Raw genomic sequence first — 111911 nt, 5'->3', positions numbered from 1 at the left:
ATCTCGATTACGTCGTGGCGCGAGTGCTGGTGATCGGTTCCGCCTATCTCACCGCGGTTTGCCTGCTGCCCTCGATCCTGCAGACGCAGCTCTCGTTGCCGTTCTACTTTGGTGGCACCTCGGTGCTGATCGTCGTCTCGGTGACGATGGACACGATCAACCAGATCCAGTCGCATCTCTTGGCGCATCAATACGAGGGGCTGATCGAGCGCTCGCAATTGCGCGGCAAACGGTCGAAGTCGGGGACCAGAAAAGCGCCGACGCGGCGCTGAGGAGAGGGAAGAATGGTCAATATCATCCTGCTGGGACCGCCCGGCGCCGGCAAGGGCACGCAGGCGCAAAAGCTCGTTCAGGGCCGCGGCATGGTGCAGCTCTCGACCGGCGACATGCTGCGCGAGGCGAAGACCTCGGGCACCGAGATGGGCAAGCGCGTTGCCGAGGTGATGGACCGCGGCGAACTCGTCACCGACGAGATCGTGATCGGCCTGATCGAGGAGAAACTGGCCGCGGGCGGTAGTGCGGGCTTCATCTTCGATGGTTTCCCGCGCACGCTCGCGCAGGCCGATGCACTCGGAAAGCTGCTGGCACGCACGGGCCAGAAGCTCGATGCCGCGATCGAGCTTGTTGTCGATGACGAAGTGCTGGTCTCGCGCATCACCGGCCGCGCCGAGGAAGCGCGGGCGGCGGGGCTGCCGGTGCGGGCCGACGACAATGCCGAGAGCCTGAAGATCCGGCTGATGGAATATTACAAGAAGACCTCGCCGCTGATCGGCTATTACTATCACGCGGGCGATCTCTTCCGCGTTGACGGGCTGGCGGAAATTGACGCGGTGGCCACGGCCATCGCCGGGATCCTTGATCAGCAGCACTGATCGGGGTTGACGCTTGACCTGCGGGGAAATTCCCTCTAGGTCACGGCGTCTCGCAAGAGAATCGCCCGAGTCTCCGGGGTTAGGAGATTCGGGCGTCAAGCCGTTCGGGAGAAGCTTCCCGGACAAGTTGTGAAAAAAGGTTCTGGCGCTACGGAACCGCAACGAAAGGAAAGCACGCTTTGGCACGTATTGCTGGCGTCAACATTCCGACCGGGAAACGCGTCCCGATCGCTCTTCAATACATCCACGGGATCGGCCCGATGTTCGCGAAACAGATCGTGGACGCCGTCGGTATCGACGATACCCGCCGGGTGAACGACCTGACCGACGCCGAAGTGCTCGCCATCCGCGAATACATCGATGCGCATTTCACCGTTGAGGGTGACCTGCGCCGCGAAGTCTCGATGAACATCAAGCGTCTGATGGACCTTGGCTGCTACCGTGGCCTGCGTCACCGCAAGAACCTCCCGGTTCGCGGTCAGCGCACGCACACCAACGCCCGCACCCGCAAGGGCCCGGCGAAACCGATCGCCGGCAAGAAGAAATAAGGGAGGGTAGCAGATGGCTCGTGATAAAACCCGCGTCAAACGCAAGGAACGCAAAAACATCGCCGCTGGCGTTGTGCATGTGAACTCCTCGTTCAACAACACCAAGATCCTGATTTCCGACGTGCAGGGCAACGCCATTTCGTGGTCGTCCTCGGGCACGATGGGGTTCAAGGGCTCGCGCAAATCGACCCCGTATGCCGCGCAGATGGCCGCCGAAGACGCCGCCCGCAAGGCGCAGGAACACGGTCTGAAAACCGTGGACGTCGAAGTGCAGGGCCCCGGTTCGGGCCGTGAATCGGCGCTGCGCGCGCTGGCCGCGGTTGGCCTCAACATCACCTCGATCCGGGATGTGACGCCGATTGCCCACAATGGCTGCCGCCCGCCCAAGCGTCGCCGCGTCTGATTTGGTACATTAAGCCGGGCCGTGTGGATCACTTCCGCACGGCCCGGTTCGGTTCGTTTTTTCCTCGGGCGTTCCGGATTAGGGACATGGGTCCGGAACAAGAATGGAGGCAGAGCGCATGATCCATAAAAATTGGGCTGAACTGATCAAGCCGACGCAGCTTGACGTCAAGCCGGGCAACGACCCTCAACGACAAGCCACGGTGATCGCCGAACCGCTCGAACGCGGTTTTGGTCTCACGCTGGGCAACGCGCTGCGCCGCGTGCTGATGAGCTCGCTTCAGGGGGCGGCCATCACCTCGGTGCAGATCGACAACGTGCTGCACGAGTTCTCCTCGGTCGCGGGGGTGCGTGAAGATGTCACGGACATCATCCTCAACCTCAAGGGCATCGCGCTGAAGATGGATGTCGAAGGGCCGAAACGGCTCTCGATCTCGGCCAAGGGGCCGGGCGTCGTCACGGGTGGCGATATTTCCGAATCGAATGGCATCGAGGTCCTGAACAAGGATCACGTGATCTGCCACCTCGACGATGGCGCCGACGTGTTCATGGAACTGACGGTCAACACCGGCAAGGGCTATGTCGCGGCGGACAAGAACCGCCCCGAAGATGCGCCGATCGGTCTCATCCCGATCGACGCGATCTATTCGCCGGTGAAAAAGGTCGCCTACGAAGTCCAGCCCACCCGCGAGGGACAGGTGCTCGACTATGACAAGCTGACGATGAAGATCGAGACCGATGGCTCGCTCACGCCGGAAGACGCGGTGGCCTATGCCGCGCGCATCCTGCAAGATCAGCTCTCGATCTTCGTGAACTTCGAAGAACCCGAATCTGCCTCGAAGCAAGACGCCGACGACGGGCTCGAGTTCAACCCGCTGCTGCTCAAGAAGGTCGACGAGCTCGAACTTTCGGTGCGCTCGGCGAACTGCCTGAAGAACGACAACATCGTCTACATTGGCGATCTGATCCAGAAGACCGAAGCCGAGATGCTCCGCACCCCGAACTTCGGCCGCAAATCGCTCAACGAGATCAAGGAAGTGCTCTCGGGCATGGGCCTTCACCTCGGCATGGAAGTCGAGGATTGGCCGCCGGAGAACATCGAAGATCTCGCCAAGCGGTTCGAAGATCAGTTCTGATTGACAGATCCGGGGGGCGTGGCCTAAACGCCCCCCACCAATGCCCGGAGTGCCGGGGAACCTTGGGCATGTGCCCCAACGACGACCTCCGCAACGCACGGGGGCCAACACAAAGCAAAACGCGACTTAGGAGATAATCATGCGTCACGCTCGCGGCTACCGCCGTCTGAACCGCACCCACGAACACCGCAAGGCGCTGTTCGCCAACATGTGCGGCTCGCTCATCGAACACGAACAGATCAAGACCACCCTGCCGAAGGCAAAGGAACTGCGTCCGATCTTCGAAAAGCTCATCACGCTGGCCAAGCGTGGCGACCTGCACGCCCGCCGTCAGGCCGCGGCGATGCTGAAGCAAGATAAAGACGTGGCGAAACTCTTCGAAGTGCTCGGCCCGCGCTACAAGGACCGCAACGGTGGCTACACCCGCGTTCTGAAAGCCGGTTTCCGCTATGGCGACATGGCGCCGATGGCCTTCATCGAGCTCGTCGACCGTGACCTCGCCGCCAAGGGCGCCGCCGACAAGGCCCGTCTTGAGGCCTACGAGGCGGCCGAAGACTGAGCGCTTCTGCAGTCCGATTCGAAAACCCGCCTTCGGGCGGGTTTTTTCATGCGCTCAGGAAGGGAAGTGCTATTGCGACATCAGGCGCGCAATATCGAGACGATTTTACGCAATTGCATATTGAATTTTCTCCGATGGACCTGTCTAAAAAGGCATGTCCATTCACGCCGAGATCAACAAGACCCTTCGCGAGCTGACCCGTCTGGTGCCAGACGGGTATTTCGTGGGTTTGCACATCCGGTTTGCGGCACCGATCATGCAGTTCCAGACCTATCCGGAGGCCTGGAGCGATCATTACACACGGCAGGCCTATGCGCTGCGTGACCCGACGATTGCCTGGGGCTTCTCCGAGGAGGGCGCCTGCCGCTGGAGCGCGTTCACCCTGCCGGATCCGTTCAACATTCTGGGTGAAGCCCGCCGGTTCGGGCTGAATTACGGGGTGACGGTCTCCTGTGGGCCGATCTCCTCGCGCACCATTGCCTCCTTTACCTCGCGAGAACGCGAGTTCCGGGATGACGAGATTGAAATGATCTCGCAACTGGTCCGTCGGCTGCATGAGACAACGCAGCCGCCGGAGGGCCTGACAAAGGCTCAAATCGAGGCCCTGCGGTGCATTGCTGCCGGGGATCGACATGCTGCTGCTGCTGCGAAGCTTGGCATCACGCAGTCTGCGTTCAAGGCACGTCTGCTGTCGGCGCGCGAGCGTCTGATGGCGCGCACGACTGCCGAAGCTATCCAGAGAGCGAAGGAGTATCGGCTGCTTTAAGGTCCCCTGCGGCGGTTCCCCCCGGGCCATTTTCAACCCCGGAGAAACCGATGCAGACCACCACGCTTTCCTTTGCCAACATGCACAACCATGGCGAGCTTTTTGCGAACCTGTTTCGCGCCAGACGGCAAAGTTTCATCGTCCAGAAGAACTGGGACTTGCCCGAAGAGATGGGCATGGAGTTTGACCAGTACGACACGCCGCAAAGCCGCTGGATCGCCATTCACGATCTGGGCCGGGTGCTTGCGGGGATGCGGTTGACGCCCACCACAGCGCGCTGCGGCATCTACAGTTACATGATCCGTGACGCCCAGAATGGCATTCTGGGCGGCTCGATCCCGCAGGATCTGCTTTACGAAAAGGCGCCGAGCGATCCCCAGACCTGGGAAAGCTCGCGGGTCTTCGTGTCGCATGACATCCCGCAAAGCCTGCGGCGCAAGGTGCATTTCGGCCTTGTCGAGGCGATGACGGGCGCGGCGCGTGAGCTCGGGGCGACCCGGCTCGTGGCGCTGACGGCGGCGACCTGGCCGCGCTGGTATGGCCGCTGCGGGCTTGATGCAGAGGCCATCGGGCGCACCATGTTCATCGATGACGGCGACTATCAATGCGTTTCGATCGACCTGAGCGGCAAGATGCACTGACGTCCCATGCCAGGTGCCCGTGACGAGTACCGGCGGCCCCGCGTTTCGCCCTTCCGCGCCGCAACGGCGACGGATAGGGTGGGGCCGCCATGCCTGACCTTTTTGACACGCCTGCCCCGGCCGGGGCCGAAGCGCCCCGGCCTCTCGCGGATCGCATCCGCCCGCGCCACCTCTCCGAGGTGATCGGGCAGCGTCATGTTCTGGGCGCCGAAGGGCCTTTGGGCGCGATGCTGGCCGCAGGTTCGCTCGGCTCGGTGATTTTCTGGGGTCCGCCCGGAGTCGGGAAAACGACGATCGCGCGGCTCCTTGCGCATGAGACAGACCGCGCCTTCGTGCAGATCTCGGCGATTTTTTCGGGCGTGCCGGAACTGCGCAAGGTGTTCGAGGCGGCGAAGCTCCGCGCGACCCAGGGCAAGGGCACGCTCCTTTTTGTCGACGAGATCCACCGCTTCAACAAGGCGCAGCAGGACAGTTTTCTGCCGCATATGGAGGATGGCACGATCCTCCTTGTGGGTGCCACCACTGAGAACCCGAGCTTTGAGCTCAATGCGGCGCTGCTTTCGCGTGCGCAAGTGATCATTCTTGAGCGGCTCAGCCTTGCCGATCTTGAGCGGCTCGCGCAGCGCGCCGAACAGGCGCTTGGCCGCGCGCTCCCCCTCAAGGCGCCCGCGCGCGAGGCGCTTTTGGAAATGGCCGATGGTGACGGGCGCGCCGCGCTCAACCTGATCGAGCAGGTGATGGCCTGGAAGATCGAGGCTCCGCTCGATACGGAGGCGCTTTCCAGCCGGCTGATGCGGCGCGCGGCAAAATACGACAAATCCGGCGATGAGCATTACAACCTGATTTCGGCCTTGCACAAATCCGTGCGCGGATCGGACCCGGATGCCGCGCTCTACTGGTTTGCCCGGATGCTTGAGGGCGGCGAGGATCCGCGGTTTCTCGCCCGCCGCCTGACCCGGATGGCGGTGGAGGATATCGGCCTTGCCGATCCGCAGGCGCAAACGCAGTGCTTGCATGCCTGGGAAACCTATGAGCGGCTGGGCTCGCCCGAGGGGGAGCTCGCGCTTGCCCAGGCGGTGATCTATCTCGCCCTCGCGCCGAAATCGAATGCGGGTTACGTGGCTTACAAGGCGGCGCGCGAGGCCGCGCGCAAGACGGGCTCCGCGCCGCCCCCCGCACATATTCTCAATGCGCCGACGAAGCTGATGGAGGAGCAGGGTTTCGGCGCGGGCTATCAGTATGACCACGACGCCGAAGACGGGTTCTCGGGCCAGCACTATTTCCCCGACGGGATGAAGCGGCCGATCTTCTACAACCCGGTCGAACGCGGCTTCGAGCGCGAGCTGAAAAAGCGGGTGGACTGGTTTGCCAAGCTGCGGGTCAAGCGCGGCAGTTGACAATCCGGCCCAAGAGGGCAAAGGAAACCGCATGATCCAGACCCTCCTCACCGTCGCGCTCGGCGGCGCGCTTGGCGCTTCGGCCCGCTACCTCGTCAACATCACCATGCCCCGGTTGCTCGGGCACGGTTTTCCCTACGCCACCATGATGGTGAATATCCTCGGCTCCTTCCTGATGGGGGTGATGGTGGTGGTGCTGGCGCAAAAGGGCGGCACGCGGCTCGCCCCCTTCCTGATGACCGGGGTGCTGGGCGGCTTCACCACCTTCTCGGCTTTCTCGCTCGATGCGGCGAAGCTCTATGAGGCGGGCGAGGGCATGGCGGCGGCGGGCTATGTGATCGGCTCAGTGGTCATTGCGCTGGCGGCGCTGTTCGCCGGGATGGCTTTTGCGCGAGGGTTCTTTGTATGAGTGCAGTGCAACTGATCAAGGTGAGCGAAGACGAGGGCGAAAGCCGTCTTGACCGCTGGCTGAAGAAGCGCTTTCCGACCCTGACCCAGGGCGCGGTGGAAAAGATGTGCCGCACCGGGCAGGTGCGGGTCGATGGCGGGCGGGCAAAAGCTTCTGACCGGATCGGCCCCGGGATGGAAGTGCGGGTGCCGCCCTTGCCCGAGGCCGGGGCCGAAGCGCCCGTGCGCCGCGCGGAGGAACGGCGCGAGCGGATCAGCATTTCGCCCGCCGACGAGAAGATGATCCAAGCCGCGGTGCTCTGGAAAGACGAGCATATCATCGCGCTCAACAAGCCGCCGGGGCTGCCGAGCCAGGGTGGCTCGGGGCAGGGGGACCGCCATGTCGATGGCCTGCTCGACGCGCTGAAATTCGGCTACAAGGATCGGCCGAAGATGGTGCACCGGCTGGACAAGGATACTTCGGGCGTGCTGCTCATCGCCCGCACCGACCGGATTGCGCGCGCCCTTTCCGAGGCGTTCCGCCTCAAGACCACGCGCAAGATCTACTGGGCGGCGGTGGCGGGGGTGCCCTCTCCCAAGAAGGGCACGATCCGCTACGGTCTGATGAAGGCGCCGGGCCACGGCCGCGGCGGTGAGGGCGAGAAGATGGTCTGTATTCCGCCCGCAAAAGTCGGCGATTACCCCGAGGCAAAACGCGCCACCACCGATTTTGCCGTGATCGATGCGCTTGGGTCGCGCGCAAGCTGGGTCGGCCTCGTGCCGATCACCGGGCGCACGCATCAGCTCCGCGCGCATATGGCCGAACTCGGCCACCCAATCGTGGGTGACGGCAAATATGGCGGCTCGGGGCAGGAGAACCTTGGTGACGGCTGGGGCGCGCAACTCGGCGGCGAGATCTCGCGCAAGCTGCACCTGCACGCCCGCACCATCGCCTTTGATCATCCGATCACGAAAAAGCGCATCACGATCACTGCGCCGCTCCCCGATCATATGGCGCGAACCTGGAAGACGCTCGGCTGGATCGAGGCCGAGGCGCCGCTCGACCCGTTCGAGGACGCGTGATGAAACTTGCGCTTTTCGATGTCGATGGCACGCTCAGCGACAGCCAGGCCCATATTCTTGCGGCGATGACGCAGGCCTTTGCCGGCGAGGCGCTGCCGGTCCCCGCGAAGGAGAAGGTGCTCGCCATTGTCGGGCTCTCGCTGCCCGTCGCGATCGCGCAACTTGCGCCCGAGCACGATGCCCGCACACAGGCCGCTCTGGTTGAGGCTTACAAGCAGAGCTATTTCACCGGCCGCGCCGCCTCTCCTGCGCCGCTTTATCCAGGTGCGAGGGAGTGCTGCCTGCGGCTGGCCGCGCGTGAGGAGATGCTCCTCGGCATGGCGACCGGCAAATCCCGCCGGGGGGTTGAGGCGCTGATTGCTCATCACGGGCTCGAGGGGCTGTTCGTCACCCGGCAGGTGGCCGATGACAACCCCTCCAAACCGCATCCGGGCATGGTGCTTAGCGCACTCTCTGAAGCGGGCGTCGAGCCCCGTGACGCGGTGATGATTGGGGATACCACCTATGATATCGAGATGGGCCGCGCCGCGGGCGTGGCGGTGCTCGGGGTGAGTTGGGGCTATCATCCGGTGGCGGATCTGCGCGCGGCAGGCGCGCCGCGGATCGTGGACAGTTTTGAAGAGCTGGAAATGGCGGTTCTGGAGATTCTGGCATGAGCGGCTGGACGGCGAAACGGTTCTGGAATGAGGCGACGGTTGCGCCTGTCTCGGGCGGCTTCACGGTGCTCCTTGATGGTCGCGCAGTGAAAACGCCCGCGAAACGTGCGCTCGTGGTGCCCTCCCGCGCGATGGCCGAGGCGATGGCCGCCGAGTGTCAGGCGCAGGGCGAGAAGATCGATCCCATGACGATGCCGGTGACCCGTTCGGCCAATGCCGCGCTCGACAAGGTGGCCAGCCAAAAGGCCGAAGTGGCCGAACTCATCTCCGCCTATGGTGAGACCGATCTTCTGTGCTACCGTGCCGAGCGTCCCGAGGAGCTGATCGCCCAACAAGCCGCCGCCTGGAATTGCTGGCTCGACTGGGCCGAGGCGCAGTACGGCGCGCGACTCAGGGTGACAACGGGCGTTGTGCCGATCCTGCAGCCGGCCGCCGCGCTGGTGGCGCTCGCGCGCCGCGTCGAGGCCTGCGATATCTGGGAACTCGCGGCACTTCATGACCTTGTCGGCCTCACGGGCTCGCTTGTGCTTGGTCTTGCCGTGTCTGATGGTGCGCTGCCCGCGGCGCAGGCCTGGGACGTCTCGCGCGTCGACGAGGCCTTCCAGATCGCGCAATGGGGCACCGACGAGGAGGCTGCCGCGCTGGCAGAGCTGAAAAAACAGGCGCTGCTTCACGCTGAGCGATTCTGGATACTGCGGCATACCGCATAATGTGAGGGTTTTCGGACAGGCTCCCTCCTGTTTGCTGCCCGCGATCCGGGCAGCTGCTCAATCAGCGGGCGAATGCCTTGGAGAAATCCGCCATGACGGCTTGACCATCTGGTCCGCATTCGCTCAAACTCCTCATGCTGGGGCATGCCCCAAGACACGTCAGACCCGTGAAGGGCACTCTCACCGCCGCCAAGGCGGCAACTCAGGAAGAGGTAAACATGAAACAATCCGTATTCTTCGGTTCGCTGGTGATGGCGGGCCTCGTGGCCGGCGTTGCCGGGGCGTCGACCCTGGACGAGGTCAAGGCCCGTGGCGAACTGATTTGCGGCGTGAACCCGGGGCTGACCGGCTTCGCCGCTCCGGATGCGAACGGCAACTATCAAGGCTTCGACGTGGCGGTGTGCAAAGCCGTTGCCGCCGCCGTGCTTGGCGACCCGATGAAAGTGAAATATGTCCCGCTGACCGGCGAGACCCGCTTCACCGCGCTCGCCTCGGGCGAAGTGGACATGCTGTCGCGCAACTCCACCTGGACCTTCTCGCGCGATACCGAACTTGCGCTCGATTTCGTTGCCGTGAACTACTATGACGGCCAAGGCTTCATGGTGCACAAGGAGCTTGGTGTTTCGTCGGCCAAGGAACTCGAAGGCGCGACGATCTGCGTGCAGACCGGCACCACCACCGAGATGAACCTCGCCGACTTCTTCAAGGCGAACAACATGACCTACACGCCGGTGAACATCGCCGATGACGCCGAGGGCCAACAGCGCTTCCTCGCCGGTGCCTGCGACAGCTACACCACCGACGCCTCGGGTCTCGCCGCTTCGCGCGCCACCATGCCGAATGCCGATGACATCGTCATCCTGCCCGAAATCATCTCGAAAGAGCCGCTCGGGCCGGCCGTGCGCCACGGCGATAACAACTGGGGCGACATCGTGCGCTGGAGCTTCTATGCGCTCGTCGAAGCCGAAGAATACGGCGTGACCAAGGCGAATCTCGAAGAAGTGGCCGCCTCGACCCAGAACCCGGAAATCCGCCGTCTGCTCGGGCTCGAAGGCGACATGGGCGCGAAGATCGGCCTCGACAACGATTTCGCGAAACGCGCCATCCTTGCCGTCGGCAACTATGGCGAAGTGTTCGAAGCCAATATCGGCGCGGGCACCTCGATCGGTCTGGCGCGCGGCCTCAATGCGCAATGGACCCAGGGCGGGCTGATGTACGCCCCGCCGTTCCGCTAAGCTCTCTGTGCGGCCGGGTGCACCACCCGGCCGCATTCTCTTTTTCGACAAGCGGGATCGCCGGGGCCTCCCCCCATACAGTTGGCGCAAAGCCACAAGGCGACCCGGACAGGGGAAAAGCATGACACTCGCGAGTGATCCGCCGAAAGATGGCTTTCGGCTCTCGATGCTCATTTACGACACGCGGTTCCGCTCCGTCACGATCCAGGTGATCGTGCTTGTGCTGTTCCTTGCGGGTCTGTTCTGGCTTCTCAACAACGCCTATGTGAACCTCGAGGCGAAAGGGAAGGACTTCAACTTCTCCTTCCTCTGGACCCGCGCGGGCTATGACATCGCCCAGACGCTGATCCCCTACACGAACGACGATACGCATATGCGCGCGTTGATCGAGGGGCTCCTGAACACGCTCCTTGTCTCGGTTCTGGGCTGTATCTGCGCGACCATCCTCGGCGTTTTCGTGGGGGTGTTGCGGCTCTCGCACAACTGGCTCGTGGCGCGGATCATGACGGTCTTTGTCGAGACTTTCCGCAACATCCCGCTGCTGTTATGGATCCTGCTCATGGGCACGATCCTGTCGGAAACCCGGCCGAGCCCGCGCGATTTCCGCTTTACCGAGGCGATGCAGGCGGCGGGCGAGACCCCCAAGGCCTCGATGTGGCTCTTCGACACGATCGCAGTCACAAACCGCGGCACGAATGTTGCCGCCCCCGCCTTTTCCAATTCGCTGGGCGAGGTGGTCCTGCCCGGGAACATCCCCGTCAGCCTCAATGCGCTGGCGCTCTTTGCCGTGCTGGCGGCCTCGTTCTGGGGCTGGCGGCGCCTGATGGCCCGCGCCAAGGCGGTGCAGGAGGCAACCGGCACCCGCCCTGCGACATGGTGGCAGACGCCGCTGATCCTGCTGGGGCCGGTCGTTGCCGTCTCACTCGGGCTTGGCTTTCATCTCGATTACCCGGTGATCACGCGGTTTGACTTCACCGGCGGCTTCCAGATGCTGCATTCCTTCACGGCGCTCTTGATCGCACTCACGATCTACACCTCGGCCTTCATCGCCGAGATCGTGCGGGCGGGCATCTTGGCCATTTCCAAGGGGCAAACCGAGGCCGCCTATGCGCTGGGGCTGCGCCCCGGGCGCACGATGAACCTCGTGATCCTGCCGCAGGCGCTCCGCGTGATCGTGCCGCCGCTCATTTCGCAATATCTGAACCTGACGAAGAACTCCTCGCTTGCCATCGCGGTGAGCTACATGGACCTGCGCGGCACGCTGGGTGGCATCACGCTGAACCAGACCGGGCGCGAGCTCGAATGCATGCTCTTGATGATGCTGATCTATCTCACGATCAGCTTGGTGATCTCCTCGGTGATGAACCTCTACAACAAATCGATCAAGCTGAAGGAGCGTTGAGATGACCGAGACCTCCTCCTTCGTCCGCACCGACATGCTGCCGCCTGCGCCGCCTCCGGTGAGCCAGACCGGCGTCATCAAATGGCTGCGCGAGAACCTGTTCTCGGGGCCGCTCAACACGACTCTCACGCTCTGCGGGCTCGGCTTTGCGATCTGGCTCGTGCAGGCCGCGGCGCCGTGGCTGCTGCACTCGGTCTGGAATGCGAATTCGCAAAACGAATGCCGCAGTATCATCGCCGAGACCTGGGGGCCCGAAGCGACCGGCGCTTGCTGGGCGATCATCCGCGCGCGCTGGCACCAGTTCCTGTTCGGCTTCTACCCGATGGATCAGTATTGGCGCATCTACGTGACCTTCGCCGCGCTCTTCGTGGCAATCGCGCCGGTGCTCTTTGCCACGCTGCCGCGCCGGATGCTCTGGCTGTCGCTCCTTTACCCGCTTGTCGCCTTCTGGCTCCTATGGGGCGGGCCGATCTGGGGGCCGGTTTTCACGGCGCTCGGCTTCGGGCTCTGGGCGGCGGTGTTCCTTGCGCTCTCGGTGCGGCTTGGCGTCGTGGTGGCCGCGGGCATCGGCCTTGTTGCCGCCGCGGTCTTCTGGATCTATGGCGTCGGCGCGCTTGAGGCGAGCATGCAATCGGTTCTGCCGCTCGCGCTCCCCGAGGTGGACAGCGATCAGTTCGGCGGCTTCCTCCTGGCGCTGGTGATCGGGGTGACGGCGATCGTCGTCTCGCTGCCGATGGGGGTGTTGCTCGCGCTTGGCCGGCAATCAGACATGCTGATCATCAAATCGCTCTCGGTGGGCTTCATCGAGTTCATCCGCGGCGTGCCGCTGATCACGCTGCTGTTCACCGCCTCGCTGCTTTTGCAATACTTCCTGCCCTCGGGGACCAGCTTCGACTTGATCCTGCGGGTGGTGATTCTCGTCACCTTCTTCGCCGCGGCCTATATCGCCGAAGTGATCCGGGGCGGGCTCGCGGCGCTGCCGCGCGGGCAATACGAGGCGGCCGACGCGCTCGGCCTCGATTACTGGCAGGCGCAGCGGCTGATCATCATGCCGCAGGCGCTGAAAATCTCCATCCCCGGCATCGTCTCCACCTTCATCGGCATGTTCAAGGATACCACGCTCGTCGCCTTCGTCGGGCTGATGGATCCGCTCAAGGGCATCTCGACAGTGGTGCGGGCCGACCTGAACTGGAAGGGCGTCTACTGGGAGCCCTATATCTTCGTTGCCGTGATCTTCTTCATCTTCAACTTCAGCATGTCGCGCTACTCGATGTTTCTCGAGCGCAAGCTGAAGCGTGACCACCGTTAAGGAGGGGCCCATGTCGGAGCCGAACATCCAATCCGCCCGCGCAAAGATGCAGGTCAGCGACGAGGTCGCGGTCCAGATCACCGCCATGAACAAATGGTATGGCCAGTTCCATGTGCTGCGCGACATCAACCTGACAGTGAACCGCGGTGAGCGGATCGTCATCGCCGGGCCCTCGGGCTCGGGCAAATCGACGATGATTCGCTGCATCAACCGGCTTGAGGAGCATCAATCCGGACAGATCATCGTGGATGGGATCGAACTGACGTCGGATTTGAAGAACATCGACAAGGTGCGCTCGGAAGTGGGGATGGTGTTTCAGCACTTCAACCTGTTCCCGCATCTGACGATTCTGGAAAACCTGACGCTCGCGCCCATTTGGGTGCGCAAGGTGCCCAAGCGCGAGGCCGAGGAAACGGCGATGTATTTCCTCGAAAAGGTGAAAATCCCGGAGCAGGCGCACAAATACCCCGGCCAGCTTTCAGGCGGCCAGCAGCAGCGCGTGGCGATTGCGCGCTCGCTCTGCATGAAGCCGCGGATCATGCTCTTTGACGAGCCGACCTCGGCGCTTGACCCCGAGATGATCAAGGAGGTGCTCGACACGATGATCGAGCTCGCCGAGGAGGGCATGACGATGCTCTGCGTCACCCATGAGATGGGTTTTGCCCAGGCGGTGGCGAACCGGGTGATCTTCATGGCCGATGGTCAGATCGTCGAGCAGAACAACCCGCATGACTTCTTCAACAATCCGCAATCGGAGCGGACGAAGCAGTTCCTGAGCCAGATCCTCGGGCATTGAGCTGTGGGGGCGCTGCCCCGCCGAGGCAATGCCTCGGCCCCCCGGGATACTTAGAGCAAGAGGAAAGGGCCGCCGCTTCGGGGGCCCTTTTTATCACTTGCCGCGGGTGGAAGGGGTGAAGAAGTCGAGCAGTGAGCCCTGACCGGGGGCGACATCGCGCCAGTCCTCGATCTGGAAATCGACGATCAGCGTGGCGCAGGTCGGATATTTGCGGAAATCGGGGTCATAGATCGGGCGCGAGGGCAGGCTCGCGGCGAATTCACCGATGCCGGGGTTATGGGCGATCAGCATCACCGTGGAGGCCGTGGCCTTGCGCAGCTCGGCCAGGAGCGTCTCCGGGGTGGCCTGATAGAGCGCGTCGATCAGATGCACTTCGGGGCGGGTCTCGATCACCGCCGAGGCGACACCTTCCCAGGTCTCGCGGGTGCGCAGCGCGCTCGAGCACAGCACTTCCTCGGGCTCAAGCCCGCGCGAGGCAAGAAAATCGCCGAGTTCGCGCGCCGCGGTTTGTCCACGCGGATTGAGCGGGCGGCGCTTGTCTTCCATAGCCGGGTCATCCCAGCTCGATTTTGCGTGGCGGGTGAGGATCAGTCGGCGGTGTCCGGCGGGGGTCATGTGTGAAATTGCCTCAAGTGCCATGCGGATTGTTGTTCCAACCTGCCATAGCTTCGGCTCAGGGGGCAAGCTTGCCGCGCAAGACAGCCCAGAGAAAGACAATTTGCCCCTGCCTCGGTGTTAAGGAAACTTCGGCAGGCGGGCACGTCATAGCCTGTGGCGGTCATCGCCCCGGCCGGGCAGGTCTCGGTGCAGGGGGCAGGACAGCCTTCGCAGGGCGAGGGGCCGGGGACCGGCTGCGGCAGATGCCCGGGCAGCAACAGCGCGCCGCGCAAAGAGACTTGCAGCCCCATGCGCCGATGCACCAGAAGCCGCGTCGGCGCGGCAAAGGCCTGCCCTGATTCGATCGCCCAGCGATAGAAAGGGGGGAACGGGGGGCCATCGGAGGGGAAGAGCGCCCGCCCTCCCGCTTGCGCGGCCATCCTCCCGATCACGCGTTTCGACCAGCGGTCGAGCGGATCGGCCGCCCCGTCTTCGAATTCGGGTTGCGCGGTGACATGCGCCCAGAAGCCGGGCTCCTCCGGCGCCAGAAGGATCACCGTCTCCGCCCCGTCATGCGCGATTCCAGCGACAAAAAGGCGCGCCGCGTCAAGGGCTTCGGGCAGGGCTTCGGGCAGGTTCACCGCCGCCGCGGTTTCACGCGGGTCTGGGTGGAGCGGATCATCGAGCCCGCGCCATGTTCGGTGAACAGCTCGAGCAGGCAGGCGTTGGGCACCCGGCCATCAAGAATCACCACCGCGCGCACGCCTTCCTTTACCGCCTTGAGCGCGGTTTCGACCTTCGGGATCATGCCGCCGGAAATCGTTTCATCCTCGATGAGCGCCTGTACCTCGTCGGGCGTCATCTGGGTGATCACCTCGCCCGCCTTGTTCTTCACCCCCGCCACATCGGTGAGCAAAAGCAGCCGGTCGGCCTGCAGCGCGCCCGCAATCGCGCCTGCGGCGGTGTCGCCATTGACGTTGAAGGTCTCGTTATCGTTCACGCCCGTTGCCACCGGCGCGATCACCGGGATCATGCCGGCGGAATAAAGATCGCGGATCACCTGCACGTTCATCTCGACCGGGCGGCCCACAAAGCCCAGTTCCGGGTCATCGGGTTCGCAGACCATCAGATCGTCGTCCTTGCCGGAAATGCCGACCGCCCGCCCGCCCTGATCGTTGATCGCCTGCACGATGCGCTTGTTCACGAGCCCCGAGAGGATCATCTCGACCACTTCGACGGTTGCCTTGTCGGTGACGCGCTTGCCGCGCACCCAATCCGATTTGATACCAAGCTTCGCCAGCATCTCGTTGATCATCGGCCCGCCGCCATGCACCACGACCGGGTTCATACCGACCTGCTTCATCAGCACGACATCGCGGGCAAATTCCGCCATCGCGTCATCGTCGCCCATCGCATTGCCGCCAAATTTCACCACCACCACGGCGCCGGTATAGCGTTGCAGATAGGGAAGCGCCTCGGAAAGCGTCTTCGCAGTGGCGATCCAGTCACGATCCATCGTCTGTTTTCTCATCGGCGGCCCTCGGGGTGTCGGCAACATGGTTAGAACCAAACGCCCCCCCTGCCAAGGGCATTGCCATTGCCGCGCCGAGGTTTAGGTTTGGTGCAAAGTCAGGAGTATGTGATGGACGGACGCAAGGTGATGCTGTTGACGGGGGCAAGCCGCGGGATCGGCCATGCCACGGTGAAGCGGTTTGCGCGCGAGGGCTGGCGCATCATCACCTGCTCGCGCCAGCCCTTCCCCGAGCAATGCCCCTGGGGCGGCGGGCGCGAGGATCACATTCAGGTCGATCTGGGGGATCCGAACGCCACGATCGAGGCGATTGCCGAGATCAAATCGCGCCTCGACGGGCGGCTCCACGCGCTTGTGAACAACGCCGGCATCTCGCCCAAGGGGCCGGGCGGATCGCGGCTCAACACGATCGAGACCGACCTGCGCACCTGGGGGCAGGTGTTCCATGTGAACTTTTTCGCCTCCATCGTGCTCGCGCGCGGGTTGAAGGACGAGCTTTCCGCAGCCAAGGGCGCGGTGGTCAATGTCACCTCGATTGCGGGCTCGCGCGTGCATCCGTTCGCGGGGGCGGCCTATTCCACCTCGAAAGCGGCGCTCAAGGCGCTCACTCGCGAGATGGCGCATGATTTCGGGCCGATGGGGGTGCGGGTGAATGCGATTGCGCCGGGCGAGATTGAAACCTCGATCCTGTCGCCCGGCACCGAGAAGATCGTCGAAGGCTTGCCGCTGCGTCGGCTCGGCCAGCCGCGCGAAGTGGCCGATGTGATCTGGTTTCTCTGCTCGGAAGCCTCGAGCTATGTGACCGGCACCGAGATCGAGGTGAATGCCGGCCAGCATGTCTGACCGCTGCGGGGGGCAGCGCCCCTATGCGAGGCCCGCAATGATCGCGCGCAGCGTCTCGATACCGTCGCCCTTTTCCGAGGAGGTGACCACAAGTTCGGGATAGGCGGCGGGGTGCTTTTGCAGCGCGCCCTTGACCTGCATAAGCACTTTCTCCCGTTCCGCCTGGCTGATCTTGTCGACCTTGGTCAGCACCACCTGGAAGGTTACGGCGGAGCGGTCGAGCAGGCTCAGGATCTCGTCATCGACCGCCTTCACGCCATGGCGCGCGTCGATCAGAACGAAGACCCGGCGCAGCGTGGCGCGGCCGGAGAGGTAGCTCTTGAGCAGCGCCTGCCACTTCTGGACCACCGCCACCGGCGCCTCGGCAAAGCCGTAGCCGGGCAGGTCGACGAGATAGGGGCCGCCCTCGGTGGTGAAATAGTTGATCTCCTGCGTGCGGCCCGGCGTGTTCGAGGCGCGCGCAAGGTTTTTGCGGTTGGTCAACGCATTGATCAGCGAGGATTTCCCCACATTCGAACGCCCGGCAAAGCAGACCTCGATCCGGTCGGCGGGCGGCAGGCCCGCCATTGCAACGACGCCCTTGAGAAACTCGACCGGCGCAGCAAAAAGGAGCCGACCGCGTTCGCGGCTCGTGTCATCGGGCTCGGGCGTTAGGGTGAAATCCATCTGCATCACAGCACCTCCACTGCGTCACCGCGCGTGACCGTGCCACTTTCCACGACCGTCGCATAAAGCCCGAAGTGCCAATTTCCATTGAGCTTTTCGAGCCACTCAAGGGTTTCGAAATCTTCCTTCCCGGTTTCGGGGTTGGCACAGGTGGCGCGGCAGCGGGTGATCGGCATCGCCACCTCCAGCACCGCTTCGCCAATGCGCAAACGCTTGCCCAGAAGCTCGCGCTCGGCCCAGGGCTCCCAGCCCGCCACCCAGAGATTGCCGCGGAAGCGGTGGCGCGAGACCGCGACGCCCGCCGCCTGCCCGAGCGCCTCGAGCGAGGCCGTCGAGAGAAGCGAAATATAGGGCTCTTTCATATCGGTAAAGGCCTGCCCCTCCAGCCGTTCAAGCGCGCGCGGCGCGGGGCGGCTTTCCGGCCAGAGCGGGCGCAGCCATTCGATCAGCTTCACCTGATCTTCGGGGCGGGTCGGATCAAAGCGCAGGTGCCACAGATCGGGATGGGTCAGCTCGATCGTGCCATCCGCGTGGGTCCTTGCCTGCACCGCCATCAGCGCAGGCGCCGCAACGCCGCGCACGAAGTTCATCTTCTTGGCCCATTCGACGGCGGGATGCGCGAATTTCGCCCCCTCGTGAGAGAGCGCAAAGACCCGGTCAAAAGGCAGAGCGCGCCCCCTTGTCAGGGGCGCGCTGCGGATCTCCTCATAGCCGATCGACTTGATCGGATGGCGGAGAATATGGGCAAGATGGCCCGTCATTTTTTCGGCGGTTCCGCGCCAGATTTCTTGCGGAAACTGGCGACGATATTGCCGAAGATGTCCGGCCGTTTGCCGTGCAGCGTCATGATCGAATACTGCTGGATGAAGGTGATCGTGTTGTTCGCGATCCAGTAGAGCACGAGGCCCGAGGCAAAGCTGCCCAGCATGAACATGAAGATCCACGGCATCCAGGCAAAGATCATCGCCTGGCTCGGATCGGTCGGCGCCGGGTTGAGCTTTTGCTGGAACCACATCGAGATGCCAAGCAGGATCGGCAGCACACCGAGGCTGAGCACGAAGAGCATCGAGCCGGGTTCGGGCGTGGCAATGGGCAGGAGTCCGAACAGGTTCAGGATCGACGACGGGTCCGGCGCGGAGAGATCCTTGATCCAGCCGATCCACGGCGCGTGGTAAAGCTCGATCGTGACGTAGATCACCTTGTAGAGCGAGAAGAAGATCGGGATCTGCAACAGCACGGGCAGGCAGCCGGCGGCGGGGTTGATCTTCTCGCGCTTGTAAAGCGCCATCATCTCGCGCTGCATCGCCTGCTTGTCGTCTTTGACGCGCTCCTTGAGCTCCTCCATCTTCGGCTGGATCTCTTTCATCTTCGCCATCGAGATGTAGGAGGTGCGCGCGAGCGGGAACACGATCAGCTTGATGATCACGGTGAGCGCGATGATCGCCCAGCCCATGTTGCCGAGCACGGCATGGAGCCAGTGCAGGAGCCGGAACATCGGTTTCGTCAGGAAATAATACCAGCCCCAGTCGATCGAATCGACGAAGCGGGTGACCTGCGGACGGTCCGGGTCGACCTTGTCGCCAAGCAGACTGTCGAGCCAGCCCGGGTCGTTCTGGTAATGCGCGATCGCTTCCCATTCCTTGGCGCCGGCAAAGAGCCGGGTGGTCACCGAGGTGGTGGCCCCGGCATCAACGACGCTCGCGGGAAGGCGCGTTTCGGTCTGGTAGAGATCGGCGGAGGCGACATATTTCACCACCGAGGTGAACTGGTTCACATCGGGGATGAGGGTCGTCATCCAGTATTTGTCGGTAAAGCCCGCCCAGCCATTCTGGGTCGCGGTCAGGATCTCGGCCTGGCCCTCGCCCGCGACCTCATCCATCTTGGTGATGTTCTTGTATTTGATCTCTTCGAGCTTGCCGTCGGTCATCCGCACGGCGCCTTCGTGGAGCACATAGACATGCCGCCCGTCGGGGATGCCGTGGCGCGCGATGATGCCCCAGGGGGCAAGGCTCACGGGGGCAGTGCCGTTGTTGGCGACCGTGTCGGTGACAGTGAAGAGATATTGCGTATCAACCGCGATGGTGCGGGTGAAGGTTTGCCCGACGCCGTTGTCCCAAGTCAGCACCAGCGGCGTTTCCGGGGTCAGCTTCGCGCCCTCGGGGGCGGTCCATAGCGTTTTCGGCCCCGGCACCTGCGCCGCAGTCAGCCCGGCCACCGGAGACCAGCCGTTGAGCACGTAATAGGGCTTCTCGGCATTGAGTTCGGTGCCGCCGACCGGTGCAAGGAGCCGCACCAGGGCTGAGCTCTCGTCAAGGCTCACATGATATTTCTTCAGCGACAGGTCATCGAGCCGGGCGCCCATCAGCGAGATCGAGCCGGTAAGTTCCGGTGTGTCGATCGTCACCCGCGGCGCCTCCGCCACGGCGGCCGCGGCGGTTTCGGGCACGGCGGGTGTGGCCGTTGCGGCAACCGGCGGCACGGCGCCCTGGGGCGCTGCCGTCTCGGGGCCTGTCGCCAAGGTGGCGGCTTCCTCCTCGGGCGCGACGGGCGTCGCCGGCGGGAAGAACACCGTCCATACGACGATGACCAGCGCCGAGAGCACGGTCGCGAGCATGAGGTTCTTGTTCTGACTGTCCATAGGCGTGCGTTTCCCCTGCGGATCCGGGTTCGGCCCGGTTCAACAGAAGGGGCGGCGAAAGGTCAAGCGCTTTCGCGCGCCCCGACCGGCTTGGCCTTGCCCGCCAGAGCCATGATGCCGGGCCTGCCGCTCTCTTTCGGCACGCTCTCAGGCTCCGCGGCGGCCGTCCTTGCGCGGCGCCCGGGAGAGCCGGGTGTCGTGGCGCGCGAGCCAGGCCCCGCTTTCCTCAAGCGGCAGCGGCTGGGAGATTGCCTTGCCTTGCACATGGTTGCAGCCGAGCTGCGCAAGCATCGCATGCTCGCCAATCGTCGTCACGCCATCGGCGACAGTCTGCAAGCCCAAGCCCTCGGCAAAGGAGACGATGGCGGCCACGAGGCGTTGCTGCTCCGGGTCGCGGTCGACATGGGTGACAAAAGAGCGGTGAATGCGGATGCGCTCGGCGCCGGTGCGACGCAGCGCCGCCACCGAGACCGGCCCGGTGCCAAAGCCTGCCAGCTCGATCCGGCAGCCGAACTTGGCGCATTGCGAGACATTGCGCCCGATCACCTCGTCATCGAGTTTTGCTGTCACATCCTGATGCAGCACGAGCCGGGTGCGTTCGGGCGCGATGTCGAAACGGTCGAATTCCCATTTCAGCCGGTCGAAGAGCCGCGGATCGGCGACATGCGCCATGTCGAGGGCCAGCGAGACCGGGCCAGGCGGAACCGGGAGTTGTTCCCAGTCGCGCAAGGCATTGAAACATTGAAACAGCATCACCTCGTTGAGGCGCATCTGCAGCCCGGCCGCCTCGATGGCAGGGGCGATCTCCGCCTCGCCCAGAACGCCGCGTTCCCGGTCGAGCCAGCGCGGGGCGGCCTGCATGCCTGAGACCGCGCCGGTGTCGGTGCAGATCTGCGGTTGGAAATAGGCGACGATCCGGCCCTCTTCCAGTGCCGGGCCGATTGCTTCTGCAAGCGCGCCCTGTGCTTTGGCGGCCTGACGGATCTCGTGTGTGAAGGCGCGGATCGCGCCCGGCCCGTTGCGGCGTGCCTCGTCGGCAGCGGCTTCGGCGGCGGCAAGAAACGCCTTGCCGCTGTGTTCGGGCGCGCGGCTGAGAAGGCAGAAGCCGACATGGCTCGTGATGTTGATCGAGCGCGCCGAAATCGAGAAAGGCGCATCACAAGCCGCCTGCAACCGCGCCGAAAGCTGGATCATGCTTTCCAGATCGGGGCGTTGGGTCGGCGTCAGAATCGCCGCGTAACGCTCGCGCTCGAGCAGGGCGATTCGGTCGGAATTACGGAGCACGCCGCGAATGCGTTCCCCGAAGGCTTTGAGGAATTCGTCGAATTCGGGGCGGCTCATCTGGTTGCGCAGCGTCTCGGCATCATCGAGGCCGACGATCAGGCAAGCGGTGCCGCGCGCGGAATCGAGCGCTTCCCGGATTGTTTCGTCGAGCATCAGCTCCGCTTCGGCGCGTTGCGGCACCGGCGGCGCTTCGATCCCGTCTTCAGGATCGTCCGCAGAGGCCATCGGGCGGCTCATCCAGGCGACGATCAGCGCGGTGATTCCCACCAGCACGAAGCCATCGAGCCCGAACCAGAGCCCCGCCAACCCCGCGGCAGGCAGAAATGCCACCATCTCGCGACGCAACAGGATCGGTCCGGTCCGTTTCTTGCCTTCGGCGCGACGGAACATGAACGGTCTGGCACGTTTTTGTGCCCGGGATTTTGTCATCTCGGCCCTCGATGCAGCGGCGAAGGGACCCCCCTTCCATCGCGGCTCAAGCTAGGCGGGTTTGGTCAGCGAGCGGTTAAGAAAGGTCGTGCAAGTTGGGAATGTTTTCGCTCAAATCCGAAACAATGCTGGTTTGGCCGAGCCCGAGCCCGGCGAAATCGAACACCCGCGGGTCGGCCAGATGCGAGGGGCGCACATTCATCAGCGCGCGGAACATCACCTGACGGCGGCCGGGGCTGCGCGCCTCCCAGCCGTCGAGGATCTGTTTCACCTGCACGCGCTGAAGCCCGTCCTGGCTGCCGCAGAGATTGCAGGGGATGATCGGGTAGTGCATCGCCTTGGCGTAACGGTCGCAATCGGCCTCGGCGACGAAGGCGAGCGGGCGGTAGACGAAAAGATCGCCTTCCTCGTTCACGAGCTTCGGCGGCATCGTGGCGAGCCGCCCGCCATGAAAGAGGTTCATAAAGAAGGTTTCGAGGATGTCGTCGCGGTGATGGCCGAGCACCACGGCCGAACAGCCCTCCTCGCGGGCGATTCGGTACAGGTTGCCCCGGCGCAGCCGCGAGCAGAGGCTGCAATAGGTCTGCCCCTCGGGGATCTTTTCCTTCACCACCGAATAGGTGTCCTGATACTCGATCCGGTGCTCGATCCCCATCCGGGTGAGGAATTCGGGCAGCACCGTGGCCGGAAAGCCGGGCTGGCCCTGATCGAGGTTGCAGGCGAGCAGCTCAACCGGCAAGAGCCCGCGCCATTTGAGTTCGGTGAGCACCGCAAGAAGCGTGAAGCTGTCCTTGCCGCCGGACAGGCAGACAAGCCAGCGCGCGCCGGGTGTGACCATGCCATAGGTCTCGAGCGCCTCGCGGGTTTCGCGCAACAGCCGCTTGCGCAGCTTTTTGAATTCGGTCGTTGACGGTGCGCCCGTCAAAAGCGGCGGCAGCGCGGCCTCGTCTTCGTCAAACATCTGCGTGGCCCTTGCAGCGGCAGCCTGCGTCATGGGCGGGGTCGGCGCCGGGCACCGGGTCATAGCCATGCCCGCCCCAGGGGTGGCAGCTCAAAAGACGCTTCGCCGCAAGCCAGCCGCCCTTGAGCGCGCCATGCCGTTCAAGCGCCTCAAGCGCATAGACCGAGCAGGTCGGCTGATAGCGGCAGCCATTGCCGAGCCAGGGGGAAAGAACGAGCCGGTAAAACCGAACCGGCAGCGAAAAGACATAGGCGAGCGGCGTCATTTTCCCCTCCGGCGGCCCTTCTGGCCGGGCTGCGGCGGGCGGGGTTTCAGGCTGCGCCCGGCGTGGATGTCACGGATCGCCTTGGCAAAATCACTCTGCAACTCGGAGAAGGGGCGGCTTGCCGTTGCCTCGGGGCGGCCAACCAGCACGTAATCCCAGCCGGGCAGGCCAAGCTCGGGCAGGCCAAGCCGCGCCACCTCGCGCAACCGCCGCTTGGCGCGGTTGCGGGCGACGGCATTGCCGATCTTCTTCGAACAGGTAAAGCCGATGCGGATAATATCTGCGGGCGGGGCCTCCGCCGCACCGCGCTGGCGCGCCTGCAACAGGAACCCCGGCAAGGCGAGGCGCTGCGCCGACGCGGCCCGCAAAAAATCCGCCCGCACCCGCAGCACCGCGATTCGCGGTGCCGGGGATGCGGGCGGACAAACGGAAACCGCCGGGGCGCTTCCCGCACTCCGACCATCGCGGTCAGTCGCAGGAGCCTCCGGCGGTGTCATGTTTCAGGCCGATGCCTTACGCCGACAGAACCTTGCGGCCCTTCGCGCGGCGGGCATTGAGGACTTTGCGGCCGCCTTTGGTCGCCATGCGGGCGCGGAAGCCGTGGCGGCGGGCGCGCACGAGTTTCGACGGCTGGTAGGTGCGTTTCATCGCGGTTACTCCGGTTGTCTCATCGGTGGGACACCCTGAACCCTGCCGGATTCGGCTTCCCCTGCATTCGAAGCCCGGTCTTTAGGGGCATCGTCTGCACAAGTCAATTCTCCCTTGCGGGTTTTTTCATACATCCGGGTGCGCCATAGGCGGCACTCGCCCTGTCGTTGCAAAAAGCCGCATCGGCACCCTTCCGCCCACGCGGATGTGAGCCTATTTATTCCCGGAATGCTTTGGTATTCCATAAAAACGCCGAAGAACTCGGTGGGGGATCGAAGGGGCCCCCCGGCGGACGGCCCGCCATATTGGGACAGGATGAAGGTCAACACACTCTCGGGGCGATTTCTGGTGCTCACGACGGTTTTCGTCGTGTTGGCCGAAGTGCTCATCCTGCTGCCGGGCCTTGCCAATTTTCGCGAGGATTACCTGCTGACCCGGCTTGAGCGGGCGCAGATCGCCTCGCTCGCCCTGCTCACCACCGATACGATGATCGAGCCCGATCTGGAGCAGGAACTGCTCGACAATGCCGGCGTCTACAACGTGGTGTTGCGGCGCGATGCGGCGCGGCAACTGGTGCTGTCCTCCCCCATCCCGCAGCCCATCGCCGCCACCTATGACCTGCGCGAGGAACCGTTCTGGAAGCTCATGCGCGATGCGCTCGCCGTGCTTGCCGACCCCGAGGATCACGTGATCCGGGTGATTGGCGATCCGGTGCAGAAAGGTGGGCTGGTGATCGAGGTCACGCTCGCCACGGCACCGATGCGCCTTGAGATGATCGAATACGGGCTGCGGCTGCTCACCCTTTCAGCCGTGGTCTCGGTGCTGACGGCGCTGCTGCTGTTTTTCCTCGTGCGGCGGCTGATGGTGGTGCCGATCAAGCGGGTCGTGGCGCATATGGCAGCCTATGCAGATGCGCCCGAGGATGCACGCACGATCATCGCGCCGCAGGCCCGGATCGAGGAGTTGCGCATCGCCGAAGAGGCGCTGGCCTCGATGCAGCTGCAGCTCACCGCAGCCCTGCGGCAAAAGGAACGGCTCGCCCAGCTTGGGCAAGCGGTGGCAAAGATCAGCCACGACCTGCGCAACATCCTGACCACGGCACAGCTTTTTGCCGATCGGATGGAGGATTCAGACGACCCTGCGGTGCGCCGCGCCGCGCCCAAGTTGATGGGCTCGATCGGTCGTGCGGTGAATCTCTGCGAAACGACGCTGGCCTTCGGCCGGGCCGAGGAGCCGCCACCGCGGCTCGCGCCTTTCGATCTGGCCGGGCTGATTGCCGAGGTGGTCGAAAGTGAGGCGATCCCGGCACAGGCCGCTCAGGTGGATTTTGTCATCGATCTGCCACCGGATCTGGAAATCCAGGCCGACCGCGAGCAGCTTTACCGGGTGCTGTCCAATCTTGCGCGCAACGCCCGGCAGGCGATCGAGGCGACGGGCAAGCCCGGGACGATCGAGTTTGGCGCGGGGGAGATGAGCGCAGCGGACGGCGAGGCGGGCTGGTGGATCCGGGTGCAGGACACCGGACCCGGTCTGCCCGCAAAACTGCGCGAACGGCTGTTCCAACCGTTCTCCGGCACCTCCAAAAAGGGCGGCACCGGGCTTGGCCTTGCGATTTCGGCCGAGCTCGTGCGCGGGCATGGCGGTCGGCTCGAAGTTGTGCGCTCTGATGAAACCGGCACCGAATTCCGCCTGATACTGCCTTGTGCGCTGGCGCTGGAAGGCGCGCCCGCAGCGCATTGACCGCGGCGAACCGGGCCGGGGTCGGGGGATGTCGCAGAAACTTTGCGATTGCGGGCATTTCCCGCTTGCATTGCTCTCGGGGCGAGGCTACATCGCCCCCCACAGTGGACCCGTAGCTCAGCTGGATAGAGCATCAGACTACGAATCTGAGGGTCGGGCGTTCGAATCGCTCCGGGTCCGCCACTTCCCAAATTCCTTCCCGCCACCTGCAAAAGTGGTATGGGCTGACGGCAAGATGGTATGGCAGAAGCTGCCGTGCTGGCTGCGGGTTCCCTCCGCACCCGACATAATACTATGAAAATCAACTGCATATTGATCTGGCCGAATCGATCCGCAGAAGCGATTACTTGTCAGACAGGTAAGTGTGATTGCGCTGCGCATCCAGACGTCATGCGCCGTAGCGCCCGGGGGTAACGGATGTCTCAGTGGAAGGGCCCGAAAGCGGCGGCATTCGGTGTTGCCGTAGCTTATGCGGCACTCACGACCCTCTATATCATCGTCAGCGACAGCCTGCTCGAGCTCATCGTTCCCGATGCGTCGGAATACAAGGCGTTGCAGACAGTGAAGGGGATGAGCGTGCTGCTTCTGAGCGCGCTCCTGCTCTGGGTTCTGCTGAGCCGGGTCTGGGTGCGGCTCGACCAGCTTCTGACCGATGTCCGGGTTGCCCGCAACCGCCTCGCCGGAGCGCTGCGCGCCGCCGGAGGGGCCGCCTGGCGCACGGAACGCGATGCTGCGGGTGAACTCGTTGTCACCCTGAACGGCAATCCCTTTCGCGATGTGGGAGCTGCGATCGAAATTCTGGGAGATGTGGATACGGTGCAAACGCGGATCCATCCCGATTTCCGTGATGCGCATCAGCGGCTCGTCGATGCGATCGTCTCCGGCGAGGGGGAGCTTGCGCCGCTGACCTTCCGGATCCGCGACAAGGACGACAACTGGCGCTGGATCAAGACCGTGCCCGATCCGGAAAGCCGCCTGCCCGGCTGTCCGGATTCGGTCTCTGGCGTCGCCTTCGATGTTACCGATCTGCAAAATGCCAGGCAGGCACTTGAGGATGTGATCGCGGGGGGGGAACTGGGCACCTGGCGCCACAATCTGCACACGAACCGTCTGACGGTGAATGCGCGCTGGGCCGAGATGCTCGGATACTCCCTTGAGGAGCTGAACCCTCAGGTGATCGACGACTGGCGCGCGCTCGTGCATCCCGACGACCTGCGCGATCTGACGCCGGTCCACGCCTACAAATTCGCCAGTCGGGATTATTATTTCACCAGCGAATTCCGGATGCGGCACAAGGACGGCCACTGGGTCTGGATCCTGTCGCGTGGCAAGGCGGTCGAAACCGACGAAACCGGCGAGGCGCTCGTGCTTTCGGGCGTGCATATGGATATTTCGCAGCGCAAGGCGCTCAAGGCGGCATTGCACGAGAAAAGTGATTTTCTTCAGCGCCTGACCGAGACCTCGGTCTCGGGCATTCTCTCGATCAATGCCGAGGGCACCATCGTCTTTGCCAATCTGGAGGCGCAACAGATCCTCGATACCGACGGCCGCGGGCTGGTCGGGCGGGATCAGGCCGCGCTGGGCTGGCGGTCACGCTCGAGTGGAGAGGGCGATGGGCCCACAGGGTTTCCGATCGAACGGGTCTTGCAGGGCGGCGAGGTGCTGCGCGATTTGCGACTGACACTGCCGCTTTCCGACGGGACCGAGCGGGTGATCTCGGTCAATGCCGCGCCGATGACGCCGCGCGGTGGCGTGGCGCAGATCGTCTGTTCGGTCTCCGACATCACGCAACGGCTGATCGACGAGCGCCGCCTGGCCCTGGCCGCCGAAGAGGCACGTTACGCTGCGCGTCACGACCCGTTGACGGGGCTTCCGAACCGCAGCCTTTTTGGCGCCCATGCGAGCGCCGCGCTGGCCGAGGCGCGCCGGGACTCCGGCCTGGTGGTGCAGGCTTTTCTTGCCATCGACCAGTTCCAGCAGGTCAAGGACCGCTTCGGTCCGGTGCTCGGTGATCGGCTGATCTGCCTGATCGCCGAGCGGCTTGAGCGCCTGCGCAGCGGCGCGCAGGTGCTTGCCCGCGTTGGCGCCGAGGAATTCAGCCTGCTGGACAGGCTCGGCATGGCCGAGGAGGTGCAGGCCCTCACCGCAACGCTTGCGGCAGCCTTCGACACGCCCTTCGATCTGGAGGGGCAGCCGGTTTTTCTGCGCGCCTCGATCGGGGTTTCGCTTTTCCCGATGGATGCGATGAACGAGGAGGAACTCTGGCTCAACGCTGATCTGGCAATGTATGAGGCCAAGGCTCTCGGCGGCAATCGCGCCGTGCGCTTTACCGCGGCGCTGCGCGACCGGATGGCTCGCGAGGCGCTGATCGGGCAATCGCTGCAGCGGGCAATCCGCGACCGGGCCTTTGAACTGGTGCTGCAACCGAAAGTCTGCCTCAACAATCCCGCGCAGATCGCGGGGGCAGAGGCGCTGGTGCGCTGTTCCGATGCCGATCTGGCAGGCATCGGCCCGGCGGATTTCATGCCGGTGGCGGAGAAGACCGGATTGATCCGCGCCATCGACCTTCTGGTGATCGACATGGTCGGCACTTTCCTTGAGGAGTTGCGTCGCCGTGGCCTTGCGCTTCATGTCGCGATCAACCTCTCCCCCGAGAGCCTGCGGCAATCGGGGTTCGGCGCCGATGTGCTCGCGCATGCGAAAGCGGCCGGGCTGAGCCCGGAAACCGTGCAGTTCGAGCTGACCGAGGGCGCGGTGATCGACCCGCAATCGGAGGCGCGCGGCAGTATCGAGCTGCTGCTGGCCGAGGGGTACGAGCTCTCCGCTGATGATTTCGGCACCGGTTATTCGTCGATGAGCTATTTGCAGCAATTGCGCCTCAAGGAGATCAAGATCGACCAGAGTTTCATCTCGCGGCTCGGGCTTGACGATGGGGCTTCCGATGCGATCGTGCGCGCCACGCTTGCGATGGCGCAGGCGCTCGGGCTGCGCAGCGTAGCCGAGGGCGTGAACACGCAGGCGCAGGTTGACTGGCTTGCCGCGCAGGGATGCGATATTGGTCAGGGCTACCATTTCGGCCGCCCGGTCTCGCCCGAAGTCTTCCTCGAAAACTATCTGCAACAAGGGCCGGTCCCAGAAAGCCAGTGCCGCGCGGCAAGGTGATGCAGCCGACGGCGACCTGAGAGTGTTGCCTGGGGGCGGCCTTCGTGCTCCCCTGATGCCCGGAGCAGATGCGAAAGGCGGGCCGATGCGCAATTCCAAGACCCATCCGTTGCAGATTGCCGAAGTGGTGCCGGGGCCCGGCCTTGGCCGGATCGGCCTCACCTTCTGCCCCGGCAAGCACGACCGCGCCGCCTATTCGGGCGCCTGGGCGCGCGATCTTGACCTCGATCTCGATGCGATTGCCGGTTGGGGGGCGCGGGTTCTGGTGACGCTTGTGGAGCCCGCCGAGCTTGTCGCGCTGAAGGTGCCGGGGCTTGGCGCCGCGGCGCAATCGCGCGGCCTCGTCTGGCGGCATCTGCCGATTGCTGATTACTCGGTGCCCTCGGCCCTCTTCGAGGCGCGCTGGGCGGGGGAGGGGCGGGCCCTGCGCGATGCGCTCCGCGCCGGGCAGGATGTCGTCGTGCATTGCAAGGGCGGGCTCGGGCGCGCGGGCATGATCGCGGCGCGGCTCCTGGCGGAACTCGGCATGGAGCCCGCGCAGGCGATCCGCGCCGTGCGCAGCGTGCGTCCGGGCGCGATCGAAACGCCCGGGCAACTCGCGCTTGTGAAACGCACCGAGAGAGTGCTTGAGCCGCTGGCAATCGATACTTCGGAGATGGCGCGCGTGGGGGGGCGGCTCGGCACCAATCCGGGCGCAATCTGGGAAGACCGCGCGGGGCGGCGCTATTACGTGAAAGAACTCGAGAGCCCGGCCCATGCGCAAAACGAATATCTCGCCGCCGCGCTCTACCGGCTTGCGGGGGCGCCGGTGCTGACCTATCTGCCAGCCGCTGCGCCCGATCAGGTGGCGACACTCTTCGTCCCGGTCGACAAAAGCTGTGTGGCCAAGCTGACGGAGGCGGAGCGGCAGGCGGCGCGCGGCTGGTTCGGGGTGCATTGCTGGCTTGCCAACTGGGATGCGGCGGGGGCGCTCGGAGACAATCAGGGGCTGATCCATGACGAGGTGACGACGCTCGATGTCGGCGGCGCGCTGTCGTTCCGTGCCCAGGGCGACCCGAAGGGGGCGGCGTTCGGTAGGGAGGTGGGCGAGATCGACCGGCTGCGCACCGACCCCGACAACCCCCATGCGGTGGCGCTGTTCGGGCCGATGCGCCCCGCAGATCTGGCGGCGGCGATTGCGGTGGTGACCCGGCTTCCTGATGCCGCGATTGCGCGGGTGGTCTCCGAGGTGGGCGGGCGCGAGACGCTTGCAACGAAGCTGATTGCGCGCAAGGCCGACATGGCGCGGCAGGCGGCGCGGTTCACAGCGCCAGAAGCTGCGGCACCTGATCAGTGATCTCGTCCTGCACCTGTGCGTCGAGCACTTCGAGCCAGCGCAGCGGCAGCGCCTCCAGCCCCCAGAGCGCGCCGGCGAGCATGCCGGTGAGCGCTCCCGTGGTATCGGCATCGCCGCCCTGATTGACGACCGCCACCACCGCTTCCTCGAAGCTCTCGGCGGCGAGGAGATGGTGCAGCACCGTCTGCAGCGTCTCGACCACATAGGCCGAGCAATGCCCGCGATAGGGCGCGAAGCGGAACGGACGATGCGCGGCGACGAGCGCCTCCGCCTCGCGCCGCAGCCCCGCCTTGCCCGCGCCCGCGATCAGGGCATGGCTCGCGCGCACCAGCATCAGGCAGGCGGCATCGGAAAGCGGATGATTGTGGGTGACATGCGCCTGACCCAGCGTCCAGTCCTCCAGCACTTCCGGGCGGGCGAGCGTGGCGAGCGCCACGGGCAGCACCCGCATCGCCGCGCCATTGCCCGCATCATCTTCCGCCACCGGCCCCGCCACCGAGCCATCGCGCAAAAATCGCCGGATGCCGCGCCGGCAGGTGCCGCCGACGTCTGCGGGTTTCGTTGCGAGCCAGGCAGCAAATTCCGCGCAGAGATCCTGCGCGTCGAACCCGCCCGCACGGATCAGCGAGCGCCCGAGCGCGAGCGACATCTGCGTGTCATCCGTCACCGCGCCCGGCGCGAGCCGGAGCCAGCCGCCGCCGGTGATCTCCCGGTGCTGGCCGATCTGCGCCGCAATCTCGCGCGCCGTCATGAATTCGGTGGTGGCGCCAAGCGCATCGCCAAGCGCAAGGCCGAGATAGGCCGCAAGTGCCCGGTCCTCGCGCTCAGACATCATCGAAGCGCACCTGATAGGCGCCGCCGATGGCAAGGATCTCGCGCTCGCCATGCAGCAGCCGCGAGGGCAGGAACCCGGGATAGGAGAGCACCTTGGCGAGCGGCACCTCGGTTGTCAGGATCTTGTCGCCAAAGCAATCGGCCACCTCGCGCGCGGCCGAGAAAGAGACCAGATTGTTGAGCCGCATCACCGCCTCGCGCTTGCCGATCCGCTCGAGGATCGCGTGGTTTTCCAGCGCATTGACGCCGCGATAAAGCGTCAGATGCTGCCGCCCCGGAAAGCCGAACCGCGGCCCCGCCCATTGCGCGAATTCGTAAAGCAGATCGAGCTGGGGCAGGATCGCATTGCCATGAAAGGCGCTCTGCATCCGCTCGCGCACATAGTCCTGCCAGGCGGGGCTGGCGACGCCCTCAAGGATCTCCTTGTGGAAGTTGGGGGCAATGCCGAACCGGCTTTCCACCCAGCCCTTCAACACGGCGCCCTCGGGGCCGTTGCTGTCAAAGGCCCAGCCCTGCAGAAGCCGGAGGAAGGAGGAGCGGAACGGCCGCTTGCCGCCCGGCACCTCCTGCTGCTCGGGGTCGATGCCGAACATTGCCTGCATGTAGCTCAGGAAGGCTTCGCCCGCCTCGGCGCCGCTTTCGGCCTGATCGAGCATAGTGAAAAGCGCCGGGTTCATCTCGCGCACACCCGGAATGTGCAACGCCTCGGGGGCCTCGTTGAAGCCGCAGCTCGCAAGCCAACCCGCGGGCCGCCCCACCATATTGGCAGAGTGCCCGATGCCCTCCCTGTGCTGCGCAACCGTGTCGACCATCGGCGCGATGATGCGACAGCCCGGCCCTGCTGTGAAGGGGCCGCGTGGCTTTCATCTTGCGACAAATATCTCGGGGGGCGTTTTCGGGACGAAAACGGGGGGCAGAGCCCCCCGCAACGGTGGTGTTTCGCGCGCGCTCAGATCAGCTCGGCATGCGCCATCGCCGCATCGATCGCGGCCTTTGTGGCGTCGGTCAGCTCGGTGAGCGGCAGCCGCACCTCGGCGCTGCAAAGCCCGAGCCTCGACATCGCATATTTCGCGCCCGCCACGCCGGGCTCGAGGAAAATGGCGATATGGAGCGGCAGGAGCTGATCCTGATAGGCAAGCGCCTTGGCGTAATCGCCCGCGAGCGTCGCGGCCTGCATCTCGGCGCAAAGCTTTGGCGCAACGTTGGCGGTGACCGAAATGCAGCCCACGCCCCCCATCGCGTTAAAGCCCACCGCCGTCGCATCCTCGCCCGAAAGCTGGATGAAATCGGCGCCGCAGGTCATGCGTTGTTTCGCCACCCGGCTCAGATCGCCCGTGGCATCTTTCACGCCGATCACGCGCGGCAGCTTGGCCACTTCGCCCATCGTTTCGGGCAACATGTCCACCACGGACCGGCCCGGGATGTTGTAGATGATGATCGGCAGGTCGCAGGCGTCATGCATGGCTTTGAAATGCGCCACCATGCCGCGCTGGGTCGGCTTGTTGTAGTAAGGCGTCACCACGAGTGCCGCATCGGCGCCGTTTTCCGCGGCGTGGCGAATGAGCTCGATCCCCTCGGCGGTGGCGTTCGAGCCCGCACCTGCAATCACCGGCACGCGACCGGCGGCGGTTTCCACCACCACGCGCACCACTTCGTTATGCTCCTCGTGGCTCAAGGTCGGGCTCTCCCCGGTCGTGCCGACGGGCACAATCCCGTTGCTGCCCTCGGCAATATGCCATTCGACAAGCTTCTTGAGCGTCGCCCAATCGACGGCGCCGTTCGTGAACGGCGTGACGAGTGCGGGGAAAGACCCTTTGAACATGACACGCTCCTGAAGCTGGGGCTGAATCGCCCGGTTGCAAAATTGCGCGGACCATAGGCGAGGCTGTCGATCTTGCCAACTTGTGAATTGCAACCGTGACACCGAGCAGGCAGGAAGGGAAAAACACCGAGCAGACCCATGATCCGACACCAAGCCGTTGCGGCCCTCTGGGCTGCAATTCTCGCCTTTCTGCCGCCCATGGCCCGCGCCGATGACCCGGTCGCGCTTGCCCGGGCGCTTGCGGCCGCCGACCGCGCGAACTGGACCGGCGCAATCACCGAGGCGCGCGCCTCGGGGCCTCTCGCCTTCGACATCATCGCATGGGAACGGCTGCGGGCGGGCGAGGGCAGCTTTGCCGATTACGCCGATTTCTCCGCCCGCCGCGCCGACTGGCCGGGGATGGATCTGTTGCGCCGCAAGGGCGAGGCGACGCTCGGGGGGGTGCCACCCGCCGCGGTGATTTCCTACTTCCGGGGTGCGGCACCGCAAACCGGGACCGGCGCGCTCGCGCTTGTCGCCGCCTTTCAGGCGCAGGGCGCGCCTGCGCAGGCGGCGCAGGTGGCCGAGGCTGCCTGGCGCAACCTGACGCTGACCCCCGAGGAGCAAGCGGTTTTTCTCTCAGATCATGCCGATCTCGTTGCGCCCCATCACGGCGGGCGGATGCAGACGATGCTTGATGCGGGCGCGCTCGATCAGGCGCGCGCGATGCTGCCCCTTGTGACGCCCGGCACCCGCGCGGTGGCCGAGGCGCGGATTGCGCTGCAGGCGCGTTCCGCCGGTGTCGATGCTCTTGTGGCGGCGGTGCCGGAATACATGCTGGGCTCGTCCGGCCTTGCGCGCGACCGCGCCTGGTGGCGCTGGCGCAACGATCTCGAACCCGCTGCGGCGGAGCTGATGCTTGATTTCTCGACCTCGGCCGAGGCCCTGGGCGATGCTGAAGCCTGGGGCGATCTGCGCCAGCGGCTGGTGCGGTTCTTTTTGCGGGCGGGCGATCCGCGGCTCGCCTACAAGCTCGCGGCCCGCCACCGGCTCGACCCGGGCGGCGCGGACTGGATCGAGCTGGAATGGCTTGCGGGCTATGCCGCGCTCAAGCTTGGCGATGCGCCGACGGCGCTGGAGCATTTCGAGACCTTCAACGCCCATGTGACGAGCCCGATCTCGAAATCCCGCGCCGCCTACTGGCGTGGGCGCGCGCTCGAAGGGCTGGGCCGGGGGGGCGAGGCGAAGAGCGCCTATGCCGAGGGCGCAAAATTCCAGACCGCCTATTACGGGCTTTTGTGCGCGGAAGAGATCGACGCGCCCTATGATGCCGCTTTTGCCGCGCCGCCGCCGCTGCCGGACTGGAAGGGACAGAATTTCACTGCCGAGCCGGTGTTTCAGGCCGCCGCACTCTTGCAGGCGGCGGGAGAGACGGCTTTGGCCGAGCGCTTCATCCTGCATCTGGAAGAAAGCCTGCCCGCAAGCGAGATCGCACCGCTCGCCAAGCTCGCCGAAGACTGGGGCAATCCGCATCTGACGCTCAGCCTCGGCAAGCGCGCAACGGCGGCGGGCACGGTGTTGATGCGCGCCTATTATCCGCTCCCGGTGCTCAACCCCGAAGGCTTTGAAGTGCCCGAGGAGCTTGCACTCTCGATTGCCCGGCGCGAGAGCGAATTTGACCCGGCGGTGGTCAGCCATGTCGGCGCGCGCGGCATGATGCAGCTCATGCCCGGCACGGCAAAGATGATGGCCGCGCGCGAGGGCGTGGCTTACGATCTTGCGCGCCTGACCACCGATTCAAGCTACAACGTGCGGCTTGGCACCGCTTATCTGGCCCAGCTCGAAGAGGAATTCGGCACTTCGCCGGTGCTGATCGCGGCGGGCTACAATGCCGGGCCGGGGCGGCCGCGGCGCTGGATCGCGGAGCGGGGCGACCCGCGGCAGGCTTCGGTCGATGTGGTCGACTGGGTCGAGATGATCCCGTTTGACGAGACCCGGAATTACGTGATGCGGGTGGCCGAGAGCCTGCCCGTCTACCGCGCGCGGCTGGGGCGGCCCGATGCCGGGCCGGTGCGCTTCACCGCCGAGCTGCGCGGGCGCTAACGCGCCTTCTGGCGGGCGCGGGCGCGCCAGAGCGTGAACAGCCCGGCGCAGACCACGACACCTGCGCCCATCGCCACATTGGGGCGCAGCACATCGTCAAAGACGAGAATGCCGAGCCCCGCCGCCCAGACCAGTTGCAGATAGGCGAAGGGCTGGATCGCAGAGGCCTCGGCGATCTCGTAGGCGCGGATCAGCAAGAAATGCGCGGTGGCGGCGCTGAGGCAGAGCGCGCCCATCCAGAGCCAGTCAATTCCCGCCATCGGCTCCCAGAACCACAGCCCGAGCGGCGTCATCACGAGCGCGCCAATGAGCCCGGTCCAGTAGAACGAGACCGAGGCCGGGTCTTGCCGTGCCGCATAGCGCGTGAGCAGCGAGTAAAGCGCGAAGAGAAGCGCGCAGAAAAGCGGGATCGCCGCCTCGGGGCGGAACACGCCCACACCGGGTTCGAGGATGATCATGATGCCCGCAAAACCGATGCCGATTGCCCCCCAGCGCCGCCAGCCGACCTTTTCGCCCAAAACCGGGCCGGAGAGCGCGGCAACAAGGAGCGGATAGGCGGCAAACACCGCATGGCTCTCGATCAGCCCGATCAGCACGAAGGCCTGCACGAGAATCACGATCTCGCCGATCAGGAGGAGTGCGCGGATAATATGGATCACCGGCTGGCGGGTGGCGAGCGCGCGGCGCAGCCCGCCCTCGCTGCGCAAGGCCAGCGTGAGCGTGAAAAGGGCAAAGAACCAGTAGCGGACCGTCACTACCATATAGACGTTATAGGCGCCCGAAAGATGGCGCGAGATGCCGTCCTGCATCGCGAAGATGAAGGTGGTGAGCACCATCAGCCAGATGCCGCGGCCGGTGTTTTGAACGGCGCTCATGCGCGGCTCCCCCGGCTCATGTGGCGCTTTCCGGCATGGCCCGGTGCGCGGGTGACCGTGAAACCCGCGCTTGCGAGGCCCCGGCGCACGAAGCCCGCAGCGGTATAGGTGGCAAAAGTGCCTCCGGGCGCGGTATGGCGCCCGACCTCGGCCATCAGATCCTCGCCCCACATCTCCGGGTTTTTGGCGGGCGAGAAGCCATCGAGATACCAGGCATCCGCCGTCTCGCCCCAGCGCGGCAGGGTTTCGCGCACATCGCCAAGGATCAGTTCGACCGAGAGGCTGCCCAGCATGAACCGAGTTTCGCTGCGCAGCATGGCGGCGGCGAGGGGGGCTGCGAGCGCCTCTGCCTCGGGGAAGGCGGCGAGCGCGCGCGCCATCTCTGCCCCCGACATCGGGAACGCCTCAAAGCTTGTGAACCGGATCGGCAGATCGGTCGCGAGCGCAGTGGCGATCAGGTTCAGCCCGGTGCCGAAACCAAGTTCGGCAATATGAAATCCGGGGCAGAGCCGCGCGGGCAGATCATTGCCGGCAAGAAAGACATGGCGGGTTTCGGCCAGCCCGCCGGCAAGGCTGAAATAGGGGTCGTCGAAGCGCGTCGAAACGGGCGTCGATCCGTCGCGCCAAGCGAGCGCGGCTGGGCTCTGGTCTGGGGAGGTCATCGGGGGTAGTGCCAAGGGAATACCGGGCGACACTGACGAAAGGAACGCGCAATGGCAAGGGGTGACTGGGTAACGGTGCGCGGTGGCGGCGTGTTCGGGCTGGCCTGCGGCTACGAACTCGCCAAACGGGGCATGAAGGTGCGGCTGATCGAACGCGCGCGGATTGGCGCGGGGGCCTCGGGCGGCACGGTGGGGATGCTCTCGCCGCATGTGCCCGACCAGTGGAACGCCAAGAAGCAGTTCCAGTTCGAAAGCCTCGTGATGTCGGGCGCGTTCTGGGACGCGGTGAAGGCGGCGGGCAGCGTCGATGCGGGCTTTGCGCGCGTGGGCCGGCTGCAACCCATTGCGAAGGAAGCGGGAATTGCGCTCGCCGAGGCGCGCGCGAAAGATGCGGCCGAGAACTGGGGGCCAGAGTTTCTCTGGCGCATCGCGAAGGTCGAGGAGTTTGGCGCCTTCGCCCCGGTCTCGCCCACGGGCCTCGTGATCCACGACACGCTCTCGGGCCGGGCCTCGCCGCGGCGCGCGGGCGCGGCGCTCGTCGCCGCGATCGAGGCGCTGGGGGGCGAGGTGATCCTGGGGGAGGCGGAAGAGCGCGGCCCGGTGCTCCATGCAACGGGGCTCGCCGGGCTCGAAGCGCTGAACGCCGCCTTCGGCAAGCCGGTGGGCAGTGGCGTGAAAGGGCAATCGGCGATCCTTGCGCATGATGCCGGGCCGGTGCCGCAGATCTTTGCCGAGGGGGTTCTGGTTGTGCCCCATGCCGATGGCACGGTCGGCGTGGGCTCGACCGCCGAGCGGGAATACACCGACCCGACCAGCACCGATGCCCAGCTTGAGGATGTGATCGCGCGGGCCCGCGCGCTCGTGCCCGCGCTCGCCGGGGCCGAGGTGGTGGAGCGCTGGGCGAATGTGCGCCCGCGCGCGGCCTCGCTCTCGCCCATGCTCGGCGCCTGGCCGGGGCGCGCGGGGCATTATATCGTCAACGGCGGCTTCAAGATCGGCTTCGGCATGGCGCCGAAAGTGGCCGTGGTCATGGCAGATCTGGTGCTCGACGGCGTCGATGCGATCCCGGAAGGCTTCCGCGTCGAAGATTGTCTCTGAGCGCGCGCGGGGTTCGAGGACGGCCGGGGGATCCTCCCCCGGACCCCCTGGGATATTTGCACAAAGTCGAAGGGAAGATCCGGCCTCTGTTTGAGGTTCTGGCCGCTACCAGCGCTTGAGGGCCTCTTCGTCGGCGTCCTTGGCCGCGACCCAGCTCTCCCCCGCGCGCGTCACTTCCTTCTTCCAGAAGGGGGCGCGGGATTTCAGGTAATCCATCAGAAATTCGGCCGCTTCGAAAGCGGCCACGCGGTGGCGTGCAGCGGTGGCGACCATCATGATCGGCGCGCCCACGTCAAGCCGCCCGTAGCGGTGGATAACGAGCGCATCGGCGAGCTCCCAGCGGCTGATCGCCTCTTCCACCATCGCGGTGATCGCGCGTTCCGTCATGCCCGGGTAATGCTCGATCTCGAGCGCTTCAAGCGTGCCGGTATCATCGCGCACGAGCCCGGTGAAGCTCACCACGCCGCCCACGTCCGCCCGCCCCGCGCCAAAGCCCGAAAGCTCTGCACCGGGGTCGAAAACCGCTTCCTGCACCGAGATCCGCATCCTCAGCCTCCCGTCATTGGCGGGAAGAAGGCAATCTCTTTGACGCCCGCGAGCGGGGCGGAGAAATCGGCCAGATCCTGATCGAGCGCGACGCGCACAACGGAGGTATCGGCAAAGGCCGCCGCATAGCGCGGGTCGCGGGCCTTCAGCTCCTCCACGAGATCGGCGACCGAGACGGCGGAGGTCTCGACGCTTTCGCGCGCCACCCCCACCCGTTCGCGCAGCCAGGCGAAATAGAGCAGATCAACCATCATGCGGCTCGCGCAGGAAAGGGAGCGCCTTGCGGAAATAATCCCAGCCGGTGATTGCCGTGAGGATTGCCGCGACCCAGATCAACGCGAGCCCGAGATGGTTGGCCATGTCGGCGAGGCTGAGGCCTTGCGGCAGGTCGCCCTCGCCCGCGCGCGGCGCGCGGCCCTTGGCGAGGTAATCGAGCCCGGTGCCGAGAAAGAGGGTGGCAATCGCCACCATCTGCGCCGTGGTCTTCCATTTCGCAAGCTTCGTGACCTTCAGCTTGCCGGCATCGGCGCCAATGAACTCGCGCAGCCCCGAAACGAACACCTCGCGGAACAGGATCACCGTGGCGGGCAGGATCAGCCAGGGGTTCATGCCGGAATAGCCGGTGATGACGACAAGCGCGATCACCACCATCGCCTTGTCGGCGATCGGATCGAGCATCGCGCCGAACTTGCTTTCCTGGCTCCAGGCGCGGGCCAGATAGCCATCAAACCAGTCGGTGATTGCGGCGCCGATGAAGAGGGTGAGCGCGAACCAGTCTGCCCAGGGGCGGTGGAAATAGAGAAACATCACCGCCACGCCGGGGGCGGCGAGGAGCCTGAGCACAGTGAGGATATTGGGCAGGGTCCATCTCATGCGCGCACCCTATCCCCGCCCGGAGCGAAGGAAAAGGGGGGCAAATGATTCAGCTTTGCGGGTCTGCGTAATCGTGAACGCGGCCCTGCCAGTCGGTGACGCGCCAGAGCCCCGGCTGCGCGCCCGGGGCAAAATGATCGGCCGTGACCGGCACCTTGCCGAAGCCGCCGGGGATGTCGAGCACATAGCTGGGCAGCGCCGCACCGCTCAAGGGACCACGCAGGCTTGCCATCAGGGCGCGGCCCTCGGCGATGGTGGTGCGGAAATGCGATGTGCCCGGCGCGAGGTCACAATGATGCAGATAGTAAGGTTTGACGCGGTTGTCCTGCAGCGCGCCAAAGAGCGCGCGCAGCGCCTGAGGGGTGTCGTTCACCCCCTTGAGGAGGACGGATTGGGAGAGGAGCGGCACGCCTGCATCGGCCAGCCGGGCGAGTGCCGCGCGGGCGGGGGCGGTGAGCTCTTGCGCGTGGTTCGTGTGCACCACGAGCCAGAGCGCAGGGCGCGGGGCGCGCAAAATCCCGGCGAGGCTCTCGGTGATGCGTTCGGGCGCCACCACCGGCACGCGGGAATGGATGCGCAGCGTGGTGATGTGGGGAATGGCCGAGAGGTGGCAAAGCACCTCCGCGATCCGCCGGGCCGAGAGGGTGAGCGGGTCGCCGCCCGTCAGGATGATCTCGCGCAGGGCCGGAGTGGCGGCGATATAGGCGAGGGCTTTATCCAAAGCGGCGGGGGCGAGCGGCCCCGTTTCTCCCACCGTCTCACGACGAAAGCAGAACCGGCAATAGACATCGCAGGTTTTGGTGATGTGCAGGATCGCGCGGTCCGGGTAGCGATGCGTGAGGCCCGGAACCGGCGCATGGGCGTCGTCACCGATCGGGTCGACAAGCTCTTCGGGGCGGGTGGTGAGCTCCGCCGCCGTGGGCACGAATTGTGCCGCGACCGCGTCTCCCGGGGCAGAGATGGCGGCGCGCATCGCGGGGGTGAGGCGCATGCGGAAGCTCTCGGCCACCTGCGCGAGCGCGGCGAGATCCGCCTCGGCAACGAGGCCCTCGTGCACAAGGTCTTCGGGGCGGGTCAGCGCGGGTTTGGGCGGCAGGGCGGTCATGGCGCGGCGCTACTTTGGGCCGCGGCTTGCGTCAACCCCGGTCATTGAAGAAGTTCCAGATCGTTTCGGCCATCGCGGCGGAAATGCCCGGCACTTCCATCAGATCATTCTGCCCGGCGCGGCTCACGGCCTTGGCCGAGCCAAAATGCGCAAGAAGCGCGCGCTTGCGCGTGGCGCCGATACCGGGGATCTCGTCGAGCGGGTTGGCCATCGTCGCCTTGGCGCGCTTGGCGCGATGCGCGCCGATCGCCCAGCGGTGCGCCTCGTCGCGCAGCCGCTGGATGTAATACAGCACCGGGTCTTGCCGGGGCAGCGCGATCGGGCGCTTGCCGATGCGGTGGAATTCCTCCTTGCCGAGGTCGCGGTCGATGCCCTTGGCCACGCCCACCATCGGCACATCCTCGACCCCGAGCGCGACCATGATTTCCTGCACCGCCGAAACCTGTCCGGCGCCGCCGTCAATCAGCAAAAGATCCGGCCAGGCATCGCTCTTGCGCTCCGGGTCTTCGCGCAAGAGCCGCTCGAACCGGCGCGTGAGCACCTCTTTCATCATGCCGAAATCGTCGCCCGGGGTGAGCTCCGTGTTCTTGATGTTGAACTTGCGATAGGCCGATTTCATCAGGCCTTCGGGGCCCGCCACCACCATGCCGCCGACAGCATGGGCGCCCTGAATATGGGAGTTGTCATAGATCTCGATGCGCCGCGGCGGGGCGGGCAGATCAAAGGCCGCGGCCACGCCCGCGAGCAGTTTGGCCTGCGCGGCGGATTCAGACATTTTGCGGCCAAGGCTTTCGCGCGCATTCCGGAGCGCGTTCTCAACCAGTTCCGCCTTTTCGCCGCGCTTGGGGACCAGAAGCTCGACCCGGTGCCCGGCACGGGTGGCCAGCAGATCCTCCATCAGATCGGCATCCTCGATCGCATGCGACAGCAGGATCGTTTTTGGCGGCTCCTTGGCATCGTAGAACTGGCCAAGGAAGGCCTCGAGCACCTCGGCCTCTTCTGCCCCCGCCCCGGTGCGGGGGTAAAAGTCGTGGTTGCCCCAGCTTTGATGCGCGCGGATGAAAAACACCTGCACGCAGGCCTGCCCGCCCTCCATATGCACCGCGATCACATCCGCCTCGGCCACGCCGCGCGGGTTGATGCCCTGGCTTTGCTGCACCGTGGTGAGCGCGCCGATCCGGTCGCGCAAGGCCGCCGCACGCTCGAATTCGAGCGCCTCGGAGGCAGCCATCATCTCGGCGGCCAAATCCTGCTGGATGCTTGAGGATTTCCCCTCAAGGAAGCGCTGCGCATCGGCGACGGTGCGGGCGTAATCCTCCTCGGAAATCTTGCCGGTGCAGGGCGCCGAGCAGCGCTTGATCTGGTATTGCAGGCAGGGGCGTGTGCGCGCGCCGAACATCGCATCGGAGCAGTTGCGGAGCTGGAAGGCGCGTTCCAGATGGTTGAGCGTGCGGTTTACCGCCGAGGCCGAGGCGAAGGGGCCGAAATAGGCGCCCTTCACATTGCGGGCCCCGCGATGCTTGCGGATCATCGGGAACGGGTGATCCTGCGCGATCAGGATATAGGGAAAGCTCTTGTCGTCGCGCAAAAGCACGTTGTAGCGCGGCTTGAGCTGCTTGATCAGGTTCTGTTCCAGAAGCAGCGCCTCGGTCTCGGTGCGCGTCGTCAGGAACATCATAGAGGCGGTTTCGTGGATCATTCGCGCGATCCGCGCCGAATGGCCCGAGGGGCGGGCATAGTTTGAGACGCGCGCCTTCAGGTTGCGCGCCTTGCCGACGTAAAGCACCTCCTGGCTCGCATTCAGCATCCGGTAAACGCCGGGCGAACCATCGAGCCGGGTGACATAATCTGCAATCAGCGCATGCCCTTTGAGCCGTGGCTCTTGCGCCGGGGCGCCGCCCTCGCAGGCGGGACTGGAGACGGGATCAGAGTCTGTCATCGCGCCGTTGTGATTCTCGTTCTGGCTGCAACCTTCCAGTTGCAAGTTCAAGGGGAAAGCTGTCCACGGAATCTGTGGATAAACTTGTTGGGAAAGTTTTGCGAGCGCCGAAATTCCCTTGAATCATGACCAATTCATTGAGTTGCACAATATTTGGGCGATGCTTCAAGTTGTTGATATCAATGATATAATTATTTTCACCATGACAAGTCACTGATAAAATTAAGAGATTTGTAACCCTTTCCTGACGTTTCGCGGCCAGGTGGACAAGTTGAGGTCCGGCCAGCCCGGACGAAGGTGTTTTCAGGTGTTGGAAACTCATCTTATAGGCGATTGCAGGTGCAGGATCTGACCGGTTACCGCGGGCGAGTCGCGCAGGAAAACCAGCGCCAGCGTCAGCGCCTCCGCAGGTGGGAGCGCGGGGCCGGGGCGCTGCGCCGGAGCCCAGGCCGCCTGCCAGGGCTCTGGGTGTGGACGGGGCGGGCAGAGTGCGATCGCATTCACCCGCAAAGCGGGAGCATGGCGTAGCGCCGCCTGTCGCAGCGCGCCCTCAAGGGGGGTTACCTCTGGCCAAAGCCAGATCGCCTGCGCCCGGGCGCGCAGGTCGCGCCCTTCCGGCACGGCCCCGGGCGCCTGTTCCGCGAAGGCTGCCAGATGCGCTGCCGCCGCTCCGGCCCCGGTGCTCCCCAGAATGAGGAAGTCTGCCGGACCGGTGCCGGATGTGTCGGCTGTGAGGTCAGCCAGTGCAAGGGCGCTTTTCAGAGGCGCGACCCAAGCCTCGGGCAGGTCGACGCAGAGCAGGGTCATGCGCCGAACGTCCCGCCGAGCAAAAAGCCGGTGTAGACCAGATAGCCCGCCATCAGCACCATGCCGGAAACCCGGCCGATGTCGCGGCGCAGGAAGACGAAGGGCGCAAGCGTGAGCGCTGCCGCCACCATCACCCAGAGATCGAAGCGCAGCATTTCTGCGGGCACCGGCATCGGCGCAATGATCGCTGTCGTGCCAAGGATGGCGGCGATGTTGAAGATGTTCGAGCCGATCACATTGCCAAGCGCAACATCGGCCTGTTTGCGCAGCGCCGCCATCACCGAGGTGACAAGCTCGGGCAGGGAGGTGCCGATGGCGACAAGGGTGAGCCCGATCACGGTTTCGCTGAGCCCCGCAAGACGTGCCACGGCGACCGCCCCGTCGACAAGGAGATCCGCACCGAGGGCAAGCCCCACGAGCCCCATCAGGATGAACGCGCAGATCTTCGCCCAGGGCATATGCGCGTCGCCGAGGTCTTCCTCTTCCTCCCGGGCATTGCGATGCGCCCGCGCGGAGCGCAGGTTGTCGGCGAGGATCAGCACCATCGCGCCCAGCAACACCAGCCCTTGCCAACGCCCGATCGTCCCCATGGAGGCCAGCCCGATCACCAGAACCGAGGCCGCGAGCATCATCGCATAGCTGCGCCGCGTGTCGATCTGGCTCGCATGGATGACTGAAATCAGCGCCGGCAAACCAATGATCATGAGGCTGTTGACGATGTTGGAGCCAACTACATTGCCGAGCGCAATCCCCGGCTGGCCCGCCAGTGCGGCATTGACCGAGACCAGCAGCTCTGGCGCCGAGGTGCCAAAGGCCACCACGGTGAGCCCGACGATCAGCGAGGGGATGCCGAGGCGCAGCGCGAGCGCCACCGCCCCCTTGACCAGAACATCCCCCGCGACGAGCAAAAGCCCCAGTCCGAGCGCAATCTTGATGACGTCGATCAGCACTCGGGTGTCTCCGATTTTGTGCAGGGGCAGGGGCCGGGGCCGATCTGCGGGCGCCCGCAGCGCGGGCAGGTGCGATGGCGTTGCGCGCGCTTCGGGCGGGGCAGGCGCAACCGCCCGAACAGCGCCAGCCCGACCATCACGATCAGGAACAGCGACATGATCTTGATCATCAAGCTCTCACAATCCGAACCGGGCCCAGAGCGCGCGTTCCTCGGCGGCGCTGACCAGCGCTTCGGCCGATAGGTTCAGCCCGAAGCGGCGCAGGAGCGAACGGCGCTGGCCGTAAGCGACGAGCTTCACCTTCGCGCCATAGAGTTCACGCAGCTTGGGGAGCGGATGGGCGAGCCCGTCAATCAGCCCGTGCTCAAGCGCGCGCGTGCCGGTCCAGAACTCTCCGGTGAAAAGATCCTTGTCTATCGCGAGCCGGTCGCCGCGGCGGGTGCTGACCCAGTTCTTGAAGCCCTGATGGATGTCTTCGAGGAGCGCTTCGAGCCGGGCCACATCCTCGGGCTTTTCGGGGCGGAACGGGTCGAGCGTGCTTTTGGACGTGCCCGCGGTATGGACGCGCCGTTCAATGCCATTGCGGGCGATCAGATCGGCAAAGCCGAAGCCCGCAGAGATTACCCCGATCGAGCCGACGATCGAGGCCGGATCGGCCCAGATGTCATCGGCAGCACAGGCGAGCCAGTAGCCGCCCGAGGCCGCCACATCCTCGACGAAGGCATGGACAGGCAGGCCGGTTTCCTCCGCAAACTGCCGGATCCGGGCCGCGATCAGCGAGGATTGCACGGGCGAGCCGCCCGGCGAATTGATGATCAGCGCCACCGCTACCGGCTTGCCCTTGGTGAAGGCGCGCTCGATCAGCGCCGCAAGCGTGGCATCGGAAAGCCCGGAGGCGCCCGGACGCACCGCGCCGATCGCGCCATGAAGGCGGATTACCGCGACTTTCGGCGGGCGTTTGAAACGTGCGGGCAGGGCGAGGGACGGCAGGGTCATGGAGCCCATGTAGGCACTTCGTCCCGGGGCGACAAGCGCCCCCGCAGGCGAAATTCGACGCTGCCCGTTTCGCTTCCGGAGGCTCGGATGTCGGAAATCGCATTGCCATGCGCGGCGCTTCGCCGCACCATCGGAACAGGGAGGACATGATGACCGATCTTGCGCGCCTCGGCGCCATCCTCGCGGCCCATGCTGGCCGGGAGGGGGCGCTTTTGCCGATCCTGCACGATGTGCAGGCCGAATTCGGGCATATTCCGGATGCCATGCTCGCGCCGATTGCTGCGGCGCTGCGGCTTAGTCGCGCGGAAGTGGCGGGAGTGGTGGGGTTCTACCATGACTTTCGTCGCGCGCCCGCCGGGCGGCATGTGATCAAGCTGTGCCGTGCCGAAGCCTGTCAGGCAATGGGCGGGGAAACGGTTCAGGCCCGGCTGGAGGCCGCCCTGGGGCTCAAGCTTGGCGAAACGAAAAACGATGTCACGCTGGAGGCGGTCTATTGCCTCGGGCTTTGCGCCTGCGCCCCCGCCGCGATGGTGGATGACCGGCTGGTGGGGCGGCTCGACGCGGGCGCGGTTGAAACGATCGCGCGCGAGGTGCGGGGATGAAGGTCTGGCTGCCCCTCGATGCAAGCGCAAAGGCTTGCGGCGCCGAAGAGGTCGCCGTGGCGCTCATGGCCGAGGCCGCTCGGCGCGGCGTAGAGATCACGCTGTGCCGCAACGGCACCCGCGGCATGAGCTGGCTTGAGCCGCTATTGGAAATCGAGACCCCCGCGGGCCGGATCGGTTTTGGCCCGATGACCCAAGCCGATGTGCCCGCGCTCTTCGACACGCCCGAACGCCATCCCAAAGCGCTGGGCCTGGTGGAGGAAATCCCCTTCTTCAAAAGCCAGACCCGTCTCACCTTTGCCCGTTGCGGCCGGATCGAACCCTTGAGCCTGGAGCACTACGCAGCCGAGGGCGGCTGGGTCGGGCTGCGCAAGGCGCTTGCGATGAGCCCGGCGGAGGTGGTGGAAGAGATCCTCGCCTCCGGCCTGCGCGGCCGCGGCGGTGCGGGCTTTCCGACCGGGATCAAATGGCGCACCGTTCTGGGGGCAGAAGCGGCGCAGAAATACATTGTCTGCAACGTCGACGAGGGCGACAGCGGGTCTTTTGCTGACCGGATGCTGATCGAGGGTGACCCCTATTGCCTGATCGAGGGCATGGCGATTGCCGGCCACGCGGTCGGCGCCACGCAGGGCTATGTCTATATCCGCTCCGAATACCCGGATGCGATCACCATGATGCGCGCCGCGATCGCGCGGGCTGAGGCTGCGGGCGTGCTCGCAGAGGCCGGCTTCACGCTTGAGGTGCGGGTGGGCGCGGGCGCCTATGTCTGCGGCGAAGAAACCGCTATGCTCAACTCGATCGAGGGCAAGCGCGGTACGGTGCGCGCCAAGCCCCCGCTCCCGGCGCTCAAGGGGCTCTTCGGCCAGCCGACGGTGGTGAACAACCTCCTCTCTCTCGCCGCGGTGCCGTGGATTTTGGCGCATGGCGGCGCCGCCTATCAAAGCTTTGGCATGGACCGCTCGCGCGGCACGATCCCGCTGCAGATCGGTGGCAACGTCAAATACGGCGGGCTTTATGAAACCGGCTTCGGCATCACGCTGGGCCAGCTCGTGATGGAGATCTGCGGTGGCACGGCGAGCGGGCGGGCGGTCAAAGCGGTGCAGGTGGGCGGGCCATTGGGCGCCTATCACCCGATTTCCGATTTTGACCTGCCGTTCTGCTATGAGTGCTTCTCGGGGCAGGGCGGGCTTGTGGGCCACGCCGGGCTTGTGGTGCATGACGAAAGCGCCGACATGCTCAAACTCGCGCGTTTCGCGATGGAATTTTGCGCCATCGAAAGCTGCGGCACCTGCACACCCTGCCGCATCGGCGCGGTGCGCGGCGTGGAAACACTGGACCGGATCGGCGCGGGCGACGCGGCGGCCCTGCCGCTTCTCGAAGATCTCTGCGAGACGATGAAGCTCGGCTCGCTCTGCGCGCTGGGCGGCTTCACCCCCTATCCGGTGCTCTCCGCGCTGCGCCATTTTCCTGACGATTTCCCTGTGTTCCGGGAGGCTGCCGAATGAAAGACCTGATCATCCCGCCGCTGGAGTGGACGAAGGACATGGGCACGCCCGCGCGGCAAGGCGCGCCCGTCACCCTGACGGTGGACGGAATTGCCATCACCGTGCCCGCGGGCACCTCGGTGATGCGCGCCGCCGCGGAGGCCGGCGTGACGATCCCGAAGCTTTGCGCCACCGACAGCGTGGAGCCCGTGGGCTCGTGCCGTCTGTGCATGGTGGAGATCGAGGGGATGCGCGGCACCCCCTCCTCCTGCACCACCCCGGTGGCCGAGGGCATGCAGGTGCAGACCCAGACGGCCAAGCTGCAAAAGCTCCGCCGCGGCGTGATGGAGCTTTATATCTCTGACCACCCGCTCGACTGCCTCACCTGCGCCGCCAATGGCGATTGCGAATTGCAGGACATGGCGGGGGCTGTGGGCCTGCGCGAGGTGCGGTATCAGCCCGTCGAAACCCATTTTCGCCCGCGCGAGGGGGCGGGGCCGAACCCGCGCTACATCCCGAAAGATACCTCAAACCCCTATTTCAGCTACGACCCGGCCAAATGCATTGTCTGCATGCGCTGCGTGCGGGCCTGCGAGGAGGTGCAGGGAACGTTTGCCCTGACGATCGAGGGGCGGGGGTTTGAGACCCGGATCTCACCCGCCGCCGAGAGCTTCATGCAATCCGATTGCGTCAGCTGTGGCGCCTGCGTGCAGGCCTGCCCCACCGCGACGCTGATTGAAAAATCGGTCGAGGCGATCGGCACGCCCGAGCGCAGCGTGGTCACCACCTGCGCGTATTGCGGGGTCGGCTGCAGCTTCGAGGCGCAGATGCGCGGCGAGGAGCTGGTGCGGATGGTGCCCTTCAAGGGCGGCGGCGCCAACCGCGGCCACAGCTGCGTAAAGGGGCGCTTTGCCTATGGCTACGCCACTCACCGCGACCGGATTGTGCATCCGATGATCCGCGAGCGGGTCTCTGACCCCTGGCGCGAAGTGAGCTGGGAAGAGGCGCTGGCGTTCACCGCCGCGCGTCTCACCGCAGCGCGCGACACTCACGGGCCGGATGCTCTGGGCGTGATCACCTCCTCGCGCTGCACCAATGAGGAAACTTATCTGGTACAAAAGCTCGCCCGCGCGGTCTTTGGCACCAACAACACCGATACCTGCGCGCGGGTCTGCCATTCCCCCACCGGCTACGGGCTCAAGCAGACCTTTGGCACCTCTGCGGGCACGCAGGATTTTGATTCGGTCGAGGCGACGGATCTGGCGCTGGTGATCGGCGCCAACCCGACCGATGGCCACCCGGTCTTTGCCTCGCGGCTGCGCAAGCGGTTGCGCGCGGGCGCCAAGCTGATCGTGCTCGACCCGCGCCGCATCGACCTGCTGGAGACCCCGCATCTGGGAGAAAGCTGGCATCTGCCGCTCCGGCCCGGCACAAACGTGGCGGTGCTGGTGGCGATGGCGCATGTGATCGTGACCGAGGGGCTTTATGACGCCGCCTTTATCGCGGCGCGGTGCGACGCGGAGGAATGGGCGGATTATGCCGAGTTTGTGGCGAGCCCCGATTACGCGCCGGAAGCCGTTGAGCCGCTGACCGGGGTGAGGGCCGAAACGATCCGCGCGGCCGCGCGCGCCTATGCCGCCGCGCCCAATGCCGCGATCTATTACGGGCTTGGCGTGACCGAACATTCCCAAGGCTCGACCACCGTTATCGCGATTGCCAACCTTGCGATGATGACGGGCAACATTGGCCGCCCGGGCGTGGGGGTGAACCCGCTCCGGGGGCAAAACAACGTGCAAGGCTCGTGCGACATGGGCTCTTTCCCGCATGAGCTTCCGGGCTACCGCCACGTGGCTGATGACCTCGCGCGGGCGGTGTTCGAAAAGGCCTGGGGGGTGGAGCTCTCCTCCGAGCCGGGGCTGCGCATCCCTAACATGCTCGATGCCGCGGTCGCGGGGCGCTTCAAGGCGCTTTACATTCAGGGCGAGGACATCCTGCAATCCGACCCCGACACCCGCCATGTGGCCGCCGGGCTTGCGGCGATGGAGTGCGTGATCGTGCAGGATCTGTTCCTCAACGAGACCGCGAATTACGCCCATGTGTTCCTGCCGGGCTCCACCTTCCTCGAGAAGGACGGCACCTTCACCAATGCCGAGCGGCGCATCAACCGGGTGCGGCGCGTGATGCGCCCGAAGGCCGGCTATGCCGATTGGGAGGTGACGCAGCTTCTGGCCAATGCGATGGGGGCGACGTGGAGTTATACCCACCCCTCCGAAATCATGGACGAGATCGCGGCGACGACGCCGGGCTTTGCCTCGGTGAGCTATGATCTTCTCGATGCGCGGGGCTCGGTGCAATGGCCCTGCAACGAAGCCGCCCCCGAGGGCTCGCCGATCATGCATGTCGACGGCTTTGTGCGCGGCAAGGGGCGGTTCATCCGCACCGCTTACCTGCCGACCGAAGAGAAGACCGGGCCACGCTTCCCGCTTTTGCTCACCACCGGCCGGATTTTGAGCCAGTATAACGTCGGCGCCCAGACCCGGCGCACGGACAACCAGCTCTGGCACGACGAAGACCGGCTGGAGATCCACCCCGCCGATGCCGAAGTGCGGGGCCTGCGCGAGGGGGACTGGGTGCGGCTCAGCTCGCGCGCGGGTGAAACGAGCCTGCGCGCCACCATCACCGACCGGGTCTCTCCCGGCGTGGTCTACACCACCTTCCACCACCCCGACACGCAGGCGAATGTGGTCACCACCGACAATTCCGACTGGGCCACGAACTGCCCCGAATACAAGGTGACGGCAGTGCAGGTCGCGGCCTCGAACGGGCCCTCAAGCTGGCAAGAAGAGTACGCGGCGCAAGCGGCGGCGGCGCGGCGGATCGAGGCGGCAGAATGAGCCTGCCCGCGGGTGCGGTGCGGGTGGGCCTGCCGGGCGGCGGGGATGCGGTGCTTGCCGAGGAAGTGCCGGTGGCGCTCGTTTTCGAGGGGGTGACGCAGGCGGTGATGATGGCGACGCCCGTCGATCTTGAGGATTTTTATCTCGGTTTTGCGCTCACCGAGGGGTTGATCGCTGCAGCGGGGGATTTGCTGCGTAGCGAAACCGTCGTGCAGGAGCGTGGCGTCGAATTGCGCGGCTGGCTCGCCGCCCCGGCGGCGGCGCGGTTTGCGGCCCGGCGGCGTGCGATGGCGGGGCCTGTGGGCTGCGGGCTTTGCGGCCTCGAGAGCCTCTCCGAGGCGTTGCGCCCGCTGCCGCGGGCGCCCCGGGGCGCGGGGGGCTGGGGCGCCGCGCTGGCGCTCGGCGCCCCAGCCCCCCGCGCCAGCGCTGCCCTGCAGGCCTTGCGGGAGGCACAGGTGTTGCACGATGCCGTGCGCGCCACCCATGCCGCCGGCTTCTGGTGTGACGGGCGGTTGCTGCTCTGCCGCGAGGATGTCGGGCGGCACAATGCGCTCGACAAGCTTGCGGGGGCGCTTGCGCGCGCAGGAATCACCCCGGGAACGGGGGCCCTGGTGATCACCTCTCGGCTCTCGGTTGATCTGGTGCAGAAGGCGGCGATGATCGGGGCGGGGGCGCTGATTGGCGCCTCAAGCCCGACGGCGCTTGCCGTGGAAGAGGCGCGGAAGGCCGGACTCGCGCTCATCGCGCGCGGGCCGGACGGGCTGGTGCTGTTCTGCGCCCCAGAGGAGGGAAAGGCATGAGCCAGGAAAAACTGATCCGGATGGCAAACCAGATTGCCGCGTTCTTTGCGGTGCAACGCGGCGATCAGGCCGAGGCGGTCGCGGCGCATATCTCGGAGAGTTGGGCCGCGCCGATGCGGGCCGCGCTGCTCACCCATATTGCCGAAGGGGGCACAGGGCTTGATGCGTTGGTGATCGCTGCTGCGCCGCAGATCCGCCCGCCGGGCTGAGCCGCCTCAGGCGTGCCCCGCCGCAGCCGAAAGCGAGCGCGGATCCACCCCCATCGCGCCGAGCGCACGGGTCCATTTCGTGCCATGTTCGGCATCCAGTGCAAGCGCCGGATTTGGCTCTGCAATCAGCCAGCCATTGGCAAGGATCTCGCGCTCGAGCTGGCCCGGCCCCCAGCCGGCATAGCCGAGCATCAGCATCGCCTGTGCGGGGCCGCGCCCGGCTCCCCATTCCTCAAGAATGTCGCGCGTCGCCGTCATCGCCAGCCCCTCGCCCACCGGCATCGTGGCGGCGAACCAGTCGGCCGAATGCAGCACGAAGCCGCGCCCGGTTTCGACCGGGCCGCCGAACAGGAGCGGCGCCGAAGCCCGCCCGCCCGCGGTGAGCGGAATGCCGATCTGCTCGAAGAGCCCGCCCAGATCGGGTTTCGGCACCGGCTTGTTGACGATGAGCCCCATCGCGCCTTCGGACGAATGGGCGCAGACCACCACCACCGAATGTTCAAAGCGCGGATCCTCCATGCCCGGCATGGCGATCAGAAGTTTCCCGGTCAGATCCATCTTGGCCTCCTCGGTGCGCCCGTGCCTTCCATAGGTGGCGTCGCGGGCGGCGCAATCAAGCCCTGTCTGCGGCAAAGCCGCCACGCCGGCGCTCCCGATCGCGCGCTTGGCGCTTTTGTGACTTGGAAGGCCCGAGCTGCAGCGGCTATCCCAAGACATGCGCCCGATCCTGCCCGCTCTGCCGATCCTTCTTGCCCTTGCCCTGCCGGTGGCGGCGCAGGAGGCCGCATTGCCGCCCGGCCTGCTGGGCGCGGAGATCCTGCCGGGCTGGAGCAACGCCGATGGCACGCGCATTGCCGCGCTGCAACTCCGCCTTGCGCCGGGCTGGAAAACCTACTGGCGGGTGCCGGGCGAGGCCGGGGTGCCGCCGATCCTGCAGTTCGGGGGCTCCGAAAACCTTGCCGCGCTGCGCCTCGTCTGGCCCGCGCCGGATGTGTTCGAGCAAAACGGCATGCGCACGGTGGGCTATCATGACGGGCTGGTGTTGCCCCTGGTGATCACGCCAAAAGAGATCGGCGCGCCGGTCACGCTGCATGCGGATCTCGATTTCGGCATTTGCCACGAGATCTGCGTGCCGGTGCATCTCGATCTTTCCGCCACGCTTGATCGTCCCGGTGCCGCCGATCCGGTGATTGCCGCAGCGCTCGCGTCCGAACCGCGCAAGCTGCCCGGCCGTGCGCGCTGCCGCGTGGCGCCGATCCGCGACGGGATGCGGGTGGAGGCGGCGATCGCCCTGCCGCCGATGCCGGGCGAGGTGGCGCTGTTCGAACTTGCCTCGCGTCCGATGTGGGTCTCCGATACGTTGCAGCATCGCGAGGGGCCGTTGCTGATGGCGCGGGCCGAATTCGTGCCCGAGAACGGCGCGCCCTTCCCGCTCGATCAGGGCGATCTGCGCATCACCGTGGTGAGCGCTGCGGGCGCCGTCGAGATCGAGGGCTGCCCGGCGCCCTGATCCTCATTCCGCCGCCTCCCTCCGAGGCCCGCGCAAGAGCCGTGGCGCAAGCCCGCCCGCCGCGAGCGTGATCGCGGCAGCGATCCCCAGGAAGAGGCCGAATGCGGGCATCACCCCCGCGCTATCCCAGAGCGCCCGGCCAAGCGTTGCGGAAAAGGAGAGCACCATTGCCGCCGCGGCGAGGCCGAGGACCGCGCGCAGCCGCCGGCCGCCGGCATGGGCCCCGGCGAGGCCGCGGCGCAGCGCGCGGAGCGCATGGCCAAAATCTTCGCCCGCCGCCAGGGCTGCGGGCACGACGACGAGCACGATCACCATGCCGAACCCGAGCCCGTAGACGAGGGTGATGACGGTCGGCTTGAGGAACAAGGCCGAGGAGGAACGCTCATAAAGGAGCGGCCCGAGGCCGAGCACGGTGGTCAATGTGGTCAGCATCACCGGGCGCAACCGGTCGGCCACCGCATCGACAATGGCCGGGCGCAACCCGCGGCGGACCGCATATTCGTCGATTGTCGAAATGAGCACGATCGCATCGTTGATGATGATCCCGGTCATGCCGATGAGGCCGACGACCGAGAACATGGAAAGCGGCACGCCCCAGTGCCAATGGCCCCAGAAGGCGCCGATCAGCCCGAAGGGAATGACCGACATAACCACCAGCGGCCGCGTCCAGGAGGAGAAGATCCAGGCGAGGCAGATGTAGATGCCGATCAGCACCAGGGCGAGGCCGAGCATCGCATCGCCCATGAATTCGCGCTCGCGCTCGGCGGCGCCGCCCAGGCTCCAGCTCACGCCGTATTCCTCGGCGATGCGTGGCAAGATCACCTGCGTCATCTGCCGCTCGATCTCGTTGGCGCGCTCTGCATTGTCTTCGGAGATATTGCCCGTCACCTCGACCGAGCGCACGCCATCCTCGCGCCGGATCGTCGAGAAGCCGATTGCGGTGCGCGCCGAGACGATCTCGGAGAGCGGCACCCAGGCGCCGGCGGGCGTGCGCATCTGCATGCGGTCCAGAAAATCGGCGGTCAGCTCCTCTTCCGGCATCTCGACGCGGATTGCCGCCTCGCGCGTGCCATCGGGGAAAGTGGCCGCCTCGATACCGTTGAGACGGGCGCGCAATTCCCGCGAGAGCATGTCGATGTCGAAGCCGAGCGCGGCCCCCTGCGGGGTGAGATCGAGGATCAGCTCTTCCTTGTCATAGGCGAGATTGTCCTCAAGCGCGGACACCTCGGGAAAAGCGGCAAGCGCCAGCTTGAGATCCTCCGCCGCTTCCTTCAGAACCCGGCTCTCGGCATCGGCGAATTTCACTGAGATGCCATCCGAGGAGGGGCCGGAAAAGAACGAGCGGAAGCTCAGCTCCTCGATCAGCGGATGCTTTTCTGCCGCGGCCTCGAACCGGGCCAGAAAATCGGCAGAGGAATAGCTGCGGTAATCCTGATCGATCAATTCGATGGTGATCGCGCCAAGAAGATCGGCATCCTTGCTGTCGGCGGAGGCGAGCGAGCGGCCGACCGCGCCGCCGATCTGGGCCACCACATAGGTCACCGGATTGGTGCCGTATTCTTTCTCATAGCCCGCGCCCACCTCTTCGGCCGCGGCTTGCAGGGCGTGCATCTGCGCGAGCGTATCTTCGCGCTTGGCGCCCGCGAGCATCGAGAAGGCGGCCGAAACCATGGATTGTTCGGGCGGGCTGAAGAAGCGCCATTGCACTGCGCCGCCCACCACAAGCGCGACAGAGGCGAGCATCAGCGAGACCGCGCCTGCGAGCACCGCATAGCGCGCCAGCAACACCATCCGCACGAAGGGGCGCATAACGTGCAGCCGGAACCAGTCGAGCCCGGCATTCACCTTGCGCGAGGGCCAGTCGTACCAGCGCTCCTTGGCCGTATGAGCGAGCGCATGGGCCATGTGATTGGGCAGGATCAGGAAGCATTCGACCAGCGAGGCGGTGAGCACGGCAATCACTGTCCAGGGGATGTCAGAGACCATCCGCCCCATCGGCCCGCCCATCTGTGTCAGCCCGCCAAAGGCGATGATCGAGGTCAGCGAGGAGGCCATTACCGGCGCCAGCATCCGCCGCGCGCCCTGCTCGGCGGCGAGTACAGGATGCTCGCCCAGATCCCGGGCCCGGAAATCGGCGTGCTCGCCCACCACGATCGCATCGTCGACGACGATCCCGAGCGTCAGGATCAGCGCGAAGATCGAGATCATGTTGAGCGTCATTCCCGCGAGATACATCGCGCAGAGCGCGGCGGCGATCGCGGTCGGGATGCCCATCGCCACCCAGAAGGCGGTGCGGGCGTTGAGGAAGAGAAAAAGCAGCACCACCACGAGGACGAGCCCCTGCGTGCCGTTGCGCATCAGAAGGTCGAGCCGCGCCTGAATCGCCTCGGAGCGCGAGCGGATCAGGTCCATCGACGTCGCCGCGGGCAGCGTCGGGCGCATCTGGCCGACCACATCTTCGACCTTGTGTTGCAGCGCGATCGCATCGCCCTCGGCGGAGCGGCCGACGTTGATGGAAATCGCCGGATTGTCGCCGACATAATAGGCGCGCTCGCGGTTGCCGCCCTCGACGCGCACCCGTGCCACGTCGCCCACCCGGAGCAGCGCGCCGTCATCCTCCTTGCGCAGCACGAGTTCGGAGATCGTGCGGGCCTCCCGCCGCTCTTCGCCGATCCGCACCCGCTGCGCGCCGCTGGCCACATCGCCCGCGGGCGAGGTCGCGGCTTCGGCGCCGATCACCGCGGCAATCTCGGAAAGTGTCACATCGTGGCGCATCATCTGCGCGGTGGGCAGCTCCACCACCGTTTGCGGCGCCAGGAATCCTTGAATCGTGGTGCGCGTCACCCCCTCGGCATAGAGCCGTGTGACGAGTTCGTCTGCAAGTCGGGCGATCTGCTCGGGCGAGAGCGGGCCGGTGATCACTACATCGGTAACGGTATCGCGCCAGGCCCCGCGCGCGATCTCGGGCTCTTCTGCCGCCTCCGGCAGATCCCCCGCGGTATTGACCGCCTGCTCCACCTCAGAGACGGCACGGCTCATGTCCCATCCGTCTTCAAAAGTGAGGGTGATCTTCGCCGCGCCCTCGATCGAACGGCTTTCCGATTCCGACACGCCTTCGACGGCGATCAGCGAAGGTTCAAGCACCTGCACGATGGCCCGGTCGATCTCTTCCGCGCCCGCGCCTTCCCAGACCACCGAGACGGTCACCGTCTCCTCAACGGAATCGGGGAAGAATTGCGCGCGCAGCTTCGGAAGCGTCACCGCACCCGCCAGCAGCAGCACGACGAGCAGCAGATTGGCAAGCGTGCGGTGGCGGGTGAACAGCGCGATGATGCCGTGCGGTTTCGGCAAGGTCTCTCCGGGGCGGGCGAATTCGCCCTCGGCCAGTGCCGCGGCGGCCGCGGAGGCATTGAGCGCGCCCGTCGCGGCCGGGCCTTCGGGCGGGGTTTCGCGAGAGGCAGAGGTCATCGGTCAGCCTCCCATCCGCGATTCGATCCGTTCGACCACCTCGGCGGGCACGGACTCCTGTCGCAACTGGGCCAGAATGCGTGCTTTCGCCTCCGCACCCATCCGGCTGTTGCTCTCGACCGCGGCGATGAGCCTGGCCCTGCGCGCCTCGTCCAGCACCACATCGGCGGGTTTCGGCGGCGCGATCGTAGCGCCCATCGCATCGCGGCGCAGCGGGCGCAGCTTGAGCCCCTCGCCCAGAAGCGGGGTGCGTTCCGCCACTACTTCCTGCCCGCTTTTGAGCCCCGCGGCGCGGATCAGCACATCGTCGCCCTGCCGGTGCACCACCTCGACCGGCTCGCCATGAAGCCGTTCCCCGGCATCGAGCACCAGCACCTTGCCATCTGCGCCCACGGCCGCGGCGGGCAAGAGCGCCACCGCCTCAAGCGCCGGCATCGCGAGCGTGACGGTGACGAAATCGCCCGCCTTGAGGCCGGAAACCGCCTCGAGCCGGGCAAACACAAGCCGCCCAGCCTGTCCTTCCTCGACCGCAGCCCCCGCCCGCGCAAGCCGGGCGGGAACGGTGATGCGTTTCTCCCCAAGATCGAGCGAGACCGTGGCCGAAAGCGGCATCAGCGCGCCCGAGGTGTCGGTGAGGCGGACATATTGCGCCGTAGAGAGGCGGAAGGCGACTTCGAGCGTCACCGGGTCAATCAGCGTGGCGAGGATCTCGTTGTTCGAAACCGGTCGCCCCGCAACCGTGCTCACCCCTGACAACTGACCGGCGAAATCGGCGCGGATCTGCGTTTCGGCAAGCTTCCGCTCGGCCTCGGAGAGCGCGATCTCGGCACGGCGCAGCGCGTTTTTCGCCTGATCGAGCCCGGCTTCGGCCGAAGAAAGCGCCGAGCGTTTCGTCAGCACCGCCTGTTCAGCGGCGGACAGGGCAAGCTCGGCGGTCTCGATATCGGCAGTGGCGCCAAAGCCGCGCGCACCGATCGAGCGGGCGCGTTCGAGCGCCTTCTGCCGCAATTCGGCCTGCCGCTCGGCGGCGCCCAGATCGCCCCCGGCAAGCGTCAGCGTGCGGCCCGCAAGTGCCAGCGCAGCTTCCGCCTCGGCTTTTGATGCGAGTGCGGAATCGCGCGCCGCCTGCGTCTCGGCCGGATCGAGCGTGACCAGAAGCTCGCCCGCCGCAACCTGCCCGCCTTCGACGAAATTGGGCGAGAGGGAGAGGAGCGTGCCCGCGGCCGGTGCGCGGATTTCAAGTTCGCGCAGGGTGCGCAGCTCGCCATAGGCCGTCAGCACCGGCTGGCGGGTGCCGAAATCGAGCGTGGCGACATTGGCGGCGAAGATACGTTCCTGCGCGCCATGCATGCGCCCCGGCGCCTTGGCCCGGGCATCGATCGCCGATTTCATCGTGAAGCCGCCGACCGCCAGCAACGCGAGCGTCAGGGCGAAAAGAAAAAGCCCGGTGAGAGATCGAACGAGAAAACGCATGTCAGGGTCCTGCAGTCTCTGGCTGGGGCCGCTTGGGCATTGCACGAAAGTAGGAGGGCGGGCGGATTTCACAACCTTTTGCACGAGAGATACGGCCGCTCCGCGTGATCCCGTCGCATATCACGAAGAATTCATGGAACGGAAATCAGGCTCGTCCCTCAAGCCTTGCGCGCAGGCTCAGCAGATCGGCCCAGACGAGGCGCTTGTTGGCAGGCGCGCGCAACAGGTTTGCCGGGTGCAGCGTGGGCAGCGCGGGGCGGCCGAAGGCCTCGGTCCAGCTGCCGCGCAGCCGGGTGATGCCGCGCGTGCCCAGTGCCGCGGCGCAGGCGGTATTGCCCATCAAAACGATCAGGTCAGGATCGACAAGCTCGACGTGCCGGGCGAGAAACGGCAGCATCTGCGCGATCTCGGCGGGCTCCGGGTCGCGGTTGACCGGCGGTCGCCACGGCAGGACATTGGCAATATAAACCGCGCGCGCCGGGTCGGGAGAGCCGCGGTCCAGACCGATCGCGGCCAGCATCCGGTCGAGCAATTGCCCGGCGCGGCCGACAAAGGGCTTGCCCTGCAGGTCTTCGTCGCGCCCCGGCGCCTCGCCGATCAGCATTACGCGGGCCTTGGGGTTGCCATCGGCAAAGACGGTGTTGCGCGCCCCCTGCTTGAGCGGGCAAAGATCGTAGTCCTCGATCGCCTCGCGCAGGGCTTCGAGCGTTGCCGCCTTCGCCGCGACCTGCCGAGCCAGGGTCACCGGGTCCGGCCCTTCGGCAGCCATGCCTCGCGCCGGGGGCTGCGGGCGGTCTGCCCGCGGCGCGGGAGCGGAGGCAGGGCGCTCGGGGATCACGAGCCGTTCGGGCAGTTCATAGGCATTGACGGGGATGTCACCCACCGGTTCGCTCACGCCGAGTTCCACCATCCATTCGAGCGCCGCAAGCGCGGCCTCGAAGCCGATCTCGGGGGGGGGCGCCAGAGCGGTGTCGGGGGGCGGAGGATTCTGCATGGCTCTCTATCGCATGTGCCCCCGACCCGGTCAAAGCCGCTGGACGCACGCCCCCCCTTTTGCCATAAGCAGCCCGACAACATCGGAGGAAGTCATGGCTTTCCGCGCCCGCCATCTTCTGGGGATCGAGCATCTCTCCCCCGAGGATATCCGCACCGTCCTCGACCTCGCCGACCGCTATGTCGACCTCAACCGCCGCACGGTGAAGCGCACCGATGCGCTGGAGGGGATGACGCAGATCAACATGTTCTTCGAGAACTCGACGCGCACGCAGTCGAGCTTCGAGCTGGCCGGCAAGCGGCTCGGCGCCGATGTGATGAACATGTCGATGCAAACCTCGAGCGTGAAAAAGGGCGAAACGCTGATCGACACGGCGCTGACGCTCAATGCGATGCATCCCGACCTTCTGGTGGTGCGGCACGGCGCTTCGGGTGCGGTCGATCTGCTCGCGCAAAAGGTCAATTGCGCAGTGGTGAACGCGGGCGACGGCAAGCACGAGCACCCGACTCAGGCGCTGCTCGATGCGCTCACGATTCGCCGCGCCAAGGGCCGGATTCAGCGCCTGACCGTGGCGATTTGCGGCGATGTCGCCCATAGCCGGGTGGCGCGCTCGAACCTGCTTTTGCTTGGCAAGATGGAAAACCGGGTGCGCCTGATCGGCCCGCCGACGCTGATGCCCTCGGGCTTCGATCAGATCGGCGCCGAGGTCTATCAAGATATGCGTGAGGGGCTGCGCGACGCCGATGTGGTGATGATGCTGCGGCTCCAACGCGAGCGGATGGACGGCGGCTTCATCCCTTCGGAGCGCGAATATTTCCACCGTTACGGGCTTGATGCCGAGAAGCTGAGCTTTGCGAAAGAGGATGCCATCGTCATGCACCCCGGGCCGATGAACCGCGGCGTGGAGATCGACGGCACGATCGCCGACGACATCCACCGCTCGGTGATTCAGGAGCAGGTGGAGATGGGCGTGGCGGTGCGCATGGCGGTGATGGATCTGCTCGCACAGAACCTGCGCGCAGAGCGGGGCCGGGCCGCGCTTTCGGAGGCGGTCGATGTCTGAGATGCGGCGCGATCCGGTTCTGAACTATCGCCCCGGCGCAGAGAGCGAACTGCCCCTTGAGCCGGGCGAGACTGTCTCTGACGTGTTCGGCCCCGATCTGCGCCGCTACTGGATGGACCATCTCGTTCTTGGCGGGCTGGGCGCGGTGCTCGTCTCTGCGGTGCTGATCTGGCTTGGCAAGCTCGATCAGGTGCTGGTCGCGGTGATTGCGATCCTTGTCGGCATGGCGCTCCGCGCGCTTTATTTTCGCTCCGAAGCCTTTGCCCGGCGCTGGCAGCTGACCGACCGGCGCCTGATCGGCCCGCAGGGGCGGCAGGTGATGCTGCTCGAAATCGAGACCGTGCGCGCGCTGATGGGCGATGTGCAGATCGTCACGAAAGCGGGTGACAAGCACCTGATCCGGCATCTGGCCGAGGCGGCGCCGGTGATGGCCGCAATCGAGGCGGCGCGCGCCGCCCGTGCCCGGAGCCGCCGATGAGACCACCCCGCGCCCCCACCCGGGCCGAGCGGGAGGCTGCCGCACAGGCCGCCCCGGTGCGGCTTTCCGAGCCGCCGCCGCCGATGCCCGCCCCTGCCGTGCAGCTGCCCGCGGGCTGGGACGGCATCATGCAGCCCGGCGAGCGGATCTTGTGGCGCGGACAGCCGATCCGCCGCATCCGCTGGGGCAAGCTGGTCGCTGGCGTCGTGTTTGCGCTTGGCTTTTGCGGCATCGGCGGCGCGCTGAGCCTTGCTGCGGCCCGCGAGGGGAGCCTGTTCTGGCTGGTCGGGCTCGTGCTTTGCCTCCTTGGCGTCGCGGCGCTTGTCGTGACGCTTCTTGATGAGCGGATGCGGCGCAACGACACGTTCTTTACCCTCTCCGACCGCGCCGCCTATATCGCGCGGCGCCATTGGGCGAAGGGCCGGGTGCTTGAGAGCTGGCCGATCCGCGCGGGCATGGAGATCGCGCTTCAGGGTGGAGACAAGGCCGGCGACGTGATCTTTGCCAGCCGCACCACGGGGCGCGGCAAGGAGGCCGAGATCGAGCCGGTCGGCTTTTTCGATATCATCGGAGCGCCGGAGGTTTTCGCGCTCCTCAAACATGCAAGGGATGCGCGCGAATGACGCTGTTTTTGCAAGATGCCCGGCTGATCGACCCCGAAGCCGAGGGGGAAACCACCGCGAATCTCGTGATCGACGGTGGTATCATCGCGGCGATCGGGCAGATGCAGGCCCCCGCCGGAGCCGAGGTGATCGACTGCGGCGGCAAATGCCTGGCGCCGGGCATCATCGACATCGGCGTGAAGATCGGCGAGCCGGGCGAGCGCCACCGCGAGAGCTTCCGCACCGCGGGGCAGGCGGCGGCGCGCGGCGGCGTCACCACAATGATCGCGCGGCCCGATACGCTGCCCGCCATCGACACGCCCGAGATGCTCGAATTCGTCACCCGCCGCGCCGCCGAGGTGCCGGTGCGCATCCGCCACATGGCCGCGCTGACCAAGGGCCGCGACGGCCGCGAGATGACCGAGATCGGCTTTCTGATGGATGCGGGCGCCGTCGCCTTTTCCGACGTGTTCCATGTCACCACCGATACCAAGGTGCTCAGCCGCGCCTTCACCTATGCCAAGAGCCTTGGCGCGCTGGTGATCGGCCATCCGCAGGAGCCGGGCCTCTCGCAGGGCGCCGCCGCTACCTCGGGGAAATTCGCAAGCCTGCGCGGCCTGCCCGGCGTCAGCCCGATTGCCGAACAGATGGGGCTCGACCGCGATCTCGCGCTTGTCGAGGTGACCGGGGTGCGCTACCACGCCGACCAGATCACCACCGCCCGCGCGCTGCCTGCGCTGGCGCGCGCCCGCGCGGCAGGGCTTGCGGTGACCGCGGGCGTCTCGGTGCATCACCTGACGCTGAACGAATTCGACGTGGGCGATTACCGCACCTTCTTCAAGCTCACGCCGCCCTTGCGCAGCGAGGATGACCGCCGCGCCATGGTCGAGGCGGTGGCCTCCGGCGCCATCGACATCATCTGTTCGATGCACACGCCGGCGGATGAAGAGAGCAAACGGCTGCCCTTCGAGGAGGCGGCGGCGGGCGCGGTCGGGCTGGAAACGCTGCTCCCCGCGGCGCTGCGGCTTTATCACGCAGGAAGCCTCTCGCTGTCGCAGATTTTCCGCGCCCTGGCGCTCAACCCGGCGCGGCTGCTCGGGCTGCCGCAGGGCCGTATCTGTGAGGGCGCGCCAGCAGATCTCGTGCTCTTTGACCCGGATGCGCCCTTTGTTCTGGACCGCTTCCAGCTCGCCTCGAAATCCAAGAACACCCCCTTTGACGGCGCAAAAATGAGCGGGAAGGTGCTTGCCACTTTCGTCGCCGGGGTGCAGGTTTTCGGGCAGGTGGCGCAGGACTCGGGGGAGTAATGGCAGATCTGCACGCGGGAGCCGCGCTCCTTTTGGCGGTGGCGGGCTTGGGCTATCTGCTCGGCTCGGTGCCTTTTGGCGTGGTCATCACGAAGCTCATGGGGCTGGGCGATCTGCGCCAGATCGGTTCGGGCAATATCGGCGCCACCAATGTGCTGCGCACCGGCAACAAGGCGGCGGCGGCGGCAACGCTGGTGCTTGATGGTGCGAAGGGGGCCATCGCGGTGTTGATCGCCCGCGCGGTCCTTGGCAACGAGAGCGCGGCCATCGTTGCGGGCGGCGCGGCCTTTCTGGGCCATCTCTACCCGGTATGGCTGAAGTTCAAGGGCGGGAAGGGGGTGGCCACCTTCCTCGGTACGCTGATTGCGCTGCATTGGGCTCTGGGGCTCGCGGCTTGTCTGTGCTGGCTCATCGCCGCGGCGGTCGGGCGGATCTCTTCGGCCTCGGCGCTCTTTGCGGCCGCGGCCTCGGTGCCTCTCGCCTGGGTGCTCTCGGATCAGGCCCTGATGCCGATCTGTGCGCTGATGGCGGTGCTGATCTTCTGGCGCCACCGTGCCAATATCGCGCGCATTCTGGCGGGAACCGAGCCACGGATCGGCAAGAAGGCGTGAGGCGCCTTTGAAGAAGGAAGGGGGCGGCGCCCCCTTCGCGTGTCAGTAACAGAACTCGCCATAAATCCGGCCCAGATCGCCCTTCCAGGGGCCGTGGTATTTGTCGAGCAGACGGTCGGCGGGCACCTTGCCGGTGTCGATGCTCTCTTCGAGCGCGTTGAGGAAATAGGTCTCGTCGGGAATGAGCCCGCCCGCGCCGGGAATGGCGCGCGCGGCGAGGCCCGCTTTCGAGATCGCCACCACCTCGCGGGCGAGATCGTGCATCTTGATGCCGTTTACCTCGGCCTGGAGCGCATCCTTCGCCGCGGCCACGCGAAGCCCGTCGCGGGTCTCTGCATCCCAGCCCTTCACCAGATCCCAGGCGGCATCGAGCGCGCCTTGATCATACATCAGCCCGACCCAGAGCGCGGGGAGCGCGCACAGCCTGCGCCAGGGCCCGCCATCGGCGCCGCGCATCTCGATGTATTTCTTCACCCGTGCCTCGGGGAAGACCGTCGTCATATGGTCCGCCCAATCCGAGAGCGTCGGCTTCTCGCCCGGCAGCGCGGGCAACTCCCCTTTCAGGAAATCGCGGAACGACTGACCCAAGGCATTGATATACTTGCCATCGCGGTAGACGAAATACATCGGCACATCGAGCACATAATCAACATAGCGCTCATAACCCATGCCCTCCTCGAAGAAGAAGGGCAGCATGCCGGTGCGCGCGGCATCGAGGTTCTGCCAGATATGGCTGCGCCACGATTTCATCCCGTTCGGCTTGCCGTCGAGGAACGGGGAATTGGCGAAAAGCGCGGTGGCGACGGGCTGCAGCGCCAGCGCCACGCGCATCTTCTGCACCATGTCGGCTTCGGAGGAGAAGTCGAGGTTCACCTGCACGGTGCAGGTGCGGTACATCATCGTCTTGCCCATGGTGCCGACGCTATCCATGTAGCTGTTCATCAGCCGGTAGCGGCCCTTGGGCATCATCGGCATTTCTTCGGCGCGCCACTCGGGCGCGGCCCCAAGGCCGATGAACTGCGCGCCGATCCGGTCGGCGATCCGGTGCACCTCGGTGAGATGCTCGTTCACCTCCTCGCAGGTCTGGTGCAGCGTCTCGAGCGGCGCACCGGAAAGCTCAAGCTGCCCTCCCGGCTCAAGGCTCACATTCGCGCCGTTGCGGGTCAGCCCGATGATATTGCCCTCTTCGAGCACGGGCTCCCAGCCGAAGATCGCGGCGAGCCCTTCCAGCATCGCGCGCACCGAGCGCGGCCCGTCATAGGGGAGCGGTTTCAGGCCATCGCGGCAATAGCCGAATTTCTCATGCTCGGTGCCGATGCGCCAGTCTGGTTTGGGCTTCTCGCCCGAGGCGAGATATTCGGCAAGTTGCGCGTAGTCTTCGATCGGGCCGCCGCCCTGTTGCGGAATGGACATGAGGGCTCCCTTTCCTTGGTCGATGCCACAGGTGGCGCGAGCCCGGGGGCAAGTCAAGGCGGATCAGCCCGCGCGGCGCCACAGGCTCTGTGCGGCAATGTCGGACGCGAGCGCCGCGGTGAGGCGGCCAAGCTCGATGCCGGGCAGGGCAGCGAAAGCATCGAAAAGCTTTTCCGATCCGGTGGCGGCAACCGGGATCAGCAGCGCCTGACCATCGGCGCTTTTGAGCCGCCAGCAGGGGGCGCCGTCCAGCCGCAAAAGCCGGATCTCGACCAGATCGGCCAGCGCCATGTAACCGCCGAGCATCATGCCGCCGGTGCCGTAATAGCCGATCCGCCCCTCGTCGAGATCGACCACGCCGGGCGCCGAGACCGGCCGCACGAAGCGGGTGCGGCGCCAGGCCATCAGCGCCCAGGCTGCGCAGACCGCACCGAGCGCCAGACCGAGCGCGGCCAGAAACCAGCCTCCCCGCGTGGCGATCCAAAGCGCTAGGGCAAGGCAGGCTCCCGCCGCGAGGGTTTCACGATGCTGCATGAGATGGGCCCGCAGCTCGGGCCGAATCACCGCCAGTCCCCCAGCGCGGATTGCCACAGCGTGATCGCCGCGCAGGCGGCGGTATCGGCGCGCAGGATGCGCGGGCCAAGCGAGACCGGAGTGACGAAATCGAGCCCGCGCAGGCGCGCCCGCTCGGGCTCGGAAAACCCGCCTTCGGGCCCGATCAGGATGGCCCAGGGGCCGGGCGAGAGCCCCGCCAGCGTTTCGGCGGGGCCGACGAGCGATTCGTCTCCCCAGAGGAGGCGCCGCGCCGGATCCCAGCCCTTGAGCACCGCGGCGAGGGGCTGCAAATCGCAGACTTCGGGCACATAGGTGCCCAGGCATTGCTCGGCCGCCTCAAGCGCATGGGCCTGCAGCCGGTCCTGCCGGATCCTTTGCGCATTGGTGAATTCGGTCTGCACCGGCAGGATTTTTGCGCAGCCCAATTCCGCCGCCTTCTCGACGATGAAATCGGTGCGCTCCTTCTTGATCGGGGCGAAGAGAAGCCACAGATCCGGCGGGTCGAGCTGCGGTGCGGCTTGCCCGAGACAGCGCAGGCGGCCCGATTTTTTCCCCGCTTCCACCACCTCGGCAGTCCATTCGCCGTCGCGCCCGTTGAAGAGCGCGACCCGGGCTCCGGCGCCAAGCCGCATCACCGCAAACAGATAATGCGCCTGATCGACGGTGAGGGGCACGGCTTGCCCCTCCCCCAACGGGTGCTCTACACAGAGTCGTATCTTCGCGCGTTCCATGGGGGGAGAGTATGACCGGCAAGACCGAAACGCCAGAGGCCCGGATGACGGGTGGCGTGGCAGGGCAGGTGGCCGATGCCTATCGCGGCAACTGGGTCGACCATCTCGCGCCAGCGTTTGCGCGCCCCTATCTGCGGCTTGCGCGTGCCGACCGGCCGATCGGCACCTGGCTTTTGTTGCTGCCCTGCTGGTGGAGCATCTCGCTCGCGGCCGCGACCGACGGTTTCCGCCCCTTCGATCTGTGGCTCGCCATCGGCTGCGCGATCGGTGCATTTTTGATGCGCGGCGCGGGCTGCACCTGGAACGACATCACCGACCGCGATTTTGACGGCCGCGTGGCGCGCACGCGCTCGCGCCCGATCCCCTCGGGGCAGGTGACGGTGAAGCAGGCGGTGGGCTTCATGGCGGCGCAGACCGCGCTTGCCGCGCTGATTCTCTTCACATTCAACTGGGCGGCGATCGGCATGGGGGTGCTCGCCCTTCTTCCGGTTGCGGTTTACCCGTTCGCGAAACGCTTCACCTGGTGGCCGCAGGTCTTTCTCGGCATCGCCTTCAACTGGGGCGCGCTTCTGGGCTGGGTCGCGCATACCGGCAGCCTCTCCTGGGCGGCGGTGCTGCTCTACCTCTCGGGCCTCGTCTGGACGCTCTTTTATGACACGATCTACGCCCATCAGGACAAGGAAGACGACGCGCTGATCGGCGTGAAATCCACCGCGCGGCTCTTTGGCACCCATACCCCACGTTGGTTGAGCCTGTTTCTGGTGCTTACCGTCACGCTGATGACGGGCTCCGTGCTTGCAGCCCTTTTGCCGCTCGGCAATCCGCTCGCGCTTGTCCTGGGCATCTGTGCGCCTTGGGCGATGGGCTGGCACATGCTTGGCCAGCTGCGTCGGCTCGACATCGACAATGCCGATATCTGCCTGAGTCTCTTTCGCAAAAGCCGCGATACCGGGCTCTTGGCTGCGCTGTTTCTTGCCGCTTCGGCAATCGCGTGATTGATCCCCGCCGCCCCGCCCCGTAAGAGAAAGCGACCCGAAAGGGAGGAGGCCAAGGACCATGCGCGCCCGCATCACCGCCCTGACCATCGCCATTTTCGTGCTCGCGCTGGTGGCTTCTGCCTTCGTCGCGGGCGGCTCGGCGACGATCATCGAACAACGCTCGCGCAAGGCCGTGCGGCTTGCGCTTGAGGCCGGGGGCCAATCCTGGGTGCAGGTCCATACCGACGGGCTTCTTGTCAACCTTGTGGGCACGGCGCCAAGCGAGGCTGAGCGGTTCCGCGCGCTCACCATCGTCTCAAGCGTGGTCGACAGCTCCCGCATGGTCGACAGCACCGATGCCGAGGTGGTCAAGCCGATCGCGCCGCCCGCCTTCTCGCTGCAGCTCCTGCGCAATGACGAGGGGATCTCGCTGATCGGCCTCGTGCCCAAGGGCACCGACCGCGAGGCGCTACTCAAGCGGCTGGATCCGCTGGCGGGCGAGGGCAATGTGACCGACATGCTCGAGATCGCCGATTACCCGGTGCCCGCGGGCTGGGCGCAGGCGCTCGATTTTGGCCTCGGCACGCTTGAGGCGCTGCCGCGCGCCAAGGTTTCGATCGACCCGGGCCATGTTGCCGTGGAGGCAATCACCGACAGCCCCGAGGAAAAGGCCCGGGTCGAGGCCAATCTCAAGCGCGAACGCCCCGCCGATGTGCGCCTCGATGCCAAGATCGCCGCGCCGCGCCCGGTGATCACCCCTTTCACGCTGCGGTTCCTGATCGACGAGGACGGTGCGCGGTTCGATGCCTGTTCGGCCGACACAGTTCGCGCGCGCACCCGAATTCTGGCCGCTGCGCGGCTTGCCGGCGCGAAAGGTGATCTCGATTGCACCATCGGCATGGGCACGCCCTCGCCGCAATGGGGCGATGCGGTGGTACAGGCGCTCGGCGCGCTCAAGGAACTCGGCGCGGGCACGGTCACCTTTTCGGATGCCGATATCGCCTTTGTTGCCGCGGAAGGCACCGATCCGGCGCGCTTTGACACCGTGGTGGGGGAGCTTGAATCGAACCTGCCGGAAGTGTTCTCGCTCAAGGCAGAGCTGACCAAAAAGGCGGAAACCGGCGATACCGTGCCGGTCTTCTCGGCGCTTTTGCGCGAGGACGGTCATGTCGTGCTGCGCGGACGGGTGGCGAGCGAGCGCGCCCGGGCCGCGGTGGAGAGCTTTGCGCGCGCGCAATTCGGTGCCGAAGCAGTCTATGGCGCGACCCGGCTCGATCCGGAGCTGCCGCAGGGCTGGCCCGTGCGCACATTGTCCGCGCTCGAGGCGCTCCGATTGATGCATGAGGGCTCGGTCAGCGTGACGCCGGATCTGATCCGGCTCACCGGAATCACCGGCGACAGGCAAGCCTCCGACAAGGCGGCGCGGCTTTTTGCGCAACGGCTCGGCGAGGAGGCGCGGATCGCGCTCTCGGTGAAATACGACAAGCGGCTCGACGAAACGCTGGCGCTGCCTGACGGGCCGGAATGCGTGCGCCGCCTCAACGCCGTGCTGCAGGGCAACAAGGTCACGTTCGAGCCCGCCTCGGCAACAATCCCGGAGATGGCCGCGCCCCAACTTGACGCGCTCGCGAAGGCGATGAAGCAATGCCAGGATTTCCGCATGGAAGTGGCAGGGCACACCGACAGCCAGGGCAGCGAAGAAGGCAACCTGCGGCTCAGCCAGGACCGTGCCGAGGCCGTGCTTGAGGCGCTGCACGCGCGCCGGGTATTGACCCGCAACCTGGTGGCGAAGGGCTATGGCGAGACGCAGCCGATCGCCGACAACGATACCGAGGAAGGCCGCGAAGCGAACCGGCGCATCGAATTCGTGCTGCTTGACGCGGCGCCGGTGGGCGCGGATGCGCCGGTCGATCTGCCGGTTTCCGAAAAGGCGCTCGTCCCCGAGCCGGTCGAGGCGGCCCCCGAGGCGGTGTTTGACGAGAGCGGTTTTGTCGATGCGCCGATGGAAGATGCGCATGGCGAGCCGATGCCCGAACCGACCGACGCGGGGTCCGATGAGGGCGAGGGCGCGATGCCCCCGGTAGCGCCCGACGCCGCCGATGCGCCCCCCGTGCCCGCTGCCGCGCCGCAGGGGCCTGCCCCCGAGGCGACGTCGGCAGGGCCGCCCGATGCGGGCGTGACGCCTGATCCCACTCCGCCCGATGCGCCCGTGCCCGCGGCGGCATCCGAGATCCCCGTCCTGCCCGGAACCGAATCCCCCGGGCATCCGAAACCGCGCCCCGACGGGCTGACCCCGGCCCAAGATTGAGGAGACCGGCATGAACAGAACCGAATTCGTCATCGCCACGGCGATCATCCTGTTTCTCGCTTTCTGTCTGGGCTGGTTCGCATCCTGGCTCATTCACCGGCTGACCCGGGTGAGCGCGGCCGATATGGGCGAGCTTGAGCAGATGGCGCAGGCGCTGCATGAAGCGGAAGAACTGCGCGATCAGGCGATTGCCTATGCTAATGGCCGGGAAGCTGAACTGGTGAACCAGCTCAACCAGAGCGAGGCGGAGCTGCGTGCGGCGATGGACGGGCTGCGCGATGCCCGCCACGAGGCCGAGGAACTTCGGGCCTATATCGAGCGGATGCAGGCGAGCCGCTCCTCTTGAGCGATACCCCGAGCCGGCACCGCATTGCCCCCGCGCGGCGGGATCCGGCCCCGAACCGCCTGCGCGGCGGGCCCCGCTGCCGCTTGGAACGGGACTTGCAGCCGGGCTGGCGCGAAAACGGGCAGGACATCCTCCGGTGCGCCCCTCCCGGGTCGATTGTGGTTGCTCCGAAAGGGAGCGAGCGGCTAAACGGGGCATCGGCCCGGCCGCGGAAAGGCCCGCGGCTGCGTGATCGCCGGGGCGACCTTCGGGGACGGCTTGCGGCGGACGGAGCAGTTTGGAGAGCGACAGATGCATGAACTCAACCTGACCGGGAGCGTCTTCGGCTTCGTGTCAGTCCTGATTTTTCTTGGCGCCTATGTGCTGGTGATTTTTGAAGAATCGACCCATATGCGGAAATCCAAGCCGGTGATGCTGGCGGCGGGGCTGATCTGGACGCTGATCGGCATCGCCTATGCGATGAACGGCATGTCGGATGCGGCGCATGAGCATGCCACCCATATCGTTGAGGAATATGGCGAGCTGTTTTTGTTCCTGCTGGTGGCGATCACTTATGTCAACACGATGGAGGAGCGCCGCGTCTTTGATGCGTTGCGCGCCAAACTCGTTGGCATGGGGCTGAGCTATCGCAAGCTGTTCTGGCTGACCGGGGTGCTCGCCTTCTTCCTGTCGGGCGTTCTCGACAACCTGACCACCGCACTCGTGATGGGGGCCGTGGTGGTGGCTGTGGGGCGGACCTCGCTCAAATTCGTCACCGCGGGCTGCGTCAACATCGTCGTCGCGGCCAATGCCGGCGGCGCCTTCACCCCGTTTGGCGACATCACCACGCTGATGGTCTGGCAAAAGGGTGTGATCGATTTCTTCGAGTTCTTCGTTCTGCTGCTGCCGTCACTGACGAACTGGATCGTGCCGGCGCTGATCATGTCTTTCGCCGTGCCGGGCGATGTGCCGCCCCCCGCCACCGACAATGCCCGCATGAAGCCGGGCGGCGCGGTCGTGGTCTGGCTCTTTGCCGCGACCATCGTCACCGCGATCAGCTTCAAGAACTTCCTGCACCTGCCGCCGGCGATGGGGATGATGATGGGTCTGGGCTACATGCAGATCTATTCCTATTTCCTGACCCGCCGCGGCAAGCGCAACAACGATTCCGAACTCGTGCTCGACAGTTTCAAGCAGTTCGAGCGGGTGGAATGGGACACGCTGCTGTTCTTCTTCGGTATCATCTTCGCGGTCGGCGGTCTGGGCGTTCTGGGCTATCTCGACATGCTCTCGACAGCGCTTTACGAGGGCCTCGGCCCGACCCCGGCCAATACCATTCTCGGCGCGCTGTCGGCGGTGGTCGACAACATCCCGCTGATGTTCGCTGTGCTCACGATGGATCCCGACATGAGCCACGGCGACTGGCTGACGATCACGCTCACCTGCGGCGTCGGCGGCTCGCTGCTGTCGATCGGTTCGGCGGCGGGCGTGGCGCTGATGGGGCAGGCGCGCGGGCTCTACACCTTCTCGGGGCACCTGAAATGGACCTGGGCGATCGCGCTGGGCTATTTCGCCTCGATCGGCGTGCATCTGATGATCAACGCGCATCACTTCGAGGTCATGGCACGCGCCCACTGACCCTTGCGACAAAGCTCCCGGCCCAGGGCGCGCAGATGCGGCCCGGGCTTTTCCTTTTGCGATAACGCTTGCCGAATTGGCAAACGGCACCCCGTTGCCTTCGTCGCGGCGGCATGATGATCTGGCGCGATCGAAGGAGCGGCGGATGGGCGAGCGGATCGGTGGAGTGAAACGGGCGCGGATCGCCGCTTTTGCGGCGCACGAGGCCGGGATCTACGCGCAGGCGCGTCCGCTGAGCCGTGCCGCATTTGAGGCGGGCGCGGCGCCCTGGCTCGGCGGTGTGCCGATGCACTGGATGCGCGACTGGCCGCAGCCCTTCCCGATGGTGGTGACACAGGCGCGCGGCGCGGTGATCGAGGATCTCGATGGCCACCGCATCGCCGATTTCTGCCTGGGCGATACCGGCTCGATGTTCGGCCATTCCCCCGCACCGGTCGCGCGCGCGATCCGCGCTCAGGCGGGCCGCGGGCTGACCTACATGCTGCCGGGCGCGGCGGCGCAGGAGGCGGGGCGGCTGTTGAACGAACGCTTCGGCGAAAGGCTCTGGCAGATCGCCACCACCGCGACCGATGCAAACCGGTTTGCGCTCCGCGTCGCGCGGGCGGTGACGGGGCGGCCCAAGGTGCTGGTTTTCGACGGCTGCTATCACGGCACGCTCGACGATACGATGGTCTGCCTCGTGGCGGGGCAGACTGCGGCGCGTCCGGGGCTCGTGGGGCAGGTGGAAGATCTGCGGCTCGTGGCCGAGGCAGTGCCCTTCAACGATCTGACGGCCGTGGAGGCGGCGCTCGCGGGGGGCGAGGTCGCCGCGATCCTGACCGAGCCGGTGATGACCAATTCATGCATGGTGCTGCCCGAGCCGGGCTTTCATGCCGGGTTGCGGGCGCTGGCTTCGCGCTATGGTGTGGTGCTGATCCTCGACGAAACTCATACGATCTCCTCGGGGCTCGGCGGCTACACGGCCGGTGCAGGTCTCAAACCCGATATCTTCGTGGTGGGCAAATGCGTGGCCGGGGGCGTGGCCACCGCGGTCTGGGGGCTCTCGCCCGAGATCGCCGCGCGCTTTGCCGCCTATGATGCCGCCCGCCCTTCGGGCCACAGCGGCATGGGCACGACGCTTTCAGCCAATCCGCTGCAATTCGCGGCCCTTGTTGCCACGCTGGCCGAGGTGATGACGCCCGAGGCCTATGCGCGCATGGAGGCGGGCGCTGCCCGGCTTGAAGCCGGGCTCGGGCGCGTTATCGCCCGCCGCGGGCTGGCCTGGCATGTGGTGCGGGTGGGCGCGCGGGTCGAATTCATCTGCGCGTCGGGCCCGCTTCGGAACGGTGCCGAGGCCGCCGCCGCCCATGCCCCCGCGCTGGAGGCGGCGCTGCATCTGGGTCTTCTCAACCGCGGCTGCCTGATTGCCCCTTTCCACAACATGATGCTGATCTCGCCCGCCACGACACGGCGGCAGATCGACCATTTGATCGCCGCCTTCGATGCGGTGACGGCCCAACTGATCGAGACCTGACATGACCCTTTCGCCCACCGGCTCCTCCGTGCGGGAAGCCGAAGACTTTCTGGCCACCCATCCCGGGATCGAAGCCTTCGACATCGTGCTGCATGACGCCAACGGCATCGGCCGCGGCAAGATCATCCGCCGTCACGAGCTCATTGGCCTTTATACGGGCGGGCGGCATCTGCCGATCTCGATCCTCGGGCTCGACATCGTGGGCGAGGATGTGCATGAAACCGGGCTGATCTGGGATCAGGGCGATGGCGACCTGCGCGCCTGGCCGATTCCGGGCACGCTGAAGGCGCTGCACGGCACGAACCCGGCGCGGGGCGAGGTCTTGATGAGCATGTATCATCTCGATGGCGCCGAAATGACCTCCGACCCGCGTCATGCGCTTGCCCGTCAGGTGCAGGCGATGGCCGCCGAGGGACTGCACCCCGCGGGGGCTTTCGAGCTTGAATTCTTCCTTCTCGATCCCGAGACCGCACAGGGCGTGCGCCCCGCCGCCGCGGTGCTCGACGGGCGACGCAGCGACTGGACCGAGGTTTATTCGGTCGATCACCTGCACGGGATGGAGCCGCTCTTCTCCGACATCTACCGCGCCGCAGAGGCGATGGGGATTCGTGCCGAGACGGTGATCTCGGAATATGCCCCGGGGCAATATGAGCTGACGCTCGATTATCGTACCGACGTGATGCAGGCCGCCGATGACCTCGTGCGGCTCAAGCGGATCGTGCGGCTGCAGGCGCGCCGGCATGGCGTGGTGGCCTGTTTCATGGCGAAGCCGATCGAGAAATACGCGGGCTCGGGAATGCACTTTCATGTGAGCCTGTGCGATTCGAGCGGCCGCAACATCTTTGCCGAGGCGCAGGAAGGCGACTGGACGGAAACGATCCGCCATGCGCTCGGCGGTCTGCGCGAGACGATGGGCGAATCGATGCTCGTGTTTGCGCCGCATGGCAATTCCTGGCGCCGCTTCGTGGGGCAGAGCTATGCGCCGGTCTCGCCCAGCTGGGGCGTGAACAACCGTTCGGTGGCGCTGCGGATCCCGGCAGGCCCGGTGAAGGCGCGGCGCATCGAGCATCGCCCCTCGGGCGTCGATGCCAACCCCTATCTGGTGGCGGCGACCGTGCTCGCGGGGATCCGCCACGGGCTGGCCAACCGCATCGACCCGGGTCCGGAGACCACCGGCAACGGCTATGCGGGCGATGACGCGCTGAAAATCCCGCGCGACTGGCGCGAGGCGATCGAGGCGGCCACAGCGTCGCGCTTCCTGCGCGAGGCGCTGGGCGCGGACATGCACCGCACCTTTACCGCGATCAAGGCGGCGGAACTGGCGCGGGTGGCGCGCTGGATCGCCGATGTCGATTACGCGCTTTATCTGCACACGGTCTGAGCCGGTTCCCTCTGCCATCGTTCGACGCGGATCGAGTGGCAGGTTTCCGCCGGTTGAAAGGCTTGCGCGCTTTCGAGGGGTTCCCGGTCCCGTCCCGACTCGGTAAACGAGATCCCAACAACGAGCAGCAGTTCAACAAACGAACCGGACACGATGACGACGCTTTCCACACTCGGGGCGGGCGCCCTGAAGCTTTTGCTTGCGATGAGCCTTGCCGCCAGCCTCTCGGCCTGCGCCGGGAGGGATGCCGAAGGGCAGATGCGTTTCGCCAGCCCGCAGGACGGGGCCGCGCAGATCGACCCGGGCCGCAAGGCCTTCGCCGTTTCGGTGGCGCGCGAATTGCGCGCCAACGGCCAGCGCGTCTGGTGCGTGCCCTTTGCGCGCAATGCTTCGGGAATCGAATTGCGCGGCAATGCCCGCAGCTGGTGGTCGCAGGCTGACGGCCGCTATGCGCGCAGCCATGCGCCCAAGGTTGGCGCGGTGATGGCGTTCTCGGCCACCCGCAAGCTGCCGCTCGGCCATGTGGCGGTGGTTTCCGAAGTGATCTCCGAGCGCGAGATTCGCATCGACCATGCGAACTGGCGCCGCAACCAGCTCTCCTTCGGGATGAAGGTCATCGATGTCTCGAAAAAGAACGACTGGAGCCTCGTGCGGGTGATGAGCGAGCCCGGAGAGCTCGGGCGGCCTTATCCGGTTTCGGGCTTCATCTACGCAGAGCAGAAGCGCGGCTGAGGCCGCGCGAAGGTCGGAGGCGCGGCAGGCGCGCCTCGCACCGGGCTTAACGGCGGCGGAACCGCAGATAGGTCATCAGACCAAGCGGCGGCAGGCGGTGTTCCTCAATCAGTTCAAGCCGCGGCTCCGCCATCACCTGATCGCGCTCGAAATCGGAATGCCATCCGAGCGCATCGGCGAGCGGCGCGGCGGCTTTTGCGGCATAGCCCCAGAGCCCCGTTTGTTGCGCGAAATGATTGGTGATCAAAACCGTGCCACCGGGCCGACAGACGCGCGCCATCTCGGCCATCACCCGTTCCGGCTCGGGCACCACGGACATGATATGGAGCGCGACCACGTGATCGAAGCTCGCATCGGCAAAGGCGAGCCGACGCGCATCCATGATGTGCAACCCCTGCACGTTCTCAAGCCCCTCGCGGGCCGCGCGCGCCTTCGCCTGCGCCAGCATCTCGGGCGAGAGATCAATGCCCGTCACCTCCACATGCGGCTGATAGAGCGCGAGGGCAAGCCCGGTGCCCACCCCCACTTCAAGCACCTTTCCCCCTGTGGTGTTCACCTCATGCGCGGCGCGATGGCGCCCGGCATGGGTGATCTTGCCGAAAGTCCTGTCATAGATGGGCGCCCAGCGCCGATAGCTGCGGGCAATCGCGTCTTCTTGCATGAAATCCTGTCCTCCGCGGATCGGGGGTCACTCAAATTGCGCCGAAACTGGCGCATTGTCCGCGTGATAGCAAGGATTGCGTCGTATTTTGCGACTCAAGCGTCGCCTGTGGACGGCACATCTTCGTGATCGTGTACGGCGCGGGCGGAGCGCGCCTCAACAGGCCGGGCGATCGTCGCAAGGCTCCGCCCGAAGAGCCGCGGGCGGGGTCCTCTGCGCGAGGAAATCGGCAAGCTGGGCCGCGTCGATCGGCGCCGCACAACCTGCTCCCTGCAGCAGATTGCAGCCGAGTTCGCGCAACGTCTCGGCGAGGGCCTCGGTCTCAACCCCTTCCGCGATGGTGGTGCAGCCGAGCGCAGCGGCAAGATCGATCACCGCGCGCAGCAGCGCCCGGCTGCCCGGGTTGCCGTGCAGCCGGGCGACCAGCGCAGGCGCGATCTTCAGCGCGGCCGGGCGCAGTTCCGTCAGCTCGACGAGCGCTGTCGGCCCGGTGCCGAAACCGGCGATCTCGATCGCGATACCGGATTCTTTGAGCGCGCGCAGATGGCTGCCCGTCTGCCCCGCGGCGGCGTCGAGCCGGAGCGCCCCTCGCAGTTGCACCGCAACCTGGGTGGCGCCGAAATCGCGCCCGCGCCAGTGCTTGAGAAATTCGGCATGGGGCAGATGATCGGTGCAGAGATCAAAGCCGATCTTTGGCACAAACAGCCCGCGCGCAGTCAGCCCGGCCAGCACGGCCTCGCTCTTTTCTACGAGAATGCGCTCGAGTTCGGGCAGGATCTGAAGCTGTTCCGCGAGCGGCAGGAACACCCGGGGGGCAAGCAGCCCGCGCTTCGGGTGACGCCAGCGCAGCTGTGCCTCGATGCCGCCGAGCGCCCCGGTCCGGGCGCAGATCTGGGGCAGGAACCACGGCTCGAACACATCGGCCTCGATCGCCTCCTGCAGATCCATCACCAGGGTGCGGCTGTCATGCAAGCGCCGTGTCAGATTGCCGGAGACCACCTCGATCCGGTCGCGGCCCGCGGCTTTGGCGCGGTAGAGCGCGGCATCGACGCTGATCTGCAATTCTTCCGTCAGCCCGGTCACATCGGGCACGCAGACGATGCCGAAGCTTGCGCTGATGCGGCTCTGCGTGCCGCGGTAATGGAACGGTTCACGCAGCGCCGCGCGCATCTGCGCCGCAATCGTTTCGGCCTGCGCGCGCGTGCGTCCCGGTGCCAGCAGCACCGAGAATTCGTCGCCGCCGAGCCGCGCCGCGAAATCCTCGGCGTCAAGGCAGCCACGCAGTACCTCGGCCACCCGGCACAGTGCCCGGTCGCCCGCCTCGTGGCCGAGCGTGTCGTTGATATGCTTGAAGTGATCGATGTCGATCTGGATCAGCGCGCAGTCGCGTGCCAGCGTGCCGGCGCGGGCGGCCTGCATCCGGTCCTCGAGGCGACGATCGAAATAGCGCCGGTTCGGCAGTCCGGTGAGCCCGTCGTGCAGCGCCAGATGCTCGTTGCGCGCGCGCATCCGTTCCGCGAGCCCATAGGCACGCTCCAGTTCGGTCTCGCGCGCGACATCGGCGGTAACGTCATGCAGCCCGCCGGTCCAGACGATCGTGCCGTCGTTCTGCCGCACCGGTTGCGAGGCGGCACTCAGCCAGATCAGGCCGCGTTTCGGATGCAGGAAGCGGAACCGCATCCGCCAGGGGGTGAGGTTGCGCGCACTCTCGAGTGTCAAGGCATGCATCCGGGCGCGGTCCTCGGGGACGACGCGGTCGACCATCGCCGTGCCGAGCCCGTTGAACTCGAGATGGCCGACGCCGAGCAGTTCCTTGTAACGTGCGCTGGCATAGGGGTATTCGGTGCGCCCGTCGGGATAGAGCCGGAATTCAAAGAGCCCCACCGGCGCGATATCGGTGATCGAATTGAGCCGCGCATGAGCAAGGCGCACTTCTTCGGCCGCGGCCTGGGCCTGCGCCTCCACCGCGACCCGGTCGGAGATGTCGACCGCCTTGCCAAACCAGGTGATCGTGCCGTCCGGGCGCGCGAAGGGGGCGGCCCAGACATGCAGCCAGCGTTGCTCGCCCGCATCGGGGCAGACACGGGTGCGGAACTCCACAAGCGTCAGGCTTTCACGCGAAGCGGTAAAACGCTCGACAATCTTCTGGCGGTCTTCCGGGGGAACATGGGCGAAGGTGCGGTCCGGATCTGCACCGAGATCTTCCGGGGCGATCCCCAGAAGGTCGGGCATCTTCTGCGTGAAATAGGGAAACCAGGCACGCCCGTCAGCTTCGCGGCGGTATTCGAAAAGCGCTCCGGGCACGTTTTCGGCGATTGTGTTGAGCCGCTCATGAGCGATGCGCAGGGCTTCGACGGTCTCGCTTTCTTCGGTGACATCGAACACGCTTCCATGCCAGGTTACCGAGCCGTCGGGCGCGTGATAGGGGACCGAAGTCAGCTGCATCCAGCGCAGCCCCCGGCGCGGATGGTTGAGGCGGTAGCGCACCTCGAGCGGGCGCATCTGCGTGCGCGATTGCGCGATCGCCCGCCCCAGCGCCTCGGCATCCTCGGGATGGATATTCTTGGCGGCGGCGGCGCCATCGGCGAGAATTTCTTCCCGCGAAACGCCCATCAGCTCAGGCAGGCGCGCACTGAAATAGGGCAGATCGATCGCCCCCGAGGGGGATTCACGGTGCTCGAAAAGCGCGCCGGGCGCATTGTCGGCAAGCGTGTTGAGCCGGTCGCGCGAGCGCTGGGCCACCGTCGCCGCCTCGGCGAGCTGGTGTTCGGTTTCCTTGCGGTCGGAGATGTTCTGGAACGCGCCGTTCAGCCGCACCGGTCTGCCGTCCTCGAAAGCGGCCTCGCCCACCGCGCGCACCCAGACCCTTTCGCCATCGGGGCGCAGGATGGGCAGTTCGATATCCCAGGGCATGCCATTTTCGATGCCACGCGTCACCGCGGCGCGGATCAGCGGTTGCGCCTCAGGCGCATAAAAGGCGATCGCTTCCTCCATCGTCGGGCTGTAGCCCGGCGGCACGCCATGGATCCGGCAGGTCTCGTCGGACCAGAACAGCTCGCCACTGCGCAGATCGACCTCCCAACCGCCGAGCCCGGCCAGCATGCCCGCGCGTTCGAGCAGATCTTGCGATTGCAGGAGGCGCGATTCACGCCGTTTCCAGGCGTCGATGTTGCGGTGGATGCCAGACATCCACTCGGGGCGGCCGTCCGCCGTCCAGCTCCGGACCCGGCCAAGATCGCGCACCCAGACCCAGCGGCCGGATTTGTGGCGCAGCCGCGCCTCGATCTCGTACCATTCGCTCTCGCCCGCAAAATGACGCGCGAGCTCGGCGCGGGCGCGGACAAGATCCTCGGGGTGCCAGAGCCCCGCCCAGCGTTCGACGTCAATCGGGTCGAGGTCGCTCAGCTGATACCCGAGCACTTCGGCCCAGCGCTCGCTCAGGAGCGTCTCTCCGGTCTGCACATTCCATTGCCACAGACCGAGATCGGCGCTCTCGATCAGGGCCGCAAGGGGATCCTGTGAGCCCCGGATCGGTGCCGCGGAGGCTTTGACAGGCGGGTGTTCCACCAGAAGGCCGCGTCCCGGCAAGCCCGGGCCGAGCCGCAGCAGCACCAAAAGGAGCGCGTTGGCCGACAGGGAAAGGGTGCCGGCGGTGGCGGGGAGCGCGAGCGTTGCCTCGGTCGCTTCGGAGGCGAGCCAGTCCTGCACTGCGGCGCGGTCCGCCTCGGCCAGAAGCGCGCTCATCGGTTGCTGCCGCAGGGTCTCGGAGGCATGCCCGAGCCGGGCGCAAAGTGCCGGATCGGCGGCAATCAGAAGGCCGTCACCATCAAAGGCGAACCCCGCTGCGGGCGGTTCTGCCGGCGCGGGGAGGGGGTTTGCGGGAAGGGAAGCCCCGCGGGCCAGCTGTGCACTCACCAGTTCGATCGTCATCCGAGACCTCCGCCGTCTTCGCCGGTAGACCCGCCGAAGGCATCCTGTCCGATGGCGACACCACAACAGGTCAAGGTTAACCTGCCGTTAATATCCTCGAAGAAATTTCTCATAAATGCGGCAGATCCGCGGTTTTCCGCGCGTCCGGGCGGGCGTGGGCGCGAAAAAGAACGCTTTCAGAGCAGCTTGCAGGCACGGGGCGCGCGAGCCCGTGACGGGCGGAGTTTTGCCCGGCGGTGCGGGCGGGGCGGAAGGCCGGCGCCGTGGCGGCGGGGTGGGCGGCGGCAGGCCGCAGCCCCCTTGCGCCGCGCCCCTTTCCCCGATAGCCGGAGCGTCTTATAAGCGTTGCGGCCCGTTGCGGCCGGAAAACGGGGTGCAGAAGTGGCGCATATCATCGTTGTCGGCAATGAGAAGGGTGGGTCGGGAAAATCCACCACCAGCATGCATCTGGCCACGGCGCTCGTGCGCATGGGGCACCGGGTCGGCGCGCTCGACCTTGATCTGCGCCAGCGCAGCTTCGGGCGCTATATCGAGAACCGGCTCGCCTTCGTCGCGCGCGAGGGGCTCGATCTGCCGAGCCCGGAGTACCGCGAACTGCCCGAGGCCGATCCGGCGGTGCTTGCCCCCGGCGAGAACCCCTATGACCACCGGCTCTCCGCAGCTGTGGCCGAGCTCGATCCGATCTGCGATTTCGTGGTGATCGACTGCCCCGGCTCGCATACGCGGCTCAGCCAGGTCGCGCATTCGCTCGCCGATACGCTGATCACGCCGCTCAACGACAGCTTCATCGATTTCGACCTGCTCGCCCGCATCGACCCGGAAACCTCGAAAGTGACCGGCCCCTCGATCTATTCCGAAATGGTGTGGTCGGCGCGGCAGTTGCGCGCGCGCGCCGGGCTGAAACCGATCGACTGGATCGTATTGCGCAACCGGATGGGCGCGCAACAGGCCCATAACAAGCGCAAGGTGGGCGAGGCGCTCGACCAGCTTTCCAAGCGGATCGGCTTTCGCGTTGCGCCCGGGTTTTCAGAGCGCGTGATCTTCCGCGAGCTTTTCCCGCGCGGCATGACGCTTCTGGATCTGCGCGATCTCGGCGTGGAGAACCTCAACATCTCCAATGTCGCGGCGCGTCAGGAACTGCGCGATCTGGTGCGGATGCTCAATCTGCCGGGTGTCGAGGTCGATTTCTGAGGCTCAGGCCCTAGCCGCCCGGAAGGGCGAAATATGCCCGTGCTCGGAGCCGCTCTGCGGCGTGCTGCACAGCGCAGAAAGGCGTGCGGCAAATTTGGCGTCTTCGGTCGGGCGCAGACGCGCCAGAAGGCGGAACAGCTTGTGCATTTGGATTCTCCGTGCGGTTGGGCCGTTTTCAGCCGTTGCCCCAGCCTCGCCGCGCTTTGCGGCCAAAGCGCGGCAGGTGCAGGGAATTTGCGGGGCTGCTCAGCGCCGCTTCATCGCATCGAGAAGGGCGGCGCCAAGCGCGCCGGTGCTGTTGCCCCCCTTGGGGCCTGCCTGCATCGGGGCCTTGCCTTTCGGCCCCTTCGCGTTCTCGGGCCCGCGCGCGGCGCGGTCCTCGCGCGCCGAGGTACCCCCATCCTTGCGCATGGTGAGCCCGATGCGCTTGCGCGGCACATCGACCTCGGTCACGCGCACCTTCACCACATCGCCCGCCTTCACCACCTCATGCGGGTCTTTCACGAAGCGGTCGGCCAACTGGCTGATATGGACGAGCCCGTCCTGGTGCACGCCGATGTCGACAAAGGCCCCAAAGGCGGCGACGTTGGTGACGGTGCCCTCAAGCTGCATGCCGGGGCGCAGATCCTTGATGTCTTCGACCCCCTCGGCAAAGGCCGCGGTGACAAAGCTCGGGCGCGGGTCGCGGCCGGGTTTTTCGAGTTCGCTCAAGATGTCGCGCACCGTGGGCAGGCCGAATTTTTCGGTAACAAAATCCTGCGCTTTCAGCCGGTTCAGCGCCGCGCTGTCGCCCATCAGGCTGCGAATGTCGCGCCCGCAGGCCTTCACGATGGCGCGGGCCACATCATAGGCCTCGGGGTGGACGGAGGAGGCATCAAGTGGCTCGGCCCCATCCGTGATGCGCAAAAAGCCCGCGCATTGCTCAAACGCCCGCGGCCCGAGGCGGGAGACTTTGAGAAGCTCCTTGCGGCTCTTGAAGGCGCCATTCGTGTCGCGATGTGCCACTACAGCCTCGGCCAAGCCCGGCCCGAGCCCCGAGACATGGGCAAGAAGCGGCGCGGAGGCGGTGTTGAGATCAACCCCCACCGCGTTCACCGCATCTTCCACCACGCCCTCAAGCGCGCGGCCAAGCTTGGATTGGTCAACATCGTGCTGATATTGGCCAACGCCGATGGATTTGGGCTCGATCTTCACCAGTTCCGCGAGCGGATCTTGCAGCCGCCGCGCGATCGAAACCGCGCCGCGCAAGGACACGTCCAGCTCGGGGAACTCGCGCGCGGCGAGTTCGGAGGCGGAATAGACCGAGGCGCCGGCCTCGGAGACCACCACCTTGACCGGCGCCTTGACGCTGGTGGGGAGCATTTTCAGCGTTTCCGCCACCATCCGCTCGGTCTCGCGGCTCGCGGTGCCATTGCCGATGGCAATAAGCTCCACCCGATGCGCCGTGATCAGCCGCACAAGCGCCGCCTGCGCGCCGCGCAAATCGCTTTTGGGCGGGAAGGGATAGAGCGTATCCGTGGCCAAGAGCTTGCCCGTGGCATCGACCACAGCGGCTTTCACGCCGGTGCGGATGCCCGGATCAAGGCCCAAGGTCGCCTTTGCCCCCGCCGGGGCGGCCAGAAGCAGATCCTTGAGATTGCGGGCAAAAACGCGGATCGCTTCCTCCTGCGCGCGCGCGCGCATCTCGCCCAGAAGGTCGAGCATCATGGAAAGGCTCAGCTTCACCCGCCAAGTCCAGCCCGCACAGGCGCGCAGCCAGGTATCGCCCGGCGTGGCCGTGCGGGCCTCAAGCACGGCGGCCACCATCGCCTCGGCGCGCGCCTTGCCCTCGTCATCGGGCGCGATGTCGAGCGTCAGCACGCCCTCGTTTGCGCCGCGCAGCATGGCCAGCGCACGGTGGCTCGGCACATCGGCCCAACGCTCGCGGTGGTCGAAATAGTCAGAGAATTTCGCGCCCTTCTCCTGCTGGCCCTCGACCAGCTTGGCGGTCAGATACGCCTCCCGGGCAAGGAAATCGCGCAAGCTGCCGAGCAGCGGCGCGTTCTCGACCAGGCTCTCGGCCACGATCTCGCGCGCCCCGGTGAGCGCCTCTTTCACCGTTGGCACCGCTTCGCTGACATATCCCTCCGCCAGCGCCTCGGGCGCGGCCCTGCGGTCGGCGAGAATCGCATCAACCAGCCCGGCGAGGCCGTTTTCGCGCGCGATCATCGCCTTGGTGCGGCGCTTGGGCTTGTAGGGCAGGTAAAGGTCTTCAAGCTCGGCCTTGGTCTCGGCAGCGACCAGCGCCTTGGCGAGATCGTCCGTCATCTTCCCCTGATCGGTGATCGAGGTGATGATCGCCGCGCGCCGCGCCTCGCGCTCACGCAGATACTCGAGCCGCTCCGCGAGCTTGCGCAACTGCGTATCATCCAGCCCGCCGGTCGCCTCCTTGCGGTAGCGGGCGATGAAGGGCACCGTTGCCCCCTCGTCCAGAAGCCCCACCGCGGCGTTGACCTGCGCTGCCGTGGCGCCGATGTCACTGGCGATGGTGCAGGCGATACGGGTGACAGTGTCCATGCGTTCCTCCGGGCTGGAGGGGTGATGTAGCCGCCCCGAAGCCCTCGGGCAAGGCTTGACATGGTGCGGGCTGAGGCGCCCATTGACGCCAAAGGAGCCTCACATGACCGATTTTTGCCCCCGCCTCGAAGAGCGTCTGACCCGCTATTGTGCCGTTGATACGCAAAGCGACGAGGAAAGCCTCACTTCGCCCAGCACAGCGATCCAGTACGATCTCGCCAATATGCTGGCGCAGGAGTTGCAACAGATCGGCGCCGAGGATGTCACGGTCACCGAATACGGGGCGGTTCTGGCAACGGTTCCGGCCACCGCCGAGGGGCCGGTGATCGGTATGCTCGCGCATATGGATACGGCCCCCGCCTATAATGCGACCGGCGTGAAGCCGCGGGTGATCCGTGGATACAATGGCGGCGAGATCACCTATCCGGATGCGCCGGGGCTGGTGAATTCGCCGAGACAGAATCCCTACCTTGGCGAGAAGGTCGGCCATGATCTGATCACCGCCTCGGGGGCGACGCTTCTGGGCGCCGATGACAAGGCGGGCGTGGCGATCCTGATGACACTCGCCGAGCATCTCATCACCAATCCTTCGATTCCGCACGGAAGGCTGCGCCTCGCCTTCACCCCCGACGAAGAGATCGGCCGCGGGGTCGATGCGCGCCTGCCCGCCGATCTTGGTGCCGATTTCGCCTATACGCTCGATGGCGGCGCGGTGGGCGAGATCGAATATGAGAGCTTCTCGGCGGATGGCGCAAAGGTGAAGGTGGTGGGCGTTTCCACTCATCCCGGCACCGCGAAGGGCAAGATGGTGAATGCGTTGCATCTGGCGGCGAAGATCATCGAGATGCTGCCGCAAGCCACGCAGACCCCCGAAATGGTCGAGGGCCGCGAGGGGTTCTGGCACATCACCAATATTGCGGGCACGGCGGCGGAGGTCGAGTTTTCCATCATCCTGCGCGATTTCGAGCTTGAGGGCCTTGCCGCGCGCGGGGCGCTCTTGCAGCAAGTCTGCGCCGCGGTCGCCGCCACCGAACCGCGTGCAACGATCACCTGCACGATCCGCCCGCAGTACCGCAACATGCGTTACTGGCTCGAGAAGGACATGACCCCGGTCGAACTGGCTCGAAAAGCCTGCCGCGAGGCCGGGGTCGAGCCTCTCTCGGTGCCGATCCGCGGCGGCACCGATGGCTCGCGGCTCACGGAAATGGGTGTGCCCTGCCCGAATATCTTCACCGGCATGCAAGACATTCACGGGCCGCTCGAATGGATCTCCGTGCAGGACATGGCGCAGGCCACAACTGTCTGCATGCGGCTGCTACAAAGCGCCGCAGAGGCATAAACCAACGGCGGGGCGGCCCGGCGTTATTTGCGCAAGTAACCAGTCTGCAAGGAATTTCCGGCACAGGGCGACGGAAATGTTAGCCTGCCCCGTTTGGCGAGAGAACCTTCCCAAACGGGGCTCGTGCCCCGTTAACCATCGCAGAAAGACATGCCATGAACGCCGTTCTCAGCCGTTACGCGACCCCCTTCATCTCCGGCCTCTTCCTCGTCTCGCTCGTCTCGGGCGTCGCGCTCTTTTTCCATGTCGGCCAGTCAAGTTTCCACGAAATGCACGAGATCCTCTCGATGGTGCTGATCGCGCCCTTCGTGCTCCATGTCTGGAAGAACTGGCGCTCCGTCCTGACCTATCTCAAACGCGCCCCGATGTGGATCGGCCTTGCTGTCTCGCTTGCCGTGGCCGTGCCGTTTGCGATCCCCTCGGGCGAGGGCCGCTCCGGCCCGCCGCAATTCGCGCTCGCGATGAAAGTGATGCAGGGGTCGGTGAGCGATGTTGCGCCGATCCTTGGCACCGACGGTGTCGGTCTCACGGCGAAACTCGCCGCTGCCGGCTTCACTGTCACCGATCCGACGGAGAGCCTGACCGCCGTGGCCGAAGGCTCGGGCCAGTCGGTCGAGGCGCTGGCCGCCGCGCTGGTTGCGCCGCCCGCGCAATAAACTTCTGGATGATCGTTGATCCGGGGCCCCGCAAGGGGCCCTTTTCAATGGGAAAGCCAGAGCCGGATGAGTGCCGCCTCGGGGGTCTCGCTGCCGCCGTTCTCAACTCCCGCGGCCCAGAGTGCGGCGCCCGCTGCATAGGCGCCGGGCGCGAGCCCGCCCGCCTCGCACTGGCTTGTCGCGCGCAGCCGCTTGCCCGAGAGGATGGCCTTTTTCAGAACGGCAAGCACTGCCGCATCGCCCATCACCGTGCCCGCCCCGAAGACGCGCAGCACCGCTGCATCGAGGGGGGCAAGCATCGCGGCGAGGGCGGCGGCGGGCAGGCCGGGCGAAAGGGTGAGCACGGCGAGGCGACGCGTTGTGTCAAACCGCCGCCGCGCCGGTGACGGCGCTGGCTCTTGCGGCTGGCTGCGAAAGGCGTCTGCCGCATGGCTGTGATGTTTCACCAGCCCCGCGGCGGGCAGAAGCCGCCCGTTGAACGCGAGATCGACCCCCGCACCGGGCGCCCGCGCCGCGGCAAGCGCGAGGTCGAGGTTGCGCTCCGCGTCGCCCCCCTGGCCGAGCGGCTGCATCGAGCCGCAAAGCACCACCCTGCGCGGACGCCCCGCCAGCGCCTGGGCCAGCGCCGCGCCGGTGAAGGCCATCGTATCGGTGCCATGGGTGATCAACACGGCAGAGCCGGGATGCGCCTCGATCTGATCGAGCATCCTGTTCCAGTCGGCTGGGCCGATATCGGCGCTGTCGCGCAATGGCGAAAAGAGATGCGACACGAGCGCGCAGCCTTTGGGCAGGCGCGCGGCGATCGCCGCCTCCACGAGCCCGGGCTCGGGCCGCAGACCCTCGGGCCCCGGCGCCATGCCGATCGTGCCACCGGTGTGGATGAGCAGAAGCATCTGAGCCCCTCCCTGTGCTGGCCGCCTGCATCCCGGCCTTGCCGCAGAGCGGCCGTTGGCGCAAGGCCGAAGGCTGCCAAAGCCGCGACTCACCCTGCCCGGCGCGCCGTCGCAACCTCCTTCGGGCGAAAATCCGCCCGAAGGATCACGCCGGAAGGCCTTGTTTTCCGGCGATGAAACGCCTTCGCTTGCGCAGAATCCGTAATTTTCGCACGCTTCGCCCCGGGGTTGCGCAACTTTGCGCCGAAACCGGGGGAGTACCGCCCATTTGACGGGGGTGTGACGCAATCTCTCTTGCCAGTTTTTAAGCGCTGTGACTATAGAAACAGCAGTTAGGCAGCCTTCGGGCGGCCTTTAGAACTATATGAGTTTGAACGAAAACCATGTCCTCCCGCCGTGCAGATCCTTCTCTCTCCCTGAGCCGCCGTCAGCTTCTGGCGTCGCTGTCTTCGGCTGCGGTTCTGGCCGGAGCGGGCTTTGTGCCTGCGCGGCTCAATGCGCAGGACATCGCCCCCCCCGTGGCGGAGGCCCCGGTGCCCGCCGCACCGCCCGCCGCGATGCAGCAGCCGTTCAGCTTCGACACCCTGACCGACGCGATGCGCGCGCTGGCCGCTGCGGGCCCCGACGCGCCCGCGACGCTGCCCGACAGTTTCCTGTCGAAGCTCACCTATGATCTTTACCGGCTGATCCGCTTCGATCCCGAGCGCGCGCGCTTTGCCGATGTCGAGAACAGCCATTTCCTGCTGCATGCCTTCCACATGGGCTGGCTCTTCAAGGAACCTGTCCTGCTCTATCAGGTCGAGAACGGCATGGCGCAGCCGATGGAGTTCGGCACCGACGATTTCATTTACGAGCGCGAAAGCCGCGACAAGGTGCCCGCGCATGTGCCGCTGCCGGGTGTGGCCGGGTTCCGGCTTCATGCGCCGCTTAACCGCCCCGATCTTTTCGACGAGCTCGTCGCGTTTCAGGGCGCCTCCTATTTCCGCGCGCTCGGCCGCAATTCGGCCTACGGGCTCTCGGCGCGGGGCCTCGCGGTCAATACCGGGCTCTCGATCGCCGAGGAATTCCCGCGGTTCACGAAATTCTGGATCCAGCGCCCCGAGCCGGGCTCGGAAACCATCACCGTCTGGGCGGCGCTGGAAAGCGCCTCGCTCACCGGGGCCTATCGTTTTACCATCACCCCCGGATTCGAGACGGTGATGGAGGTGACGGCGCGGCTCTTCTTCCGTGCCGATGTCGAGCAGCTTGGCATTGCGCCGCTCACGTCGATGTTCCTCTTTGCCGAGCGCAATCGCGCCGCCTTTGATGACTACCGTCCGAATGTGCACGACAGCGACGGGCTGGGCATCACGCGGGCCGATGGGGATGTGCTCTGGCGCGCGCTGGCCAACCCGCCGCGGCTCGCCTCCTCCTATTTCTCGGAAACCGCGCCGAAATCCTTCGGGCTCTATCAGCGTGACCGCGAATTCGACCATTATCAGGACGATGCGGCGCATTATGAAAAACGCCCCTCCTGCGTGGTCGAGCCGATCGGCGATTGGGGCAAGGGCCTGATTCGGTTGGTCGAGATCCCCTCCGACCTCGAGGTGAACGACAATATCGTTGCCTTCTGGATCCCCGACACGCTGGCGCAGGCAGGCGAGAGCCGGGAGTTTTCCTATCGGCTGCGCTGGGGCGACATCCCCTTCGACCCGGCCGACGAGCGCGCCCATGTGAAGGAGACGCGCGCGGGCGAGGGCGGGGTCTCCGGGGTAGAGAACACCAACGGCACCCGCAAGTTCGTGATCGACTTCGTGGGCGGGCTGATGGACGCTCTGCCGCATGACGCTTCGGAAGATCTCACCATCGTCGCCAGCGCGATGAATGGCGAGATTGTGACCAAGGTACTTTCCCGTAACCAAACCGATGGAATCTGGAGACTTGTCCTCGATGTGCGCCCGACCGGGGGTGACACCGTGGAACTCGCTGCCCATATCGCGGGTTATGGTCGCAAGCTGACTGAAACCTGGCTTTACCAATGGATCCACGCATGACCGCGCATACCCTCCCTCCCGCTGCGCTCGCGTCTGACCCCGCGTCCCGCGTAAACCTTTCTGCCGACGAGCTGATCGCCGGGCCCTGCGCGCTGCCTTTCGCGCCGCTCGCGATGCCCCATCAGGTGATTGAGCACGACATCGGGCTGATGCGCCGCCTTTTGGCGGGCATGCTGCCCCCGGCCGCGCCCACCGCCGGCACCGGCCACTGAACCCATGATGCCTTCTGCCCTCTCTCGCGCAGGGCTCTATGCGCTGCGCGCGTTTGCCGTGGCGCTGAGCCTCTGTGCCGGGGGCGGGGCTTTCGTGCTGTTCTTGCAGTTCGGCGCGGCCGACGGGATCGACACGCTCGATGTCACCCGCGCGGTTCTGATCCTGATCTCGACGCTCTGGCTCGCCTGGGGGGCGGTGCAGGCGCTGATCGGGCTCACTTCCCGGGCCCGCCCTCCCGCTTATGATCCGAAAGCGCCGATCCGCGGCCGCACTGTGGTTCTGGTGCCGGTCTATAACGAAGATCCGATGGTCACCTTTGCCCGGATCGCGGCGATGGATGCCTCGCTTGCGGCGACGGGGGATCCCGCCGAAGTGCATTTCGCTGTTCTTTCCGACACCCGCAACGATCTGATCGCCGCGCGCGAAAAGCAGGTCTTTGCGCAGCTGGTGGCCGAGAGGAACGCGCTTGGCCGGTTCTTCTATCGCCGCCGCGAACAGAATACGGGCAAGAAGGCCGGCAATATCGAAGATTTCATCACCCGCTCGGGCGGCGCCTATGAGTATGCGCTCATCCTTGATGCCGACAGCCTGATGGAAGGCGAGACGATCCTGCAGATGATCCGCCGGATCGAGGCGGAGCCGCGCCTTGGCCTCTTGCAGACGCTGCCCAAGGTGATCCGCGCGCGCTCGCGGTTTGGCCGGGCGATGCAGTTCTCTGCCTCCTTCTTCTCGCCCGTCTTCGCGCGGGGGCTGGCGATGATGCAGGGCCACACCGGCCCGTTCTGGGGCCATAATGCGATTGTGCGCGTGCGCGCCTTCGCCGAAAGCTGCGGGCTACCGCCCTTGCGCGGCAAGCCGCCGTTTGGCGGCCATGTGATGAGCCATGACTATGTCGAGGCGGCAATGCTCGCGCGGGCGGGCTGGACCGTGCGTCTCGATGACGATCTCGGCGGCAGCTACGAGGAAGGCCCTGAAAATATCGTCGATCATGCCAAGCGCGACCGGCGCTGGTGTCAGGGCAACCTGCAGCATTCGCGCATCATCGGCGCGCCGGGGCTAAAACCCTGGTCTCGCTTCGTCTTCGCGCAGGGCATCATGGCCTATATCGCGCCGCTGTTCTGGCTCGGTTTCATTCTTGCCTCGATTGCCGCGCCCTTGTTGGCCCCACCGCCGGACTACTTCCCGATTCCCGATTGGCCGATCCCCTATTTCCCGCCGTCGGAGGCCTCGAAGGCGATCGGTCTCGCCATCGGCATCTTCGGGCTGCTGCTGTTGCCGAAGATCCTGATCGCGGCGCGGGCGGCCCTCACGCGGGAGGCCAAAGCGTTCGGCGGTCCTGTCATCGCCTTCGTCTCGACCCTCGCGGAACTGCTCCTTTCCTCCATCACCGCGCCGGTTCTGCTGCTCTATTCCACCCGCTCGGTGCTTCAGGTTCTGCTCGGCCGCGACGGGGGCTGGCCCACCAACAACCGTGGCGACGGCACGTTGAGCCTCAAGGATGCCTTTGCCGCGTCGCACTGGATCGTTACCATCGGTCTCGTCGGGCTGATGGCCACCTGGACTTTCGCGCCCGGCCTTTTCCTCTGGCTCGTGCCTGTGGGCTTGCCGATGGTGCTCGCACCGGCAATCCTTGCCTGGTCCTCGCGCCCCTCGCGCTCGCGGCTGATGGGCGTGCCGAGCGAATATGCCAAGCCCGCCGTGGTGGTGCTACACGATGTCATCCTGGACCGCTGGGCGCTTGACGCAGAGCGCGCCGAGGCTCAGGAACCGCGCCAGTCGGCCAAGGTGGCCGCACCAGCCAAGGGAATTGCTGCTCAGCATGTTTGATTTTCGTTCCGCTCCGCAGCCCGGCGGCTTGCCGCAGGGGGCGCGGGATCCGCGTCTTGATTTTTTCCGGGGCCTGAGCCTCGTGATGATCTACATCAATCATGTGCCCGGCACGATCTACGAGAACTTCACCTCGCGCAATTTCGGCCATTCCGACGCGGCGGAAGGGTTTGTGTTCATGTCGGGGTGTGCGGCCGCGCTCGCCTATGGCCCGCGGCTCAGGGACGGCATGAACTGGCCGGGTATCCGCAAGATCTGGGGCCGGGCCTGGCTTCTCTACATGGTGCATATCCTGACAGCGGTCTGGGCCATCGCCATCGCGGCCAGCGCCGCGCTATGGTTCGGCGGCGAGGAGATGCTGCACCACAATGCCTTCGGCCCGCTCAACGATCGGCCGTTGCAGTTTTTGATCGGCATCGCCACACTCGGCCATCAGCTCGGCTATGTGAACATCCTGCCGATGTATGCGGTGATCCTGCTCGGCGCGCCGTTCCTGATCCGGCTTGGCCAGCGCTCGCCAAAGGGGCTTTTGGCCTTCACCTTCGGCTTCTGGGTGTTGACCGGCTTTACCCGGCTCGATCCGCCGAACTACCCGTTCGAGGGGGGCTGGTTCTTCAACCCCTTCGCCTGGCAACTCCTCTTTTGCCTCGGCATCCTCACCGGGCTCGCGCTGCGCGGAGGGCAAAGGTTCGTGCCGGTGACCCCCTGGTTGATCTGGCCCGCAGTGGCCTGGCTGATCTTTTCCGCGATCTGGGTGCAGTCCCCGGGGATGATGGAGGGTCTCGGCCATGCAATTTGGCTGATGCGGCAATGGGGCGTGCCGTTCTTCCTTGTGGAATTCGACAAGACCTATGTCTCGGGGCCGCGGCTCCTGCACTTCATGGCGCTCGCCTATGTGCTTTCGCTGCCCTGGGGGGTGCCGAAACTTGCCGCGGCGCGCTGGGCCAAGCCGATCCGCACCCTCGGCAAGCAGGGGCTTCAGGTCTTCGCGCTCGGCACCGTGCTCGCGATCCTGAGCCAGGCGGTGAAAACCTCGCATCCGGCGGGCTTTGCCCAAGACAGCGTGCTGATCCTCGGGGGGCTCGCGATCCAGTGGGCCTTCGCGGCGATCCGCGAATATATCAAGCCGCACCCCACCCATCCGGCAAAAGCTGCGGCGGCCTGAGCGCCGCGGCTCACCCCTGCAGATCAAGCCGCGCTGCCGCCGTGCGCAACGCCTTGAGCGCGGCCTGCACCTTGGGCGTGCGGTGCAGGTCCACATGTGTGACCAGCCAGAACGGGCTGTCCCATTCCGGCTGCGGGCCGATCACCTCGACGATGCGGGGATCGGAACGCGCCTGCAGCACCGGCAGGAACCCGAGCCCGAGCCCGGCCTGCACCGCCGCCGCCTGCGAGGCGATCTCATTGGCCATGAACACCACTGCTTCCGCCGGTTGGGTCTGCGCGAGCCAGCGAAAGAATGGCGCGCGGCTCTCGCGGCTGTCCGGCCCGATGAAACGATGCCCGGCGAGATCGTCGAGCCCCTTCGGCGTGCCGAATTGGGCAAGATATTCCGGCGCGGCATAAAGCGCGGTGCGGTTGGTGCCGAGCTGGCTCACCACATTGTCGGGCTCGGTCGGCCGCGCGCCCGCGCGGATCGCCACATGTGCCTCGCCATATTCGAGCCGGAACACGCGCTGGTCGGTGATGTAGCGCAGCACCAGCGCGGGATGCTCGCGCATCAGCTCCGCCATCGCCGGCATCACGAGGCCCGCCAGCGCCGGCAGCGAGGTGATGATCAACTCGCCGCGCATTTCCTCGCCTGCCCCTGCGATCCGCGCCGCAAGCTGGGCGAACTGATCCTCGGTCGCCTGACCCACGGCCAGAAGCTGGACTCCCGCCTCGGTCGGCGTATAGCCGCGCGGATGGCGCTGGAAGAGCTTGGTGCCGAGCCGGGCCTCGAGCGCATCGACATGGCGGATCACCGTTGCATGGTGCACACCGAGCACCTCTGCCGCGCCCGAAACCGTACCGACGCGCGCCACCTGATAAGCGGTACGGATTTCATCCCAGTTTTCCAGCAGCATTTGTGCACCCATGAACGCAGTCGCGGCCATCATGTCGATTTTGTTCCCGGCTGCAAGTCGGTGCGGCATCGCGCGGCATAATCCGGGCTGCAAGGGGGGCGTCCGGGGCGGAGCGCGCCGCAGGGATTGCCCGGCCGCTCACAGCATCAGGCGGCGACGCGCGCCCCGCGAAGGACAGCCTGTGCGAGCGATTTCGGGTAACGCACCATGAGGATCGCCGGGTTGAGAATGCCCTCGGCACGCACGGTCTCGGCCAGATGGGCGAGTGTCGTCTCGGCGCGCTTCTCGCGCGGGGTGCAAACCGCGGCCAGGATTTGCACCGGGCAGGTCGCGGGGGCTCCGGCCGCGATCAGCTCCGCCTGCACCTGCGCGGCCTTTTCGACTGACATGTAGAAAGCGATCGTGGTTCCGGGGCGCGCCAGGAGGCTGCGATCGGGTGCGGCGTCACCCGGACGGCAAGTGCCCGTCGTGATGACGAAAGTGTCGGTTTCGCCGCGTTCGGTCAGTGGCTGGCAGGCGGCGGCCGCCGCCGCCGAGGCTGCGGTGATCCCGGGCACGATTTCAATTTCGATTCCGGCGGCGCGCGCGGCATCGATTTCTTCGGTGGCGCGCCCGAAAATCGAGGGATCGCCTGATTTTAACCGCACGACCCGTTTGCCGCGCGCGGCCTCGGTCACAATCATTCGGTCGATCCGCGCCTGCGACGAGGCCGCTGTGCCCAGATCTTTGCCGACATAGACCCGCATGGCATCGTGCCGTGCGATCTCCAGAACATCCGGGTCGACGAGCCGGTCATAAAAGATCACATCCGCGTCCTGCAGGCGTCGCACCGCGCGCAGGGTCAGCAGGTCGCGCGCGCCGGGCCCCGCGCCAACAAGCGCAATATGTCCGGTCTTGTGATGGCTTTGAGACCCGTCGACGCGGGCTTCCAGGATCTTGGCGCCGGCCCGCTCCCGGAACGCGCGGCGCGAAAACGCCGCCACCACCACACCGCGCAACCGGCGCGCCAGCGTGACACGGCGCCCGTTCTTCTGCAGGACCATCGGGAAATCTGTCATCTCTCAGCTCCTCAAACGCAAAAGGGCCGCCGACACCCGCACGAGCTGTGTCGTGCAGAGTCGAGCAGCCTTGCCCATCATCCCAGGTTCGGGAAACAGCGACACCGTTGTCGCTGCCTCAACGCTAGGAAGCCAGCAGGTGACTCGCAAGCAAAACCAGCACCGCTGCCGCCCAAGCCCAGGGTTCGGCCCGTGCGATCTGATCAAATCCGAGGCGATGCACGGGCAGCAAGAACGAAGCTGCCTCAAATTTGGGCGTCGCGGCAAATACTGCCCACGCCTTTGCCTCGTTGACCGATGCGGCAGCGGGCAGGGGCGTTGTCGCTTCCGGTCACGGGGCGCGTGGATATAATGAGCGCAATCCGGAAAGTGCCGCCGATGCCTGAAACGCTGTCCATTGTTGTCGTCGAAACTGATCCCGAGCGCGCGGGGCTGATTGCCGAAAGCCTGCGGGAGGCGGGGATCTACAAGATCACCGTTATTCCCGAAACCACGGGCCTTGCGCGCCGCATCGCCGGGATCAATCCCGATATCGTGCTGATCGACATGGCCAGCCCCTCGCGCGACATGCTCGAGGAACTCACCCTTGCGTCTGGTCCGCTCGAACGCCCGGTGGCGATGTTCGTCGACCGGCCCGACAGCAGCGCCACCAAGGTGGCGATCGATGCGGGCGTCTCGGCCTATGTGGTCGACGGGCTGCGCGCGGACCGGATCCAGCCGATCATGGATGCGGCGATTGCGCGGTTCAACATGGTGCAACGGATGCGCATCGAATTGCAGACCACCAAGCGCGCCCTTGAGGAGCGCAAGGTGATCGACCGTGCCAAGGGCCTTTTGATGAAGGCGCGCGGCATCGACGAAGATGCCGCCTATGCACTCTTGCGCAAGACGGCGATGGATCAGGGCCGGAAAGTCGCCGATGTGGCGGCCGCACTCGTCACCGCAGCCGGGCTTTTGTCATGACCGGACGGCCGATCACTGCGGGTTACATCCCGCTTGTCGATGCCGCGCCGCTGATCATCGCGCGCGAGATTGGCTTTGCCGAGCAAGAGGGGCTCGCGCTCACGCTCCGGGCGGCGCCGAGCTGGTCGCTCTTGCGCGATCAGCTCCTGCGCGGGCAGATCGCGGCGGCACATATGTTGTTTCCGATGCCGATTGCGGCGGCGCTCGGGCTCGGCGGCGCCCCCAGCAGGGTCGACATCCTGCAGGTGCTCTCGCTCAATGGCAATTCGATCGGCGTCTCGCGCGATCTGGCGCAAAAGATGCGCGCGGCGGGCCACGGGTTCGATTTTGCCGATGCGCTCGCCGCTGGCGCGGCGCTGATCGCGGCGCGCTCCGGACCGCTCCGGGTCGGCGTGCCGTTCCCTTTCTCGATGCATGCCGAGCTGCTGCATCACTGGTTCGCGGCGCTCGGCCTGCGCGCACCGGACGATTTCGAGATGCGCAGCGTGCCGCCGCCGCTGATGGCCAAGGCACTCGGCGCGGGCGAGATCGACGCCTTTTGCGTGGGCGCGCCCTGGGGCTCGATTGCGGTGGAACTGGGCGTGGGAGAGATGCTCCTTCCGGGCACCGCAATCCGGGCCACTGCGCCCGAGAAAGTGCTGGCCGTCCGACACGACTGGGCCGAGGCGGAGCCCGCGCTGACGCGGGCCTTGATGCGCGCGGTCTGGCAAGCTACGCGCTGGCTTGGCGCGGCGGAGAACCTGCTCACCGCCGCCGAGATCCTCGCCCGGCCCGACTATCTGGACCTTCCGCCCGAGCTCATCGAACGCTCGCTGACGGGCGATCTGGTGATTTCGCCGCGCGGGGAGATGCGGGCAACGCCCGGCTACATGACCTTCCATGCGGGCGCGGCCAGTTTTCCCTGGGCGTCGCAAGCGGCCCTTGTGGCGACAAGGCTCGCCGCGCGCCACGGCCTTGCCCCCGACCCCGCCCGCGCCGCCGCCCGCGCGATCTGCCGGACCGATCTTTATGCGGCGAATCTGGCCGATCTGGGGGCGGATCTCCCCGCTGCGCGCGACAAGATCGAGGGTGGCCTGCACCGCCCCACAGCCTTTCCCGCCAAGCAGGGAAAGGTGATTCTGCCTGCCGATGCGTTTTTCGACGGATGGATTTTTGACCCTTCCGCGTCCGCATGACGCTTTCGTAAGCAGTTCTTAACGCAGCCGCAGAAAACGCAGCCTGCGCGGGCGCAGAATGGTTCGGCACGCTTGACCCTGCGGCGGTCGGTCGCGCATTTTATGAATATCGGAGCAAGGGCGTTCCGAACCTCGACATTCCGCCCCGCATCGCGGCGGGGCTCAGGACAAAGCCGTCCGACCTGATCGCTTCTCTTCCACCTCCCCGGAAGACGCGTGTTAGGTCGGGCGGCTTTTTCGTTTTCGGCGCATGCAGATGCAACAGGGACAGAACCGATGAAAAAGCTCCTGGCCGTGATGGCCGCCACGACCTTCCTCGCCAGCCCCGCCTTCGCGGAGATGCTGGATCTCGAGAAGGACGAACTCACGCTCGGCTTCATCAAGCTCACCGATATGGCGCCGCTCGCCATCGCTTATGAAAAGGGCTTTTTCGAAGACGAGGGGCTTTACGTCACGCTTGAACCGCAGGCGAACTGGAAGGTGCTCCTTGATCGTGTGATCTCGGGCGAGCTTGACGGCGCGCATATGCTGGCGGGCCAGCCGCTCGCCGCCACCATCGGCTATGGCACCGAGGCGCATATCGTCACGCCCTTCTCGATGGATCTCAACGGCAACGGCATCACCGTCTCGAACGCGATCTGGGAAGAGATGAAGGCCAATGTGCCCGTGGGCGCCGATGGCAAACCTGCGCATCCGATCTCGGCGGCCGCGCTCAAGCCGGTGGTCGAAAAATACCGCGCCGAGGGCAAGCCCTTCAACATGGGCATGGTGTTCCCGGTCTCGACCCACAATTACGAGCTGCGCTACTGGCTCGCCGCGGGCGGCATCAACCCCGGCCTTTATGCGCCCGACGACGTCTCCGGCCAGATCGGCGCCGAGGTTCTGCTCTCTGTCACCCCGCCGCCGCAGATGCCCGCCACGCTCGAGGCCGGCACGATCTACGGCTATTGCGTGGGCGAGCCGTGGAACCAGCAGGCGGTGGTGAAGGGCATCGGCGTGCCGGTGGTGACCGATTACGAGATCTGGAAGAACAACCCGGAAAAAGTGTTCGGCCTGACTGAGAAATTCGTCGAGGAGAACCCCAACACCACGCTCGCGCTGACCAAGGCGCTGATCCGCGCGGCGATCTGGCTCGATGCCGACAACAACGCCAACCGCGCCGAGGCGGTGGAGATCCTGTCGCGACCCGAATATGTGGGCGCCGATGCGGCGGTGATCGCCAATTCGATGACCGGCACGTTTGAATATGAAGCGGGCGACAAGCGCGAGGTGCCCGATTTCAACGTGTTCTTCCGCTACAACGCGACCTATCCCTTCTACTCGGATGCGATCTGGTATCTCACCCAGATGCGCCGCTGGGGCCAGATTGCAGAAGCCCACCCGGACACCTGGTATGACGAGACCGCGAAATCGGTCTACAAGCCCGCGATCTACCTCGACGCCGCGAAGATGCTGGTTGAGGAAGGCAATGCCAATGAGGCCGACTTCCCCTGGGACAGCGATGGCTACAAGGCGCCCACGCCGGGCGCGGATGTGATCGACGGCATCGGCTACGACGGCCGCCACCCCAACGCCTATATCGACAGCCTGCCCTTCGGGCTGAAGGGCGACCAGCACCTCGTCGGCAACAAGATCGAGGGCTGATCCGCCCCGGCGGAGGGTGCCCCCCCTCCGCCATTTTTCGCCCGGACCGAGCCAGCTCCCAGAGGACCGCCATGACCGCGATTGACCCCGAAACCCTCGCCCAAAGCGCCGCCCGCGCCGAGCGCCGCGCCGTGTTTCATGCCCGCATCACCCGTGCCGATGGCTGGTTCAAGGTGCTGGGCCTCGCCTGGCTGACGCCGATGCTGCGCATTGCGGCGGGCGATGACCCGAAAGCGCAGGGCCGCGAGATCTGGCAACTGCTCGGCGTGCCGCTGCTTGCGATTGCGCTTTTCCTTGGCGCCTGGGCCGCGCTCGCGCCCAAGGTCCAAACCTCGCTTGGCGCCATCCCCGGCCCGGCGCAGGTTTGGGATCAGGTCGGCGTGCTCTGGGCTGACCATCAGCGCGAGGCGCAAAAGGCCGCTGACTTTTACTCCCGGCAAGACGCGCGCAACGCCAAGCTCATTGCCGAGGGCAAGGCCGACAAGGTCAAGAGCCGCGATTACACTGGCAAACCCACTTACCCGTTGCAGATCTGGACCTCGATCAAGACCGTGTTCTTCGGCTTTCTGATCGGCACCGTGATCGCCGTGCCGCTGGGCATCATGGCGGGGCTTTCCAAAACCGCCAATGCGGCGATGAACCCGCTGATCCAGATCTTCAAGCCGGTCTCCCCGCTCGCGTGGCTGCCGATTGTCACCATGGTCGTCTCCGCGCTCTACACCACGACCGACGGGATGTTCTCGAAAAGCTTCCTGATCTCGGCCATCACCGTCACGCTCTGCTCGCTCTGGCCCACAATCATCAACACCGCCCTTGGCGTTGCCTCGATCGACCGCGATCTCGTCAACGTCTCCAAAGTGCTGAAAATGAGCACCTGGACCAAGATCACCAAGCTCGTGCTGCCCTCGGCGCTGCCGCTCATCTTCACCGGGTTGCGCCTTTCGCTCGGCGTGGGCTGGATGGTGTTGATTGCCGCCGAGATGCTGGCGCAAAACCCCGGCCTTGGCAAATTCGTCTGGGACGAATTCCAGAACGGCTCCTCGGACAGCCTCGCGCGGATCATGGTGGCGGTGTTCACCATCGGCATCATCGGCTTCGTGCTTGATCGGATGATGTTCGCAATCCAGTCGCTTTTCACCTTCTCGAACAATCGGTGAGGGCCATGGCGATCTTAGAGTTTTCCAACGTCTCCAAAAGCTTCGGCACCACGCCCGTGTTGTGCAATATCGACCTGAGCGTGCAGGAAGGCGAGTTTCTGGTGCTTCTGGGCTTTTCGGGCACCGGCAAGACCACGCTGATCAACCTGATGGCCGGGCTCGAGATGCCGACCGAAGGGGAGGTCCGCTTCAAGGGCGCCCCCATCACCGGCCCCGGCCCCGAGCGCGGCGTGATCTTCCAGAACTACTCGCTGATGCCCTGGCTGACAGTGAGCGAAAACGTGGCGCTCGCAGTCGACACGATCTTCCCCGGCCTGCCGCGCAACGAGCGCGCCGAAAAGGTGGCGCATTTCGTCAAGATGGTTGGCCTCAGCCATGCCGCCTTGCGTCGCCCGGCCGAGCTTTCGGGCGGCATGCGCCAGCGGGTGAACGTGGCGCGCGCGCTCGCCATGAACCCCGAGGTGCTGCTGCTCGACGAGCCGCTCTCGGCGCTCGATGCGCTCACCCGCGCCAATCTGGCGGATGAAATCGAGCATATCTGGGAGGCCGACCGCAAAACCTGCGTGCTGATCACCAATGATGTGGATGAAGCGATCGTGCTCGCCGACCGGATCATTGCGCTCAATCCCGATGGCTCGCTCGGCCAAAGCTTCGAGGTGAAGATCCCCCGTCCGCGCGACCGGGGCGCGATGAACCATGATGCCGCCTTCAAGCGCCTGCGCGCCGATGTGACCACCTATCTGATGGATGTCGGCATTTCGGCCAAACGCGAGGGCGCGCGGCAGTTGCCCGACGTGGTGCCGCTCCATGCGCTGCCCAAGGCGGTGTCCGAGGCGGCGCGTTCGGCGCTGGAAGATCGCTATCTGGACTACTCCCGGCTGCACAAAGTCTACCCGACGCCGAAAGGCCCGCTCACCGTGGTGGAAAATTTTGATCTGACGCTAAAAAAGGGCGAATTCGTCTCTCTCATCGGCCATTCGGGCTGCGGCAAATCTACCGTGCTCACGATGACCGCGGGGCTCACCGATGTCTCGCTCGGCGGTATCAAGCTCGACGGCTTCGAGGTGAAGGGCGCAGACCCGGAACGCGCCGTGGTGTTCCAGTCACCCTCGCTCTTCCCCTGGCTTTCGGCGCGCGAAAACGTCGCCGTGGGGGTGGACAAGGTCTACCCGAAGGCGAGCCGCGCCGAGCGGCAGGACGTGGTCGATTACTACCTCGAGCGCGTCGGCCTTGCCGATGCGATGGACCGCCCCGCTAGCGAAATGTCGAACGGCATGCGCCAGCGCGTCGGCATTGCCCGCGCCTTCGCGCTCTCGCCCAAACTGCTGCTCCTCGACGAACCCTTCGGCATGCTCGACAGCCTCACTCGCTGGGAGCTGCAGGAGGTGCTGATGGAGGTCTGGTCGCGCACCAAGGTCACCGCCGTCTGCGTCACCCATGATGTGGACGAGGCGATCCTGCTCGCCGACCGGGTGGTGATGATGACGAACGGGCCGCGCGCCACAATCGGGCGCGTGATGAAGGTGGATCTGCCGCGCCCGCGCACCCGCAAGGCCCTGCTCGAACACCCCGATTACTACCTCTACCGCGAGCAGGTGCTCAACTTCCTTGAAGAATATGAAAAGGGCCACAAGCCCGCAAAAACGTCGGAGGCCGCATGATGGACACCGCAAACGCTCTTTCTCCCCGCAGTTTCATCACCGTCAGCGAGGTTTGGGTGCCCGAGGGCGACCGGCTCGTGCTGGCCGAGGGCAGTTATGGCGCGCTGGGCGCGTTCGAGCAGACCTCGATGCAGACGAGCTTCGGTTATGGCGAAGGCCTGCCCGGCAAGGCCTGGGCCGAGGCCCGCCCGGTGGTGTTCAAGGGCTTTGACCCGGTGTCGTTCAAGCGCAAGGAGGCGGCGCAGGAGGCGGGCCTCACCGCGGCAGTGGCGCTGCCGGTCTTTGCCGGAGACAGGTTGAATGCCGTGCTCGTCGTCCTTTGCGGCGAGGATGAAACCACCACGGGTGCGATCGAGGTCTGGGCTGAGCGCGATGGGCTTCTGATGCTCGACGACGGCTATTACGGTGCGGCCAAACATTTCGAATGGGTCAGCCAGCACACGCATTTCCCGAAAGGGCAGGGGCTTCCGGGCGGGGTCTGGGCGGCGCAAACGCCGATGCTGTTTCGTGACCTTGGTTCGGGTTACCGCTTCATCCGCTCAGAAAGCGCGGGAGCGGCGGGGCTGACGACCGGGCTCGGCCTGCCGGTGCCGGTGCCGGGCGGGCAAACCTATGTGGCGACGCTGCTTTCGGCACGCGGAACCCCCATTGCGCGCCGCTTCGAGATCTGGGACGCGCGCGAGGCGCGGCTCGGCAAGGACGGTGGCGCAGTGCTGATCGACGGCATCTGTGAGCGCGAAGGCCCGCTCTGGAGTGAAGACAATCCCCGCCGCGCACAGATCTGGCAAGGGCCGATCGGGCAGGTGCTGGGCTCGGGCGTGCCCGTCGTCTCCTCGGGGGAGACGATCGCGGCAGGCTATTCCACCATGGTCGCCCTGCCGATCCATCGCGGCGAAGAGATCGCCCATGTCGTCGCCTGGTATGTGTGAGGAGGCCCGGATGAAAAAGCTGGTCGTAATCGGGGCGGGCATGGCCTCCGGGCGGATGCTCGAACATCTGTTCGAGGTGGCGCCGGGAGAATGGGACGTCACCCTTTTCAATGCGGAGCCACGTGGCAATTACAACCGCATCATGCTCTCGCCGGTGCTTTCGGGCGAGAAAAGCTTTGAGGAAATCGTCACCCATGATGCGGGCTGGTATGAGGCCCATGGCGTCACCTGTCGCTTTGGCGAACGGGTGGTGAGCATCGACACCGCCCGCAAGGAAGTGACGGGCGAAAAGGGCGCGGTGGCCTATGACAAGCTCGTCATCGCCACCGGCTCGGAGCCCTTCATGATCCCGCTGCCGGGGCGCGATCTGGAGGGCGTGATCGCTTACCGCGACCTTGAGGATACCAACCGGATGATCGAGGCCGCGGCGCCCGGCGCGCGCGCCGTGGTGATCGGCGGCGGACTCTTGGGCCTTGAGGCGGCGGCGGGCATGCGGCTGCGCGGCATGGAGGTGACGGTCGTTCACCTGATGGGGCATCTGATGGAGCGGCAGCTGGATCCGGCCGCGGGCTATCTGCTGCGCCGGGCGCTGGTGGACCGTGGCATCGAAGTGCTCTGTTCGGCCAATTCCAAAGAGATTCTGGGCGAAAACGGCAAGGTCCGGGCGCTGAGGCTGGATGACGGCACCGAACTTCCCTGTGACCTCCTTGTGATGGCCGTGGGCATCCGCCCGGCCTCCGCCCTGGGGCGCGCGGCGGGCCTCGCGGTCGGGCGCGGCATTCAGGTCGATGCGCAGATGCGCAGCTCGAACCCCGATGTGCTCGCGCTTGGGGAATGCATCGAGTTCGAGGGCCAGCTCTTCGGCCTCGTCGCGCCGCTTTACGATCAGGCCAAGGTTGCCGCCGCAACGCTCTCGGGCGAAAGCGCGAGCTTCACGCCGCGCGAGGTCTCGACCAAGCTCAAGGTCACCGGCTGCGATCTCTTCTCGGCGGGCGACTTTGCCGAAGGCCCGGAGCGCGAGGATATCGTGTTCCGCGACCCGGCGCGCGGCGTTTACAAGCGCCTCGTGCTGGAGGGAAACCGCCTGATTGGCGCGGTGCTTTATGGCGATGTGGCGGATGGCAACTGGTTCTTTGGCCTGATCAAGGACGCAACCGATGTCTCCGAGATGCGCGAGACGCTGATCTTTGGCCCGGCCTTTCAGGGGGGCGCGCCCGCGGACCCTATGGCGGCCGTTGCAGCCTTACCGGCTGACGCAGAGATCTGCGGCTGCAACGGCGTGTGCAAGGGCGCCATCGTCACGGCGATCCAGAATGGCGCCACCACGCTCGATGCGATCAAGGCCACCACCAAGGCCAGCGCCTCATGCGGCAATTGCGCCGGGCTGGTCGAGCAGGTGCTGGCCGTGACCTTGGGGGATGCCTTCGTTGCCCCCACCGCGCGGCCCATGTGCGGCTGCACCGAGCATCCGCATGAGGATGTGCGCCGCCTGATCAAGGCGAAGGCGCTCAAATCCATGCCTGCGGTGATGCAGGAGCTTGGCTGGAAAACGCCAAACGGCTGCCACAGCTGCCGCCCGGCGCTGAACTATTACCTGCTCGCCGATTGGCCGCTGGAGTATAAAGACGACCCGCAAAGCCGTTTTGTGAACGAGCGCAACCACGCCAATATTCAGAAAGACGGCACTTATAGCGTGATGCCGCGGATGTGGGGCGGCATGACCACGCCCGATGAATTGCTGGCCATCGCCGCGGCGGCAAAGAAATACAACGCCACCGTAAAGGTGACCGGCGGGCAGCGGATCGACCTTTTGGGCATCAAAAAAGAAGACCTGCCCCATATCTGGGCCGATCTGAATGCAGCAGGGATGGTCTCGGGTCACGCCTATAGCAAGGGGCTGCGCACGGTAAAAACCTGCGTCGGCACCGACTGGTGCCGCTTTGGCACGCAAGACAGCACCGGCCTTGGCATCAAGCTCGAAAAGCGGCTCTGGGGCTCGTGGACGCCGCATAAGTTCAAGCTCGCCGTCACCGGTTGCCCGCGCAACTGCGCCGAGGCCACCTGCAAGGATCTGGGCGTGATCTGCGTCGAGAGCGGCTATGAGATCGGCGTCGGCGGGGCGGCCGGGATGGAGCTGAAAGAGACCGAGCCGCTCGCCAAAGTCGCCAGCGAGGAGGAGGTGATCGACATCACCGTGGCGTTCGTGCAGCTTTACCGCGAGAGCGCGAACTACCTTGACCGGCCCTACAAGTGGATCGCCAAGACCGGCGGGCTCGGCTGGATCCGCGCGCAGGTGGTGGACGACCTCGAAAACCGCGCTTGCCTGATCGCGCGCTTCGATCTCTCGCAATCCATCTATCAAAAAGACCCCTGGGCCGAGCGCGCCACGCCGGACTATCAGCGCGCCTGGTCGCCGCTTGCCGATCTGACGAAGGAGGCCGCCGAATGAGCTTTGTCGATATCGGAGCGCTCGAAGACATCCCCGCGCAGGGCGCGCGCGTCGTGCGCACCAAACTGGGCTGCGTTGCGGTGTTTCGCACCGCCGATGACCGGGTGTTCGCGCTTGCAGATCGCTGCGCGCACAAGGGCGGCCCGCTCTCGGAGGGGATCGTGCATGGCCACAAGGTCACCTGCCCGCTGCACAACTGGGTGTTCAGCCTCGAAACCGGGCAGGCGCAGGGGGCGGACACTGGGCAGGTGCAGACCTTTGCGGCAAAGGTCGAGGCCGGGCGGGTTCTGCTCGATGCCGCACAGATGAAGACAGAAAGCGCGGCGTGAGAGGGCGAGAGCGATGAGCACGGGCGAAGAGGCGCAGGAGAGCGCAGCAGGGGCGATCCGCACCACCTGCCCCTATTGCGGCGTCGGCTGCGGCGTGCTGGCCCGGCCCGATGGCGCGGGCGGGCTTGAGATCCGGGGCGACAAGGCGCATCCGGCAAACGCGGGGCGGCTCTGTTCCAAGGGCTCGGCTTTGGGCGAGACGGTCGGGCTTGAAGACCGCCTGCTTGCGCCACAGATTGGCGGGCAGGAGGCAAGCTGGGACGCGGCGCTTGATCTGGTGGCCGGCAAATTCCGCGCCGCCATTGCCGAGCATGGGCCCGATGCGGTGGCCTTCTATGTCTCGGGGCAGCTTTTGACCGAGGATTACTATGTCGCCAACAAGCTGATGAAAGGCTTCATCGGCTCAGGCAATATCGACACCAATTCAAGACTTTGCATGGCATCTTCGGTGGCCGGGCACCGCCGCGCCTTTGGCACGGACACGGTGCCCGGGCTTTACGAGGATTTCGAGGAAGCCGAGGTGATCGTGCTTGTGGGCTCGAACCTCGCCTGGTGCCATCCGGTGCTTTACCAGCGCATCGCCGCGGCCAGATCCGCCAACCCCGACCTGCGCGTGGTGGTGGTCGACCCGCGCCGCACCGCGACCTGCGACCTTGCCGATCTGCACCTTGCCATTGCGCCGGGGGCGGATGCCGCGCTTTTCAACGGGCTCTTGGCCGAGATCGCCGCGCAAGGTGCGGTGAACCGGGACTATGTCTCGGCCCATGTGAGCGGGTTTGATGCGGCGCTGGAGGCGGCCCGCGCCTCCGACATCGCCCTGACCGGCCTCTCGGCGGCAGAGCTTGCAGATTTCACCCGGCTCTGGATCAGCGCCGAGAAGGTCGTCACCGTCTATTCGCAAGGCGTGAACCAGTCTTCCTCCGGCACCGACAAGGTCAACGCGATCCTCAACTGCCACCTTGCCACCGGGCGCATCGGCCGCCCCGGCATGGGGCCTTTTTCGGTCACCGGCCAGCCCAATGCGATGGGCGGGCGCGAGGTGGGCGGGCTTGCCAATATGCTCGCCTGCCATCTCGACATCGAAAACCCCGATCATCGCGCTGCGGTGCAGGGGTTCTGGGCCAGCCCCACCATGGCACCGGGGCCGGGGCTGAAAGCCGTGGACATGTTCCGCGCCGTGGAGGCCGGGCAGATCAAGGCGCTCTGGATCATCTGCACCAATCCCGCCGTCTCGATGCCCGAGGCAGACCGGGTGCGGGCTGCGATCGCGGGCTGCGATTTCGTCGTCGTCTCCGATCTCACCGCGCAAACCGACACGGCGCAACTGGCCCATGTGGTGCTGCCCGCCACCGGCTGGGGCGAGAAGGATGGCACGGTGACCAACTCGGAACGCTGCATCTCGCGCCAGCGCGCGGCGCTGCCCGCGCCGGGGCAGGCGCGGGCCGACTGGCAGATTTTGTGCGACGTGGCGGCCCGCATGGGGTGGGGCGACCAGTTCAGCTACAAGACCCCGGCCGAGATCTTTCGCGAATATGCCGCGCTTTCCGGGCTTGCGGGGATCCTCGGGCGGGATTTTGATATTTCTGATTTCGCCACGATTTCCGAGGAGGACTATGACACCCTCGCCCCCTTCGTCTGGCCGCAATCGGGGGCGAAGCGGGGGGGGCGCTTCTTTGCCGAGGGGCATTTCTACACCTCGGACCGCAAGGCGCGCATGCTCGCCATCACCCCCCGGATGCCGCAATCAGTGCTCAACGCCGCCACGCCCTTCCGGCTCAACACCGGGCGGGTGCGCGATCATTGGCACACGATGACCCGCACCGCAAAGTCGCCCCGCCTCAGCGCACACATGGGCGAGCCTTATCTTGAAATTCACCCCGAGGATGTCGCGCGCCTTGGCCTTGCGCCTGCCCATCTGGCGGAAGTTTCGAATGCGCATGGACGGGTAATCCTGCGGGTGCTCGAAAGTTCGCGCGTACCGCCCGGCACCGTCTTTGCGCCGATGCACTGGAGCGCGCAAACTGCCGCGGCGGGGCGCGTCGATGCGCTGGTGACGGCCGATGTCGACCCGGTGTCGGGCCAGCCCGAAAGCAAGGGAGCGGCGGTGCGGATCGTCCCGTTCGAGGTGGGCTGGTTTGGCTTCGCGGTGAGTGTAAAAGACGTTTATCCCGGCTGCGACTACTGGGCCAAGGCGCGCAGCAAGGCAGGCTGGCGCATTGAACTCGCGGGGCGTGAGACCCCCGGCAACTGGGAAGCTTTCGCAGCGGATCTGTTTGGCCTGCCCGGGGCAACGAGGATCACGATGATCGACGCCGCGCGCGGCCTTGCCCGCGTGGCCCTCTTGCAGGAGGGGCGCGTCGCCGCTGCACTGTTCGTTGCTTGTGAACCTGTTGCCGTGTCACGCGGGCATGTGGCAGCCCTGATCGGCGCATGCGATCAGCCCGCGCTTCTGGCCGGGCGCGCGGGGGCCGACCGCCCCGACCCCGGCGCCACGATCTGCGCCTGTTTCGATGTGGGCGTGAACACGATCCTCACGGCGATTGCCGCGCAGCGACTCACTTCGGTCGAGGCGATTGGTGAGGCGCTTCAGGCGGGCACCAACTGTGGCTCCTGTCGCCCCGAACTTGCCGCGCTGCTCGCGCAGGCCCGCAGTGGCCTGGCCGCGGAATGATCCTCACCCCCTAAGCCCTAAATCCACGCGCTTGAGATTGCGGGGTTTGCCGAGGCCTTGCGCGCCATATCGCGGCTCTGGCCGGGGGCGGCGGCGTTGATCGCGCGCGATGGCGTTGCCGATCTGCCGCTTTAGAATTTCTCCCTGCGCGCGAGAGCTTTTGCGGTTGCGCGAGGTTCTGGGCCTGCGCTCGGCATCGATACCGGGCTTCAGGCCATGAACCCGGCGGATTAGCCCGCGGCCGTAAAAGGCGCTTTCCATCCGCCTCACCGGGAGTTGCGGCTCGATGCCTCGCGCTTTTCGGGCATGCGGCGATGACGATGAGCAAAGGGGGCGGTGGGGAATTCGAACATCTTCCCTCGACGATATCATCGCGCCTGCGGAGGCCGATCCGCAATAAGCCCCCGGCAGATGCGCCGGGAACGTGCCGTTTGATGAAAGGCCTGTTCCCTGCGGGCGCGCCTAAATCGCGCTGGCCCGCGCGGAAGGGTCGCGTTTTTGAAGATGGGTGTCCAGCGGTTCGGGCCGCCCGAAGTGATACCCTTGCAGGAAATCTGCCCCGGCCATGGCCAGGCGTGTGGCGTCGAGTTCGGTTTCGACCCCCTCCGCGACGATCGTGAGTTCCATCGCCCGCGCCAACCCGATGATCGATCGGATCATGCGCAGCCCGTGCTGCCCCCCTTCGATGGAGCGTACGAAGGAGCGATCGATCTTCAGGGTGTCAAAGGGGATCCGCATCAGATAGCCGATCGAGGCGAAGCCGGTTCCGAAATCGTCGAGCGCCAGAGTGAACCCGTTCGCGCTCAGCGCAATGAGTTCCTGAGAGATCGTCGCGTCGTCGCGCAGCACGATCTGCTCTGTCACTTCAACCTCGATCTGTCCGGGCTCGATGCCATGGGTCAGCACCATTTCCGTGAACTTCTGGGAAAATCCGTTACTCATCAATTGCATGGGAGAAACATTGATGTTGATGCGCGCGCCCTCGAACCGCTGCATGTCCTTGCAGACCAGGTCCAGCAGAACCCAGCCCAGCGGCATGATCAAGCCGCTCGCTTCGGCGACCTTGATGAACCGATCTGGCGCAATGCGCCCCATCTCGGGCGAGACCCAGCGCGCCAAGGCCTCGTAACGCACCGGTTGGGTCACGCTTCCAACGGGCACGATGGGCTGGTAGTACATCTCGAACCCGGTGCCATCGGCGAGCGCGCGGCGCAGCTCCCTTTCGATGCGCTTGTGATCGAGATCCTCGATTTCCATGCGTTTGTCGTAGCGCACGACGTCGAGGGTCTCGCTCAGTTTCGCGGAATACATCGCCCGGTCCGCGCGCCGCAGGAGTTCCTCATGGTCAAGCGTGCGATCTTCGTCGAACGCCAGGCCTTTCGACGCCTGAACCTCGAAACTGACCCCGTCGCAGATGATCGGCTCTGTCGACAGCGCCTCGAGTTCGCGACATTTGCGGTCCACGGTCTCTTCCAGCCCCTCGGCGCAAGCGATCACGACGAAGAACTCGTCTCCGCCGTAACGCGACACGAAGGTCGTGTCATCCATCATCGCATGCAGGCGAGACGCAAATTCCACCAAAAAGGCGTCGCCCCCCAGATGACCCACGGTGTCGTTGATGGTCTTGAACCGGACGAGATCGATGGTGATCACCGCGCAATGCAGGTCGCCTTCTGCGTGCAGCCGTTCCAGATGTTCGCGCATCGCGTAACGGTTTGGCAGCTGTGTCAGCGCGTCGATCCGGGCGCGGCTGAAGGAAATGGCCTCGCGTTCGATCAGCCCCTCTGCCTTGGAGCGCAACAGCAGGGCGGAGGAATAGGAAATCAGCACGAAAACGATGCTGATCCCGCCCATGATCGGGAACATTTTCCAAAACAGAAGGGTTCCGGGCTTTGGAGGCGTCCAGCTCAACCATCCCACCGGGTCACCATTCACACCCGTCAGCGGTATCGAGACCGAGCCGGCCGGAGGCTGCTCTGTCAGCACCTCAAGCCCGGCAATCGAGAGCTCGCGCTCCATATCTTGCAGCCGGCTCGCTTCGAGAAGCTTGCCGATCGTGGCGATGGCGACAGTCTTTCGATCGACTTGCGCCAGAAGCCCCGCATTTTCCGGCAGGAGATAGGAGGAGCTGAACATTACCGGCCGTCCATCCCGCATGCCGAAAAAATCGTAGGTCTCCCGGTGCGCGCTGTCGAGCCCGGGCACGACGGCGCGAAGCACCTCGAGCGTCGACGGCCTGAGAAAACCGGATTGCGGCGCTAGGCCCGCCCCGGACTGCCATGAAAGCGGTGCCGCAAAGGGTCCGTCAAAAATCTCGGCATATTGGAACACGTCGCCGCGCTCGGCCGTAATCCCGTAATTCGAGGCAAGCTGATCGATCGCGAGGGATTTCGCATCCAGATAGAGATCGGTCCAGTTATGATAGTCACTCGCGATGAGCGAGACTTCTTCCTGCATGCTCCGCAGGCGCCCCATGACGCGCTTGGTCGATTCCTCCACAGCATTGACGTCCATCGTATGCCGCACCGAAAGGAGCGACAGCCACAATACCGCCAGAACCGCGAGCAGAACCGAGGTCACGAGGACCACGATCTGGCTCGGGAGGGTATTGAGTTTCATCAGGCGGCGATCCTCATGGCACCGGAACGTTCCTGTTCAAAGGCAATAACACAAACCTCGGCATAATTGCAGGTCAGTTCTGTTCCTGCGGGCAGATCAAAGGCGGCAATCATCTCCTCGCCACAATCGATCAGGCTTGGCTGGTCGCTGTGGTTCATGAACATGTCGCCGTCATTGCCGAGGCGGAATGTCTCCAGATGCGGAATGTACTCGGCATGGCGCAAGACAGTTTCGACCGCCTCGGCGGGGAAATGTTCAAGGGCTGCAGCCGGGATGTCCACATCGAACATCGGATCAAACCTCCAGACCGTTTCGCCCGCGTGGATCGGCACTTTCGTGAAGACTCCCAAACCATGGATCGGGCTTTGTGCAACATAGTGTTTCACTAAGAGCATCGTGGGACCTCTTGGTTAATTTTTCGTTTACGTTTTCAGGCTTCGGCTTCCATGACGAGCACGGAGAACAGCGCGGCGCCGAGCCCGACGACCTGCCGCAGCGAAAGCGTCTCGCCAAAGAAGGCGACACCTACCGCGGTCAGCCCGAGGATCGTTGCGGAACTGTAGAGGACGGCGATCTGTGCGAGGTTCTGGGTCTGCATCAGCCAGACCCATCCCAGAGCCGTCAGGGCATAGAGCAGCGCACCACCCGCAAACCATGTCGTTGCAAAAGGAGAGGCGCGCAACGCTGCGGATTTGAGCGCGTAGTCTCCCAGGATGGTGAAAGCAACAATGCCCAGGAGGATAAAGTAGGATCGCATGGAACAGGATTCCCGATGTCGATGTCATTTTCAGATTACATGTTGAAAATGCAGCGCAATGTATTGTCGGGTCTTTAATGCCGAACGGCAAAAAACATCGCCTTTTAACCAAGTTTTCCGGGCGGGCTTTCCAAAACGGGCACGCTCCGCCACAAAGGGGGGTTGACGGCCGCGCATATGTGCCCCCGGAGGGATTCGACTCAGGGCCTTTGTAAGGGATCTGGACCGGGCGCAACGCGGTTCCGCTAGCCGAAAACGGCCGCCGTCGCGCTGGTGGCGCGCCACGACAGCGCGCCGCCCATCCCGGATGAACGCCGCAGCGTCACATGCCCGGCGGCTTCCGGCGTTTGCCAACCGCCCGCCCGAGCATGCGGGCGGGCGCTTCGCGCATTTCAGCGCTTTGACGTGGCGAAGGACGCGCGATACTGGGCCTGACGTTCGAGCATCCAGCCCGGGTATTCGGCCGGGAGATGCGTCACCGTATCAAGGGCCGCGAGGTCATCCGGCGAGAGATGCACTTCGGTGGCGCGGATATTGTCTTGCAGCTGCTCGACCCGTTTGGCGCCCACGATCACGGATGTCACCACCGGCTGATGCAGGAGCCAGGCAAGCGCCACCTGCGCCACGCTGCAGCCCCGGGCTGTGGCAATCTCGCGCATCACCGCGATCACGGCATCCCCACGGGCCAGATCGACGGGCGGGAAGTCGAAGCTGGTCCGGCGACCTTCGGTCGTGGACGTGGTGCCGGTGTATTTGCCCGAGAGGAACCCTCCCGCAAGCGGGCTCCAGACCATCAGCCCGATCCCTTCGCTTTGCAGCATCGGCACGATTTCGCGCTCGAGATCGCGGCCAACGAGCGTGTAATAGGCCTGCAACGACAGGATCGGCGCCAGCTCGCGCGCCTCGGCGATGCCCACCGCTTTGACGATCTGCCAGGCGGCCCAGTTCGACAGGCCGATATAGCGCACATGGCCTTGCCGCACGAGCGTGTCGAGCGCTTCGAGCGTTTCGGCGATCGGGGTGAGCGGATCGAAGCCGTGGATCTGGTAGAGGTCGATATGATCGAGCCCCAGCCGCCCGAGGCTCGCCTTCGCCTGGGCGAGGATATGCGCGCGCGAGGCGCCGCGCGCATTCGGCCCCTCGCCCATCGGGCCGAGCACTTTGGTGGCGATCACCACATCGTCGCGGGCAATGCCGAGATTGCGCAGCGCCTGCCCAAGGATCCGCTCGCTCTCGCCGCCCGCATAGACATTGGCGGTGTCGATGAAATTGATGCCCGAGTCGAGCGCGGTTTTGACCAGGCTGTCCGCCTCGTCCTGTCGCAATTGACCAATCTGGCCCCACATGCCGTCCGTGCCGCCGAAGGTCATCGTGCCGAGACAGAGTTCGGACACCAGAAGGCCGCTCGGACCGAGAGTGCGATAGCGCATGTTCTATTCCTTTGTGTCAGAGGCATGCCGGAGCACACAGGCGCCGGCATGAGGGAAGATAGGGCCGCCCCGCCTTCGGTCGCCACGCCGATCCTCGCGAATTCTTGCCCGATTCTCTCATTCCCGCAGATTGCGGGCTGCGCTGGCAGACGTTGCGATGCTAGATTTCACGCCATGGAAAACGACGATCTTGCCCGTCTCAGAGATGTGATTGCCCGCCTGTGGCAAAGATATGGCCGGGAGACCCCGATTGATGGGCTCCATCTGACCTCGGTTTCGGTTCCAACCGGGCCGATCCATGCGGTTTACCGCCCCTCGCTCTGCGTCGTCGTGCAAGGAGCGAAGACCAGCATGCTCGGCGATCGCGCTTTTCGCTATGATGAAGGAAAATGCCTGATCGCCTCGATGGAAGTGCCGATCCGCGCCGAGATCACCCGCGCGACAGCGGAGCGCCCCTATCTGGCCTTCAGCCTCGCGCTCGATCCCGCGACCATTTCCGAACTGTTGCTGGAACTCGGGGAAGCTGAGGACATCCCGGCACATCCTGCACTCGCGGTGCATGAGTTCGCGACGGAGCTCACGGATCCTCTGTACCGATTGCTGGACCTTTGCGACCGGCCGCGGGACATTGCGATTCTTTCTCCGCTGATCCGGCGCGAGATCACCTGGCTCCTGCTGAACGGTCCGATGGGGCGGGTGTTGCGCCAAATCGGGCTTGCGGGCAGCCACATGGCGCGGATCGGCCGGAGCATTGCGCGCATTCGCGAGCGTTTTGCCGATCAACTGAACATACAACAGCTCGCCGATGTCGCGGGGATGAGCCCCGCGACCTTCCATCGCCATTTCAAGGCGGTGACGACGATGACACCGGTGCAGTATCAAAAGCAGCTGCGCTTGCAGGAGGCGCGGCGCCTGCTCCTTGCCGATACGGCGGATGTCGCCCGCGTCGGTTATGCGATCGGTTACGAGAGCCCGTCGCAGTTCAGCCGCGAATATCGCCGCATGTTCGGTGCCCCGCCCGGCCGCGATGGTGCGGCAATCCGCAGGGATCTCGCGCCCCGGAATGATCTCTGACAAAGGCGCGCCGGAGCCCTCGGGGCCTCACCAGCGCAGAAGCCAGCGCCCCGCTATCGCCCCGAGCGCGCTGCTCAGCGCAATGCCGCTGCCATACCAGGGCACATAGAACATCGGTGAATCCTCGGGGCAATGCAGGGAATAGCCCACCACGGCGAAAGCGCCGACGGCAAGCCCTGCCAGGGCGCCGGTTCGCGCGGGCCGGGTCGAGGCGCCCGCGCGCAAACCGCCGAGCGCAAGGCCCAGCGGCACAAGCGAGAGCGCGGTGATCGACAACAGGCAGGCGCCCACGGTATGGCCGAGCAATTCGGGCACCATCCGCTCGGGCGACGTGGCCAGGACGCGCGCCACAAAAAGCCCGAACGCGGCGGCGAGCGGCAGCAACAGCGGCCAGAGCGTGACATGTTGCGCGGGCCTTGCGCTGGCAAACGCCGCGCCCAGTGCGAGCAGGCCGAGCAGGAGCGGCACCAGCGTCTTGGCCGCGATCACCGGCTGGCGGATTGCGAGAGCGAGGTCGGGCCGCAGGCCAAGGAGCGCATAAAGCACACCAAGGCCGCACAGCAGCGCTGCAAGGGCGGCCCCCGTCACCCGGGAGGGGCGCAAGGGCGCGGGGTCCGGCTGCGTCGCAAGGTGCTCGATGAAGGCATCGGTCCGATCGGGTGTGGTCATCGCATCATCCTTTCACGATCTGGCCAAGACGTCTGAGCGCGCGGTGCAGGGCCACCCGCGCCGCGCCCGCCGAGAGGCCGAGCGGCGCCCCGGCTTCCTCGGCGCTGTCCCCCTCGAGCGCGACGGCGCGCACCAGCGCCGCCGAGCGCGGATCGATCCGGGCCAGAAGTCTCTCCGCATCGCGTCCCGCCAGCGGCGGGTGCTGATGCGGGTCTTCCAGCACTTCCGCGAAGGGCTCGATCGGCACATGGATGGCCGCGCCCCGCCGCCGGCAGGCATCGATCAGCTTGTAGCGGGCGATCGCA

Annotated in this window: 102 protein-coding genes and 1 tRNA gene (2 of these 103 only partly in view); 59 read left to right on the top strand and 44 right to left on the bottom strand. The window is 65.8% G+C overall.

Annotated elements, in window-relative coordinates; translation table 11 throughout:
• The 17 genes from secY to CRO22_RS03080 form a co-directional block, all read left to right on the top strand.
• Window positions 1–272, top strand: partial view of a preprotein translocase subunit SecY gene (gene secY / locus CRO22_RS03160; protein WP_097068623.1) — the 3' portion only. Its footprint begins 1093 nt before the window's first position; only the last 272 of its 1365 coding nucleotides appear in the window; its start codon lies off the left edge, out of view; its stop codon occupies window positions 270–272.
• Between the two features lie 12 nt (window positions 273–284).
• Window positions 285–872 (top strand): adenylate kinase, encoded by a 588-nt coding sequence (locus tag CRO22_RS03155; protein ID WP_097068622.1) that lies wholly within the window; start codon window positions 285–287, stop codon window positions 870–872.
• 179 nt (window positions 873–1051) lie between these two features.
• Window positions 1052–1420 (top strand): 30S ribosomal protein S13, encoded by a 369-nt coding sequence (gene rpsM / locus CRO22_RS03150; RefSeq protein WP_097068621.1) that lies wholly within the window; start codon window positions 1052–1054, stop codon window positions 1418–1420.
• A 13-nt stretch (window positions 1421–1433) separates the two neighbouring features.
• Window positions 1434–1823: a 30S ribosomal protein S11 gene (gene rpsK / locus CRO22_RS03145; protein WP_013066070.1), complete on the top strand. Its 390-nt coding sequence runs from the start codon at window positions 1434–1436 to the stop codon at window positions 1821–1823.
• 118 nt (window positions 1824–1941) lie between these two features.
• Complete coding sequence (locus CRO22_RS03140) at window positions 1942–2958, top strand: DNA-directed RNA polymerase subunit alpha (RefSeq protein WP_097068880.1); 1017 nt, start codon at window positions 1942–1944, stop codon at window positions 2956–2958.
• 139 nt (window positions 2959–3097) lie between these two features.
• The gene (rplQ, locus tag CRO22_RS03135) at window positions 3098–3517 is read left to right on the top strand and encodes a 50S ribosomal protein L17 (protein WP_097068620.1); all 420 of its coding nucleotides are present in this window, start codon (window positions 3098–3100) and stop codon (window positions 3515–3517) included.
• A gap of 154 nt (window positions 3518–3671) precedes the next feature.
• A complete protein-coding gene (locus CRO22_RS03130) occupies window positions 3672–4283 on the top strand; it encodes an autoinducer binding domain-containing protein (RefSeq protein WP_097068619.1) in 612 nt (203 codons plus the stop codon).
• A 50-nt stretch (window positions 4284–4333) separates the two neighbouring features.
• Window positions 4334–4924: an acyl-homoserine-lactone synthase gene (locus CRO22_RS03125; protein ID WP_097068618.1), complete on the top strand. Its 591-nt coding sequence runs from the start codon at window positions 4334–4336 to the stop codon at window positions 4922–4924.
• An 89-nt stretch (window positions 4925–5013) separates the two neighbouring features.
• Window positions 5014–6321: a replication-associated recombination protein A gene (locus CRO22_RS03120; RefSeq protein WP_097068617.1), complete on the top strand. Its 1308-nt coding sequence runs from the start codon at window positions 5014–5016 to the stop codon at window positions 6319–6321.
• Window positions 6322–6352: 31 nt separating this feature from the next.
• On the top strand, window positions 6353–6730 hold the full coding sequence (crcB, locus tag CRO22_RS03115) for a fluoride efflux transporter CrcB (protein ID WP_097068616.1): 378 nt from the start codon (window positions 6353–6355) through the stop codon (window positions 6728–6730).
• Complete coding sequence (locus CRO22_RS03110) at window positions 6727–7791, top strand: RluA family pseudouridine synthase (RefSeq protein ID WP_097068615.1); 1065 nt, start codon at window positions 6727–6729, stop codon at window positions 7789–7791. The genes crcB and CRO22_RS03110 overlap by 4 nt, the downstream gene beginning before the upstream one ends.
• Window positions 7791–8447, top strand: a complete 657-nt coding sequence (locus tag CRO22_RS03105; protein WP_097068614.1) for an HAD-IA family hydrolase — start codon at window positions 7791–7793, stop codon at window positions 8445–8447. The genes CRO22_RS03110 and CRO22_RS03105 overlap by 1 nt, the downstream gene beginning before the upstream one ends.
• Entirely contained in the window at window positions 8444–9157 is a 714-nt protein-coding gene (locus CRO22_RS03100) for an ATP12 family chaperone protein (RefSeq protein WP_097068613.1), read from the top strand. The genes CRO22_RS03105 and CRO22_RS03100 overlap by 4 nt, the downstream gene beginning before the upstream one ends.
• 218 nt (window positions 9158–9375) lie before the next feature.
• A complete protein-coding gene (locus CRO22_RS03095) occupies window positions 9376–10392 on the top strand; it encodes an amino acid ABC transporter substrate-binding protein (RefSeq protein ID WP_097068612.1) in 1017 nt (338 codons plus the stop codon).
• Window positions 10393–10513: 121 nt separating this feature from the next.
• Complete coding sequence (locus CRO22_RS03090; RefSeq protein ID WP_097068611.1) at window positions 10514–11794, top strand: amino acid ABC transporter permease; 1281 nt, start codon at window positions 10514–10516, stop codon at window positions 11792–11794.
• A gap of 1 nt (window position 11795) precedes the next feature.
• Window positions 11796–13103 (top strand): amino acid ABC transporter permease, encoded by a 1308-nt coding sequence (locus CRO22_RS03085; RefSeq protein WP_097068610.1) that lies wholly within the window; start codon window positions 11796–11798, stop codon window positions 13101–13103.
• 10 nt (window positions 13104–13113) lie between these two features.
• Window positions 13114–13899, top strand: coding sequence for an amino acid ABC transporter ATP-binding protein (locus CRO22_RS03080; RefSeq protein WP_097068609.1), 786 nt, complete (start codon window positions 13114–13116; stop codon window positions 13897–13899).
• 93 nt (window positions 13900–13992) lie between these two features.
• Here the strand turns inward: CRO22_RS03080 and CRO22_RS03075 are convergent, their stop codons facing one another.
• Genes CRO22_RS03075 through argB form a run of 3 tightly spaced genes read right to left on the bottom strand, consistent with a single transcriptional unit; the run spans window position 13993 to window position 16012 of the window.
• Entirely contained in the window at window positions 13993–14514 is a 522-nt protein-coding gene (locus tag CRO22_RS03075; RefSeq protein ID WP_097068608.1) for a SixA phosphatase family protein, read from the bottom strand.
• Entirely contained in the window at window positions 14511–15137 is a 627-nt protein-coding gene (locus CRO22_RS03070) for a ferredoxin (RefSeq protein WP_097068607.1), read from the bottom strand. The genes CRO22_RS03075 and CRO22_RS03070 overlap by 4 nt, the downstream gene beginning before the upstream one ends.
• Window positions 15134–16012, bottom strand: a complete 879-nt coding sequence (argB, locus tag CRO22_RS03065) for an acetylglutamate kinase (protein ID WP_097068606.1) — start codon at window positions 16010–16012, stop codon at window positions 15134–15136. The genes CRO22_RS03070 and argB overlap by 4 nt, the downstream gene beginning before the upstream one ends.
• A 126-nt stretch (window positions 16013–16138) precedes the next feature.
• Between argB and CRO22_RS03060 the strand changes: the two genes are divergently transcribed.
• Window positions 16139–16870, top strand: a complete 732-nt coding sequence (locus tag CRO22_RS03060; protein ID WP_097068605.1) for an SDR family NAD(P)-dependent oxidoreductase — start codon at window positions 16139–16141, stop codon at window positions 16868–16870.
• 21 nt (window positions 16871–16891) lie between these two features.
• Here CRO22_RS03060 and yihA read toward each other — a convergent pair whose 3' ends face one another.
• From yihA to rpmH, 8 genes are all read right to left on the bottom strand, one after another.
• Window positions 16892–17542, bottom strand: a complete 651-nt coding sequence (gene yihA, locus CRO22_RS03055; RefSeq protein ID WP_097068604.1) for a ribosome biogenesis GTP-binding protein YihA/YsxC — start codon at window positions 17540–17542, stop codon at window positions 16892–16894.
• Window positions 17542–18297 carry an MOSC domain-containing protein gene (locus tag CRO22_RS03050; protein ID WP_097068603.1) on the bottom strand — a complete coding sequence of 252 codons (756 nt, stop codon included), beginning with the start codon at window positions 18295–18297 and terminating at the stop codon, window positions 17542–17544. Before CRO22_RS03050 ends, yihA begins: the two co-directional genes overlap by 1 nt.
• Complete coding sequence (gene yidC / locus CRO22_RS03045; protein ID WP_097068602.1) at window positions 18294–20174, bottom strand: membrane protein insertase YidC; 1881 nt, start codon at window positions 20172–20174, stop codon at window positions 18294–18296. The genes CRO22_RS03050 and yidC overlap by 4 nt, the downstream gene beginning before the upstream one ends.
• A 147-nt stretch (window positions 20175–20321) precedes the next feature.
• A complete protein-coding gene (locus CRO22_RS03040) occupies window positions 20322–21887 on the bottom strand; it encodes a GGDEF domain-containing phosphodiesterase (RefSeq protein ID WP_097068601.1) in 1566 nt (521 codons plus the stop codon).
• Between the two features lie 76 nt (window positions 21888–21963).
• Window positions 21964–22848 carry a tRNA 2-thiocytidine(32) synthetase TtcA gene (gene ttcA, locus CRO22_RS03035; protein WP_097068600.1) on the bottom strand — a complete coding sequence of 295 codons (885 nt, stop codon included), beginning with the start codon at window positions 22846–22848 and terminating at the stop codon, window positions 21964–21966.
• Window positions 22841–23113 carry a membrane protein insertion efficiency factor YidD gene (gene yidD, locus CRO22_RS03030; RefSeq protein WP_097068599.1) on the bottom strand — a complete coding sequence of 91 codons (273 nt, stop codon included), beginning with the start codon at window positions 23111–23113 and terminating at the stop codon, window positions 22841–22843. Before yidD ends, ttcA begins: the two co-directional genes overlap by 8 nt.
• On the bottom strand, window positions 23110–23610 hold the full coding sequence (gene rnpA, locus CRO22_RS03025; RefSeq protein ID WP_097068598.1) for a ribonuclease P protein component: 501 nt from the start codon (window positions 23608–23610) through the stop codon (window positions 23110–23112). Before rnpA ends, yidD begins: the two co-directional genes overlap by 4 nt.
• 16 nt (window positions 23611–23626) lie before the next feature.
• The gene (rpmH, locus tag CRO22_RS03020) at window positions 23627–23761 is read right to left on the bottom strand and encodes a 50S ribosomal protein L34 (RefSeq protein ID WP_076483939.1); all 135 of its coding nucleotides are present in this window, start codon (window positions 23759–23761) and stop codon (window positions 23627–23629) included.
• 315 nt (window positions 23762–24076) lie between these two features.
• Between rpmH and CRO22_RS03015 the strand changes: the two genes are divergently transcribed.
• The 4 genes from CRO22_RS03015 (at window position 24077) to CRO22_RS19120 (ending at window position 29999) form a co-directional block, all read left to right on the top strand.
• Window positions 24077–25501 carry a sensor histidine kinase gene (locus CRO22_RS03015; protein WP_097068597.1) on the top strand — a complete coding sequence of 475 codons (1425 nt, stop codon included), beginning with the start codon at window positions 24077–24079 and terminating at the stop codon, window positions 25499–25501.
• Between the two features lie 106 nt (window positions 25502–25607).
• Window positions 25608–25684: transfer RNA gene (locus CRO22_RS03010), tRNA-Arg, on the top strand.
• A gap of 234 nt (window positions 25685–25918) precedes the next feature.
• The gene (locus CRO22_RS03005; protein WP_097068596.1) at window positions 25919–28663 is read left to right on the top strand and encodes a sensor domain-containing protein; all 2745 of its coding nucleotides are present in this window, start codon (window positions 25919–25921) and stop codon (window positions 28661–28663) included.
• Window positions 28664–28748: 85 nt separating this feature from the next.
• Complete coding sequence (locus CRO22_RS19120) at window positions 28749–29999, top strand: cyclin-dependent kinase inhibitor 3 family protein (protein WP_176518524.1); 1251 nt, start codon at window positions 28749–28751, stop codon at window positions 29997–29999.
• Here the strand turns inward: CRO22_RS19120 and draG are convergent.
• The 3 genes from draG to dapA all read right to left on the bottom strand — a co-directional run bounded on the left by draG (window position 29965) and on the right by dapA (window position 32655).
• Window positions 29965–30834, bottom strand: a complete 870-nt coding sequence (draG, locus tag CRO22_RS02995; RefSeq protein WP_245860866.1) for an ADP-ribosyl-[dinitrogen reductase] hydrolase — start codon at window positions 30832–30834, stop codon at window positions 29965–29967. The genes CRO22_RS19120 and draG overlap by 35 nt on opposite strands.
• A complete protein-coding gene (locus CRO22_RS02990; RefSeq protein ID WP_097068593.1) occupies window positions 30824–31645 on the bottom strand; it encodes an NAD(+)--dinitrogen-reductase ADP-D-ribosyltransferase in 822 nt (273 codons plus the stop codon). Before CRO22_RS02990 ends, draG begins: the two co-directional genes overlap by 11 nt.
• Before the next feature lie 137 nt (window positions 31646–31782).
• Complete coding sequence (dapA, locus tag CRO22_RS02985; RefSeq protein ID WP_097068592.1) at window positions 31783–32655, bottom strand: 4-hydroxy-tetrahydrodipicolinate synthase; 873 nt, start codon at window positions 32653–32655, stop codon at window positions 31783–31785.
• A 138-nt stretch (window positions 32656–32793) separates the two neighbouring features.
• Between dapA and CRO22_RS02980 the strand changes: the two genes are divergently transcribed.
• Complete coding sequence (locus CRO22_RS02980; protein WP_245860865.1) at window positions 32794–34737, top strand: lytic transglycosylase domain-containing protein; 1944 nt, start codon at window positions 32794–32796, stop codon at window positions 34735–34737.
• On the opposite strand, the gene CRO22_RS02975 is transcribed toward CRO22_RS02980, so the two are convergent.
• Both CRO22_RS02975 and mnmD read right to left on the bottom strand, forming a co-directional pair.
• Complete coding sequence (locus tag CRO22_RS02975) at window positions 34734–35612, bottom strand: DMT family transporter (protein WP_097068591.1); 879 nt, start codon at window positions 35610–35612, stop codon at window positions 34734–34736. The two genes, CRO22_RS02980 and CRO22_RS02975, sit on opposite strands and share 4 nt — an antisense overlap.
• The gene (mnmD, locus tag CRO22_RS02970; protein WP_097068590.1) at window positions 35609–36274 is read right to left on the bottom strand and encodes a tRNA (5-methylaminomethyl-2-thiouridine)(34)-methyltransferase MnmD; all 666 of its coding nucleotides are present in this window, start codon (window positions 36272–36274) and stop codon (window positions 35609–35611) included. Before mnmD ends, CRO22_RS02975 begins: the two co-directional genes overlap by 4 nt.
• A 51-nt stretch (window positions 36275–36325) precedes the next feature.
• On the opposite strand from mnmD, the gene CRO22_RS02965 reads away from it, so the two are divergent.
• A complete protein-coding gene (locus CRO22_RS02965) occupies window positions 36326–37372 on the top strand; it encodes an NAD(P)/FAD-dependent oxidoreductase (RefSeq protein ID WP_097068589.1) in 1047 nt (348 codons plus the stop codon).
• A gap of 105 nt (window positions 37373–37477) precedes the next feature.
• Here CRO22_RS02965 and CRO22_RS02960 read toward each other — a convergent pair whose 3' ends face one another.
• The 9 genes from CRO22_RS02960 to CRO22_RS02920 all read right to left on the bottom strand — a co-directional run bounded on the left by CRO22_RS02960 (window position 37478) and on the right by CRO22_RS02920 (window position 44588).
• Window positions 37478–37918 (bottom strand): molybdenum cofactor biosynthesis protein MoaE, encoded by a 441-nt coding sequence (locus CRO22_RS02960; protein WP_097068588.1) that lies wholly within the window; start codon window positions 37916–37918, stop codon window positions 37478–37480.
• Window positions 37919–37920: 2 nt separating this feature from the next.
• The gene (gene moaD, locus CRO22_RS02955; protein ID WP_097068878.1) at window positions 37921–38169 is read right to left on the bottom strand and encodes a molybdopterin converting factor subunit 1; all 249 of its coding nucleotides are present in this window, start codon (window positions 38167–38169) and stop codon (window positions 37921–37923) included.
• The gene (gene pgsA, locus CRO22_RS02950) at window positions 38162–38791 is read right to left on the bottom strand and encodes a CDP-diacylglycerol--glycerol-3-phosphate 3-phosphatidyltransferase (protein ID WP_097068587.1); all 630 of its coding nucleotides are present in this window, start codon (window positions 38789–38791) and stop codon (window positions 38162–38164) included. The genes moaD and pgsA overlap by 8 nt, the downstream gene beginning before the upstream one ends.
• Before the next feature lie 49 nt (window positions 38792–38840).
• A complete protein-coding gene (locus tag CRO22_RS02945; protein WP_097068586.1) occupies window positions 38841–39896 on the bottom strand; it encodes a lysine-2,3-aminomutase-like protein in 1056 nt (351 codons plus the stop codon).
• A gap of 31 nt (window positions 39897–39927) precedes the next feature.
• Window positions 39928–41703, bottom strand: coding sequence for an excinuclease ABC subunit UvrC (uvrC, locus tag CRO22_RS02940; protein WP_245860877.1), 1776 nt, complete (start codon window positions 41701–41703; stop codon window positions 39928–39930).
• Between the two features lie 450 nt (window positions 41704–42153).
• Window positions 42154–42642 carry a Rossmann-fold NAD(P)-binding domain-containing protein gene (locus CRO22_RS02935; protein WP_097068584.1) on the bottom strand — a complete coding sequence of 163 codons (489 nt, stop codon included), beginning with the start codon at window positions 42640–42642 and terminating at the stop codon, window positions 42154–42156.
• Window positions 42639–43592: a calcium/sodium antiporter gene (locus tag CRO22_RS02930; protein WP_245860864.1), complete on the bottom strand. Its 954-nt coding sequence runs from the start codon at window positions 43590–43592 to the stop codon at window positions 42639–42641. The genes CRO22_RS02935 and CRO22_RS02930 overlap by 4 nt, the downstream gene beginning before the upstream one ends.
• The gene (locus CRO22_RS02925; protein WP_342745154.1) at window positions 43586–43762 is read right to left on the bottom strand and encodes a hypothetical protein; all 177 of its coding nucleotides are present in this window, start codon (window positions 43760–43762) and stop codon (window positions 43586–43588) included. Before CRO22_RS02925 ends, CRO22_RS02930 begins: the two co-directional genes overlap by 7 nt.
• A 7-nt stretch (window positions 43763–43769) precedes the next feature.
• Window positions 43770–44588 (bottom strand): S49 family peptidase, encoded by an 819-nt coding sequence (locus CRO22_RS02920; protein WP_097068876.1) that lies wholly within the window; start codon window positions 44586–44588, stop codon window positions 43770–43772.
• A 149-nt stretch (window positions 44589–44737) separates the two neighbouring features.
• Between CRO22_RS02920 and CRO22_RS02915 the strand changes: the two genes are divergently transcribed.
• The 5 genes from CRO22_RS02915 to CRO22_RS02895 are packed head-to-tail and all read left to right on the top strand — an operon-like array spanning window position 44738 to window position 50577.
• Entirely contained in the window at window positions 44738–45190 is a 453-nt protein-coding gene (locus CRO22_RS02915; protein ID WP_097068875.1) for a formate dehydrogenase subunit gamma, read from the top strand.
• Window positions 45187–46695, top strand: a complete 1509-nt coding sequence (locus tag CRO22_RS02910; RefSeq protein WP_097068582.1) for a formate dehydrogenase beta subunit — start codon at window positions 45187–45189, stop codon at window positions 46693–46695. The genes CRO22_RS02915 and CRO22_RS02910 overlap by 4 nt, the downstream gene beginning before the upstream one ends.
• Entirely contained in the window at window positions 46692–49568 is a 2877-nt protein-coding gene (gene fdhF / locus CRO22_RS02905; protein ID WP_097068581.1) for a formate dehydrogenase subunit alpha, read from the top strand. The genes CRO22_RS02910 and fdhF overlap by 4 nt, the downstream gene beginning before the upstream one ends.
• Window positions 49565–50368, top strand: coding sequence for a formate dehydrogenase accessory sulfurtransferase FdhD (locus CRO22_RS02900; protein WP_097068580.1), 804 nt, complete (start codon window positions 49565–49567; stop codon window positions 50366–50368). Before fdhF ends, CRO22_RS02900 begins: the two co-directional genes overlap by 4 nt.
• Entirely contained in the window at window positions 50365–50577 is a 213-nt protein-coding gene (locus tag CRO22_RS02895) for a formate dehydrogenase subunit delta (protein ID WP_097068579.1), read from the top strand. Before CRO22_RS02900 ends, CRO22_RS02895 begins: the two co-directional genes overlap by 4 nt.
• Window positions 50578–50583: 6 nt before the next feature.
• On the opposite strand, the gene CRO22_RS02890 is transcribed toward CRO22_RS02895, so the two are convergent.
• Entirely contained in the window at window positions 50584–51135 is a 552-nt protein-coding gene (locus CRO22_RS02890; RefSeq protein WP_097068874.1) for a YqgE/AlgH family protein, read from the bottom strand.
• 157 nt (window positions 51136–51292) lie between these two features.
• On the opposite strand from CRO22_RS02890, the gene CRO22_RS02885 reads away from it, so the two are divergent.
• A complete protein-coding gene (locus CRO22_RS02885) occupies window positions 51293–52087 on the top strand; it encodes a protein-disulfide reductase DsbD domain-containing protein (RefSeq protein WP_097068578.1) in 795 nt (264 codons plus the stop codon).
• A gap of 3 nt (window positions 52088–52090) precedes the next feature.
• Here CRO22_RS02885 and CRO22_RS02880 read toward each other — a convergent pair whose 3' ends face one another.
• The 3 genes from CRO22_RS02880 to CRO22_RS02870 form a co-directional block, all read right to left on the bottom strand.
• On the bottom strand, window positions 52091–55555 hold the full coding sequence (locus CRO22_RS02880) for an efflux RND transporter permease subunit (protein WP_097068577.1): 3465 nt from the start codon (window positions 55553–55555) through the stop codon (window positions 52091–52093).
• Between the two features lie 3 nt (window positions 55556–55558).
• On the bottom strand, window positions 55559–57028 hold the full coding sequence (locus CRO22_RS02875) for an efflux RND transporter periplasmic adaptor subunit (protein ID WP_097068576.1): 1470 nt from the start codon (window positions 57026–57028) through the stop codon (window positions 55559–55561).
• A 145-nt stretch (window positions 57029–57173) separates the two neighbouring features.
• Window positions 57174–58022 (bottom strand): uracil-DNA glycosylase, encoded by an 849-nt coding sequence (locus CRO22_RS02870; RefSeq protein ID WP_097068575.1) that lies wholly within the window; start codon window positions 58020–58022, stop codon window positions 57174–57176.
• Between the two features lie 94 nt (window positions 58023–58116).
• Here CRO22_RS02870 and CRO22_RS02865 point away from each other — a divergent pair, with 94 nt between their 5' ends.
• Genes CRO22_RS02865 through plsY form a run of 5 tightly spaced genes read left to right on the top strand, consistent with a single transcriptional unit; the run spans window position 58117 to window position 62083 of the window.
• Window positions 58117–59085, top strand: a complete 969-nt coding sequence (locus CRO22_RS02865) for an aspartate carbamoyltransferase catalytic subunit (protein WP_097068574.1) — start codon at window positions 58117–58119, stop codon at window positions 59083–59085.
• Window positions 59078–59563 (top strand): hypothetical protein, encoded by a 486-nt coding sequence (locus CRO22_RS02860; RefSeq protein WP_097068573.1) that lies wholly within the window; start codon window positions 59078–59080, stop codon window positions 59561–59563. The genes CRO22_RS02865 and CRO22_RS02860 overlap by 8 nt, the downstream gene beginning before the upstream one ends.
• Window positions 59560–60186, top strand: coding sequence for a hypothetical protein (locus CRO22_RS02855; RefSeq protein WP_141399405.1), 627 nt, complete (start codon window positions 59560–59562; stop codon window positions 60184–60186). Before CRO22_RS02860 ends, CRO22_RS02855 begins: the two co-directional genes overlap by 4 nt.
• Complete coding sequence (gene pyrC, locus CRO22_RS02850; protein ID WP_097068571.1) at window positions 60183–61472, top strand: dihydroorotase; 1290 nt, start codon at window positions 60183–60185, stop codon at window positions 61470–61472. Before CRO22_RS02855 ends, pyrC begins: the two co-directional genes overlap by 4 nt.
• Window positions 61472–62083 (top strand): glycerol-3-phosphate 1-O-acyltransferase PlsY, encoded by a 612-nt coding sequence (gene plsY, locus CRO22_RS02845; protein ID WP_097068570.1) that lies wholly within the window; start codon window positions 61472–61474, stop codon window positions 62081–62083. Before pyrC ends, plsY begins: the two co-directional genes overlap by 1 nt.
• 42 nt (window positions 62084–62125) lie before the next feature.
• Here the strand turns inward: plsY and CRO22_RS02840 are convergent, their stop codons facing one another.
• From CRO22_RS02840 to CRO22_RS02830, 3 genes are all read right to left on the bottom strand, one after another.
• Window positions 62126–63496: a glutamate--cysteine ligase gene (locus CRO22_RS02840; protein ID WP_097068569.1), complete on the bottom strand. Its 1371-nt coding sequence runs from the start codon at window positions 63494–63496 to the stop codon at window positions 62126–62128.
• A 63-nt stretch (window positions 63497–63559) separates the two neighbouring features.
• Complete coding sequence (locus tag CRO22_RS02835; RefSeq protein WP_245860863.1) at window positions 63560–64030, bottom strand: hypothetical protein; 471 nt, start codon at window positions 64028–64030, stop codon at window positions 63560–63562.
• 26 nt (window positions 64031–64056) lie between these two features.
• Window positions 64057–64782, bottom strand: coding sequence for a 16S rRNA (uracil(1498)-N(3))-methyltransferase (locus CRO22_RS02830; protein WP_097068567.1), 726 nt, complete (start codon window positions 64780–64782; stop codon window positions 64057–64059).
• An 11-nt stretch (window positions 64783–64793) separates the two neighbouring features.
• Here CRO22_RS02830 and ubiA point away from each other — a divergent pair, with 11 nt between their 5' ends.
• From ubiA to CRO22_RS02795, 7 genes are all read left to right on the top strand, one after another.
• Window positions 64794–65777 (top strand): 4-hydroxybenzoate octaprenyltransferase, encoded by a 984-nt coding sequence (gene ubiA / locus CRO22_RS02825; RefSeq protein ID WP_097068566.1) that lies wholly within the window; start codon window positions 64794–64796, stop codon window positions 65775–65777.
• A gap of 61 nt (window positions 65778–65838) precedes the next feature.
• Entirely contained in the window at window positions 65839–68067 is a 2229-nt protein-coding gene (locus tag CRO22_RS02820) for an OmpA family protein (protein WP_097068565.1), read from the top strand.
• A 10-nt stretch (window positions 68068–68077) separates the two neighbouring features.
• Window positions 68078–68413 carry a cation:proton antiporter gene (locus tag CRO22_RS02815; RefSeq protein WP_097068564.1) on the top strand — a complete coding sequence of 112 codons (336 nt, stop codon included), beginning with the start codon at window positions 68078–68080 and terminating at the stop codon, window positions 68411–68413.
• 291 nt (window positions 68414–68704) lie between these two features.
• Complete coding sequence (nhaD, locus tag CRO22_RS02810) at window positions 68705–70030, top strand: sodium:proton antiporter NhaD (protein WP_097068563.1); 1326 nt, start codon at window positions 68705–68707, stop codon at window positions 70028–70030.
• Between the two features lie 145 nt (window positions 70031–70175).
• Entirely contained in the window at window positions 70176–71543 is a 1368-nt protein-coding gene (locus CRO22_RS02805) for an aspartate aminotransferase family protein (protein ID WP_097068562.1), read from the top strand.
• 1 nt (window position 71544) lies between these two features.
• The gene (locus tag CRO22_RS02800; protein WP_097068561.1) at window positions 71545–72924 is read left to right on the top strand and encodes a glutamine synthetase family protein; all 1380 of its coding nucleotides are present in this window, start codon (window positions 71545–71547) and stop codon (window positions 72922–72924) included.
• A gap of 153 nt (window positions 72925–73077) precedes the next feature.
• Window positions 73078–73656 (top strand): CHAP domain-containing protein, encoded by a 579-nt coding sequence (locus CRO22_RS02795; protein WP_245860862.1) that lies wholly within the window; start codon window positions 73078–73080, stop codon window positions 73654–73656.
• 46 nt (window positions 73657–73702) lie between these two features.
• Here CRO22_RS02795 and CRO22_RS02790 read toward each other — a convergent pair whose 3' ends face one another.
• The gene (locus CRO22_RS02790) at window positions 73703–74317 is read right to left on the bottom strand and encodes a class I SAM-dependent methyltransferase (RefSeq protein ID WP_097068560.1); all 615 of its coding nucleotides are present in this window, start codon (window positions 74315–74317) and stop codon (window positions 73703–73705) included.
• Window positions 74318–74473: 156 nt separating this feature from the next.
• Window positions 74474–78247, bottom strand: coding sequence for a PAS domain-containing protein (locus CRO22_RS02785; protein ID WP_097068559.1), 3774 nt, complete (start codon window positions 78245–78247; stop codon window positions 74474–74476).
• 381 nt (window positions 78248–78628) lie between these two features.
• On the opposite strand from CRO22_RS02785, the gene CRO22_RS02780 reads away from it, so the two are divergent.
• Window positions 78629–79438, top strand: a complete 810-nt coding sequence (locus CRO22_RS02780; RefSeq protein ID WP_097068558.1) for a division plane positioning ATPase MipZ — start codon at window positions 78629–78631, stop codon at window positions 79436–79438.
• A 246-nt stretch (window positions 79439–79684) separates the two neighbouring features.
• On the opposite strand, the gene CRO22_RS02775 is transcribed toward CRO22_RS02780, so the two are convergent.
• Window positions 79685–81994 (bottom strand): Tex family protein, encoded by a 2310-nt coding sequence (locus CRO22_RS02775; protein WP_097068557.1) that lies wholly within the window; start codon window positions 81992–81994, stop codon window positions 79685–79687.
• Between the two features lie 103 nt (window positions 81995–82097).
• On the opposite strand from CRO22_RS02775, the gene pepT reads away from it, so the two are divergent.
• Together pepT and CRO22_RS02765 are read left to right on the top strand one after the other, a co-directional pair.
• Window positions 82098–83333: a peptidase T gene (gene pepT / locus CRO22_RS02770; RefSeq protein WP_097068556.1), complete on the top strand. Its 1236-nt coding sequence runs from the start codon at window positions 82098–82100 to the stop codon at window positions 83331–83333.
• A 155-nt stretch (window positions 83334–83488) separates the two neighbouring features.
• A complete protein-coding gene (locus tag CRO22_RS02765; RefSeq protein ID WP_097068555.1) occupies window positions 83489–83989 on the top strand; it encodes a DUF4405 domain-containing protein in 501 nt (166 codons plus the stop codon).
• Between the two features lie 44 nt (window positions 83990–84033).
• Here the strand turns inward: CRO22_RS02765 and CRO22_RS02760 are convergent, their stop codons facing one another.
• Window positions 84034–84882, bottom strand: a complete 849-nt coding sequence (locus CRO22_RS02760) for an asparaginase domain-containing protein (protein WP_097068554.1) — start codon at window positions 84880–84882, stop codon at window positions 84034–84036.
• Between the two features lie 383 nt (window positions 84883–85265).
• Here CRO22_RS02760 and CRO22_RS02755 point away from each other — a divergent pair, with 383 nt between their 5' ends.
• The 4 genes from CRO22_RS02755 to CRO22_RS02740 are packed head-to-tail and all read left to right on the top strand — an operon-like array spanning window position 85266 to window position 90120.
• A complete protein-coding gene (locus CRO22_RS02755; RefSeq protein WP_097068553.1) occupies window positions 85266–86915 on the top strand; it encodes a glucan biosynthesis protein in 1650 nt (549 codons plus the stop codon).
• On the top strand, window positions 86912–87127 hold the full coding sequence (locus CRO22_RS02750) for a hypothetical protein (protein WP_097068552.1): 216 nt from the start codon (window positions 86912–86914) through the stop codon (window positions 87125–87127). Before CRO22_RS02755 ends, CRO22_RS02750 begins: the two co-directional genes overlap by 4 nt.
• A 4-nt stretch (window positions 87128–87131) precedes the next feature.
• Complete coding sequence (mdoH, locus tag CRO22_RS02745) at window positions 87132–88955, top strand: glucans biosynthesis glucosyltransferase MdoH (RefSeq protein WP_097068551.1); 1824 nt, start codon at window positions 87132–87134, stop codon at window positions 88953–88955.
• Window positions 88948–90120 carry an OpgC family protein gene (locus CRO22_RS02740; RefSeq protein WP_097068550.1) on the top strand — a complete coding sequence of 391 codons (1173 nt, stop codon included), beginning with the start codon at window positions 88948–88950 and terminating at the stop codon, window positions 90118–90120. Before mdoH ends, CRO22_RS02740 begins: the two co-directional genes overlap by 8 nt.
• Before the next feature lie 10 nt (window positions 90121–90130).
• Here CRO22_RS02740 and CRO22_RS02735 read toward each other — a convergent pair whose 3' ends face one another.
• Window positions 90131–91054, bottom strand: coding sequence for a LysR family transcriptional regulator (locus tag CRO22_RS02735; protein ID WP_245860859.1), 924 nt, complete (start codon window positions 91052–91054; stop codon window positions 90131–90133).
• A gap of 113 nt (window positions 91055–91167) precedes the next feature.
• The gene (cobA, locus tag CRO22_RS02730; protein ID WP_245860858.1) at window positions 91168–92079 is read right to left on the bottom strand and encodes a uroporphyrinogen-III C-methyltransferase; all 912 of its coding nucleotides are present in this window, start codon (window positions 92077–92079) and stop codon (window positions 91168–91170) included.
• Between the two features lie 378 nt (window positions 92080–92457).
• Here cobA and CRO22_RS02725 point away from each other — a divergent pair, with 378 nt between their 5' ends.
• The 9 genes from CRO22_RS02725 (at window position 92458) to CRO22_RS02685 (ending at window position 105057) form a co-directional block, all read left to right on the top strand.
• The gene (locus CRO22_RS02725) at window positions 92458–93042 is read left to right on the top strand and encodes an ANTAR domain-containing response regulator (protein WP_097068870.1); all 585 of its coding nucleotides are present in this window, start codon (window positions 92458–92460) and stop codon (window positions 93040–93042) included.
• Complete coding sequence (locus CRO22_RS02720; protein WP_097068549.1) at window positions 93039–94217, top strand: CmpA/NrtA family ABC transporter substrate-binding protein; 1179 nt, start codon at window positions 93039–93041, stop codon at window positions 94215–94217. The genes CRO22_RS02725 and CRO22_RS02720 overlap by 4 nt, the downstream gene beginning before the upstream one ends.
• A gap of 276 nt (window positions 94218–94493) precedes the next feature.
• A complete protein-coding gene (locus CRO22_RS02715) occupies window positions 94494–95861 on the top strand; it encodes a CmpA/NrtA family ABC transporter substrate-binding protein (protein ID WP_097068548.1) in 1368 nt (455 codons plus the stop codon).
• 71 nt (window positions 95862–95932) lie between these two features.
• Window positions 95933–97018, top strand: a complete 1086-nt coding sequence (locus tag CRO22_RS02710) for an ABC transporter permease (protein ID WP_097068547.1) — start codon at window positions 95933–95935, stop codon at window positions 97016–97018.
• Window positions 97019–97023: 5 nt separating this feature from the next.
• A complete protein-coding gene (locus CRO22_RS02705; protein ID WP_097068546.1) occupies window positions 97024–98679 on the top strand; it encodes an ABC transporter ATP-binding protein in 1656 nt (551 codons plus the stop codon).
• Window positions 98676–99608 (top strand): GAF domain-containing protein, encoded by a 933-nt coding sequence (locus tag CRO22_RS02700; RefSeq protein ID WP_245860857.1) that lies wholly within the window; start codon window positions 98676–98678, stop codon window positions 99606–99608. Before CRO22_RS02705 ends, CRO22_RS02700 begins: the two co-directional genes overlap by 4 nt.
• 10 nt (window positions 99609–99618) lie before the next feature.
• Window positions 99619–102057, top strand: a complete 2439-nt coding sequence (gene nirB, locus CRO22_RS02695; RefSeq protein WP_097068544.1) for a nitrite reductase large subunit NirB — start codon at window positions 99619–99621, stop codon at window positions 102055–102057.
• Complete coding sequence (gene nirD, locus CRO22_RS02690) at window positions 102054–102386, top strand: nitrite reductase small subunit NirD (protein ID WP_097068543.1); 333 nt, start codon at window positions 102054–102056, stop codon at window positions 102384–102386. The genes nirB and nirD overlap by 4 nt, the downstream gene beginning before the upstream one ends.
• A 13-nt stretch (window positions 102387–102399) precedes the next feature.
• Window positions 102400–105057: a nitrate reductase gene (locus tag CRO22_RS02685; RefSeq protein ID WP_097068542.1), complete on the top strand. Its 2658-nt coding sequence runs from the start codon at window positions 102400–102402 to the stop codon at window positions 105055–105057.
• Between the two features lie 462 nt (window positions 105058–105519).
• Here CRO22_RS02685 and CRO22_RS02680 read toward each other — a convergent pair whose 3' ends face one another.
• The 4 genes from CRO22_RS02680 to CRO22_RS02665 form a co-directional block, all read right to left on the bottom strand.
• Window positions 105520–107676 (bottom strand): putative bifunctional diguanylate cyclase/phosphodiesterase, encoded by a 2157-nt coding sequence (locus CRO22_RS02680; protein WP_097068541.1) that lies wholly within the window; start codon window positions 107674–107676, stop codon window positions 105520–105522.
• Window positions 107676–108071: an SET domain-containing protein-lysine N-methyltransferase gene (locus CRO22_RS02675; RefSeq protein WP_097068540.1), complete on the bottom strand. Its 396-nt coding sequence runs from the start codon at window positions 108069–108071 to the stop codon at window positions 107676–107678. Before CRO22_RS02675 ends, CRO22_RS02680 begins: the two co-directional genes overlap by 1 nt.
• A gap of 35 nt (window positions 108072–108106) precedes the next feature.
• On the bottom strand, window positions 108107–108433 hold the full coding sequence (locus tag CRO22_RS02670) for a hypothetical protein (protein WP_097068539.1): 327 nt from the start codon (window positions 108431–108433) through the stop codon (window positions 108107–108109).
• A gap of 392 nt (window positions 108434–108825) precedes the next feature.
• Window positions 108826–109863 (bottom strand): aldo/keto reductase, encoded by a 1038-nt coding sequence (locus CRO22_RS02665; RefSeq protein ID WP_097068538.1) that lies wholly within the window; start codon window positions 109861–109863, stop codon window positions 108826–108828.
• A 174-nt stretch (window positions 109864–110037) separates the two neighbouring features.
• On the opposite strand from CRO22_RS02665, the gene CRO22_RS02660 reads away from it, so the two are divergent.
• Window positions 110038–110937: an AraC family transcriptional regulator gene (locus CRO22_RS02660; protein WP_097068537.1), complete on the top strand. Its 900-nt coding sequence runs from the start codon at window positions 110038–110040 to the stop codon at window positions 110935–110937.
• Window positions 110938–110964: 27 nt separating this feature from the next.
• Here CRO22_RS02660 and CRO22_RS02655 read toward each other — a convergent pair whose 3' ends face one another.
• Both CRO22_RS02655 and CRO22_RS02650 read right to left on the bottom strand, forming a co-directional pair.
• Entirely contained in the window at window positions 110965–111606 is a 642-nt protein-coding gene (locus CRO22_RS02655; RefSeq protein ID WP_097068536.1) for an NrsF family protein, read from the bottom strand.
• 4 nt (window positions 111607–111610) lie between these two features.
• Window positions 111611–111911 carry the 3' portion of a sigma-70 family RNA polymerase sigma factor gene (locus CRO22_RS02650; protein ID WP_097068535.1) on the bottom strand. It continues 233 nt past the right edge of the window, so 301 of the gene's 534 nt are visible here — the last part of the coding sequence; its start codon lies beyond the right edge, outside the window; the stop codon is at window positions 111611–111613.

Source organism: Rhodobacter maris (assembly GCF_900217815.1).
In the GTDB taxonomy this organism is placed as follows: Bacteria; Pseudomonadota; Alphaproteobacteria; order Rhodobacterales; family Rhodobacteraceae; genus Rhodobacter; species Rhodobacter maris.
Note: the sequence above shows the minus strand (reverse complement) of the source record. Positions and strands in the feature narration are given on the sequence as shown.

Coding starts and splice junctions, on each gene's coding strand:
- CRO22_RS03090 (WP_097068611.1), top strand. CDS start 10,514: ATGACACTCGCGAGTGATCCGCCGAAAGATGGCTTTCGGCTCTCGATG.
- rpmH (WP_076483939.1), bottom strand. CDS start 23,761: ATGAAACGCACCTACCAGCCGTCGAAACTCGTGCGCGCCCGCCGCCAC.
- CRO22_RS02675 (WP_097068540.1), bottom strand. CDS start 108,071: ATGCTCTTAGTGAAACACTATGTTGCACAAAGCCCGATCCATGGTTTG.
- CRO22_RS03105 (WP_097068614.1), top strand. CDS start 7,791: ATGAAACTTGCGCTTTTCGATGTCGATGGCACGCTCAGCGACAGCCAG.
- CRO22_RS02785 (WP_097068559.1), bottom strand. CDS start 78,247: ATGACGATCGAACTGGTGAGTGCACAGCTGGCCCGCGGGGCTTCCCTT.
- CRO22_RS02655 (WP_097068536.1), bottom strand. CDS start 111,606: ATGACCACACCCGATCGGACCGATGCCTTCATCGAGCACCTTGCGACG.
- CRO22_RS02885 (WP_097068578.1), top strand. CDS start 51,293: ATGCGCCCGATCCTGCCCGCTCTGCCGATCCTTCTTGCCCTTGCCCTG.
- plsY (WP_097068570.1), top strand. CDS start 61,472: ATGGCAGATCTGCACGCGGGAGCCGCGCTCCTTTTGGCGGTGGCGGGC.
- uvrC (WP_245860877.1), bottom strand. CDS start 41,703: ATGCTGAATGCGAGCCAGGAGGTGCTTTACGTCGGCAAGGCGCGCAAC.
- ubiA (WP_097068566.1), top strand. CDS start 64,794: ATGACCGGCAAGACCGAAACGCCAGAGGCCCGGATGACGGGTGGCGTG.
- CRO22_RS02740 (WP_097068550.1), top strand. CDS start 88,948: ATGTTTGATTTTCGTTCCGCTCCGCAGCCCGGCGGCTTGCCGCAGGGG.
- CRO22_RS02735 (WP_245860859.1), bottom strand. CDS start 91,054: ATGATGGCCGCGACTGCGTTCATGGGTGCACAAATGCTGCTGGAAAAC.
- CRO22_RS02855 (WP_141399405.1), top strand. CDS start 59,560: ATGAGACCACCCCGCGCCCCCACCCGGGCCGAGCGGGAGGCTGCCGCA.
- CRO22_RS02790 (WP_097068560.1), bottom strand. CDS start 74,317: ATGCAAGAAGACGCGATTGCCCGCAGCTATCGGCGCTGGGCGCCCATC.
- CRO22_RS02705 (WP_097068546.1), top strand. CDS start 97,024: ATGGCGATCTTAGAGTTTTCCAACGTCTCCAAAAGCTTCGGCACCACG.
- CRO22_RS02880 (WP_097068577.1), bottom strand. CDS start 55,555: ATGACCTCTGCCTCTCGCGAAACCCCGCCCGAAGGCCCGGCCGCGACG.
- pgsA (WP_097068587.1), bottom strand. CDS start 38,791: ATGAGATGGACCCTGCCCAATATCCTCACTGTGCTCAGGCTCCTCGCC.
- CRO22_RS02910 (WP_097068582.1), top strand. CDS start 45,187: ATGAAGGTCTGGCTGCCCCTCGATGCAAGCGCAAAGGCTTGCGGCGCC.
- CRO22_RS02840 (WP_097068569.1), bottom strand. CDS start 63,496: ATGTCCATTCCGCAACAGGGCGGCGGCCCGATCGAAGACTACGCGCAA.
- argB (WP_097068606.1), bottom strand. CDS start 16,012: ATGGATCGTGACTGGATCGCCACTGCGAAGACGCTTTCCGAGGCGCTT.
- rpsK (WP_013066070.1), top strand. CDS start 1,434: ATGGCTCGTGATAAAACCCGCGTCAAACGCAAGGAACGCAAAAACATC.
- yidD (WP_097068599.1), bottom strand. CDS start 23,113: ATGACGCCGCTCGCCTATGTCTTTTCGCTGCCGGTTCGGTTTTACCGG.
- moaD (WP_097068878.1), bottom strand. CDS start 38,169: ATGGTTGATCTGCTCTATTTCGCCTGGCTGCGCGAACGGGTGGGGGTG.
- yihA (WP_097068604.1), bottom strand. CDS start 17,542: ATGCAGATGGATTTCACCCTAACGCCCGAGCCCGATGACACGAGCCGC.
- CRO22_RS02990 (WP_097068593.1), bottom strand. CDS start 31,645: ATGGTCGACACGGTTGCGCAGCACAGGGAGGGCATCGGGCACTCTGCC.
- CRO22_RS02670 (WP_097068539.1), bottom strand. CDS start 108,433: ATGCGATCCTACTTTATCCTCCTGGGCATTGTTGCTTTCACCATCCTG.
- nhaD (WP_097068563.1), top strand. CDS start 68,705: ATGCATGAACTCAACCTGACCGGGAGCGTCTTCGGCTTCGTGTCAGTC.
- CRO22_RS02775 (WP_097068557.1), bottom strand. CDS start 81,994: ATGGACACTGTCACCCGTATCGCCTGCACCATCGCCAGTGACATCGGC.
- CRO22_RS02935 (WP_097068584.1), bottom strand. CDS start 42,642: ATGACCCTGCTCTGCGTCGACCTGCCCGAGGCTTGGGTCGCGCCTCTG.
- nirD (WP_097068543.1), top strand. CDS start 102,054: ATGAGCTTTGTCGATATCGGAGCGCTCGAAGACATCCCCGCGCAGGGC.
- CRO22_RS02860 (WP_097068573.1), top strand. CDS start 59,078: ATGTCTGAGATGCGGCGCGATCCGGTTCTGAACTATCGCCCCGGCGCA.
- CRO22_RS02980 (WP_245860865.1), top strand. CDS start 32,794: ATGATCCGACACCAAGCCGTTGCGGCCCTCTGGGCTGCAATTCTCGCC.
- CRO22_RS03075 (WP_097068608.1), bottom strand. CDS start 14,514: ATGACCCCCGCCGGACACCGCCGACTGATCCTCACCCGCCACGCAAAA.
- CRO22_RS02685 (WP_097068542.1), top strand. CDS start 102,400: ATGAGCACGGGCGAAGAGGCGCAGGAGAGCGCAGCAGGGGCGATCCGC.
- nirB (WP_097068544.1), top strand. CDS start 99,619: ATGAAAAAGCTGGTCGTAATCGGGGCGGGCATGGCCTCCGGGCGGATG.
- CRO22_RS03015 (WP_097068597.1), top strand. CDS start 24,077: ATGAAGGTCAACACACTCTCGGGGCGATTTCTGGTGCTCACGACGGTT.
- CRO22_RS02755 (WP_097068553.1), top strand. CDS start 85,266: ATGTCCTCCCGCCGTGCAGATCCTTCTCTCTCCCTGAGCCGCCGTCAG.
- CRO22_RS02660 (WP_097068537.1), top strand. CDS start 110,038: ATGGAAAACGACGATCTTGCCCGTCTCAGAGATGTGATTGCCCGCCTG.
- CRO22_RS03080 (WP_097068609.1), top strand. CDS start 13,114: ATGTCGGAGCCGAACATCCAATCCGCCCGCGCAAAGATGCAGGTCAGC.
- CRO22_RS02945 (WP_097068586.1), bottom strand. CDS start 39,896: ATGACCGCCCTGCCGCCCAAACCCGCGCTGACCCGCCCCGAAGACCTT.
- CRO22_RS02830 (WP_097068567.1), bottom strand. CDS start 64,782: ATGGAACGCGCGAAGATACGACTCTGTGTAGAGCACCCGTTGGGGGAG.
- CRO22_RS03085 (WP_097068610.1), top strand. CDS start 11,796: ATGACCGAGACCTCCTCCTTCGTCCGCACCGACATGCTGCCGCCTGCG.
- rnpA (WP_097068598.1), bottom strand. CDS start 23,610: ATGACACCGCCGGAGGCTCCTGCGACTGACCGCGATGGTCGGAGTGCG.
- CRO22_RS03005 (WP_097068596.1), top strand. CDS start 25,919: ATGTCTCAGTGGAAGGGCCCGAAAGCGGCGGCATTCGGTGTTGCCGTA.
- CRO22_RS02800 (WP_097068561.1), top strand. CDS start 71,545: ATGACCCTTTCGCCCACCGGCTCCTCCGTGCGGGAAGCCGAAGACTTT.
- pyrC (WP_097068571.1), top strand. CDS start 60,183: ATGACGCTGTTTTTGCAAGATGCCCGGCTGATCGACCCCGAAGCCGAG.
- CRO22_RS02895 (WP_097068579.1), top strand. CDS start 50,365: ATGAGCCAGGAAAAACTGATCCGGATGGCAAACCAGATTGCCGCGTTC.
- CRO22_RS02835 (WP_245860863.1), bottom strand. CDS start 64,030: ATGCAGCATCGTGAAACCCTCGCGGCGGGAGCCTGCCTTGCCCTAGCG.
- CRO22_RS02765 (WP_097068555.1), top strand. CDS start 83,489: ATGAACGCCGTTCTCAGCCGTTACGCGACCCCCTTCATCTCCGGCCTC.
- CRO22_RS03120 (WP_097068617.1), top strand. CDS start 5,014: ATGCCTGACCTTTTTGACACGCCTGCCCCGGCCGGGGCCGAAGCGCCC.
- CRO22_RS03060 (WP_097068605.1), top strand. CDS start 16,139: ATGGACGGACGCAAGGTGATGCTGTTGACGGGGGCAAGCCGCGGGATC.
- yidC (WP_097068602.1), bottom strand. CDS start 20,174: ATGGACAGTCAGAACAAGAACCTCATGCTCGCGACCGTGCTCTCGGCG.
- CRO22_RS02965 (WP_097068589.1), top strand. CDS start 36,326: ATGGCAAGGGGTGACTGGGTAACGGTGCGCGGTGGCGGCGTGTTCGGG.
- CRO22_RS02890 (WP_097068874.1), bottom strand. CDS start 51,135: ATGGATCTGACCGGGAAACTTCTGATCGCCATGCCGGGCATGGAGGAT.
- CRO22_RS02875 (WP_097068576.1), bottom strand. CDS start 57,028: ATGCGTTTTCTCGTTCGATCTCTCACCGGGCTTTTTCTTTTCGCCCTG.
- CRO22_RS02920 (WP_097068876.1), bottom strand. CDS start 44,588: ATGACCCTGCCGTCCCTCGCCCTGCCCGCACGTTTCAAACGCCCGCCG.
- CRO22_RS02975 (WP_097068591.1), bottom strand. CDS start 35,612: ATGAGCGCCGTTCAAAACACCGGCCGCGGCATCTGGCTGATGGTGCTC.
- crcB (WP_097068616.1), top strand. CDS start 6,353: ATGATCCAGACCCTCCTCACCGTCGCGCTCGGCGGCGCGCTTGGCGCT.
- CRO22_RS02925 (WP_342745154.1), bottom strand. CDS start 43,762: ATGATCAAGATCATGTCGCTGTTCCTGATCGTGATGGTCGGGCTGGCG.
- CRO22_RS02750 (WP_097068552.1), top strand. CDS start 86,912: ATGACCGCGCATACCCTCCCTCCCGCTGCGCTCGCGTCTGACCCCGCG.
- CRO22_RS02960 (WP_097068588.1), bottom strand. CDS start 37,918: ATGCGGATCTCGGTGCAGGAAGCGGTTTTCGACCCCGGTGCAGAGCTT.
- CRO22_RS03140 (WP_097068880.1), top strand. CDS start 1,942: ATGATCCATAAAAATTGGGCTGAACTGATCAAGCCGACGCAGCTTGAC.
- CRO22_RS19120 (WP_176518524.1), top strand. CDS start 28,749: ATGCGCAATTCCAAGACCCATCCGTTGCAGATTGCCGAAGTGGTGCCG.
- CRO22_RS02700 (WP_245860857.1), top strand. CDS start 98,676: ATGATGGACACCGCAAACGCTCTTTCTCCCCGCAGTTTCATCACCGTC.
- CRO22_RS02665 (WP_097068538.1), bottom strand. CDS start 109,863: ATGCGCTATCGCACTCTCGGTCCGAGCGGCCTTCTGGTGTCCGAACTC.
- CRO22_RS02915 (WP_097068875.1), top strand. CDS start 44,738: ATGACCGATCTTGCGCGCCTCGGCGCCATCCTCGCGGCCCATGCTGGC.
- CRO22_RS02720 (WP_097068549.1), top strand. CDS start 93,039: ATGACCGGACGGCCGATCACTGCGGGTTACATCCCGCTTGTCGATGCC.
- ttcA (WP_097068600.1), bottom strand. CDS start 22,848: ATGTTTGACGAAGACGAGGCCGCGCTGCCGCCGCTTTTGACGGGCGCA.
- fdhF (WP_097068581.1), top strand. CDS start 46,692: ATGAAAGACCTGATCATCCCGCCGCTGGAGTGGACGAAGGACATGGGC.
- cobA (WP_245860858.1), bottom strand. CDS start 92,079: ATGACAGATTTCCCGATGGTCCTGCAGAAGAACGGGCGCCGTGTCACG.
- CRO22_RS03125 (WP_097068618.1), top strand. CDS start 4,334: ATGCAGACCACCACGCTTTCCTTTGCCAACATGCACAACCATGGCGAG.
- CRO22_RS02870 (WP_097068575.1), bottom strand. CDS start 58,022: ATGCAGAATCCTCCGCCCCCCGACACCGCTCTGGCGCCCCCCCCCGAG.
- draG (WP_245860866.1), bottom strand. CDS start 30,834: ATGATGTCTGAGCGCGAGGACCGGGCACTTGCGGCCTATCTCGGCCTT.
- CRO22_RS03050 (WP_097068603.1), bottom strand. CDS start 18,297: ATGACGGGCCATCTTGCCCATATTCTCCGCCATCCGATCAAGTCGATC.
- CRO22_RS03095 (WP_097068612.1), top strand. CDS start 9,376: ATGAAACAATCCGTATTCTTCGGTTCGCTGGTGATGGCGGGCCTCGTG.
- CRO22_RS02715 (WP_097068548.1), top strand. CDS start 94,494: ATGAAAAAGCTCCTGGCCGTGATGGCCGCCACGACCTTCCTCGCCAGC.
- pepT (WP_097068556.1), top strand. CDS start 82,098: ATGACCGATTTTTGCCCCCGCCTCGAAGAGCGTCTGACCCGCTATTGT.
- CRO22_RS03155 (WP_097068622.1), top strand. CDS start 285: ATGGTCAATATCATCCTGCTGGGACCGCCCGGCGCCGGCAAGGGCACG.
- CRO22_RS03100 (WP_097068613.1), top strand. CDS start 8,444: ATGAGCGGCTGGACGGCGAAACGGTTCTGGAATGAGGCGACGGTTGCG.
- CRO22_RS02815 (WP_097068564.1), top strand. CDS start 68,078: ATGAACAGAACCGAATTCGTCATCGCCACGGCGATCATCCTGTTTCTC.
- CRO22_RS03040 (WP_097068601.1), bottom strand. CDS start 21,887: ATGACAAAATCCCGGGCACAAAAACGTGCCAGACCGTTCATGTTCCGT.
- CRO22_RS02795 (WP_245860862.1), top strand. CDS start 73,078: ATGACGACGCTTTCCACACTCGGGGCGGGCGCCCTGAAGCTTTTGCTT.
- CRO22_RS02900 (WP_097068580.1), top strand. CDS start 49,565: ATGAGCCTGCCCGCGGGTGCGGTGCGGGTGGGCCTGCCGGGCGGCGGG.
- rplQ (WP_097068620.1), top strand. CDS start 3,098: ATGCGTCACGCTCGCGGCTACCGCCGTCTGAACCGCACCCACGAACAC.
- CRO22_RS02760 (WP_097068554.1), bottom strand. CDS start 84,882: ATGCTTCTGCTCATCCACACCGGTGGCACGATCGGCATGGCGCCGGGG.
- CRO22_RS02710 (WP_097068547.1), top strand. CDS start 95,933: ATGACCGCGATTGACCCCGAAACCCTCGCCCAAAGCGCCGCCCGCGCC.
- mdoH (WP_097068551.1), top strand. CDS start 87,132: ATGATGCCTTCTGCCCTCTCTCGCGCAGGGCTCTATGCGCTGCGCGCG.
- CRO22_RS02680 (WP_097068541.1), bottom strand. CDS start 107,676: ATGAAACTCAATACCCTCCCGAGCCAGATCGTGGTCCTCGTGACCTCG.
- CRO22_RS02725 (WP_097068870.1), top strand. CDS start 92,458: ATGCCTGAAACGCTGTCCATTGTTGTCGTCGAAACTGATCCCGAGCGC.
- CRO22_RS02805 (WP_097068562.1), top strand. CDS start 70,176: ATGGGCGAGCGGATCGGTGGAGTGAAACGGGCGCGGATCGCCGCTTTT.
- CRO22_RS02820 (WP_097068565.1), top strand. CDS start 65,839: ATGCGCGCCCGCATCACCGCCCTGACCATCGCCATTTTCGTGCTCGCG.
- CRO22_RS03110 (WP_097068615.1), top strand. CDS start 6,727: ATGAGTGCAGTGCAACTGATCAAGGTGAGCGAAGACGAGGGCGAAAGC.
- mnmD (WP_097068590.1), bottom strand. CDS start 36,274: ATGACCTCCCCAGACCAGAGCCCAGCCGCGCTCGCTTGGCGCGACGGA.
- CRO22_RS03130 (WP_097068619.1), top strand. CDS start 3,672: ATGTCCATTCACGCCGAGATCAACAAGACCCTTCGCGAGCTGACCCGT.
- dapA (WP_097068592.1), bottom strand. CDS start 32,655: ATGTTCAAAGGGTCTTTCCCCGCACTCGTCACGCCGTTCACGAACGGC.
- CRO22_RS02865 (WP_097068574.1), top strand. CDS start 58,117: ATGGCTTTCCGCGCCCGCCATCTTCTGGGGATCGAGCATCTCTCCCCC.